Genomic DNA, 112,083 nt, shown 5'->3' on the forward strand with positions numbered 1-112,083 from the left:
AGGGAATGACGCGGCCCAGCCGGTCTTCCAGCAGGTCGATCATGCCCTTGACCTTGGGCACCAGCTGGCGGCGTTGCGGATAGACTGCCCAGACGGGCTCGGGCGCATCGCGATAGCGGTCGAGCAGCGTGACCAGCCGCCCGGCGGCGATATGATCGCGGACGTAGAACGCGGGCAGCTGGCACACGCCCATGCCCGCCACCGTCGCCTCCACCACCGCCGCGCCGCTGTTGCAATGCAGCCGGCCGGTGGGCACGAACGTCAGCCGCCGGCCGTTTTCCACGAAATGCCAGGTGGCGTTGGTGCCGATCAGGCAGTCGTGCGCTTCCAGATCCTGCCAGCGCGCCGGCGCGCCCTTGCGCGCGACATAGGCCGGCGCGGCGCAGAGGTCGGACGAGCGGCTGGCGATCTGCCGCGCCGCCAGCCGGTTATCCGCCGGATGGCCGGTGCGGATGCCGATGTCGAAGCCTTCCGCGATCAGATCGACCACACGGTTGGTCAGTTCCACGGTCGCGGTGATGCCGGGATGGCGCTCCAGGAACTCGGTGACCACCGGCGCGACGAAGCGTTCGCCCATCGAGATCGAGCAGGTGATGCGGATTTCGCCCTGCATCTCGCCCTGCCGGGTCAGGTATTGCAGCGCCTCGTCCCGCTCCTCGACCAGCCGGCGGCCCTGCTCCACGAAGGCGCGGCCAACCGGCGTCAGCGTTACCGTGCGCGTGGTGCGGTCGAACAGGCGTGCGCCCACTTTCGCCTCCAGCCGCGCCACCGCCCGGCTGACGTGCGAGGTGGACGCCCCCAGGCGCCTGGCCGCCGCGACGAAGCTGCCGGAATCGGCAATCGCGACGATCTCTTCGAAGCCGTCCCACTTGGACAATCGATTATCCCATGCTAGCAATAGAATAAACCAGAACCACGTATTTATCGCACGGCTGGTCCAATGTTAAGGGCGGCCGTCCCATTTCCTGGAGGATGCCCTCATGAAGACCCGCGCCGCCGTTGCCTTTGCGCCCAAGCAGCCGCTCGAGATTGTGGAACTGGACCTCGAAGGCCCCAAGGCGGGCGAGGTTCTGGTCGAGATCATGGCGACCGGCGTGTGCCACACCGACGCCTACACGCTCGACGGGTTCGACAGCGAGGGCATCTTCCCCAGCGTGCTGGGCCACGAAGGCGCAGGGATCGTGCGCGAGGTCGGCCCCGGCGTGACCAGCGTGAAGCCGGGCGATCACGTGATCCCGCTCTACACCCCCGAATGCCGCCAGTGTAAGTCGTGCCTTTCGGGCAAGACCAACCTGTGCACCGCAATCCGCGCCACGCAGGGCCAGGGCCTGATGCCCGACGGCACCAGCCGCTTTTCCTACAAGGGCCAGACCATCTTCCACTACATGGGCTGCAGCACCTTCTCGAACTTCACCGTCCTGCCCGAGATCGCGGTGGCGAAGATCCGCGAGGATGCGCCGTTCCAGTCCGCCTGCTACATCGGCTGCGGCGTGACGACCGGCGTCGGCGCCGTGGTCAACACCGCCAAGGTCCAAGTTGGGGACAACGTCGTGGTCTTCGGCCTCGGCGGCATCGGCCTCAACGTCATCCAGGGCGCGCGCCTTGCCGGGGCCAACAAGATCATCGGCGTCGACATCAACCCCGATCGCGAGGAATGGGGCCGCAAGTTCGGCATGACCGACTTCCTCAACAGCAAGGGCCTGAGCCGCGAGGAAACCGTCGCCAAGGTGGTCGAACTGACCGACGGCGGCGCCGACTATACTTTCGACGCCACCGGCAACAACGAGGTGATGCGGACCGCGCTCGAAGCCTGCCATCGCGGCTGGGGCACCAGCATCATCATCGGCGTGGCCGAGGCGGGCAAGGAAATCAGCACCCGCCCGTTCCAGCTGGTGACGGGTCGTAACTGGCGCGGCACCGCGTTCGGCGGGGCCAAGGGCCGTACCGACGTGCCCAAGATCGTCGACATGTACATGACCGGCAAGATCGAGATCGACCCGATGATCACGCACGTCATGGGTCTGGAAGAGATCAACACCGCGTTCGACCTGATGCACGCGGGCAAGTCGATCCGCTCGGTCGTGGTGTTCTGAAGCACGCTATCGCGCTTCTCCCGCCGGCGGGAGAGGCGCCTGTTCCTTGCCCTGGGGCACGATGACCTGATCGTGCCCACTCCTCGTCATTGCGAGCGGCACGCGAAGCAATCCAGAGTCCCGCGTGCGGCCCTGGATTGCCGCGGGGCTGCGCCCCTCGCAATGACGCTTCAAGGCAAGGCCATCCGCGTCTACGAAGCGCGCGTGAAATCCGGCTTGCGGCGTTCGAGGAACGCCGCAACGCCTTCCCGGCCTTCCGCGCCGGAGCCCGCCGCCGCGATCGAATCCGCCTCCACCGCCAGATGCGCGGCAAGATCGCGCGTCGAACTGTCCAGCAGCAGCGCGCGGGCGGCGCCCAGCGCCCGCACCGGCGCAGCGGCCAGCCGTACCGCCATCGCCTGCCCTTCCGCTGCGAGATCGGCATCGGGCACCACACGCGTCACCAACCCCAGCCGCGCTGCCTCTTCCGCGCCGACGCGGCGGTTGGTGAGAATCATCTCCTGCGCCACGCGCAGGCCCGCCACGCGCGGCAGCAGCCAGCTCATGCCCCCATCGGGGGTCAGGCCGATGCCGGAATAGGCCGCGGTGAAATGCGCGGCTTCGCCCGCCAGCACCACATCGCCCAGCAGCGCCAGGCTGAGGCCCGCGCCCGCCGCCGGGCCGTGAACCAGCGTCAACAGGGGCTTGTCCATCCGCGCCAGCACCAGCACCGCCTCGTGCAGCGCGCTCGCCAGTTCGTGCAGGAAAGCGCCCGCGCGATCGCCGGCGGCAGCGAAAGAGGCGATGTCCCCGCCCGCGCAGAACAGGCGGCCGTTGCCCGCCAGCACCACGCAGCGCACCGCCGGATCGCCCGCGCAGTCGCGCGCCGCGGCATCCAGCGCGCGCGCCAGATCCATGTCGATCGCGTTGCCCTGATCGGGCCGGTTTAGCGTGATCGTGGCGACACCGCCATCACGGGTGAGCAGGACGGGGTTCATGCGCAGGCCTCCATCGCTTCGCGCGCCAGTGCCGCCAGCCGGGGGAAGGCTTCCGCCCGTTCCCGCGCGTGGGCGCTGTTGGCGGTGCCGCGCAGCACGCGGCCCTTGATGCCGTGAAAGATCGCGGCCAGCCGGAAGAAATTGAACGCGATATAGAAATCCCAGTCCGGAATCCCCGCGCGCCCGGTGCGGTGGCAATAGGCGGCGATGTAATCCGCCTCGGTCGGCAGGCCCAGCGGCACGGGATCGGCCCCGCCCAGCCCGGCGACGATGTCCGGCGGCATCCGGTACATCGTGGCGTGATAGGCGAAATCCGACAGCGGATTGCCCAGCGTCGACAGTTCCCAGTCGAGCACCGCGACCACGCGCGGCTCGGTGGGGTGAAAGATCATGTTGTCGCAGCGGAAATCGCCGTGGGTCACACGGCTTTCGTCGCCCGGCGGAATGTGCGCGGGCAGCCAGGCGACCAGCGCGTCCATGTCCGCGTTGCGGCCGGCCAGCTCGTCCTCAAGATACTGCTTCGTCCAGCGCCCGATCTGCCGTTCGAAGAAATTGCCGGGCCGGCCAAAGTCGCCCAGGCCCACCGCCGCGGGATCGACCGCGTGCAGCGCGGCGATCGTGGCGTTCATGGCATCGTAGTAGGCGGCGCGCTCGCCCTGCGGCACGTCGGGAAAACGCGCATCCCAGAAGATGCGGCCATCGACCATCGCCATGACGTAGAACGCGCTGCCGATCGCGCCATCGTCCTCGCACACGCCCAGCACCGGCGGCACCGGCACCGGCGTCGGCCCCAGAGCGGTCAGCACGCGCGCCTCGCGCAGCACGTCGTGCGCGCCTTTCAGCAGCGGCCCCGGCGGCTTGCGGCGCAGCACATAGCGCGCGCCCGGCGTAGACAAGCGATAGGTGGGGTTCGACTGGCCGCCGTTGAACTGCGCCACCTCCAGCGGCCCGGCGAAGCCCGCGACATGCGCCGCCATCCACCGCGCCAGCGCGGCTTCGTCGAACGCGACGCGAACCTCGCCCGCGCCCGCATTGGCCCCACCGGCGTTGGCCCCGGCGCTCCCGTCAGGAACTTCAGCCGCCATGGCCGTGCCGCCAGTCGCGCTTGACCTTCTTGGCCAGGCTCCACTTGTGGACCTCGGTCGGGCCGTCATAGATGCGGAAGGCGCGCACTTCGCGGAAGACCTGCTCGACGATGGTCTTGTCGGTAACGCCGGTGCCGCCCATCACCTGCACGCAACGGTCGGCGATGCGCATCAGCGCCTCGGACACCGCGACCTTGGCCATCGAGCTTTCGACCGTGCCGAGCGAGCCGGTATCGAGCACCGCGGCGCACCAGTCGATCATCAGTTCGGCCTGCTTCAGATCGATCATGTTCTCGGCCAGCATGAAGCCCACGCCTTCGTGATCGATCAGCTGCTTGCCGAAGGCCATGCGCCGGTTGGCATAGTCCACCGCGATCTCGTTGGCACGGATGCACCCGCCCAGCCAGCGCATGCAGTGCGACAGGCGCGCCGGGCTGAGGCGCACCTGAGCATACTTGAAGCCTTCGCCGGCATCGCCCAGCATCTGGTCGGCGGGGATGCGCAAGTTGTCGATGGTGACCGTGGCGTGGCCGCCCGGCATCGAGCTGTCGATGGTGTTGGGCACGTGATCGATGCGGATCGCGGGATCGGGCAGGTCGACCAGGAACATGCACGCGCCGCCCTGCGAATCCGGATCGACCGACTTCGCCATGACGATGCCCACTTTCGCGCCTTCGGCACCGGTGATGAACGCCTTGCGCCCGTTCACCACCCAATGGTTGCCGTCGCGCCGGCACGTGGTCTGCATCATCGAGGGATCGGACCCGGCGCCGCCCTCGTCCGACGGCTCGGTCATGAAGAACGCCGAACGCACGCGCCCTTCGACCAGCGGCGCCAGGAAGCGCGCCTTGAGATCGGCGCTGCCGACATGGCCCAGCAGGTACATGTTGCCTTCGTCGGGCGCCTGGGTGTTGCAGGCCAGCATCCCCAGCGGCGAAAGACCCGACGCGATCAGGATCACGGCGGTTTCGCGCTGGTTGAAGTGGCTGCCATCGGGGCGGATGTGGGGGGTGAGGACGCCCGCCGCGTGCGCCTTTTCGCGCAGTTCCATGACCAGCTCGTCGGTCGGCGCGCCGTGATGGTCGCGGCGCGGGTCCTGTTCATAGGGAACCACGGTTTCGCGGACGAAGGCTTCCACCTTCGCCGCCATGTCGAGCGCTTCGCGGCTGATCGTCATCGTATCCTCACCCCCTGTTGCATACTCACCCGTGTTTGGTCTTAGCGTGGCGCCATGCGGATCGCGCCGTCCAGGCGGATGGTCTCGCCGTTCAGCATCGGGTTGGTAACGATGCTTTCCACCATCTGCGCGTATTCGTCGGGCTGGCCAAGCCGGTTCGGGAACGGCACCTGCTTGCCCAGCGAATCCTGCGCGTCCTGCGGCAGCGAGGCCAGCAGCGGCGTCCAGAAGATGCCCGGGGCGATCGTCATCACGCGGATGCCGCTGCGGGCGAGTTCGCGCGCGATCGGCAGCGTCATGCCAACGATGCCACCCTTGGAGGCGGAATAGGCGGCCTGCCCGATCTGCCCGTCGAACGCGGCGACCGAGGCGGTGTTGACGATCACGCCGCGCTCTTCCGGTCCCACCGTTTCGGCATCGTGGATGCGCGCGGCGAACTTCGACAGCACGTTGAAGCTGCCGATCAGGTTGATCTGGATGATCTTCGCGAAATCGGCGAGCGGCAGCGCCTTGCCATCGCGGCCGATCACCTTGGCGGGCGGGCCGATGCCGGCGCAGTTGACGCAGATGCGCGCCTTGCCGTTGACCGCCTCGGCTTCGAGGATCGCGTTCTCGACCGCCGCTTCGTCGGTCACGTTGACGGGGAAGAACGCCGCGCCGATTTCGGCCGCGTGGCGGGCGCCCAAGTCGGCGTTGAGATCGAAGATCGCCACCTTCGCGCCGGCCTTCGCCAGCCGCGCCGCCGTGGCACCGCCCAGACCCGATGCGCCGCCGGTGACGATGGCGGCCACTCCCTTGATTTCCATGCTTCCTGCTCCTTCGGGGATGTTCTGCAAGCCTTACAGCGCGCGGGCGATGACCATGCGCTGGATATCGGACGTGCCTTCGTATATCTGGCACACGCGCACATCGCGGTAGATCCGCGCGATGCCGAATTCCTCAAGATAGCCGTAGCCGCCCAGCGTCTGCAATGCGCCGGACACGACCGCCTCGGCCGTTTCGGAGGCGACGAGCTTGGCCATCGAGGCTTCCTTGAGGCAGGACTGCCCCGTCTCCGCGCCGGCATCCTTGACCGCCGCAGCATGGAGCACGAGCTGGCGCGCCGCTTCCAGCCGTGCCGCCAGATCGGCGAGACGGAAGCCCACCGCCTGGTGCTGGATGATCGCCTGGCCGAAGCTCTTGCGCTCCTTGGCATAGTCCACCGCGATTTCGAGCGCCGCCTGCGCCATGCCGATGCATTGCGCGGCGATGCCGATGCGGCCCGCTTCCAGGTTGGACAGCGCGATCGCATAGCCCGCGCCGGCTTCGCCCAGCACCAGGTCATCGGGCACGAACAGGTTGTCGAAGCGGATGGCGCAGGTATCGGACGCGCGCTGGCCCAGCTTGTGCTCAACCTTGTCCACCACGTAGCCGGCACTGTCGGTCGGCACGAGGAAGGCCGAGAGGCCGCGCTTGCCGGCATCGGGATCGGTCACCGCGAACACGATCGCCAGGCTGGCGATGCGGCCGGAAGAGATGAACTGCTTCGCCCCGTCCAGCACATAGCCGCCCTCCACCTTGCGGGCGCGGGTGCGGATGGCCGATGCGTCGGAACCCGCATCCGCCTCGGTCAGCGCGAAGGCGCCGATCGCCTTGCCGCCCACCAGATCCGGCAGGAAACGCGCCTGCTGCGCCGGCGTGCCATAGCGCAGCAGCGCGGACACGATCAGGCTGTTCTGGATCGACAGGATCGTCGAAAGCGCGCCATCGGCCGCCGCGATCTCGATCAGCGCGGCGGCATAGGACACGTAATCGAGCCCGGCCCCGCCCACCTCTTCGGGCGCGGTCATGCCGGTCAACCCCATCTCGGCCAGCGCGGCGAACAGGTCCGACGGATAGGTGCCCGCCGCTTCATAGGCCGCCGCGTTCGGCCGGATCTGCTCCTGCGCGAAATCGCGCACCATGTCGCGCACGGCGGCCTGGGTTTCCGTCAGAATCATGAAACTCACCGGTTGATTATCTACTGATGAGTAACTTGCATTCCCGCGCGTTTCTTGTCAACACGGGGGGCGACAGACCGGACCCCGCCTTGACCCCCATTTCCTCGCCTTTCCAGACCCCCGAGCAACGCCAGGCCGATCGCGCCGCGAAGCGCGACGCGGTACTGCGCGCGGCGGTGCGGATGTTCAACGAGAAGGGATTCCACCAGACCTCGCTCGATGACGTGGCGGCGCGGCTCGGCATCTCCAAGCCGACCATCTACCACTACCTTGGCAACAAGGATCAGGTGCTGCTCGAATGCGTATCGCGCGGGCTGGGCCAGATCATCGAGGCGGCGGCGGAGGCGCGCCAGGAAGCGGGCACGGGCGCGGACCGGCTGGCATGGTTCCTGCGCCGCTATGCCCAGATCAACATGGACGATTTCGGCCGCTGCGTGATCCGCACCGGCGACGAGGCGCTGGCGAGTGAAAGCCAGCAGCAGTTCCGCGCGCTCAAGCGCCGGATCGACAACGCCCTGCGCGAACTGATCGGCGAGGCGATCGCCGACGGCTCGCTGGCGCCGACCGATCCCAAGCTGCTGGCCTTCACCATCGCGGGCGCGCTCAACTGGCCCGCGCGCTGGCACGATCCCGATGGCGAGCACGCGCCGGCGGACCTTGCCGAGTATCTCGTCACCAACCTGGCGCGCGGCTACCTGCCACGCTGAAGCGCGCGACGGGACTTCCGGCTTTCCATGCATACGTAGTGTGATTGCGCCGGCCCCGCGCCACAGGCTAGACCCGGCGCAAGCCCGGCTCCCCCAACCGCCGGCGCGGAGAGGATTTCATGAGCATTGCCAGCATCGCGCTTCCCCGCATCCTGCGCATCGGCGGCGGCGCATCACGCCAGTTGCCCGATGTGCTGGCCACGCTGGGCCTGTCCCGCCCGCTGATCGTGACGGATGCCTTCCTGGTCGGACAGGGCCGCGTGGAAACGCTGCAAGGCAGCCTGAAAGCTGCCGGCATCGCCAGCCGCGTCTTCGACGGGACCGTTCCCGATCCGACCGTCGCCTCGATCGAGGCCGGCCTCGCCTTCCTGCGCGAAGGCGATCACGATTGCGTGGTCGGCTTCGGCGGGGGCAGCCCGCTCGACAGCGCGAAGGCCATCGCCATGCTCGCGCGCCACGGCGGGGCCATGGCCGACTACAAGGCGCCGCACGTGCAGGACGAACCGGGCCTGCCCGTGATCGCCATCCCGACCACCGCCGGCACCGGATCGGAAGCGACGCGCGTCACCGTGATCACCGACGAGCGGACCGACGAGAAGATGATGTGCCCCGGCCTTGCCTACCTGCCCGTGGCGGCGCTGGTTGACTACGAACTGACCTTCACCAAGCCGCGCCGGCTGACCGCGGATACCGGGATCGATTCGCTGACTCACGCGATCGAGGCCTATGTGTCGAAGCGCGCCAGCCCGTTCACCGATGGCATGGCGCTGCTGGCGATGCGCGCGATCGCGCCCAACCTGCGCCGCGCTTGCGACGATCCCGATGACCGCGAAGCGCGCGAGGCGCTGATGCTGGGCGCGACGCAGGCGGGCATCGCCTTCACCAACGCCTCGGTGGCGCTCGTACACGGCATGAGCCGGCCGATCGGCGCGCATTTCCATGTGCCGCACGGCCTGTCCAACGCCATGCTGCTGCCCACGGTGACGGCGTGGTCCGCCCCCGCCGCGCTGCCGCGCTATGCCGAATGCGCCCGCGCCATGGGCGTGGCCGACGCGCGCGAGGGCGATCAGGGCGCGGTGGCGCGGCTGCTGGAGGAACTGGGCGCGCTCAACCGCGATCTCGGCGTGCCGGGGCCAGCCGCCTGGGGCATCGACGCCGCGCGCTGGCAGGGCCTGATCCCGACGATGTGCGAACAGGCGATCGCCTCGGGATCGCCCGCCAACAACCCGCGCGTGCCCGATGCGGCCGAGATGGCGGAACTCTACGCCCGCGTCTGGGACGGTTAGGTCAGGGCCTCACGTTTCGCCCTCGTCCTCCGGCTCCGTGCGCACACGGCCCTTGAAGCCTTGGGCGATCACGTACCATTCCGAGGAATCCTTGCGGCTCGCGGGCGGCTTGGCGTGCTTTACCGTGGTGAAATTGCGCTTGAGCAGGCCCAGCAGTTGCGTGTCCGTGCCCCCGGCGAAGACCTTGGCGACGAACGCCCCGCCCGGCGCCAGCGTGGCGATGGCGAAATCGACCGCCGTCTCGACCAGCCCCATCGTGCGCAGGTGGTCGGTCTGCTTGTGCCCCACGGTGTTGGCCGCCATGTCCGACAATACCAGGTCCGGTTCGCCATCGAGCGCGCCTTCGAGCGCCGCCGGTGCCTCGTCGGCCATGAAATCCATCTGGAAGATGGTCACGCCGTCGATCGGATCGGTTGGCAGCAGGTCGATCCCGACGATCTTCGCCGCCGGCGCCTTCTGCCGCACGATCTGGCTCCACCCGCCCGGCGCGATGCCCAGGTCCACCACGCGGCGCACGCCCCGCAGCAGGCCGAATTTGGTATCGAGTTCGGCCAGCTTGTAGGCGGCGCGGCTGCGATAGCCATCGGCCTTGGCCTGCTTCACATAGGGGTCGTTGATCTGGCGCGACAGCCAGCGCGCCGAAGAGGCGGTGCGCTTCTTGGCCGTACGCAGCCTTTCGCCCGGATCGCGTCCAGACCGGCTCATGGCCTATCTCCTGTTATCTGGTCGCCTGTTATCGGGTCACCGGTCATTTGCGCGCCCGCTTTCCGGCGGATGGCGCGCAGCGCCTCGCGGCTGCGCTCGGCTTCGCCGCCCGTCGCCATCAGGCTGCGCAGGATGCCTTCGCGGATGCCGCGATCGGCAATGCCCAGCCGCTCCGCCGGCCAGATGTCGAAAATCGATTCGAGGATCGCGCAGCCGGCGACCACCAGGTCGGAGCGCTCGCGCCCGATGCACGGCACCGCGATGCGCTCGGTGGGGCTGAGCGAGGACAGCCGGCGGCTGATCCCGCGCATCGATTCGACCGGCACGATCAGCCCGTCCACCGCGCGCCGGTCATATTGCGGCAGCTTCAGGTGCAGGCTGGCCAGCGTGGTTACCGTTCCGCTCGTGCCCAGCAGGCGGATCGCGCCGCGCTCCAGCGCCGCCTTGCGCTCGCCCGCCACGCGTTCGGCAAAGGCGGCGAAGCCTTCGTCCACGCGCCGCCGCATCTCCGCGAAAGCGGCGGCGCGCGCCGCTGGCTCATCGGAAATCGGGCCGATGCTTTCGGTCAGCGAAACGACGCCCCAGGGCACGCTCTGCCAGTCGAGGATGCGCGGCACCGGTTCGCCGGTATCGACCAGCACCATCTCGGTCGATCCGCCGCCGATGTCGAAGATCATCGCCGGACCGTCGCCGTGTTCCAGCAGGATGTGGCAGCCCAGCACCGCCAATCGCGCCTCTTCCTGCGCGGTGATGATGTTCAGCCGGATGCCGGTCTCGCTGTGCACGCGCTCGATGAATTCCGCGCCGTTGGTGGCGCGCCGGCACGCCTCGGTCGCCACCGAGCGGGCCAGGTGAACATTGCGCTTGCGCAGCTTTTCGGCGCAGATGTGCAGCGCCCCCAGCGCGCGGTCCATCGCCGCGTCGGAAAGGCGGCCGGACTGCGCCAGCCCTTCGCCCAGCCGCACCACGCGGCTGAACGCGTCGATCACCACGAAATGATCGCCCGATGGCCGCGCGATCAGCAACCGGCAATTGTTGGTGCCGAGGTCGATCGCCGCATAGGCCTGGCGGTGAAAGGGCATGGGCCGGTTCCACAGCGGCCGCGCCTGCTGCGCCGATTCCTCCGGCAAGGCTGGTGTCTCGGGCGGGCGCAAGGCACCCTGTGGAACGCCGGCGGCTTTCGGTTGCGGAGACGAGGAACCGGCCAGAGCGTGCGGCGGAGGTCGTTGCCGCTTCTTGCTGCCGGAACGCGCCCCCTGCCCCGGGGCCGGCGGATTGATCTCCGCCATGTTTCAATTCGCTTATGTTTTCCCGCCTGCGTGATGCGTGGCGGGTACTTGACGGCCATGGTAACGGCACGAGGGACGCCCGGCAAGACCGCCGCGCCCGCATCGCGCGGAACGGCGCGCAAGGCCGCTTGACTTGCCGCCAGCCCCCCTCTAAGTGCGCCGCTCCATTGCCCGATCGTCTAATGGTAAGACTACGGACTCTGACTCCGTCAATCGAGGTTCGAATCCTCGTCGGGCATCCAAACTCCCCCTATGAAATCATAGCTTTGTGCAATGGCTAGCGCGATTGCGGCGTTGCTCGTTTGGTGCGCCGTTGCCGCACCCCGCCCCCGAACCAGCCCCGTCAGATAGCCCGCCCCGGCGCGTGATCAGCGCTTGTGGCGGCGTTGCGCTTCGGCGCGCAGGGCGGGGCCGTGTTCGTCGATGGCGGGCGGATGCGCGAGGTCTCGTGCCGGCATGGCGGCGAAACGGATGGGCAGGCGCATTTCCACATAGCCGCCTTCGGTCGGATGGTCGCGATGGTGGAAGAAATCCACCGCGGCCAGGTGCGGATCGCGGCGGATATCCTGCAGATCGCGCACTTCCATGCAGGGAACGCCCGCCGCGTTCAGGATCCGGACCCATTCCGCGCTGGTGCGGGCGGGCGTGCGCCGGGCGATCTCGGCATAAAGCAGGCTGACATTGCGCAGCCGATCGAGATCGGTGGCGAAGCGCGGGTCGTCGAACACCTCGGTCGCTTCCAGAACCTCGAACACGCGGGCGATCGTGTGCGCGGTATAGGGGACGATGCTGACCCAGCCGTCGCGCGTGGGAAAGGGCTGGCGATGGGGATCGACCTGGCGCGGATAGCCGGCGGGTTGCACCGGATCGTCATGGACCTCGCCATAGAGGTGCTCCTGCAGCATGAACTGCGCGAAGCATTCGAACATCGGCACTTCGACCAGCTGCCCCTCGCCGGTGCGCTGGCGGTGGAACAGCGCCGCCAGCACGGCCTGGGTGCCATAGAGGCCCGAAACCTTGTCGGCGATCAGCGAGGGCACGAAACGGGGCCGGGCATCGCCATCGGCGCGCGGCAGCAGCGTGGTGGTGCCGGTCGCGGCCTGGATCACGTCGTCATAGGCCTGCAGGCCGGCATAGGGGCCGTCCGATCCGAAGCCCACGCAATGGACATAGATGATGTCGGGGCGGATGGCCCTGACCGATTCGTAGTCGAACCCCAGGCGGGCGATGCCGGCACCGCGCACGTTGTGAACGAACACATCGGCATCGGCGAGCAGGCCGCGCATGACCTCCGCATCGGCCGGCTGCTTCAGGTCGAGCGCGATCGAGCGCTTGCCCCGGTTCAGCGTCATGTGCACCGGCCCCATGCCGCGCCCCTGCTTCGGCCGCCCCGCCTGCCGCATCTGATCACCTTCGGGCGGTTCGACCTTGATCACGTCCGCGCCCATGTCCGCCAGCATCTGCGTGGCATAGGGGCCGAACACCACCGTGGTCAGGTCGATCACGCGAATGTTTTCAAGCAGGGTGGTCATGCCGCGAAATCTCCATCGGTGCCTTGTGCTGCCCGTGCGCGGCGATAGCCGTCGCGCTGTTCCAGCCGCTCCCAGTACGCGGCGATCTGCGGCGGATAATCGCGGTCGAGCCGCAGCGTGCGTGCCAGCAGGAGCGCATAGCCCACCGAAATGTCGGCGGCGGTGAACCGGCCTCCCGCCACATAGTCACGCTGTTCGAGCAGCGCCGCCAGCCCGCGCAGCCGCGCCCGGTACCAGCGGGCATAGTCCTCCGCCACTTGCGGCACCCGCCGTTCGGCCGGCTCCAGCCGCGAATAGCGCAGCACCAGCGTTTGCGGGAAGGTCAGCGTCGCCTCGCCGTAGGACAGCGCGTTGAGATAATCGCCGAAGCCGGGCTCGTCGCGGCCGATCTCCAGCCGTCCGCCGCCGTGGCGCGCGGCCAGATACTGCACGATCGCCGGCGATTCGGTCATCCGCACAGCGCCCTCCTGGTAGAACGGGATCGTCCCCAGCGGGTTGATCTCGAGAAATCCCGGCTCCAGCAGGCGCGGCGGAAACGGCAGAAGCTTCAGCTCGTAGTCCAGTTCCAGCTCCTCCAGCATCCACAGCACGCGGAACGAGCGCGCATCGGCGCAGTGATAGAGCACGGGTTTCATCGGCACCTCTCCGTGGCGCGGGTCGCGTTTAATCGAATGATTAAATCGGTGGGCCGGGCGTTGCAAACCTCCCGTGCCGTTTCGCCCCGAAAAAGAACCGGGAAAGGGCGCAGACCAAAAAAAGGCCGGCCAAAAAAAGCCGATTATGTCGCTTGCAAACTCTTACCCTGGGCGTTCGTCATTGCGAGCGTAGCGAAGCAATCCAGAGCGGCTTGAGCGTGACTCTGGATTGCTTCGTCGACTGCGTCTCCTCGCAATGACGATGGTGAGTTTGCAGAAAGCATAAACGCCAAAAAAAAGGCCGGCAGAGCCGGCCTTTGGAAGTTTGGGAGAGGATGCCTGAAAGGCCCGTCCTATGTGCCGTCGGACCGGTTCTTTCGCAAGTGCGAAGGACGAGGGCTGGGTTGCATAATTTGCAAGTATGGGTGTCGCCTGCCCGCAAAGGCCACGAAAAAGGGGCATCCGGACCGGCCGGATGCCCCTTTTTGCAGGCTGCCTTGCGGAAAGGCGGCTTACTTCTTGGTCTTGAGATAGGCGATCACGTCGGCCCGGTCCTGCGCACTGGGCAGGCCGGCGAAGGTCATCTTGGTGCCGGCGGCGAACTTGGCCGGGCCAGACAGCCAGGCGTCGAGCGTCGCGTCGTCCCAGTTGCCACCCTTGGCCTTGAGCGCGTCGGAGAAAGCGAAGCCGCCACGGTCGCCAGCGACCTTCTCGCCGGCAATGCCGAACAGGTTGGGGCCGATGCCGTTGGCGCCGCCCTGGTCGATGGTGTGGCAGGCCTTGCACTTGGCGAAAATCTTCTCGCCCTTGGCGGCATCGCCCACCACGGCTGCGGCGGCCGGCGCGGCGCCGGCGGCCGGAACCGCCTCAGGCGCGGGCAGCGGCAGGTTGGAGCCCTTGGTGTTGAGATAGAGGATCACGTCGGCGCGGTCCTGCGGATTGGCGATGCCGGCGAAGGTCATCTTGGTGCCGTCCGCGAACTTCTTGGGGTTGGTGAGCCATTCGTCGAGGCTGGCGAAATCCCACTTGCCGCCCTTGGCCTTGAGCGCATCGGAGAAGGCGAAGCCGCCACGGCCCGATGCCATGGCATCGCCCACGATTTCATAGAGATTCGGGCCGATGCCGTTGGCCGCGCCCTGATCGATGGTGTGGCAGGCCTTGCACTTGGCGAAGATCGCCTCGCCCTTGGCGGCATCCGCCTTGGCCAGACGGTTGGCGATCGGTTCGAGCGCCGCCGCGCCGGCGCCGCCTTCGGCTTCCACGCCTTCGATGGCGTAACCCGCCTTTTCGGGGGCATGGTGCTTGTCAGCCATGAAATAGTGGCTGGAAAGGCTGGAAAGCCCCAGTGCCACGATCCCGCCGAACAAGGTCCAACCGGCGATGGTATTGAAACGGTCGTCCATTCCCTGCCCCACTTGGCGCCCGCCGACCCCATTGCCGGCCCCCAGCGCAATTTTGGCCGCTCTAGTCAGGCCTCCGCGCGCACGCAAGAGCGATTGCGCCGATGACGCCGCAAAGAATGCGAACAACGATGCCCGATCGCCCCCGGTTCGCGGGGGATTCGTGCCCCGGCGATGGCCGAATTGTGGGTTGCCGCGTGGCCGGTCGCGGCCTAATCGCCGGCGCATCATGCAAAGCTACCCCGCTCCCGCGCTCGCCCTGGTCGAATCGATGGCCGCCGCCGCCGCCCGCGAACCCGCGCGCGCCGTGGCGTTTCAGGGCGCGCCGGGCGCCAATTCGCACCGCGCGGCGATGGACGCGCTGCCCGGCTGCCTGCCGCTGCCGTGCTTTTCGTTCGAGGACGCGCTCGATGCGGTGAAGGACGGACGCGCCGGCCGGGCGATCATCCCGATCGAGAATTCGCAGCACGGCCGCGTCGCCGACATCCACTTCCTGCTGCCCGAAAGCGGGTTGTCGATCGTGGGCGAATACTTCCTGCCGATCCACGCGGCGCTGATGGCCACCGGCGATGGCCCGTTCACCGGCGCCTACAGCCACCCGCAGGCGCTGGGCCAGTCGCGCCATTTCCTGCGCGCGCGGGGCATCGTGCCGCTGTCCTATGCCGATACCGCCGGCGCCGCGGCCTATGTCGCCGAACTCGGCGATCCGTCCGTGGCCGCCATCGCGCCGCGCATCGCCGCCGAACTTTATGGCCTGAAGGTGATCGAGGACAACGTCGAGGACGCGCACGACAACACCACGCGCTTCGTGGTGCTGGCGCGCGAGCCGATCGATCCCGCGCGTATTGCCGGCCCGGCGATCACCACCTTCGTGTTCGAGGTGCGCAACATCCCCGCCGCGCTCTACAAGGCGCTGGGCGGCTTCGCGACCAACGGCGTCAACATGACCAAGCTGGAAAGCTACCAGCGCGGCGCGAGCTTCGCCGCCACGGAGTTCTTCTGCGACATCGTGGGAACGCCCGGCGATCCCGCCGTGGACCGGGCACTGGAGGAACTGGGCTTCTTCGCCAAGCACGTCCGGATGCTCGGCACCTATCCCTTGCAGCGCCAGCGCGGCTGAGCGGAACGGCGGCTTCACGCGGGCATCGTCGCATCGGCTTCGGTGCCATCCCCCCTTGCCGCTCCGGGAAGAGCGTGCGACCACTGGCCTCGTGACTGCCAAGGTGGGGCCAATCGCTGGACAGCAAGGCGCGGAAGCGGGCGCACAGGCGGGGGAACACGCCTGGCGCGCGATGCGCGATATCAAGGATATCCAGTTCGCCCCGGTCCCGCCGGAGCATGTCGTCCCGCCGCAGCCGCCAGCCTGGCTGGAGGCCATCGCGCGGTTCCTCGCCGAACTGCTCAAGCCGCTCAGCCAGTGGCTGGAGCGGTGGTTGGGCCTCGGCTTCGGTGTGTTCGAGACGGTTCTGCTGGTGTTGATCGGGGCCGGCGCACTGTGGATCGCGTGGAGCCTGCTGTGGCCCCTGTGGCGGGACCGGCGCCCGCGCGAAGCGGCGGCCGAAACCGAATGGACGCCCGACCGCGCCGCCGCCATCGCCCTGCTGGAAGAGGCCGACCGGCTGGCCGCCGAAGGCCGCTATGGCGAAGCGGCGCACCTCCTGCTCCAGCGCAGCGTTCACCATATCGCCGCCGCGCGCCCGGAATGGCTGGCGCCCTCCACCACTTCGCGCGAGATCGGCGCGATCGCGGCGCTGCCCGGGGCGGCCAAGCAGGCGTTCGGCGTGATCGCGCGCGAAGTGGAGCGCAGCCTGTTCGCCTCGCGCGGGCTGAACGCCGAGGACTGGAGCCGCGCGCGCGAGGCCTATGCCCGCTTCGCCCTGGCTGATCTGAAAAGCGCGCAGGGATGAACGAATCCCCCTTCCGCCCGCGCACGGTGCTGGGGCTCGTCGCCGTCGGCGCGATCGCCTTCGTCGCGCTGTTATGGTTTCTCGGCAATGGCGGGGGCAATGCCAACAACGGCGGAGGTCACGCCAGCGGACGCGGCCTGAACGGCTTCGCCGGGCTGGTCGCCATGCTGGAGGCGGACGACGTCGACATCCGGCGGGCGCGGCGCAAGGACGCGCTCAGGGATGTGGGGCTGCTGGTGCTGACCCCGCCGGCCGAGGCCAAGGGCGAGGATATCGCCAAGATCGTCAACGAACGGCGCATGATCGGACCGACGCTGGTCGTCACACCCAAATGGGTCGCCGCGCCGGTCGACCAGCAGCGCAAAGCCAAGGTGCCGCGCGGCTGGACCGAGCTTGTCGGCACCGAAGCGCCGCGATGGAACGGGTTTCACGACGATATCGCCGTGCGCCTGACCAGCCGTCGCGATGCGCCCGCAGGGGGCTGGCGCGCAATCGGCCGCGCGGGGCGGCTGCCGGACGATCGGCAGGTGCTGTCGGGCGAAGGCAAGGCGCTGATCCCGCTTGTCCGTTCGGGCGACGGCAGCATCCTGGCCGCCTTCCTCGACGATGACGGCTACTATCCCGCGCTCAACGATTTCGCGGGGATCGATCACGACGTGGGCGGAGACGACGACGGGCTTTACCCCGTGATCTTCGTGTTCGAGCCGGACCTGCTCGACAACTGGGGACTGGCGGATCGCGGCACCGCGCTGATGGCGCGCGAACTGGTGCTGGCCGCCGCCGACGGAACGACCCAGCCGGTCACGTTCGACCTCACGCTCAATGGCCTTGGCGCCAGCCGCAACCTGTTGTCGCTGGCGTTCGAGCCGCCGTTCCTGGCGGCCACGATCTGCCTGCTGCTCGCCATGGTGGCGGTGGGCTGGCGTGCGTTCTGCCGGTTCGGCCCCGCCCGCCAGCAGGGCCGCGCCATCGCGCTGGGCAAGACCGCGCTGGTGGAAAACGCCGCCGGCCTGATCCGCCGCGCCGGACGGGTCCATCTCGTCACCGGGCCTTATGCCGATGCGGTGCGCGACCGGCTTATCGCGGCGCTGGGCCTGCCGCGCGGGCACAGCGGGGCCGAAGCCGAAGCAATGATAGACCGCGCGCAGGAACGGCGTGGCCTTTCCGGACCGCCGTTTTCCGAACTGGCGAACAAGCTGCGCGCCACGCGCAAACCGCACGAGGTGGCGCGCCGCGCCGCCGCGCTCCAGCAGATCGAGAAGGATTTGACGTGACCGAGGGACAGGAGACGATGACGCTGGAGCAGGTGCGCGCGCTGGCGCTGGCCATCCGCGGGGAAGTGGCCAAGGCCGTGATCGGGCAGGACGGGATCGTCGATCACCTGCTGATCGCGCTGTTCGCGGGCGGTCACGTGCTTCTCGAAGGCCCGCCGGGCACGGCCAAGACGTTTCTGGCACAAAGCTTCGCCACCGCGCTGGGCCTCGATTTCGGGCGCATCCAGTTCACGCCGGACCTGATGCCGGGCGATATCCTCGGGTCCAACCTGTTCAACTTCCAGACCAGCCAGTTCACGCTTACGCGGGGGCCGATCTTCCACGAGCTGCTGCTGGCCGACGAAATCAACCGCACCCCGCCCAAGACCCAGGCCGCGCTGCTCGAAGCGATGCAGGAACGGCGCGTCACGCTGGACGGGGAGGTCCACCCGCTGTCGGACCGGTTCATGGTGGTCGCCACCCAGAACCCGATCGAGAGCCAGGGCGTCTATCCCCTGCCCGAAGCGCAGCTCGACCGGTTCCTGTTCAAGGTGCTGGTGCCCTATCCCTCGTTCGAGGAAGAGGCGCGCATCGTCACCCGCTATGGCGAGGGCGCGCGGTCGGCGAAGCCCGCCGATCTGGGTGTGACGGCGGTCGCCGACGCGGCGGTGCTGCGCGCCGCCACCGCCGCCATCGGACAGGTAACGCTGGCCGACACGATCGTCGATTACGTGGTGCGGCTGGTGCGCGCCACGCGCGACAGCGCCGATCTGGTGGCCGGCGCCAGCCCGCGCGCCGCCGTGCTGCTGGCCGGCGCCGCCCGCGCCCGTGCCGCGCTCGACGGGCGCGATTACGTGATCCCCGACGACGTCAAGGCGCTGGCCATCGCCGTGCTGCGGCACCGCATGTTGCTCAGCCCCGCCGCCGAGATCGAGGGCCGGCAAGTCGAGGCGATCGTCGCCGATCTGGTGCAGGGAACCGAGGCGCCGCGTTGAGCGAAGCGGTGGCCTGGCGCCGCTGGCCCGTCGCCTATCCCACGGCGCGGGCCACGCTGCTGCTGGCGGCGGCCGCGCCGCTGGCGCTGATCGTCGCCGCGCTGGCGCCGGCGGCCTGGATCGTCGCGCCCGCGTTCGGCGGGGCCTTGCTGCTGCTGGTCCTGCTCGACGCGCTGTTCGCGGGCGGGCTGCGCGCCGTTCGCCTGCTCGCCCCGCGCGATGCCGAAGTGGGCGAACCCGTCGCGCTCGCGCTGGAGGCGGAGTTCGCCAGCGCGCCGCGCTGGGCACGGGCGCAGGCCGCGCTGGCCGTCGATCCCCGGCTGCATCCCGGCGGACGGCTGGTGCTGCCGCTGGCGGCGAGCGCCGACGGCTGGCGCGGGGATGCCACGCTCACGCCCAACCGGCGCGGAACCGGCGCGATCGGGCGGTTCTGGCTGCGCTGGTCCGGCCCGCTCGGCCTTGCCCATCGCCAGGTCCGCGTGGACAGCGACGCGCTGGTCCGCGTGCGGCCGAACATCGCCCCGGTGCGCAGCCCCGCACTCCAGATCTTCCTGCGCGATGCCCAGTTCGGCATGATCGCCCGGCGCATTCGCGGCGAAGGCACCGATTTCGAGGCGCTGGCCGAATACGAACCGGGCATGGACCGGCGGCGGATCGACTGGAAAAGCTCCGCCCGCCACGCCCGGCTGTTCGCCAAGGAATACGAGGTCGAACGCAACAACCAGATCGTGTTCGCCTTCGATTGCGGGCAGACGATGTGCGAGCCGGTGGCCGGGCTGCCGCGCATCGACCGCGCCGTTACCGCCGCGCTTACCACCGCCTATGTGGCGCTGAAGGCGCAGGATCGCGTGGCGCTCTATGGCTTCGCGGCACGGCCGCAGGTGCTGACGCCTTTCGTCACGCATTCGCGCGATTTCGTCCGGCTCCAGCACGCCGCCGCCACGCTCGATTACCACGCGGAGGAACCGAACTTCACGCTGGCGCTGTCGCAACTTTCCGCGCGGCTCCAGCGCCGTTCGCTGATCGTGCTGTTTTCCGATTTCACCGATCCCACCAGCGCCGAACTGATGATCGAGAACGTCGGCCGGCTGGTCGAACGCCATATCGTGATGTTCGTGGTCATGGCCGATGCCGAGCTTGCCGAGATCGTCGCTGCGCCCGTGCTCGACATGCAGACGGTGGCGATGGCGGTCACCGCCACTGCGCTCGCCCGCCAGCGCGCGCTGGTGCTGCAACGCCTGCGCCACCTGGGCGTGCGCGTGGTGGAAGCGCCGCACGACCGGATCGGGGTGCGGTTGCTGGACGCCTATCTCGCGGTCAAGCGGCAGGGAAGCATCGGATGAGCAGGCGCTTATGAGCACGTTGGCCCAACGCGTCACCGGCTGGTTCTCGAAGACCGAGGAGCAGGCCGCCGCCGCCAGCGAGGCGGCGCTGCGGTCCGACCGCTTCCGGCTGGAGCGCGAGGCGGAATGGAAGCGGCTGGAAGCGATCGTCACCCGCATGGAGAAGGGGCGGCTGCGCGGCATTTCCGACGAGGATCTACTGGCCCTGCCGGTGCTGTACCGCACCGCCGCCTCCAGCCTTTCGATCGCGCGCGAAACCTCGCTCGATCGCGCCACGCTGTCCTACCTCGAAGCGCTGACGCAGCGCGCCTGGTTTCTGGTCTATGGCCCGCGCACGACCCTGTGGGGCTGGTTCCGCCGCTTCCTGGGCGGCGGCTGGGGCGCGGCCGTGCGGGCGATCTGGATCGACCTGCTAATCGCGCTGGCCGCTATGATCGCGGGAACGGTGGTGGGTTGGCTGCTCGTCTCCTCCAATCCCGACTGGTATTACTCGCTGGTAAGCGCGAACTTCGCCGACGAGCGCGTGCCGGGCGCCAGCCGCGAAGTGCTGCACGGCACGCTGTTCGGCCACCAGAAGGAAAACGGGATGAGCGTGTTCGCCGCCTTCCTGTTCAACAATAACGCACAAGTCTCGATCCTGGCGTTTGCGCTGGGCTTCGCTTTCGGCCTGCCGTCGATCATGCTGCTGGTCCACAACACTACCATGCTTGGCGCGCTGTTGTGGCTCTACCATGGGCAGGGGCTGACGCTGGACCTGATCGGCTGGCTGTCGGTGCACGGCACGACCGAGTTGTTCGCGATCCTGCTGGCGGGCGGCGCGGGGATACACATCGGCCGCGCGATGGCCTTTCCCGGCGACGCGACAGTGCTGGAAGCGGCGGCTGCGGCCGGCCGCCGCGCGGCGCAGGTGATGGCCGGCGTGGTGTTCATGCTGATCGTCGCCGCGCTGCTCGAAGGCTTCGCGCGCCAGCTTGTCGACATCACCTCCACCCGGCTGGCGCTGGGCGGGTTCATGCTGGTGTTCTGGTGCGGCTATTTCTTCGTCTGGCGGCGCGGCCGCGTGACTGCGGAGGGCCAGTGATGGCGCGCCTGCCGTGGAAACGGAAAACCGCAGACGGGCGCCGGGCGCCGCGTTCCGGGCCAGCGACGGACAAGCGTCTGCGCCGGGTGGTGACGCCCGAAGGCGTCGCGCTGTCCTTCGCGATCGGATCGCGCGCCGCGCGCGCCTCGGCGCTGCTGCTTGATCTGTTGTTCATCGTCGGCTCGATGGTAGGCACCACGCTCCTGCTGGTATGGGTGGCGGGCGGCTTCGGGGGTAGCCGCCTGGACCAGAACACCCCTGTTGCCCATGCCCGACAGGCGCTGGAGATCGCGTGGATCATCGCGATGTTCCTCTATCGCAACGCCTATTTCCTGTTCTTCGAACTCGGGCCGCGCGGGGCCACGCCGGGCAAGCGCATCTGCGGGCTGCGCATCGCCGCGCGCGATGGTGGACGGCTGACCACGGAAGCGGTGATCGCGCGCAATCTGGTGCGCGATATCGAGCTGTTCATGCCGCTGGTGTTCTTCGCCTCGGCCTGGTCCAGCGGCGCGGATACCGAGGAAGCGGGCTGGGCCGGGGTAGTGTGGGTCGCGATCTTCGTGCTGTTTCCCTTCTTCAACCGCGATGCCCTGCGCTGCGGCGATGTCATCGCCGGCACCTGGGTGGTCGATGCCCCCCGCCGCAAGCTGGAAAAGGCCATGTCGCTGGGCGACGGCGCACGCGGGCAAAGCACGCTCACCGGCGCCGCCTATCGCTTTGGCGAGGCGGAACTGGCGGTCTATGGCGAATACGAGCTGCAGGTGCTGGAGCGCGTGCTGCGCGACGGGCGCGAGGAGGCGCTGGCCGAAGTCGCCGCCACGATCTGCGCCAAGATCGGCTGGAGCGCGGGATCGGGCGACGAGCGCGCCTTCCTCGAAGCCTATTACACGCAATTGCGCGAAAGGCTGGAGCGGGGCATGCGCTTCGGCCAGCGCAAGGCCGACAAGTTCGTGCCCGATGCCCGGCAGGCGACGTCATCGGCGTGGCGCTTCACCGCCACCGAGCTTTCGTACTACGGCGAACAGCAACTCGACGTGCTGGAGCAGGTGCTGCGCGCCGATGATCCGGAAACGCTGGGCGATGTCGCCGCGCGCATCGGCGGCAAGATCGGGCGGGAGGTGGACGCGGCCGATGTCCGTCCGTTCCTGGAGGCCTATTACGCCCAGCTGCGCGAAAAGCTGGGGCGGAGCGTGGTTTCGGGTGTGCGGTAACCAGCGGCTTCGCGCCCGGAACAAGCCGGTTGCGAAGCCGCCGATGTCACGTTCTACTTGGTCCAGACCCAGCGGCGCAGGAGTTCCGACCCCATCTGGCGACGGTACTTGGCGCGATCGCCCGACGCGGCCTGCATCTGCGATTCGTTCATCTGCATGTACGCGGTATAGGCCTCCTGCCGGCGGGTCGATTCCGCGGCATCGGGCAGCGCGGGGAAGCGCGTGAGCAGGTAGTAGTCCGCCTCGCCCGGACGCTTGAATTCGTTGCTGAGGATTTCGTAGCCGCTGATCCAGCCCTGCTTGAGCGCGTAGTCCTGCGACTTGCGCCACATGTTGGCGAGATGCGTGGCGTATTCAAGGTCATGCCCGTCATCGACCGAAATCAGCGCCACCTCGACATATTCGGCGGGTTTGAGCGGATAGTCTTCGGCCCGCGCCCACGCAGGGGCCATCAGGGCAACAGCAGCAGCCGCGGCAAGCACGGCAGAACGAACGCTTTTCATTTCAGGATCTCCACACATGAAAAACGCGGGCGTCCCCTCCCCGCGTGGACCATGCCGTGGTGTCGGGCTTCCCGTTATTCTCTCGGCCCCATGGCGTCACGAAAGCTGCGCCCGGTCCGAAACGGAGTCAATCAATCCTTGCTGCCCGCCATCCCGAAAATCGCGGTCTCGTAGAGCCCCGCGTGGTCGGCACGGCCGCGGAACATGCCAGGGGTGGTGAAGGCGAACACGGTTTCGCCCGCAGGGGTCACCACGATCACGCCGCCGACGCCGCGCATAGTGCCCACTTCGGCCAGCACCGCGTCGGCCGCGCCTTGCGCGCTTTCGCCCGCCAGCCGCATCCGCGCGCAGATTTCGTGCGCCACGCCGGCGCGGATGAACTGTTCGCCCGATCCGGTGCAACTGACCGCGCCCGCGCGATCGTCGGCATAGGTTCCCGCGCCGATCACCGGCGAATCGCCGATGCGGTTCCAGCGCTTGCCGGTCAGCCCCCCGGTCGACGTCGCCGCCGCCACGTGGCCGTGGCGGTCGCAGGCCACGGCGCCGACCGTGCCATACTTCAAGCCATCGTCGAACCAGCCCAGCTTCTTCGCCTTCAGTTCCTGCAGCTGCCGCCAGCGTTCCTCGGTCGCGAACCAGTCGGGATCGACCAGTTCGATCCCCTGTTCGCGCGCGAACTCCTCGGCTCCGGCCCCCGCCAGCAGCACGTGCGGGCTGTGGTCCATTACCGCGCGCGCCAGCCGCACCGGATTGCGGACGTGGGTGACGCCCGCCACCGCCCCGGCCTGGCGCGTCGTCCCGTCCATCACCGCCGCGTCCAGCTCGTTGATGCCGTTATAGGTGAACACCGATCCACGCCCGGCGTTGAACAGCGGATCGTCCTCCAGCACCGCCACCGCCGCGCCCACCGCATCCAGCGCGGTGCCACCCGCCGCCAGCACCGCCCGGCCGGCATCGAGCGCGGCGCACAGCCCCGCCTCGTGCGCTGCCCGCGCGGCCTCGTCCATGGTCTCGCGGCGCATCGATCCGGCGCCGCCGTGAATCGCAATGCTCCAGCGCAGAGCGGAATCCGCGCGTCTTTCGCTTGTCTCGGTCATGCCGGAAGCGATAGCAGATGAAACCGGATGGGGCAGCATGTCCCTGAAAAACAGTCACGGACAAGAGAATGGGCATGGACCGGCAGGGCATCACCGCATTGCGCTTCGTCGAGGACGATCTGACGGGCGAGGAGGTACAGGCCCTGGTCGCGTACCATCTGGCCGACATGCAGCGGCATTCGCCGGCGGACAAGGTCCACGCCCTGCCGGTGACGGCGCTGCGCCAGCCGGACGTCACCTTCTGGTCGGCGTGGATCGGGGAAGCCATCGCCGGCATCTGCGCCTTGCGGCACCTGTCGGACGATCATGGCGAACTGAAATCGATGCGCGCCGCCCCGGAATGGCGCGGGCACGGCGTGGGCGAGGCGATGCTGGTGCATCTCCTGTCCGAGGCCCGGCGCCGGGGTTACGCCCGGGTCAGCCTCGAAACCGGGCGCACCGAACCGTTCCACCCCGCGGTCGGGCTCTATCGCAAGCATGGCTTCGTGCCGTGCCCCGCCTTTGCCGATTACGTGATCGACGATTTCAGCCAGTGCCTGACGCTGGACCTGTCCGGCCGCGCCTGATTCAGGGCCTGCTTCAGCGCCTCATTTCACCACGTCGCCGCCCTTCATCACGTGCTGCACGTTTTCGAGCACGGTGATGTCGGCCAGCGGATCGCCGCTCACCGCGATCATGTCGCCGAAATGGCCGGGGGACAGCGCGCCGACGTCCTTCGACCAGCCCAGCAGCTCCGCCGAAACCGTGGTGGCGGACTGGATAGCTTGCATCGGCGTCATGCCGTAGCGGACCATGTACTTGAACTGGCGCGCGTTCAGGCCGTGGGGATAGACGCCCGCGTCGGTGCCGAAGGTCAGCTTCACCCCGGCCTTCACCGCCTTGCGAAATCCTTCGCGCTGCGCGTCGGTGGTGTCCACGTTCTTGCGCAGCATGTCCGCCGGCCAGCCGTGGGCCTTGCCGTAATCGTTGATGAAATCGCCGTTGTAGATGTCCATGTCGAGGAACACGCCCTTCGCCTTGGCCAGCGCGATGCCCTCGTCATCGATCAGCGAGGCGTGCTCGATCGATTTCACGCCCGCGCGGATGGCGGACTTGATGCCTTCCGCGCCGTGCGCGTGCGCGGTCACCCACGATCCGCGCGCGGCGGCGGTGGTCACGGCGGCATGCATCTCTTCCTCGGTCAGTTCCTGCTGGCCGGGTTCGGTGCCTTGCGCCAGCACCGCGCCGGTGGCGATCAGCTTGATCGAATCCACGCGGTGCTGGAACAGGTAGTTGACCTTCTCCACGGTGTTCGCGGCATCGGTGACCACGCCCGCGCGCATGTCGTCGGGCACTTTCACGTCGGGCGCGAAGCCGGTCACCTCGCCGCCGCCGCCGGGGATGGTGACATAGGCGCCGACGGAACTCATGCGCGGGCCGATCACGTCGCCCCGGTTGATCGCGTTGCGCAGTTCGACATCGGCGAATGCGCGGAAACAGCCGACATCATGGACGCTGGTGAACCCCGCCAGCAGCGTGCGCCGGGCGTTGCGCGCGCCGATATAGGCGATCTCCATGGGCGCGTGCAGCAGCGGTTCGGCCACGTTCTCGCTCTGCTCCAGATCGGCAAGGTGAACGTGCATGTCGATCAGGCCCGGCAGCACGGTATAGGCCGACCAGTCGACCACGTTCGCGCCCGGCGGAACCGGCCCGTCCGCCGTCACGGAAACGACGCGGCCGTCATCGACGCGGATCAGGCGCGCGGGCAGCACGGCGCCCTTCTCGGTATCGACCAGCCGCCCGGCGCGGACATAGACCGTCTCCGCCAGCGCCACGCCCGGCGCCACGGCCTGCGCCAGCACAAGCGCGGCCAGCGCTGCAAAACCCTGTTTCATGCCAATTTTTCCCGTCTCCAGCGCAGTCCCGCGCGGAGACTGGCGGACTCCGGTTGCAGATGCAACGATTTAGGCGGGAGGAGGGGGTACGTGCGGTTTGATGGTCTGGTTTCGTCTGGGAAGTTCAGGGGGTGGATGGCGGGGAGAGCGGACTTTCCAATTTTCTGAACTGGCAGCCTTCAATGGTGAGCCATGTACAGTCCCATCACGCCCACAACAAACCCTAATGCGCTGAGTCCCGAATACCAAACAACTGTGGACCAGAACTTCCAAGGGTTATCAGTTCGTGAAAAGATAATGTACGAAAATCCATACGGGCCGTCATACCTTATTCTTCCGGTCCGAACACCTCGCGTCACCCTCCATGCCCAAGTGGCCGACATGACAACCCCCAACAGTCCAGCAAAGCCTATTCCCGGATCACCCATTTCGGTTCCTATAAGCTCCTGACAACCAGCTTTTTGGGAGCGTCAGCGAGAGTTTCAAATGGCGGGGGAATTCGACGCTCAACAAACTTTCATTCTCGCGCTAACCTAAGACCTCACCCCTAGATCGGCGAGGGAAACGAGAATTGCGATACCGCCGATCATGAATAGCCCACAGATAATGAGTGCCATTTGAATCCAATACATGATTGGAGCATCGCGCCGGGAATAGGTCACGCCTTTGACCGTGATCGCCCCGTAACGCACTATCACGTAGAGCCGGTTGAACATGAATATGGTGACGGCCCACATGATCACACAGAAGAGCACGTCTCCTAACATCATCTCGTAGCATGCAACTTCGACAGCCGCTTTTCAACGTCCGCAATCGCGCCGTGTCCGGAATGGCCGCTCCGATAGGCAATAGGATGGAAGCGGACCGCCCCCGCTCGTCCTGAGCCTGTCGAAGGACGCACGATACGGTCGATCCTGAGGCAGTTTCGCGCACAAGGCCAGCACCGCGCGCGTCCTTCGACAGGCTCAGGACGAGCGGGGTTTCTGATATCCAAAGCCTGCAATCGTTGTCGTGTCCAGATAGCCGCCTAGGACGCAGCGCCTTCCGGCAGCCGTTCCAGCAGGATCAGCGGGCGTTCCTCGCCCATGTCCTCCACGGCATAGCGCACGAAGCCCAGCCGGGCGGCCAGCGCGAGCGAGGCGTCGTTGCCTTCCTCGATCATGCAGGCGATCCGGCGCGGGCCGATCGCGGCGTCGAACCAGGCGATGGCCGCGCGCATGGCCTCGCCGGCGATGCCCTTGCCCCAATCCGGCTGCGCCACGATCCAGCCCGCCTCGATCGCGTCGTCCAGCCCCTTGCCGAAGCCGCGCCACGAATGGAACAGGCCGCACAGCGCCACCAGCCGGCCGTCGGCGCGGTCGCGGCAGATAAACGTGCCGTAGCCATAGAGCGCCCAGCTTCCGGCGTTCCGGATCAGCCGTGCGAACTCGTCCGCCTCGCTCGTGGGACGATCGCCCAGGAAGCGCCGGACTTCGGGCGGCGCGACCATCGCGAACAGTTCGGCCCGGTCGGACGCGCGCGGCTTCCACAAGGCCAGGCGTTCGGTCAGCAGGAAGGGTTCGTCGTCGTTCATAGCAGCACGTCCACGGCATGGATCGAAACACCGACCAGCCCGCCCACCAGCGTGCCGTTGATGCGGATGAACTGGAGATCGCGGCCGACCGCGCCCTCGATCCGGTCGGTCACGGTGCGCGCATCCCAGCGGCGCACCGTTTCCGATACCAGCCGCACGATCTGCCCGCCATAGCGCGTTGCCACGCCTACCAGCGTGCGCCGGGCGAAGCGGTTGACCAGCAGTTGCAGCCGCGCGTCGTGCTGGAGCGCCCGGCCCAGCTCGCCCAGGCTGGCGCCAAACTGGCCCGAGAGGACGCCATCGGGCTGGCGCACCGCTTTCAGCAGGCCGGCGCGCCCGCGCTCCCACACCGCATCGAGCCAGGCGGCGAAGGCGGGATTGGCCAGCACTTCTTCCTTCATCCGCTCCACCCGCGCCCGCATCGCCTCGTCATGCACCAGATCGTGCGCGAGTTGCTCCAGGCCTTCCTCGATCTTCCGGCGCAGCGGATGGTCCGGCATCACCACGGTTTCCGCCAGCAGCTTGTACAGGCCATCGAGAATCCCGTTGGCCAGCCGTTCGTCCAGACCGGTCCAGCGCAGGATCGCGTTGGCGCGATCGTGGATCATGGCGCGGACGAGCTCCTCGTTCGCTTCCAGCGCCAGCGCCGCGCGGCGCGCCAGCCCCTCGATCACCGGCATGTGCCGGCCATCGGCGATCATCGCGCCCAGCAGCTGCCCCAGCAGCGGTGCCAGATCGAACTTCGCGATCTGGCCGCGCAAGGCCCCCTTGGCAAGGCCGCCCAGCTTTTCCGGATCGAGCGATTCGAGCACATCGGCCACCAGATTGGCGGCACCGGCGCGCACCCGGCCCTCTCCGCCGCGCGGATCGGCCAGGAAGCCGCCCGCCATGGCCGCCGCGTTCATGCCGGCAAGCCGCCGCGCCACCACCTGCGGGGTCAGGAAGTTTTCGCGCAGGAAGGCCGCCATCGAATCGGCCAGGCGGTCCTTGTTTTCCGGGATGATCGCGGTGTGCGGAATCGGCAGCCCCAGCGGATGCCGGAACAGCGCCGTCACCGCGAACCAGTCGGCCAGCCCGCCGACCATCGCCGCTTCGGCAAAGGCGCGCAGGAAGCCCCACGCGGGCGGTCCGCCGCCCTGTTCGGCCTGGCGGGCGAGGAAGAACAGCACAGCCATGACGAGCAGCAGGCCGGTCGCGAACAGGCGCAGCCGGCGTGCGCGGTCATCGGCCCGATCATCGGGAAGAAGTGTCCCTTTCAGGCGCGCGGCCGTGCGGGTCCGGGAAGAGGCGCGGGGAGGCATCGCCTCCCCCGCCGGATCGTCGGAGAAATCCGTCACTCGGCCGGTAACGCTCCGTCGGCGGTTTTGTGCCGGGGATCATGCGGATCGTACGTGAGCACGCGCCGGCCCAGCCACGGGCCGATGCGCTTCTCGACGCCGTCGGCCAGGCTGAAGCCCGCCGGCACGATCAGCAGCGTAAGCAGCGTCGACAGCGTCAGCCCGCCGATCACCACCGTGCCCATCGGCGCGCGCCAGCCGCCGTCGCCGCCCAGCGAAATCGCGGTGGGCACCATGCCCGCCACCATCGCCACTGTGGTCATCACGATCGGCTGCGCGCGCTTGTGCCCGGCTTCGAGGATCGCCGCCAGCTTGGGCGTGCCGGCTTCCATTTCCTCGATCGCGAAGTCGATCAGCAGGATCGAGTTCTTGGCGACGATGCCGAACAGCATCAGGATGCCGATGAACACCGGCAGCGATTGCGATTGCCCCAGCACCAGCAACAGCAGCAGCCCGCCCAGCGGCGCCAGGAACAGCGAGCCCATGTTGACCAGCGGCGAGATGAAGCGGCGGTAGAGCAGCACCAGCACCGAGAACACCAGCAGCACGCCCGCGGCCAGCGCGACGAAGAAGTTGTTCAGCATTTCCTGCTGCCAGCGGTCCTCCCCCGCCGGCGCGTTGGACACGCCCTGCGGCAGGTTGCGCATGATCGGCAGGTTCTTGATCGCCTTGTCGGCCGTGCCCTTGACCACGCCTGGCGGCAGGTCCGCGCCAACGAAGACGCGGCGGTTCTGGTTGTAGCGCTGGATCGTGGTGGGGCCGGACCCGAACGAGATCGTCGCCACGCGGGCCAGCGGCACCGATCCGCCGGATGCGGTGGGCACTGGCAGGTTCTCGTACGTCGACAGATCGCGGCGCGACAGGACCGGCAGCTTCACCCGGATCGGCACCTGCCGGTCGGACAGCGAGAACTTGGCGCTGTTCTGGTCGATTTCGCCCTGCGTGGCGATGCGGATCACCTGACTCAGCGCCTGGGTGGTCACGCCCAGCGAGGCGGCAAGGTCCATGTGCGGCGTGATCACGATTTCGGGACGGCGCAAGTCCGCGCTGATCCGCGGCGCGACCACTTCCTTCAACCCGCTCATCTGTTCGACCAGCGTCTGTGCGGTCTTCTGCAGCAGTTCGGGATCGGAGCCGGACAGCATCACGCTGATCGGCCGACCCGATCCGCCGCCGGGGCCGCCACCGTTCTGCGACTGGAAGTTGACGCGCGCGTCGGAAACCTGCTGCAGCACCGGCGTAAGCTTGCGCTCGAGGACGAGGCTGCTTTCCTTGCGGTCCTTCTTCCAGTTGAGGAACACGCGGCCGTTGCCTTCGCGGATGCGCTCCAGCGCCACGCCCAGGTCGGGCTGGTCCTTCACCAGCGCCAGCACCTCGTCCACCTTCTGTTCGGTCTGCTCGATCGTGGTGCCGGGCACCATATCGATGGTGATCGTGCTGAAATCGTTGTCGGTATCGGGGAAGAACTGCTGCGGGATCACCATGAACATCACGCCGGTCAGCAGCAGCGCGGCAAAGCCGATGCCCATCATCCACAGGCGATGGTCGCGCAGGCGCGCCATGGTCCAGTGGCGGAAGCCGGGACGGATGCCCCGCGCGCGGACCGAGGCGAGGTAGGCCTGCACGCGCGACGTATCGAGCGACCAGGTCAGGATCTTCATGTAGCGGTCCATCCACGGCCCGCCACCATGTTCGGCATGGCCGTGCGCTTTCAGGAAATAGGCCGCGACCATCGGCGTGATCATGCGCGCCACCAGCAGGCTGAACAGCACCGCCACCACTACGGTCATGCCGAAGTTCTTGAAGAACTGGCCGGAAACGCCCGGCATCAGCGCCACCGGGAAGAACACCGCGACGATCGAGAACGTCGTGGCCAGCACGGCCAGCCCGATCTCGTCCGCCGCGTCGATCGAGGCCTGATAAGCGGATTTGCCCATGCGGATGTGCCGGACGATGTTCTCGATCTCCACGATCGCATCGTCCACCAGCACGCCCGCGACCAGGCCCAGCGCCAGCAGCGACATGGTGTTCAGCGTGAAGCCCATCAGGCTCATCACCCAGAACGTGGGGATGGCGGACAGCGGGATGGCGATCGCCGAAACTATCGTCGCGCGCCAATCGCGCAGGAAGAAGAACACCACGATGACCGCCAGCACCGCGCCTTCCACCATCGACGACATCGACGTGCGGTATTCGTCCTTGGTGTAGCCCACGCTGCTGAACAGCTGCTGGAAGCGGACCTTGTTGCCCTGCTCCGCCTGCAGCTTGGCCAGTTCCTTGACCGTTTCGTCATAGACGCTGACGTCGGATTCACCGCGCGCGCGCGCGATACTGAACGTGACGACCGGCTTGCCGTTGAACTTGGCGATGGAGGTGATTTCGCTGAAGCTGTCGCGCACGTCGGCCACGTCGGCCAGCTTCACGGTGCGCCCGCCGCTGAGCGCGATCTGCGTCTGCGAAAGGTCGAAGGCCGACCGCGCATTGCCCAGCACGCGCACGGACTGGCGCGCGCCGGCCACTTCGGCCTTGCCGCCGGCGGCGTTCAGGTTGACCTGGCGCAGCGTGGCGTTGATCTGGTTGGCGGTAACGCCCAGCGACTTCATCCGCATCGGATCGAGCGTGACCGCGATTTCGCGGTTGACGCCGCCCGAGCGCGCCACTTCGGCCATGCCGGGCAGCGCCAGCAGCCGCTTGGCTACGGTATCGTCGATGAACCACGAAAGCTGCTCGATCGTCATGTCGTCGGCCGAAACCGCGAAATAGGCGATCGGATCGGACGAGGTTTCCGCCTTGAACACCGACGGTTCCAGAATGCCATCGGGCAGTTCGCCGCGCACCTGGTCGACCTTGTTCTTCACCTCGCTGACGGCGGCGTTGATGTCGGTGCCGATCTTGAACTGGACCATCGTCTGGCTGCTGCCTTCGGATGCCGTCGAGGTGATCGTATCCACACCGGCGATCGTGCGGACGCTGGATTCGACCTTCTGGGTGATCTGGTTCTCGATTTCGGTCGGCGCCGCGCCCGGCTGCGAGATCTCGACGATCACCATCGGGAACTCGATGTCCGGATTGTTCTGGACTTTCATGCCCATGAACGAAACCAGCCCGGCCAGCGTCAGCCCCAGGAACAGGACGATGGGGACCACCGGGTTGCGGATGGACCATGCCGAGATGTTGCGGAAGTTCATGGCGCGGGGCTCCGGATCAGTGGCCGGTGGCCGGCTTGGCTGCCGTTTTCCCGCCCGCCACCGGGCGCACCTTGTCGCCCGGATTGAGGAAGCCGCCCGCCCGCAGCACGATGCGTTCGCTGCCGTTCAGCCCTTCGCGCACGACGATGCCGGCCGCCGTCACATCGCCAACCTTCACGGGGCGGCGTTCCACCTTGTCATCCTTGTTCACGACATAGACGAAGGCGCCGTTCTGATCGTTGAGGATCGCCGATTCGGGCAGCATCGGTGCGGTGACGGTGCCACTGCGAATCGTCGCGCTGGCGAAACCGCCGGGCCGCAGCGCATCGTTGTACGGCAGCGCGATCCGGGCGATGCCTTCGCGCGTGGTCGCGTCGATGGTCGGCGCCAACTGCCAGATCTGGCCGGTGAACGGCGTGGCCGTGCCCACCGGGGTCACGTCCGCGCTGACGCCAACGGACAGCTTCGCCATGTCGGCTTCGGCCAGACGCGCCTGCATTTCCAGTTCGCCACCCTTGGCGATGCGGAACAGCACGCCGCTGCCGCTGCTGACCACCTGCCCCGGCTCCACGCCGCGCGTCAGCACAAGGCCCGCTTCGGGCGCCAGGATGTTGAGCCGCGCGGTGCTGGCACGCAACTGCCCCAGCGTGGCCTGCGCCACGCGCACTTGCGCCATTGCCGAATCGCGCGTGGCGGTCAGTCGATCGACGTCGGCCTTGGAAATGAAGCCCTTGTCGACAAGCTTGAGCGCGCGATCGAGATTGGACTGGGCGATCCGGGCGTTGGCTGCGGCCACTTCCACGTTGGCGGCCTGGCTTTCGACCTGCTGGGCCTGCACCGACCGGTCGATGACCGCCAGGACCTGCCCGGCTTGCACCCAGTCGCCGGCGTCGACCAGCACGCTCGCCACCTTGCCGCCTTCGCCGGCGACGCCGACGGGCATCTCGCGCCGCGCGGCGATCGTGCCGCTGGCGACGATGGTGCCCTGCACCGAGGTCATGCCGGGCGTGATGACCGTGACCGTCTGCGCCTGCGCCCCGCCCTGCTCCGCGCTTGCGGTCGCTGCCGCATTGCGGTGCTTGAGGTAGTAGGCGCCGCCCAGCGCGAGCAGGACGAGTGCCACGACCAGCAGCACGCGGCCGCGCGACCATCCGCCGCCGGTCCGCCCGACTTCCATGTAACCCGACGCGACACCCGCATGGGCGGCATCCGCCTGCCGGCCGGCGTCGTTCATGTCCGCACTGATGCTGGTTTCGTAGTTCATCGATTTCACGCGTCGGTCTCCACGGTGGCCGGGGAGACCTGCCCCTTCCTTCAAACCAAGGTGTATTATACGTGTATGGCAGTGGCTGCAAGCAGGCCTTCTGCGCAAGCTTGGCACCTTTGTTCATGGCAATAGACGTCGAAACGACGAGTGGCAATTCTGGCTCGACGAAGAACGATCCATGCCCTTGAAGGCATTGCGCCGTTGCGGACCGGTCCGGCCGGGCGAAGGTGGCCGTCCGGGTAGGTATTCGTGATCGCGGCAGCGGAGCGCGCGCGGTCCGTTTCGGGACCGGCATTGCCCAAACGGAAACAGCCGCTCCTGAAAACAGGAGCGGCTGCCCGTGGATAACCGGTAAAAAAGCGTCAGTACTTGAGCTGGCGCTCGTACAGATCGCGGTAGTGCTGGATGCGCGTCACGCGCAGGCCCTGCATGCCGGAACGGTCGACCGCCCGCTGCCACGAGGCGAATTCCTCGATCGTCAGGCTATAGCGTTCGCACACTTCGTCGATCGTCAGCAGCCCGCCATTGACGGCGGCGACGACTTCGGCCTTGCGCCGGACGACCCAGCGCTTGGTGTTGGGAGGCGGCAGGCTATCGACCGTCAGCGGTTCGCCGAGAGGTCCGATAACTTGCGCCGGTCTGATTTTCTGGTTCTCGATCATGGCAATACTCGTCGATCAGCTCGGCTCGACAGGGGGGGAGGGCGGCGTTTGCTTCGCCGGCAATGTTCCTCCTTCCGCTTTGCCATTCGTTGAACGGGTTGGGTTAACGGGAGTTTCAACATTTTCGCCGCCCGTCAGGAGCCGTGCGGCAAGCCCGTGAAAGCTCGCGCCGCCTTGCAGCGTGGTGCTGCCCGGCAACGCCTGTTTCACCGCCTTGCGCAGATCCTGCGCCGCGACCAGACGCGCGCACAGTTCGTGCCAGCCGAGCGGACGCAGGCGTTCGCCCTGCCCCCCGCTTTCGACGAGGCACGAATCACCCGGTGGCCGGATATCGTTGAATCCCATTTCCATGAGCGGGTCTCTAGCCCGGGCAGTCATAAGGGACGGTAAAGGCCGCCTTTACCAAGAGTTAGGAATAGCCATTCTGGCGGCAATTAATTGCTTCCATCGTCCAGCGCACCAGCCGGGCAAGGCCGGGAATTGCGCATTTTTCCTGCATTCCCTCCGCAAATGTGCTTATGGGACGGCGCATGGCCAGTCTTTCCTCCGTTTACGATTACGCTACATTTTTCGATCTGCCGCAGCCATTGAGCGCGCGGCGGATCGTCGTGGCGATGTCGGGCGGCGTGGACAGCTCGGTCGTAGCGGGCCTCGCCGCCGCCAGCGGCGCCGAAGTGATCGGGGTGACGCTTCAACTCTACGATTACGGCGCCGCCACGGGGCGCAAGGGCGCCTGCTGCGCGGGCGACGACATCCGCGATGCCCGTGCCGTGGCCGACCGGCTGGGCATCGCGCATTATGTGTTCGACCACGAATCGAGCTTTCGCGAGGAAGTGGTCGAACGATTCGCCGACGATTACCTGGCCGGCCGCACGCCGATTCCCTGCATCCGCTGCAACATGGGGCCGAAATTCACCGACCTGCTGCGCATGGCGCGCGAACTGGGCGCGGATTGCCTGGCCACCGGGCACTACGTGCGCCGCGTGAACGGCGCGGCCGGGCCGGAACTGCACCGCGCGCTCGATCCCGCGCGCGACCAGAGCTATTTCCTCTATGGCACCACGGAAGAACAGCTCGCCTTCCTGCGCTTTCCGCTGGGAGGCCTGCCCAAGACCGAGACGCGCCGGATCGCCACCGACCTGGGCCTGGGCGTGGCGGCCAAGCCCGACAGCCAGGACATCTGCTTCGTTCCCGATGGCGATTACGCGCGCGTCGTGCGTTCGGTGCGCCCCGAAGGCGACGCGCCGGGCGAGATCGTCCATGCTGCCACCGGCGAAGTGCTCGGCCAGCACCGCGGCATCATCCACTATACGGTCGGCCAGCGGCGCGGGCTGGAGATCGGCGGCCAGCCCGAACCGCTCTATGTCACCGCGCTCGACGCGCCGCACCGGCGCGTGCTGGTGGGGCCGAAAGCCATGCTTGCCGTGGGCCAGGCGCGAATCATCGAGACCAACCGCATCGGCGCCCTGCCGCAGGATACGCCGCTAACCGCCAAGGTGCGGTCGCTGGCCAAGCCGGTGCCGGTGGTGCTCGAAGGCCCGTTCGGGGATGGCGCGGAAACCACCATCCGGTTCCTGCAGCCGGAATACGGCGTGGCGCCGGGGCAGGCGGCGGTGCTCTATGCCGGGGATCGCGTGATCGGCGGCGGCTGGATCGCGGCAACCGGCCGCTGGCAGGACGCGGCCTGATCCGCTCCCGGATCAGTCGTTCCAGGGCTGGAGCACGCAGCCCGATCCCTCACGGTATGTCGCGGTTTGCCGGGCCAGCAGCGGGAAGCGGGCGGTGACGCTGCGCGCCTGTGGATCGTCGGACAGGGTGATCATGTCCATGCCCGCCTCGAAATCGTTGCGGCAATCGCTGAGCGTCCGCCCGCCGACATAGCGGCACGAACAGCCGACCCGCGCGCCGTAGGATGCGCCGGTGATCGCGTAGCCGTGAAGCGCCGGCCAGAAATAGGCGAAGACGGCCACCAGCAGCGCCACGACCGGCAGGACCAGACGCCAGCGCCGCCGCCCGCGCGGTGGCGCGCCGTTGGCCGGGGAGCCGTCCGGGTTCGATCCATTCCGGTCAGACTTTGCGGAAGAAGATGCGTTTGCGGTTGCCATGTCCGGGCCATCTGGAGGAAAGGACTGGCGCCATGGCCCGCCCGCGCTTGTCCCATATCCTCCCCCTGCTGCTTCTGCCAGCCTTGATCGGCTGCGGCAGGTCCGGAGACGCGCCCGCACCGCCGCCTCCGCCGCTGTCGGACGCCGCGATGAAGGCGGTGGTCGAAGACCCGGGGACGAATCGCGAAGGCCTGGCCCGCGCGGTCGACGCGCTGTTCACCGACGAGGCGGCTGCGGAGACCCGCGCGGTGATCGTCATGCGCGGCGGGCGGATCGTGGCGGAACGCTATGCCCCTGGCTACCACGAGAACACCCGCTTCGTGAGCTGGTCGATGGCCAAGTCGATCACCGGGGTGATGATCGGGATGCTGGTCTCGGACGGGCGGCTGCGGCTCAACGAATCGGCGCCCGTCCCCGCGTGGCAGCGTCCCGGCGATCCGCGTGGCGAGATCACGCTGCGGCAGCTGCTGCAGATGCGATCGGGGCTCAAGCATGTCGAGGCGGGCGATCCCGTCTATGAATCCGACGAGGTGCGGATGCTGTTCCTCGACGGGCGCGACGACATGGCGCGCTATGCCGAGGACCAGCCGCTCGACAGCGAACCGGGCAAGACCTTCCGCTATTCGACCGCGACCAGCGTGATCCTGTCCGATCTCGCCGCGCGCGCGCTGGCGCCCGTGCCCGATGCCGAGCACCGCCGCCGCGCCGTGGCCGAATACTTGCGCACGCGCCTGTTCGAACCGGCCGGAATGCGCTCGATGCTGCCGGAATTCGACGCGGCGGGCACGCTGATCGGCGGATCGCTGATCCACGGCACGGCGCGCGACTGGATGCGGTTCGGCGAGTTCCTGCGCAACAAGGGATCGGTGCGCGGCGCACAGATCATCCCGCGCCAGTGGATCGATTTCATGACCACGCCATCGCCGCGGCAGGCGCAATACGGCGCGCAGATCTGGCTGAACCGCACGCCCAGCGGCAAGGACCGACCCGCGCTGTTCCCCGATCGCGGCCCGAAGGACCTGTTCGCCTGCATCGGCCACCTGGGCCAGTACGTGCTGGTCTCACCCAGCCGCAAGCTGGTGGTCGTGCGTCTCGGCAAGACGCCCGACGACAAGCTGGGCGCGGTGACGGGCCACCTCGCCGACATCGTCGACACGTTCAGGTAGCAGGTTCCCCGGCGGGCGCGCCCTGCACCGCCAGCGCCGGGCTTTCCCCGTCCGGGCCGGGCGCGAGAAGATCCCGGGCACCCAGCGGCGCCTCGTTCACCAGACCTTCGGGATCGGGATGGATCAGCACTTCCACGCCGGGGAAGGCCTCCATCAGCTTTTCCTCGATCTCGTCCATCACGCGGTGCGCCTCGGTCACGGTCATCTTGCCATCGACCCAGACATGGAACTGCACGAAATCGCGATCGCCGCTGGTGCGCGTGCGCAGATCGTGCAGGCCCTTCAATTCGGGGTGCTGGGCGACGACCTCGAGGAACCGCTCGCGCTTTTCGAGCGGCCATTCGTGGTCCATCAACTGCTCGATCGCATCCTGCGAGGCGCCCCACGCACCCCAGCCCAGCCACAGCGCGATGCCGAACGCGAAAGCCGCGTCGACGCCGCCCAGCGCAAGGTAATGATCGAGCACGAGCGCGGCGATCACCGCGAGGTTGAGAAACAGGTCCGATTTGTAGTGGACGTTGTCGGTGCTGATCGCGAGGCTGCCGGTCTGGCGGATCACGTGTCGCTGATAGGCAAGCAGCGCCACCGTGGCCACCATCGCCACCACCGACACGATCACGCCCGATTCGGCCTCTGCCACCCGCTCTCCGCCCAGGAACCGCCCCACCGCGCGCCAGGCCAGGCCCAGCGCCGAGATCGAGATCAGCACGACCTGGAACATCGCCGCGAGCGCTTCGGCCTTGCCGTGCCCGAAGCGGTGGTTGTGATCGGCCGGCTGCGCCGCGACCCATACCCCCAGCAGCGTGGCGGCGCTGGCCACCAGGTCCAGCCCGGTATCGGCCAGGCTTCCCAGCATCGCGGTCGAATGCGTGGAGATCACCGCCCACAGCTTCAGGCCGGCCAGCAGCGTCGCCACGGCCATGCTAGCCATCGCCGCGCGCCGGTTGAGATCGGAGGGGATCGCGCTCATGCCATTCGCTTTACGGGTAAAGCAGCGTGCTGGTCCAGCCGCCGGCGCCATCGGTCACGAAGCGGCGGCGTTCGTGCAGGCGATGGTCGCGGTCCTGCCAGAACTCGATGGCGGCCGGTTTCACGCGATAGCCGGACCAGTGCGCCGGCCGCGTGACCTCTCCGTCCGGGTATTGCGCGCGCAGGGCGTCCACCCGGTCAAGGTAGGTCTGCCGCGAATCCAGCGGGCGCGACTGGTCCGAGGCGGCCGAACCCAGCCGCGATTCGGGATGCCGGCTGGCGAAATAGGCGTCCGCCTCGGCCGCCGTCACTTCGGTGATGGTGCCTTCGACGCGAATCTGCCGGCGCAGCGATTTCCAGTGGAACAGCAACGCGACGTGCGGGTTCGCCGCCAGCTCGCCGCCCTTGCGGCTGTGGAAGTTGGTGTAGAACACGAAGCTATCCGGCCCATGCCCTTTCAGCAGCACCATCCGCACCGACGGCACGCCCTGCGGCGTCGCGGTGGCGAGCGCCATGGCGTTGGGATCGTTGGGTTCACTGGCCCGCGCCTGCGCGAACCATTCCTCGAAGATGGCGAACGGATCGGCATGGGGGATGGCATCGCGCGCTTGTTCAGGTTTCACGGCATTTTCCTGACGAAGTTGACAAAGTTGACACGGTTCAGAGGCAAACGGCCGCCCGCCGCGGACAGGCTGTCGTGTGGCCGGCAAAGCGCGAGATAGCCATGACGAGGATCAAGGTTCATGGGCATCGCCTATCCTACCCCCGTGCAGTAGGAAAGCGCCGCTTGCGGCGCGGCGTTTCGGCACCTAGCTAGGGAACCATGGCAGACCCCTATTCCATTCTTGGCGTAAACCGCAGCGCGAGCGAAAAGGACGTGAAATCCGCGTACCGCAAGCTTGCCAAGGAACTCCATCCGGACCGGAACAAGGACAATCCCAAGGCGGCCGAACGGTTTGCCGAGGTGACGCAGGCCTATGACCTCCTGTCCGACAAGGACAAGCGTGCCCAGTTCGACCGGGGCGAGATCGACGCCGAGGGCAATCCCACAAGCCCCTTCGGCTTCGGCGGCGCGGGCGGCGGCTTTGGCGGAGCGCAGCACGGCTATCGCCATTCGGGCGGCTTCGAGGGCGCCGGTGCCGAGGGCATCGACATCGGCGACATTTTCGAGGGCCTGTTCGGCGGGCGCGGCGGTCAGCCCGGCGGCGGTGGCGGTTTCGGCGGCTTCGGCGGCGCGCGGCGTGGCCCGCCGCCCAAGGGCGCGAATGTCGGCTATCGGCTGCAGGTTTCCTTCACCGACGCCGCCAGCCGGGCCAGCCAGCGCATCACCCTGTCGGACGGCAAGACCATCGACCTCAAGCTGCCCGCGGGCGTGGAAAGCGGCCAGCAGGTGCGCCTTCCCGGCAAGGGCGAACAAGGCCCCGGTGGCGCCGGCGACGCGATCGTGACGATCGAGGTGGGCAGCCACCCGTTTTACGAACGCGATGGTGACAACATCCGGCTCGACCTGCCGGTAACGCTCGACGAGGCGGTCAACGGCAGCAAGGTGAAGGTGCCGACCGTGGATGGCCCGGTGATGCTCACCGTCGCGCCCGGCAGCAGCAGCGGACGCACGCTGCGGCTGAAGGGCAGGGGCTTTACCCGCAAGGACGGCACGCGCGGCGATCAGCTGGTGACGCTGCAGATCGACCTCCCGCCCGCCGACAGCGAACTGGGCGCCGATCTCCAGACCCGGCTCGCAGGATGGCAGGACACCCGGAACCCGCGCGGTAAGCTGGGCGTTTAAGACGGCATGACTCCCGTATCCGGCCTTTCGCCCGGGCCGGGCGATGACGGAACGGAACGGGCTGCATCCTCGCCGGCCGGACCACCGATCGCGCCGCTGATCGATGTTCCCGACCTTTCGCCCGAAGCCCGCCGTCGCGCCGCCCTGCGGCTCCCCCCGGATGCGCAGGGTTTTGTGGCGCCCGTGCCGCCCGCCCGCCACGCGCGGGCGCTGGAAGTGATCCGCCGGGTGTGGACCGGCGTCTATCACGACGGGTTCATCCACGCCGGCAACTTCGCCTACATGGTGCTGATCGCACTGTTCCCGTTCTTCATCACCGGCGCGGCGATCTTTTCCGCGCTGGGCGAGGCCAGCCAGCGCGCCGCCGCGATCAACACCGTGCTGATCGCGATGCCGCCGGTGGTGGCCGAAGCGCTCGATCCGGTGGCGCGCAGCGTGGTGGAGATGCGCACCGGCTGGCTGCTGTGGGTAGGCGGGCTGATCGGCCTTTGGACGGTGGGCAGCCTTGTCGAAACGATCCGCGACATCCTGCGCCGCGCCTATGGCACGCGCTGGGAGCACGCCTTCTGGCGCTATCGCCTGGCGTCCACCGGACTGATCGTGGCCTCGGTGATCCTGATCCTGCTCTCCATCGCCGCGCAAGTGGCGATCGGCACCGCGCAACAGGCGATCGAGGCGTGGATGCCGCAGTTCAGCGGATGGATCGCCAGCCTGTCGCTGTCGCGCTTCGTGCCGGCGGTGATCTTCTTCCTGGCGCTGTGGCTGCTGTTCATCTCGCTGACCCCCGGCGCTTACCGGGGCCGGCGCTATCCCAAATGGCCCGGCGCGCTGCTCGTCAGCCTGTGGTGGCTGGCGGTCACCGGTGCGCTGCCGGGAGTGTTGCGCCATTTCTTCACTTACAACCTAACGTACGGAAGCCTTGCCGGCGTGATGATCGCGCTTTTCTTTTTCTGGCTTGTCGGCTTAGGGATGGTGGTAGGAGCCGAACTCAACGCTGCGCTCGCGGAAACGCCCGAAGAGCGCGATGTGGTGGGGCAGGCTGACGATCGCGCGCGCAGGGCGCGCCGGATGAGCATCGAGCAAGAGGGCGCATGACCGGACTGATGGAAGGAAAGCGGGGCCTGATCATGGGCCTTGCCAATGACAAGTCGCTGGCGTGGGGGATCGCCCGCAAGCTGCGTGAACAAGGTGCCGAACTGGCCTTCTCCTACCCCGGCGAAGCGCTGGAAAAGCGCGTTCGCCCGCTGGCGGCGAGCCTGGACAGCGATTTCCTGATCGAATGCGACGTATCGGACATGGCGGCGCTCGATGCCGCGTTCGAAACGCTGAAGGCGCGGTGGCCGACGATCGATTTCGTGGTCCACGCCATCGGCTTTTCGGACAAGAACGAGTTGCGCGGTCGGTATTATGATACCTCGCTCAACAATTTCCTGACGACGATGAACATCTCGGCCTACAGCCTCGTCGCCGTGACCAAGCGCGCCATCGCGATGATGCCCGAAGGCGGATCGATCCTCACGCTGACCTATTACGGCGCCGAAAAGGTCGTGCCGCACTACAACGTGATGGGCGTGGCCAAGGCGGCGCTGGAAACCAGCGTGCAGTACCTCGCCAACGATTGCGGGCCGCAGGGCGTGCGCGTCAACGCGATCTCGGCCGGTCCGATCAAGACGCTGGCGGCCAGCGGAATCGGCGATTTCCGCTATATCCTCAAGTGGAACGAGCTGAACTCGCCGCTGCGGCGGAACGTGACGATCGAGGACGTCGGCGGGGCGGGGCTCTATTTCCTGTCGGACCTGTCCTCGGGCGTGACCGGCGAAGTCCACCATGTCGACGCGGGCTACCACACGGTCGGCATGAAGCAGGAAGACGCGCCCGACATCGCACTGGGCTGATGACGAGACGCCCTTCCGTTCGTTAGCGGGAGGAGGGGCTGCCCGTCAGGGATGCGACGGGGTGATGGCCGGCGGCGGTGTCGCCGCGCCGGCGGCATCCTCGGCCGCGCGTTCCTTGGCCAGCTTTTCCTCGTACTGCTTTTCCAGCACTTCCACCCGCGCCTGTTCGGCGGCGGTATCGGCGTCGATCGTCTGCAGGCGCTTGGCGCGCTCCTCCTCGATCAGCCGGCCGAACTGCACGTCGCTCGATTGCTTCTTCTCGGCATAGGCGGCGTTGATCAGGCGCGAGACGCAGCCCGATGCCCCGCCCGATCCGACCGGGGAGCAGGAGTTCACGCCGGCCGCGCCCACCGTTTCATAGGCCCGGACACGCTCTGTCCAGCCCTGGTTGGCCGCAGCGTTGGGATTGTCACGCAAGGGCGCGGGAATGCGGAAGCGTTCGGATTCGTCCTTGCGCGCGCAGACCGTGATTTCGCCCGCGTTGGAGGCCGGGCAGGGATCGTCGCCATAGATGATCAGCTGGTTGACCTTCTCGCCCGATGTCGCGTCCTGCGCCAGGACGGGCTGCGATGCCGCGATGCCGGCGGTGGCGATCAGCGCCAGGGCGGTGATCCGGGGTAAGAAGCGCGTCATCGTGACTCTCCAGCTGGGTCTGGTGCCGATATAGGGCCGCACCCTCTTGAATGGTAGATGAAGCCCCGTCGCTGACCTGAATCAATCAGATACGTCAGATCCGTTTCGCCCCTCAGATCCGCTTCGAAAGCGCGATCGCCGCACGGCAGCCGAAGCGGATGGCGTGGAACAGCACCGGATAGCCCGGCGCGCGCTCGGCCCCGGCAGCGATCGCGGCATCGCGGTGCTCGCGCTCGTCGTCGCGGAATTCGCGCACCATCGCGGCCAGCTCCGGGTCGTCGTCGCCCAGTTCGTCGAGCTGTTCGGTATAGTGGCGGTCGATCTCGGTTTCGATGGCGGCGGTGCAGGCCATAGCCGCTTCCGGCCCGATCAGCGCGGTTGCCGCGCCCAGCGCGAACCCGGCGACCGACCATACCGGCTGCAGCGCCGTCGGCCGCACGCCGCGCTGTGCCAGCAGCGCGTCGAACCGCTTGCGATGATCGGCTTCCTGCGCCGCCATCGCCGCGACTTCGGCCGAATGCGGCGCGCGATCGCCCATCACCGCCATCTGCCCGGCATAGATGCGCACGGCGCCATATTCGCCGGCCTGATCGACGCGGATCATTGAGGCAAACCGTTCACTCATGGCTGCAATCCTCCGGCGGAACGGCGAGCGCGGCCCAGCAGTCTGAACACCGTGATCGCGCCGGCCATGGAAATGAGGAAGTTGTAGCCCGCCAGGCTCACGCCGAACAGCGTCCACGGCGCGACATCGCAGCGGATCACCGGCGCCGACATGATCGCCGCCAGCGGATCGTTGCCCAGCTTGTGCGAGGAACACGTGGTGATGCCTTCCCACCAGCCGTATTCGACGCCGGCGTGGAACGCGCCGATCAGCCCGCTGATGCCGATCGCGACGGCAGCCAGCATGACCAGCATGTCGCCCCCGCCGGTGCGGCGCTGCATTTGCGCGATCAGCGCCATGACGATCGCGGCGATATGCGGATAGCGCTGCCACCAGCACATCTCGCAGGGGGGCAGGCCGAACCCGAGCTGCGCGATCAACGCCCCGCCCATCAGCGCGGCGGGGATCAGCAGCGCCAGGGTATAGGCGGCGTTGCGGGACTGGACCGGCGTCATCGTGTCAGCGCTTTCCCGCCGATGCCCGGAGGGGCAGCGCCTGCTGCGCGGTCCGCCCTAGCGTCTGCACCGCGTAATAGAGCTGGAAGTCGTCGATGCCCTTGGCCTTCAGTTCCTCGGCCGTCATCTTGAAGCGCGGATCCTCGCCCTTGTCGGTCTCGAGATCCTTGTCGTCCTTCAGCTCGTTGATCAGGTGTCCGCGCAGGTCGCTTTCGCGATAGGACCGCAGCGCGCGCTTGCGCATGTCGGGATCGGAAATCTGCGGCACGCGCACGTCGGGATCGATGCCGCCTTCCTGCACCGAACGGCCCGACGGGGTGTAGTAGCGCGCCGTCGTCAGCTTGAGCGCGGTGTCGCGCGTCAGCGGGATCAGCGTTTGCACGCTGCCCTTGCCGAAGCTGCGCTCGCCCATGATCGCCGCGCGGTGCTGGTCCTGCATCGCGCCGGCGACGATTTCCGAAGCGGAGGCCGACCCCTGATCGATCAGCACGATCATCGGCACGCCCTTGGCGATATCGCCGGGCGTGGCGTTGTACACCTCGTTGTCGCGGGCATAGCGGCCACGCTGCGAGACGATCGGCCCCTTTTCGAGGAACAGGTCCGATAGCGAGACGGCTTCGTCCAGCAACCCGCCGGGGTTGCCGCGCAGATCGAGGATCAGGCCGGCCGGGCGGTTGCCCGTCTTGGCGCGAATATCGCGCCAGGCGGCGGCGACCTGCGTGCCGACGTTGGCGCTGAAGCTCGATACCGAGATCACGCCGACGTTGTCCTTCACCTTCCATTCGACCGGCTTCAGCTCGATCACCTGGCGCGTGATGGTCAGGTCGAGCGGCTCATCGCGACCGGGGCGGAACACGGTGAGGCGGATCTGCGTGCCCACTTCGCCGCGCATCTGATCCACCGCGTCGTCGAGCGAGCCGCCGTAGATCAGCTTGCCGTCGAGATGGGTGATGTAGTCGCCCGCCTTGATCCCGGCGAGATCGGCCGGCGTGCCCTTCATCGGCGCGATAACCTTGACCGCGCCGTCCTCCAGCGTCACCGACAGGCCCAGCCCGCCATAGGAGCCATCGGTCTGCGTGCGCAGGTTCTCGAAATCGCGCGCGTCGAGATAGGAGCTGTGCGGATCGAGCGTGGCCAGCATGCCGTCGATCGCGCCCTTGAACAGCTTGTCGTCGTCCACCGGCTCCACGTAATTGGCCTTGATCCGTTCGTAGATCGCCATCAGCCGGGTGAATTCGGGGCCAGTCTTGGCGTCCACGGCGGCCAGCCCGGCGGTCGTCACCGGGATCAGCGCGATTGCCGACACGAGCGCGGTGGCACGGAAGAGGGAGGCCACGGTCTTCGTGAACGGGGTCTTCGCCATCGGGGACTTTCGCTTCAAGGGGGCCATGGGGCCGCGTTCTATAGCGGCAGCGCGATGAACGCCAGATGGCGCGACACGGTGAGTCATCCGGGGATCGTCATCCGCGCAGTGCCTGCAGCGGATTGATCGGAGCGCCATCCTTGCGCAGTTCGACCGTCACCGTCGGGCGGCCCGGCCCGGCCGCGCCCAGCGGCGCGCCCTGCACCACGGTTTCGCCCACGTTCACGTCAAGCCGGCCGAGATTGGTGACGAGCGAGGTCCAGCCGCCATCGTGTTCGATGATCACGATCCGGCCATAGCCGCGATAGGGGCCGGCGAAGGCCACGCGCCCGGCCGCCGGCGCGACCACCTGCGCGCCGCCGACCGGCGCGAAGGTGAGGCCGGAAGACAGCCCGCCCGCGCCGCGTTCACCAAAGCCGGTCACGATCCGTCCGCCCACCGGCAGAATCCACGAAAGCGCCGCCGAAGCCGAAGGGGTGGGGCCGGTATCCGCCACCATCAGCGCGTCGCCCGGCCGTTCGGGGCGCGGCACCGGGCCGGGCAGCGCGGCCAGCTTCTGCCGCAGCGAACCATCGGCCTGCAACTGGTCCATCAGCGCGCGCAGATCGCGCGTCTGTTCGGCCAGCGCGAGCGCGCGGTCCGCCTCGCGGCTGGCCGTCCCTTGCGCCGCGCGCGATTCGATGCGCTGGCGGCTTTCGATGGCGACAAGCTGCTGGCGCCGCGCGGTCAGCCCCTGTTCGCCCTGGCGCAGCTGGTCGGCGGCCAGCCGCGCGCTGGCCTGCAGGGCGCGGCCGCGCACGATTTCCTGCCGCAGCCCCGCGGTGCGCTGCCGCACTTCGGGCAGCATCGTTTCCAGCACCGCGCGCAGATAGACGGTATCGCGCAGGGTATCGGCGCGCATCAGGCTGAAGGCGAGCGGGCGGCGCGCCATGAGCTGCAGGGCCGCCGTCAGCCGCACCACCGGTTCCTGCCGCGCGGCGATGCGCAGCCGCAGCGCTTCACGCTGGCGGTCGATCAGCGCGATCTTCGCCTGCGCCACCTGGATTTCGGCTTCGGACTGCTGGATGCGCGCGGCCACCGCCGCCGTTTCGCGCGCGGTGCGGTCGGCCGCTTCGGTGGCCTTGCGCGCTTCCGCCTCCAGCTGCTCGCCGCGTGCCCGCGCCATCGTCAGTTCGCGGGTTGCCTGGCGCAGCGCGTCGCCCGCCTGCCCGGCATCGTCGAACGGCGCGGCCTGCTGCGCCACGGCAAGCTGCCAGCCTAACACGCCGGCCAGCGCGGCCATGGTGGCGAGAAGGAGCGTGCGCGACGTCATGACGCGGCGCTTATCCTTCGCGGTGGTAGGGATGGCCAGCAATAATGCTGGTGGCGCGCCACAACTGCTCGGCCAGCATGGCGCGGGCCAGCATGTGCGGCCAGGTCGCCGCGCCGAAGGCGAGCAGGAGATCGGCCTTGTCGCGCACGTCCGCGTCGTGCCCGTCGGCCGCGCCGATCAGGAAGCGCGCCTCGCGCACGCCATCGTCGCGCCAGCGGCCGAGAATACCGGCGAACTCCGTCGAGGTAAGCTGGCGCCCGCGCTCGTCGAGCGCGACCGTGCGGACGGGCGTGGCCGCGGGCGGCGGGATCGTGCCGCCGCGATCGGGCAGCTCGGTAACCTTGAGGCCCCAGGCGACGCGCTTGGCATAGCGGTCGACCAGCTCGGCCTCGGGCGATCGCCCGATCTTCCCGCGCGCGATGATGTGCAGCAGCATCCGGTTTCCGATCGGGAACGCTCTTCCCCCCTCCTGACGGAAGGGAGCGCGCGCGTGCTTAGGCCGCGCCCGCGTCTCCGAACGCCCACATGCGTTCGAGGTTGTAGAAGCTGCGCACTTCCGGGCGGAACAGGTGGACTACCACGTCGCCGGCATCGATCAGCACCCAGTCGGCGGCGGGCAGGCCTTCCAGCCGCGCGTGGCCGTAACCGCCCTGCTTGATCCGTTCGGCCAGCTTCTGGGCCATCGCAGCGACCTGGCGCGTCGAACGGCCCGACGCGATCACCATGTAATCGGCGATCGAGCTTTTGCCTTCGAGCGGGATCGAGACGATCTCCTGCGCCTGATCGTCGTCGAGCGATTGCAGGACGAGATCGTGCAGCGACGCTGGCTTGGCCTTGGCGCCCGAGCTGGCGGTGGACGTGGCGGCCCCGGCCTGGGCCGGAATGGTCTGGACAGTTGTCATCGCGGTGAGATGGTCTCCGTGGCTGGATTGTCAATGAAAAGGAAGCGGGCACCGGTCAATCGCCCGGCCCCCGAAACGGGCCGGGACGCCGGAATCCCGGCAACCGACCGCAAGGGAAGTGCGCCGCGGCTCAGGGCTTTCCTGCCCCGCCGAAGCGCGTGTTGCCGGTGGATGGGCCGGTTTGCGGAACGACCGGCCGATGCGTGAGGGCATCGAACGGCTCCGCATCGACGAAGCGGCGAAACCATTCCGGATCGGCGGCACGAATGGCCGTGGCCGAACGGGGATCGGGATCGAAACGCAGGATCGTCAGCGCCGGGGCGCTCCGCTTTGCGCCGTCAATCAACTGTCCGGGCCGCCGGCGCCAGCGGCGCAACCAGGCCATGGCGGGGCTCGCCAAGGCACGCGCATCATAACCCGGACGCGCGATAACCGCAATCGGCGTCTCCCGCGCGATGCGCCGCCAGTCCTTCCAGCGGTGGAACTGCGCCAGATTGTCGGCCCCCATCAGCCAGACGAAGCGCTTTTTCGGGTAGCGCCGGTGCAGCGCCGCCAGCGTATCGACGGTGTAGCGCGTGCCCAGCCGCGCCTCGATCGCGGTCACGCGGATCGGCGCGCGGCGGGCCGCCGCCCGCGCCGAACAATAGCGCGCCGGCAGCGGGGCCATGCCCTTCACCGGCTTCAGCACGTTGCCCGGCGATACCAGCCACCACACCTCGTCCAGCCCCAGCGCCTCGCGCGCGAACAGGCTGATGCGGCGGTGGCCGCCATGGGCCGGGTTGAAGCTGCCGCCCAGAAGACCGACGCGGGGCAGGCCGATTCGGGGCAGGCCGACGCGGGGGGAAGGAATCGGACCGGTCAGGATGAAGGCTCCGCCACCCCGCCTAGCGCGCCACGCGTCGGGGCGAAGCCGCCTTGGCGCGATAGGCGCCCTGCATGGCGAACATCCAGCCGGGATATTCGCGCGGCAGGGCCGAGAGGGCATCGAGCCGGGAAAGCTCGTCCGCCGTCAGTTCCACCTCGCAGGCGGCGATGTTGTCGGCCAGCTGGTCGGCGCGCTTGGCGCCGACGATCACCGTCGTCACCACCGGCTGATAGAGCAGCCAGGCGAGCGCCACTTGCGCGACCGTGGCCGGCTTGCCCGAAACCATCTTGCCCGCAGCGATCTCCTGCATAGCCTCGATCAGGTCGTAGGCGCGATCGAGTTCCACCGGCGGGAAATCGAACACCGCGCGGCGGCCTTCGCCCTGGTTGGGGCCGCTGTTGCCGCCGTCGGTGGCGCGGGTGTATTTGCCCGAAAGCAGCCCCCCGGCCAGCGGGCTCCACACCATCAGGCCCAGCCCCTCGCTTTGCAGCAGGGGCACGATCTCGCGCTCCAGATCGCGGCCGGCGACGGTGTAATAGGCCTGGAGCGAGGCAAACGAGGCGATGCCCAGCCGTTCCGAAATGCCCAGCGCCTTCATGATCTGCCAGGCCGCCCAGTTGCTGACGCCGATATAGCGCGCGCGGCCGCTGCGTACGATGTCCTCCAGCGCGCGCAGGGTTTCCTCGATCGGGGTCAGCGCATCCCAGCCGTGGATCTGGTAGAGATCGACATGGTCCATGCCCAGCCGGGCGAGGCTGGCGTCGATCTCGTGCAGCAGGTGGAAGCGCGAGGCGCCGGCCTCGTTCGCCCCCGGCCCCATCGTGCCCATGGCCTTGGTGGCGACGACCACGTCGGTCCGCTTCACGCCCAGATCGCGCAGCGCCTGGCCCAGGATCTCTTCGGACCGGCCTTCCGAATAGACGTTGGCCGTATCGATGAAGTTGATCCCAGCGTCGATCGCCTGCCGCACCAGCGCGGTTGACGCCGCCAGATCCAGCCCCGCGATCGGGCCGAACCGGCCCTGCGATTCGCCGAACGTCATCGTGCCGAGGCACAGCTCGGAAACGATCAGGCCGGTATTGCCGAAACGGTTGGTACGCATGGAAGAATCCTCTGCCTTCGGGTTTGCGGCCAAACTAGCGACCGGCCGCGTGCTTGTCGAAGGGGGATGCGGCGATCAGGGCCGGGTCTGGCCCGAACCGCGCACCAGCCACTTGTAGGTGGTGAGCCCTTCAAGCGCGACCGGCCCGCGCGCGTGCAGCCGCCCGGTCGCGATGCCGATTTCCGCGCCCAGCCCGAACTCGCCGCCATCGGCGAACTGGCTGGAAGCGTTGTGGATCACGATCGCGCTGTCCACTTCGGACAGGAAGCGGTCGGCGGCGGCCTGGTCCTCGGTCACGATCGCGTCGGTATGGCCCGAGGAATGGCGCGCGATATGGCCCAGCGCCTCCTCCAGTCCATCCACCACCGCGACCGCCAAGATCGCGTCGAGGTATTCGGTGTCCCAGTCGTTCGCGCTGGCGGGGCCGATGCGCGGATCGATGGCGCGGGCGCGGGCATCGCCGCGCAATTCGCAACCGGCATCAAGCAGGGGCGCGATCAGCCCATGCGGATCGGGATAGGTCGCATCGATCAGCAGCGTTTCCATCGCCCCGCACACGCCGGTGCGGCGCAGCTTGGCGTTGAACACGATCGCGGCGGCGCGGGCCGGATCGGCGGCGTGATCGACGTAGGTGTGGTTGATCCCGTCGAGATGCGCCAGCACCGGCACGCGCGCATCGGACTGGACGCGCGCGACCAGGCTCTTGCCCCCGCGCGGCACGATCATGTCGATCAAGCCCGCCGCCGTCAGCATAGCGCCCACGGCCGCGCGGTCCTGCGTGGGCAGGAGCTGCACCGCATCGGCGGGCACGCCGCCCTCGGCCAGCCCGGCGACCAGCGCCTGGTGGATCGCGCGGTTGGAATGCACCGCCTCGCTGCCGCCGCGCAGCAGCACGGCATTGCCCGAGCGCACGCACAGCGCGGCGGCGTCCGCCGTCACGTTGGGGCGGCTTTCGTAAATGATGCCGATCAGGCCGATGGGCACCCGCACGCGCTGCAGCACCATGCCGTTGGGCCGCGTGGCGCTGTCGATCACCTCGCCCACCGGATCGGGCAGGCTGGCGACCTGCTCCACCGCATCGGCCATGGCCGCGAGCCGGCCCGAATCGAGCCGCAACCGGTCGAGCAGCGCGCCGGACAGGCCATTCGCTTCGCCCGCGGCGACATCGCGCGCGTTCGCGGCGAGGATTTCCGGTTCGGCGCGGCGCAACGCCGCCGCCGCCAGCCGCAGCGCCTGTTCCTTCGCGGGTGCCGGCATCCGCGCCAGAACGCGCTGCGCCACGCGGCCGGCGCGGGCGAGGCCTTCGACGAGATCGGTCACGGAATCGGGGGAAATCTGGGGCTGGCTGGACATGGGCGCGCCCTACCACGCGCCCCGGCCGCTGTCAGCCCGCATCGCATGGCGGCGCTCCCACGGATTGCCCGGCGAGTCGCGGCCGCGAAGCACGGCGAATCGAAACGATTCGTTGCCGGAACCACATGGTTCCAACGCTTCACCGGAGGACTCGCACGATTCAACCCGGCAAAGGGGGATCGGATTCGACCTGCGGCGGACGCACCGGTAATCGGCCGCGTCCTTCCGGCGCATCCGCAGGGGCAGCACAGATAAAAGCCAGAGATGCCGCACCGGGGGTCGTCACACGTGTCAGCAACAGCCAGAGACGGGCTAGTCGCCCGGCTGAAGCGCTGGTTTCCCGAACGCGAGTTTTTCATGCGTTCGCAGGGCCAGGTCCGCTTCATCCGGATAACCAGCCGGCTCCAGATGATCGTGGCCGCCGCCATCGCCGCCGCGCTGGGCCTGTGGCTGGCAATGATGGTGACGATGCTGGTCTCGCGCTATCTCGACGCGCGCGACCGTGAACGGCTGCTCCAGCGCGAAGCCGCCGTCGCCTCGGCCGAAACGCGCGTCTCGAAGTATCGCAACGGCCTGGGCGAAGTGGCCGATGATCTGCAGAAGCGGCAGGACTTCATCGAGAAGATGGTCGAAAGCCATGTCGGCGCGCTGCCCAACGATCTGCCCAAGGGCACGGTCAGCGACAGCAGCGCCGAAGCCGGCAAGACCGTGAAGAAGATCTCGATGGAGCTGCCCGAGGCCGCCGGGCTTGCCCGGATCGAGGCGCGCCAGCTGGCCTTCATCGAAAAGCTCACCCGCTTTGCCGATGCCCGCGCGGCGCGCGCCGAAACCGCGATTCGCCGCGTCGGGCTCAACCCCTCGATGATCATGGCGTCGAACCGCGGCGCGCAGGGCGGCCCGCTGATCCGTCTGGTCACCGGCCCCGGCAACGATGTCGATCCGCGCTTCGCGCGGCTGGGCGCCAGCCTTGAACGGATGAGCGGGCTGGAAGACGGCCTGGCCCGCATTCCCAATACGCTGCCCGCCAGCCTCGAATATATCTCGAGCGGCTTCGGCTATCGCAGCGATCCCTTCACCGGCGGCGCGGCGTTCCACGCCGGTCTCGATTTCCGTGGGCCGATCGGCGCGCCGATCTATGCCGCCGCCGCCGGCACCGTCAGCTTCGCCGGCATCCGCCAAGGCTATGGCAATTGCGTGGAAGTCAGCCACGGCAACGGGCTGATGACCCGCTACGCCCACATGTCGCGCATCGGCGCGCGCGTGGGGGAAAAGGTTGCGGCCGGCGCCGTCATCGGGCAGATCGGCAGCACCGGCCGTTCCACCGGCCCCCACCTGCATTTCGAAGTGCGGATCAACGACCAGCCGGTCAATCCGCGCCCGTTTCTGGAGGCAAGACCGAATGTTTTCCAGGAAGGCCGCGCCGGGCAGCCGGCCAGCAACCGGAGCTAGCACTATGGCCAGCCGCAATACCGCGGGCGGGACGTTCTCGGTCCTTGGCGCGGACCTTGTCGTCACGGGCGACGTTGCCGCCACCGCCGACCTGCATATCGACGGGCGGGTCAAGGGCGATATTACCTGCGCCGCGCTGGTGCAGGGCGAAGCGAGCGTGATCGAAGGCGCGGTGAAGGCGCAGACCGCGCGCCTTTCGGGCACGGTCCACGGTGCGATCGAGGCCGGCGAACTGGTGATCCTGCGCAGCGCGCGCATCCACGGCGACGTCAGCTACGACGCGCTGACGATCGAGCAGGGCGCGCAGGTCGACGGCCGCTTCGCGCCACGCGCCGCGCCGGCCGGCGAATCGACGCTGACGCTTGTCAGCTGATCCTGGTTCGGTCCCCGATCATCCCTGCGTCCAGGCGGACGCGGGATGATCGAAAGCCGGCATATCAGGCAGCGGTGACGTTGACGCCCATGCTGGTCAGGTAGCGCTTGATGTTGCGCGCGGCTTGGCGCAGCCGCTGCTCGTTCTCGACCATCGCGATGCGCACGAAGCCCTCGCCGTCCTCGCCATAGCCGACGCCAGGCGCGACCGCGACTTCGGCATGGGTCAGCAGCTGCTTGGAGAATTCAAGGCTACCGAGGTGGTTGAGCGCCGGCGGCAGCGGCGCCCAGGCGAACATCGACGCGCGCGGGCTGGGGATTTCCCACCCGGCGCGGCCGAACGCCTCGACCATCACGTCGCGCCGCTTCTGGTAGAGCTGGCGGTTCTTCTCGACGATATCCTGCGGTCCGTTGAGCGCGGCGCAGGCGGCGGCCTGGATCGGCGTGAACGCGCCGTAATCGAGATAGGACTTCACCCGCTTCAAGGCGGCGATCAGGCGGGCGTTGCCCACGGCGAAGCCGACGCGCCAGCCCGCCATCGAGAATGTCTTGGACATCGAGGTGAATTCCACCGCCACGTCCTTGGCGCCGGGCACTTCGAGGATCGAGCGCGTGGGATTGCCGTCGTAATAGAGTTCCGAATAGGCGAGGTCGGACAGGATCCAGACCTTGTTCTCCTTCGCCCAGGCGACCAGCCGTTCGTAGAACGCGAGGTCGACCGTCTCCGCCGTGGGGTTCGACGGGTAGTTCACGATCAGGATCGAAGGGCGCGGGACCGAATACTTCATCGCCCGGTCGAGCGAATCCCAATAGCGTTCGTCGGGCGTCGTCGGGACCGAGCGGATCGTGGCCCCGGCGATGATGAAGCCGAAGGTGTGGATCGGGTAGCTGGGGTTGGGCGCGAGCACGACATCGCCCGGCGCGGTGATCGCGGTGGCCAGGCTGGCGAGACCTTCCTTGGACCCCATCGTCATGACCACTTCCGTTTCCGGATCGAGATCGACGTTGAAGCGGCGGCCGTAATAGTTCGCCTGCGCCTTGCGCACGCCGGGAATGCCCGAAGAGGCCGAATAGCCGTGCGCATCGGGCTTTTGCGCGACTTCGCACAGCTTGTCGATCACGTGGCTGGGCGGCGGCAGATCGGGGTTGCCCATGCCCAGGTCGATGATGTCCCTACCGGCGGCGCGTGCTGCTGCCCGCATGCCGTTGACTTCGGCGATGACGTAGGGCGGCAGGCGCTTCATGCGGTAGAATTCTTCGTCCACGGGTGGGATACTCTTGATGGCGCGGCGGAATTGCCGCTTCCCGGCCCTTACGCCAATCCGGCGCGGGTGGAAACCCAAGTGCCGCCATTGCCGCAGGGTATGGCGGCGCAGGGGCGGGGGCCGAGGCGGCAAGGCTGCTGCGGATTGATCCGGAGTGGACGATCGCGGAAGGCGCGGGTGGAGCGACAGTCTTCACGGTGGCGGCGGGCGGTGTATAGATCGGTACAGGTGGCAGGGGCGAACCGGCCGGCGTGCTTGGCTGGCCTGGCGAGAAAGCGGGAAGGAATGCGAATGGTGCAGGACAAGACCACCGATGCCGCCGTGATCGAGGATCTGTTCCGCCAGCAGGGAGAGGCGGTGCAGGCGCTGTTCGCGCCGTTCCTGCCGACCGCCGGCGCCCGCGTTCCCGATCCGATGGACCTCCAGCACTGGGCGATGTCCGCCGCCAAGCTCCAGAAGATGTGGCTGGATTTCGGCGCCGAACAGGTGGGGCAAGGCGAATCGCTGCTGGCGCGTGCCGGCGGCACGGACGGCTGGCAGGCGAAGTGGAACAAGTGGCTGGCCGAGATCGCCGGTGCCCTGCCGCTGGCCAATCCCGACACGCAGGCGAAGCTGGTGGAAGACAGCATCGCGCTGTGGAACGCGATTCTGGAACAATACGGCAGCGGCTTCACGACACGGAAGGGCGAGGCGCCGGAACTGCCGCGCAAGGACCGCCGCTTTGGCGATCCACGCTGGCGCGAACAGCCGGCGTTCGCGCTGATCCACCAGACCTATCTGCTGCTGGCCGAGCGGATCAACGCGCTGGCGAACGATCTTTCCGGGGTGTCCCCCGAACGGCACGAGCAGATCCGGTTCCTGACCCGTGTCGTTACCGACGCGCTGTCGCCGGCCAATTTCCCGCTGACCAACCCGATGGTGATCGAGCGGACGCTGGAAACGCAGGGCGAGAATCTGGTCAAGGGCGTGGAGCACCTGCTGACCGACCTGCGCAAGGGCCAGTTGACCCATACCGATCCCGACGCGTTCGAACTGGGGCGCAACCTGGCGACGACGCCGGGCAAGGTCGTGCACGAAACCCCGCTGTTCCAGCTGATCCAGTACAGCCCCACCACCGAGAACGTGCTGGCGGTGCCGCTGGTGATCTTTCCGCCGTGGATCAACCGGTTCTACATCCTCGATCTCAACCCGCAGAAAAGCTTCATCCGCTGGGCGGTCGAACAGGGGCTGTCGGTGTTCATCGTCTCGTGGAAATCGGCCGATGCCGCGATGGCCGAGGTGCTGTGGGGCGATTACATCCGCGCGCAGGTGGAAGCGATCGACGTGGTGCGCACGCGGCTGAAGGTGCCGGCGGTCCACACCATCGGCTATTGCGTGGCGGGCACGACGCTGGCGGCGACGCTGGCGTTCCTGGCCCGGCGCGGCGAGGCGGACAAGGTGGCATCGGCGACGTTCTTCACCGCCCAGGTCGATTTCGAGAAGGCGGGTGACCTCAAGAACTTCATCGACGACCAGCAGCTCCAGTTGCTCGAAAGCCTGGCGACCGACGGCTTCCTCGACGGGCGCTACATGGCGGCGACGTTCAACATGCTGCGTGGGCGGGACCTGATCTGGAGCTACGTGGTCAACAACTACCTGCTGGGCGAGGAATACCCGGCGTTCGACCTGCTCCACTGGAACGGCGACACCACCAACCTGCCGTTCAAGTGGCAGAAGGCCTATCTGACCGAGCTCTATCGCGACAACCGGCTGGTCGTGCCGGATTCGCTCGTGATCGACGGCACTCCGATCGACCTGCACCGCATCGCCACGCCGCTCTATATCCAGGCGGGGCGCGAGGATCATATCGCGCCCGCGGAAAGCGTGTGGAAGCTGACCCGGCACGTTTCCGGTCCGTGGAAGTTCGTTCTCGCCGGATCGGGGCACATCGCCGGCGTGGTCAATCCGCCATCCTCGGGCAAGTACCAGTACTGGCTCAACGACAGCGCCCCGGCGACGCTCGAAGAGTTCATCGCCGGCGCGCGCGAAACCAGGGGAAGCTGGTGGCCCGACTGGATTTCCTGGATCGTCGCCCATGACGATACGCGCGTTCCCGCCAAGGGCCGGCGGGTCCCCGGCGGGCGTGGCGATAAAGTGTTCGGCGACGCGCCTGGCAGCTATGTGAAGGCCCGCTGACCGGGCGGAAAGCCCTCGCGATTGCTGTCATTCCGGATATTGTGCACTGCACAAAAATCCTTGACTTCGCGCATGCGATGCTTATTTGTGCATTGCAGCAAAGCCGTCGGCGCCACAGGCTCCGGCTTTTTTGCGCATAGCAGGAGTCGCCTCGGTCATGACCGACGAAGTGAAGGACAGCACCGTCACCACCTCTGCCGAAACGGTTTCCGTTGCGGTGGAAGCGCCCGTCGTTGTAGACGATAAGGCAACGGCCGCTCCCGAAGCGCCGGTGGCAGAGACGACCGTGGTGACCGAACCCGTTCCCACCAAGAGGAAGGCCGGTCGCCCACGCAAGGATGCGGCAAAGGCAGCGCTGGTCGCGGCGCCGAAGGCGGAAAAGCCCGCCCCGGCAGCCCCGGCACCGGTCCAGAAGGCCAAACCGGCCCCGAAGACCACCAAAGCGCCAGAGGCTTCGGTTTCGCCGAAGCCGGTAGCGGCTGCCAAGCCTGTAAAAGCCAAGCCGGTGAAGTCCCCGGCGATCAAGACGCCCGTCGCAAAGGCACCGGTCGTCAAGGCAACCAGGCCTGTCACTGTCAAGACCGCCACCGCCAAGCCCGCCGCCATCAAACCGGTTGCGGCAAAGTCCGCGCCGGTACGGACCAGCGTGAAACCCGCCGCCGCCGCCGCGCCGGCCCCCAGGAAGGAACTTTTCATCATGGCTACCACCACCGAATTCACCGACAAGCTGCAGACCACGTTCAAGGACGCCGCCGAGAAGGCCAAGGCCGCTTTCGAAAAGAGCCAGGGCGCGTTCGGCGAAGCCGGCGAGTTCGCCAAGGGCAACGTCGAAGCGCTGGTCGAATCGGGCAAGATCCTCGCTTCGGGCCTGCAGGAACTCGGCAAGGGCTACGTCAGCGAAGGCAAGGCTTCGTTCGAAACGATGTCGGCCGACATCAAGGAACTGGCGTCGGCCAAGTCGCCCACCGAGTTCTTCGAAAAGCAGAGCGCGCTGCTGCGCAAGCAGTTCGACGCGGTCGTCGCCACCAGCTCGAAGAACAGCGAAGCGTTCCTCAAGCTCGCCAACGAAGCGTTCCAGCCGATCTCGACCCGCGTTTCGCTCGCGGTCGAAAAGGTGAAGAAGGCTGCCTGATCTCGGGTTCGCGGCGTGCGCTTGCGCGCGCCGCACCGAATTATTCCGTGACGGACCGGACCGAGCGATCGGCCGGTCCGTTCGCGTTTTCGGCCGGTCGCGCCATTTACCCCCCGGCAACCTCTTTCGCGCATGAGCGGGGGGTGCCCCCCTTGTCGCCGGGGCATCGCGATGCGATATTCGGACTGCAATGGCCTTTGACCCCGTCTCGATTTCCGGAAGCCGGCCCGGCCCGGCCGCAGTCCCCTGCGGCGGCGCGCCCGCCTTTGCCATGTCGCACCACAATCTGATCGTACGTGACGGCCCCGGTGAAGACGGGGACGGCGATCACGGCACCGATGGCGACGATGTGGTGGGCATCGCCACCAAGACCCGCGCACGGCCCAAGAAGCCGAGCATGTTCAAGGTGCTGATGCTCAACGACGATTACACGCCGATGGAATTCGTGGTGATGGTGCTCAAGCGCTTCTTCCACATGGATCTGGAACAGGCGACCCGGGTCATGCTGCACGTTCACCAGAAAGGCGTGGGCGTGTGCGGCGTGTACCCCTACGAAATTGCCGAGACCAAGGTGAACCAGGTGATGGATTTCGCCCGCCAGAACCAGCACCCGCTGCAATGCACGCTGGAAAAGGCCTGACCCCTACCGGGTAATCCGCTCAGTGCCGCTTGAGCATCGCGTGCGCCAGCGCGCGAAGCAGGGCGGCCAGCCAGGCCATTGCCTGCGAGCGCGCGGCGCGGGAATCGGCGGCGGCCCCGCCCGGCAGAGTCACTTGCGCGCTATGCAGGCCATCGGCCCGACGCCCGCCGGAATAGACCGCGTCGGACGGCATGATGGCCATCGCCGCGCTTTCATAGGCCCCCGAATCCGCCAGCAGGCTGACCCACAGCATCACCGGATCCGCGCTGGCCAGCCCGGGAGCCGCTTTGCCTGGCGCCGCCTTTCCCGGGGCGAGGCCCGCGTCGGCGAGCAGGCGCAGCACCTGTTCGAACCCGATATGCTGTTCATCGGGGTGCAGTTGTTCGCACTGCCGGGCCAGAAGGTGCAGATCGTCCGGCTGCGCGCAGTTGCGCGCCAGTTGCCGCTTCCACCATACGGCGCCGGTTGCCTCCTGGCTCACAACGCTTCCATCCCCCGCGATCAAGCCCATGACCCGACTGCCGGGCCGCTGTGACAGCCGTATTTCGGTTTTGGCCGGCGTGGTTATTCCGCCGCCGCTTCGCTCTGACAACCGTCTTGTTACCTTTTTCCCAAAGCGTAACACCGCGATTGCCACTTTCGCGCGCACGGTTTCCCCGCTAGTCGGGGCGATGCGGGAAGCTGGACCCGCCGGATTTGCACGACGAAGATCGCCCCAGACGTGAAATTTCTCACCGCCACAGACCGTTACATTGCCCGGCTCGTGATCGTGCCGATGCTGTCGGTGTTCGCGATCGCGGCGTCGCTGCTTGTGCTCGACAAGATGCTGAAGCTGTTCGATTTCGTGGCGACGGAAGGTGGTCCGGTCAGCGTCGTGTTCAAGATGCTGGCCAACCTCCTGCCCGAATACGCCAGCCTGGCGATTCCGCTGGGCCTGATGCTGGGCATCCTGTTCGCCTTCCGCAAGCTGGCGACCAGTTCCGAGCTCGACGTGATGCGCGCGGTGGGGCTGTCCTACACGCGGCTGCTGCGCGTGCCCTATATCTTCGCGATCGTGCTGGCGGGGGTGAACCTGCTGATCGTTGGCTATCTTCAGCCGCTTTCGCGCTATTACTACGAACAGCTCCAGTTCGAGCTGCGCTCGGGCGCGCTGGGCGCCTCGATCAAGGTCGGGGAATTCAACTCGCTGCAGGACAAGACCGCGCTGCGCGTGGACGCGAGCCGTGACGAGGGTCGCGACCTGCGCGGCATCTTCGCCCGGATCGTGACCGAAAAAGGGCAGACGCTGGTCGTTTCGGCGCGCGAGGGGCGGTTCTTCGCCAACCGCGAGAACCCGGACACGGTGATCCTGCGCCTGACCGACGGCCAGATCGTGCAAGAAGGTCAGGGCATCAATTCGCCGCGCGTGCTCTCGTTCGCCAGCCATGACCTGCCGATCGACCTGCCCAAGATCGAGCAGTTCCGCCAGCGCGGCAACGAGGACCGGGAGTACTTCCTGCCCGAACTGCTCAAGATCGGCTGGAACGACAAGTATTCCGAGCAGATGCGCAACGAGAGCCGGGCGAGCCTGAATTACCGCCTGGTGGAAGTGGTGATGATGGTCCTGCTGCCGCTGCTGGCGGTGGCGCTGGCGGTGCCGCCCAAGCGATCGACCTCGTCGCTCGGCGTGTTCCTGTCGATCGTCATGGTCGTGGCCTATCACAAGGTGAACCAGTACGGGCAGGACGTGGCCAGCCTGGGCCGTATCGATCCGACGCTGGCGCTGTGGGGGCCGTTCCTGCTGTTTGCCGCGCTGATCGTGTGGATGTACTGGCGGCTGGCCTATGTGCCGGGCGGCCAGCCGATCGGCGCGCTGGAGCGCGGCTTCGCCAAGCTGGCCGGCGCGGTGGGCAAGCTGTTCGCGCAGCGCCACGAACGCGCCACGCCGGCGGCAAGCGACGCGGAGACGACCGGTGCAGTTTGAGTTCTTCCCGTCGCGGACTATGACGTTCTACATCGCCAAGATGTTCGCGGTGCGGATCGTGGCGGTGCTGCTGATGCTGGTCCTGGTCCTGCAGATGCTGGACCTGCTCAGCGAAAGCGGATCGATCCTGGCCGCGCCCGGCAACGGCCAGGCCCAGTTGCTGACCTACGTCAGTCTGCGCTTTCCGCAACTGGTCAGCCGCTTCCTGCCCTATTCGGTGCTGCTCGCCACGATCATCACGCTGATGACGCTGAACCAGAACAGCGAGGTCATCGCGATGAAGGCGTCCGGCCTTTCCGCCCATCAGGTGCTGGCGCCGCTGTTTCTGGTGGCGGCGGTGACATCGCTGGTGACCTTTGCGTTCAACGAACGGGTCGTGGCGCGCTCCACCGCCACGCTGAAGGCGTGGGAAGCGGCGGACTACGGCCCGATCCCCGTCGATAGCGGGGTCAAGACCAACGTGTGGTTGCAGGACGGGCAGAACATCCTGTTCGCGCGCTCGGTGACCGGGGAAGGCGCCGCGATCCGCATGAGCGACGTGAGCTGGTATCGCCGCGATCCGACCGGCATGGTGACCGAGATCGTGGCCGCGCCTTCGGCGAGTTATGCCAGGCCGGGTTGGCGGTTCGACCGGCCGACAGCCTTCGACGTGCAGAGCGCGCGGCAGACCGACCTTCCCGGGCCGCAAGTCTATGCCCAGAGCGTCGAGCCGGTGCAGGTGGTGATCAAGAACGTCGATGCCGATGGCGAATCGGTCACGCACCTGTCGCGTTCGATCGAGGCGATCCGCGCCGCCGGATTCCGCACGGGCGAGATCGACGGCAAGTGGTGGCACAAGTTCAGCGGGCCGCTTTCAGCCCTGCTGATGCCGTTGCTGGGCGCCACGGCGGCGTTCGGCCTGGCCCGTTCGGGCCACCTGTTCATCCGCGCGATCGGGGGCATGGCGCTGGGCTTCGCCTATTTCGTGGTGGACAATGCCGCGCTCGCCATGGGCAACTTCGGCGGATACCCGCCGCTGCTGGCAGCCTGGGCGCCGTTCTTCCTGTTCCTGCTGATCGGCGAAACCGTGCTGGTGCGAACCGAAGAGTAGCGCCGGGGAAGCGGGCGCGAACGGTTCGCGCCCTTCCCGACGTATCAGCGCGCGCCCATGGTGCTGCGCGCCAATCGGCCGACCAGCGGCAGCAGCCCTGGATAGTTGGCCTGTTCGTAGGTCGATTCCCCGCCCAGCTGCGCGCGCAGCCGCCGGTGCGCTTCGCCCAGCGAATGATAGGGCATGCTTGGCAGCAGGTGGTGCAGCGCGTGATAGCGCAGGCCCACCGGCGCCCACAGCGGCGCGAGCAGCGCCGGCGGCGGCACGTTGACCGAATCGAGGTATTGCCCCGTCACGGTCATGGCATCGCCCTCGTTCTCCCACAGGTGGGCGACGAGCGTGCGGATCTGGTTGAGCACCGCCGTGGCGGAAATCACCGCCAGGCCGATCGCCAGCGGCCGCCAGCCGTGCGTGGCCGACCAACCGAGCAGGAAGATGGCCCAGGCGGACGCGCCCAGTTCCTGCCAGAACACCATCCGCGCGAAATCGCCTTCGGGCGGGCGGCGGCGGAACGCGGGGTTGATCGCCAGCGCCGAGGCGCGTTCCCACACCAGCGTCCGCAACGGCGGGATGACCACGCCCAGCGGCACCAGAATGCCCGAACGGATCAGCAGCGCCAGAGGCAGCAGGATCGCCGAGATCAGGAACACCGGCAGCGACCACGGCTTCATCAGCGCCAGCGGCAGGTATTCCGGGTCTTCCGCCGTGCCATAGCGGGTGCGGGCGTGGTGCAGGGTGTGGACGCCTTCGTACATGAAGGACGGCGTCAGCATCGGGATGCCTACCAGCAGGTTCCACACCAGCCGGAAGCCCGGCAGCGCGTTCTTGTGGATGTGCGTCAGCTCGTGGATGAACAGCAGCGCGCGGTATAGCGCCAGCGCCGCGAGCACGCCGCAGGCCAGCGCGGCCCAGGGGCTGGCCAGCAGGATCGCGCCCGCCAGCGCGGCATAGCCAAGCGTGGCTGAAGCCAGCATGTCGGGCCAGTAGATTCCGGGCTGCGCCGTCGCGATATCGCGCGTGAGGTCCACGGCGGCGCGCAGCATGTCCTTGTCGTCGGGCGTGCCGGCCAGGCTCCGGCCGCTGGCGACGCCGGACGGCGTGGTTGCCGGGGTTTCGAGAATGTCGGAAGCAATCATGTCTTTATTCCACAGTGACCCTGGCCGGCCTGGGAACCGGTTCCTGATTCGATGCCGGGCTCTCACGCTCCGTCCGGCTTGACAAGTCGCCGGGACCAACCGCAGGTCGCCGGTGAAGACCCTCTAATCCCAAACAAAGGCAAGATCGTGGCTCACGGCGAAGTAGTCATCACTCCCGTTTCCGGCAAGGCGGAGCGCGAGGCTTTCGTGGACCTTGCCTATCGGATCAACGCGGACGACCCGAACTGGGTGCCGCCGCTGCGGATGGAAGCACTGGAACTGGTCGATCCGGCGAAGAATCCGTTCTTTGGCCACGCCGATGTCCAGTTCTTCCTGGCCCGTCGCGATGGTCGCGTGGTCGGCCGCATCTCGGCGCATCTCGATCACCTGGCGCTGGCGATGGACCCGGAGCAGGGGATGGGGCCGGGTATTGGCAACTGGGGGCTGCTGGAGGCGGAGGATGGCGACGTCGCCCGCGCGCTGATCGCCACCGCGGAAGACTGGCTGCGCGGCAAGGGCATGACGCGCGTGCTGGCGCCGCTGTCGATGTCGGTGTGGGAGGAGCCGGGCCAGCTCACGCGCGGGCACGATCATCCGCCCACGGTGATGATGGGGCACCAGCCCAAGCGCTACCAGACCTATATCGAGGCGCAGGGCTATACCCCGGCCAAGACGCTCAAGACCTATGAGCTGGACATTTCGAAGGAGTTTCCGCCGCTGATCCAGCGCATCGTCCAGTCGGGCGAGAAGAATCCGAAGATCCGCATCCGCAATGTCGACAAGAGCAAGTTCGATGCCGAGGCAGCGCTGATTCTCGACATCCTCAACGATGCCTGGTCCGACAATTGGGGGTTCGTGCCCTTCACCGACCGCGAAATCGCCTACGCCGGCAAGAAGTTCAAGCCGATCGTGCGCGAGGATCTGATCATGGTCGCCGAATACGAGGGCGAACCGGTCGCGTTCATGATGACGCTGCCCGATCTCAACGAAGTGCTCCGGCCGATGAAGGGCAAGCTGTTCCCGTTCAACTGGATCAAGCTGCTGCTGTGGCTGCGCAAGCCCAAGGTGCGCACGATGCGCGTGCCGCTGATGGGCGTGCGCAAACGGCTGCAGGCCTCGCGCCTCGCCAGCCAGCTCGCCTTCATGATGATCGAGTATATCCGGCGCAATTCGGTGGCCAACTATGGCGCAAGCCGCGGCGAGATCGGCTGGATCCTGGACGACAACCAGGGAATGATCGCCATTGCCGACGCGATCGACAGCCATGTGAACAAGGAATACGAAATCTACCAGAAGGCGCTGTAAGCGCCGCCCCCCTCCCGGTTGTCCGGCCGGATGTTTTCCGGCCCCATTTTTCCGATCCGGGACCGGCTCTGACAATGGTCATCAAGGAAAAAGGCTCTCGCCGGGGGTACCGGCGAGAGCCTTCAGGGATCGTGTCACGGCCGCTTGGACGGGAGGGGGGTCTCGGCAGTGACAAATGCTAAATGCGCGACCGGACGGCCGGTTCCCGGCCATGAAAAAATATTTCCGACTGTTTTGATCCATAATAGTCCGCGCCGGGAAACCATGTTCGATGCCGGCGGGAACCAGATGCGAGGCACGCGCGTTTAGGGGCGATATCCGATCGATCGGGAAAGGATTTGCATGTCATTGGGTGCCAAGGTTGCCACCAATCTTCCTTATCTGCGCCGGTACGCGCGCGCGCTGACGGGCAGCCAGTCCACCGGCGACGCCTTCGTGCGCGCCACGCTGGAAGCGGCGCTGGCCGATGGCGAATTGCGCGCGCTGATCGGCGAAGGCCGGCCGCAGCTGTACCATGCGTTTCACCGCGTGTGGTCAAGCGGTTTCGTGGACATCGGCGAACGTGCGGGCAACGGTGTGGCGGGGTTGCATGAGGCGGCCGTGCAGGAACGCCTTGCCGCAATCACGCCGTTGAACCGCCAGGCGCTGCTCCTGACCACGCTGGAGGATTTCTCCACGCCGGAAGCCGCCATGATCATGGGTGTCGACGAAGCCGCGATCGAGGACTTCGTGCGCGAAGCGGTGGCAGAGATCGATCTGGAATCGGCGACGTCGGTCCTGATCATCGAGGATGAGCCGCTGATCTCCATGCAGCTTGAAGACCTGGTACGGTCGCTGGGGCACGACGTCTGCGGCATGGCGGCCACGCGCACGCAGGCGCGCGCGATCGTGGCGGACCACACGCCGGGCCTGGTTCTGGCCGATATCCAGCTGGCCGACGGCAGCTCGGGGCTGGACGCGGTGGACGACATCCTCGCCATCGCCGACGTGCCGGTGATCTTCATTACCGCCTATCCCGAACGTCTGCTGACGGGGGACCGGCCCGAGCCGACCTACCTGGTGACCAAGCCGTTCCAGGAAGCGACGGTGCGCGCGGCGATCAGCCAGGCGCTGTTCTTCGGATCGAGCCAACCGCTGGCCTGAGGCCGCGCAAGAGCGATGGAGGCCCGTTTCCGCAAGGAGGCGGGCCTGCCTTGTAGCGGGCGCCTGCGATGGGTCCCGGCCCTAGGCCTTGCTCTCGCGGATCGCGAAATCGCCGCGACGGCGCACCGGCACGGTCAGCGTGCAGGACACCCCCTCCGGATCGAAGCGCAGATCGACCGGATTGCGCAGTTCGTGCGCGACGATCTTCTCGATCAGATCGGTGCCGAAGCCGCGTTCGCGGCGCCCTGACACCGAAACCGCCGGGCCGCCGCGCTCCTGCCATTCGATCCGGGCCAGATTGTCCGCGACCATCGCCCAGCGCACCGACACCTGCCCATCCTCCACGCTTAGCGCACCATACTTGGCGGCATTGGTCGCCAGTTCGTGAATGGCAAGGCCGAGCGAAAGCGCGTCGTTCGGGGCAAGATCCACGTCCGGCCCGTCCAGAACAAGGTGGCGTTCCGCATCCTGCGCGTAAGGCGCCATTTCGGCCTTCACGATCGCGCGGATCGGCGTTGCGCCCCATTCGGACTGGGTGAGCAGGTCGTGCGTGGCGGACAGCGCGCGAATGCGTCCCTCAAGGCTGTCCGCGAAGCTGTCGAGGCTGGTCGCGCGCCGTTGACAAATGCGTCCCTCAAGGCTGTCCGCGAAGCTGTCGAGGCTGGTCGCGCGCCGGCGTGTCAGCGCGATGATCGACAGCACGTTGGCCAGCGTGTTCTTGACCCGGTGGTTCAGTTCGCGCGTCAGCGAGTTGCGGATCGAGGCCTGCTGCTCGAACCAGGCCAGCGCCTCGCGGTCTTCGGAAGCCTGATGCGTCAGCACGCGCGCGAGGACCAGCAGCAGGGTGGCCACCAGCAACCCGAACAGCAAGGTCATTACCGACATGCCGCTGAGCATGGCCGAAGCCGGCGCTTCCACTTCCAGCACCCAGCGCCGGCCGGCGAGATCGATCGCGCGGCGGGCGACAAGGCCCGAACGGCTGGCCAGCGGCACTTCCGCCAGCAGGTTGGCCGGGGCGACGGCCTGATCGTAAAGGCGAATGCCCGCCGGTTCCATGCTGACCGTGTCGATCGAGGCTTCCAGGAACTGGCGGGCGTTGAACGGACTATAGACGAACCCGCGCAGGTTCTGTTCGACCCGCGTTCCGCCCAGGCCATAGACCGGCATGTAGATGAGAAATCCGGGAGAACCGCCGCCAGGGCCTTCCTGTTGCAGCACGACCTTGCCCGTCGCGGTGGGGCGGCCCAGGCGTTCCGCGGTCTGCATCGCGCTGCGACGGACGGGCTCGGAATGCATGTCGAAGCCGATCGCGCGGCGGTTCCGCTCGCTGTCCGGCTGGAGATACATGATCGGCACCACGAAGCGTGCGCTTGCCGCCGGACGGGGACGGATGGCAAAGGCGGGATCACCGTTGCGGCGGATCACATCCTCCACCGTGGGGATATCCTGCCGGTTCACTTTCATGGCCCAGCCGATGCCGTCGGAACCGGCATAGGTGCCGTTGAGATGCAACTGGCCAATGAACGTCTGGAACAGCGGCGCTTCGACCACGCGTTGCGTCGCGAACAGCGCGGCGCCCGACCGCAGATAGGCGGAACTGGCATTGGCGCGCCGTTCGAGGCCGGACGCCACGGACTGCGCGATCTGGCCGAGTTGCGCGGTTTCACGCTGCCGTTCGGCGCGCTCGATCGCATAGACGCTGACGCCGGTGATCGCCATCGTCAGCACGAAAAATCCCCACCGGCACGGCCCGGGGAAACCGGGCATACCAGCGTGACTTCATGGTCCTGCGCGACAGGCGTGTCTCCACCCGCTTGTTATCCTTGCTTGCGGCTGATCACCGTCGATGATCGTGCCAGACTACCATGCCAAACGTTTATGGCCGGCGCACGGGTCCATGTCTTGCCCGATCGGGCGTTCCCGGCAATTTCGGGGGAACTTCCCGCCGCCGGTTTCGTTCCACAATCAAACGTCCCGTCATGATCGCTGGCTTGCCGGCTCCGTGGCGGGCTAATGCTCACATCGCCGCGTTGCGGATCCTTTTTTGCCATGATCCTCAAAGGGGGGGAGGCTCGCAAGAACGAATGCCGAAAGAGAAACCCATGAAGTCCCTCGATGCGCCTCATCGGCCCGGTGCGAAGTCCACGAAGCCCGAATGGGCCGAAGGATTGAAGCGTCTTTACGATTCCGTCGTGGAGGAACCGTTGCCCGACAGCTTCGCGCGCCTGCTTGACCAGCTTGATGACGACCAGCATGGCTGAGCCCGCCCGGATCCCGGAGAGCGGCCGGCGTGAACGCGTGACGAACGGAGACGACGCCCCCCGAAAGGACGCGACCTCTTCCAACGCCGCGTCGTTCAAGCGCGAACTGACCGCTGTGATCCCCCACCTTCGCGCTTTCGCGCGGGGGCTGTGCGGACGCCCCGACCTTGCCGACGATCTCGTGCAGGAAACGCTGCTCAAGGCGTGGGCCGCGCAGGACCGGTTCGAGCCGGGCACCAGCATGCGCGCCTGGACCTTCGTGATCCTGCGCAACGCCTATCTCACCGATATGCGCCGCAACCGCTTTCGCGCCGACTACGACGAAGTCGTGGCCGAGCGCATCCTCGTGGCCCCCGCCGGGCAGGAAGCGCCGCTCCACCTTTCGGACATGCACCGGGCGCTGCTGACGCTGCCCCCGGAACGGCGCGAGGCGCTGCTGCTGGTGGGCGCTGGCGGCTTCAGTTACGAAGAAGCGGCGCAGATCTGTCAGTGCGCGGTGGGAACCATCAAGAGCCGCGTCGGACGCGCCCGCGCCGCGCTGGCGCAGATGATCGAAAGCGGGCAGTTGCCGCGCCGCAGCGGAAACGACGTGGCCCATGATGCGATCATGGCGGAACTGGACGCATCGGTGCAGTCCGGCGCGTAAGCGTGACCGCGCCCGGCGGCAGCGCCGTGCGGGCAGGATAGATCGCGGGATCGACCCCATGGTCGACCATCGCGGGGCTTGAACCGGCGCGGCACCCTTGCGTAGGGTGACAGCGATCCTATCCGAAAGCGCGTGCCGTGCCGCAGCCTGAAGACCGACCCGCCACCGTTCCCGCAGCAGGCGCCGATGCGGCTGCCGATCCACAGGCGCGCCTGCAATCGGCAATCCTGCTGCTGCTGGGCGCCGGGCTGTTCCTGGCGCTGCCCTTCGTACTGTCGATCGGATCGGTGGTATTCCTGCCACCGGTAACGGCGATGATCTTCACCATCGTGCTGTCGCCGCTGGCGGATCGCCTGGTCCGGCTGGGCCTGCCCAACATGCTCGCCTCGTTTGTGGCGATCGTCACCATGATCGCGGTGATCGTCGCCGCGTTGACGCTGATCCTGCAACCGGCCTTCGTCATGGTCGATCAGGTCCCGCAACTGGTGCGGCAGATCAGCCAGCGGTCGGCGGAACTGCGCGACAACTTCGCGTGGCTGGGCGATATCAACCGGCAACTGGGGCGCATCGCCGGCCATCCCGCGCGCGAGGTCGTGCTGGCCGGGCCATCGGTGATCGAACAGGTCGCCTTCGCCACGCCCAGCGTGGTGCTGGAAACGCTGCTGACGCTGCTGATGGCCTTTTTCATGATCGAGGCGCGCATCCGCATGAAGCGGCGCCTGCTGCTTGACCGGCACAGCTTCGGCGCGTCGGTGCGGATGGCCAAGGTCATGCGTGACGTGCAGGACCGCGTGGCCTCGTACATGCTCACGGTGGCGCAGATCAACCTCGGGGTGGGGCTGATCGTGGCGGGCGGCGCCTGGGGCTATGGCCTCGCCGCGCCGATCATGTGGGGCGGCCTGGCCTTCGTGCTCAATTTCCTGCCCTATATCGGACCGCTGACGATGATGGCGCTGCTGGCGCTGGTGGGTCTGGGCACCGCCTCCACCGTGGCGCTGGGGCTGCTGCCGATGCTGCTTTACCTGGGCCTGCACGCGATCGAATCGAATCTGATCACGCCCTCGATCCTGGGCGCGCGCTTCACCGTCAATCCGGTCTCGATCCTGCTGGCGATCAGCTATTTCACGTGGATATGGGGCGTGCTCGGCGCTTTGCTGTCGGTCCCCCATCCTGCTGACCATTTCGGCGCTGCTGGAGCATCTGGGGCACCCCAACGTGGTGGGCTTCCTGTTCGGGGAACCGCTGTTCGAGCCGGGCGTCGACACGGTGGAGCCGGAGGGGCCGATGCCATCGCTGGGGCACGCGTCTTACGAAACGGAACAGGGCCAGCCCTGACGGGCCGGCCCTGCGCATGTCGTCAGCCTGTCACGTCCGGACTGTCACGTCCGGACTGGAGCGATCAGGCCGGATAGGTCCAGAGCGCGCCACGACCGAAGTTCTCGGCGGCGAATTCCCAGTTCAGGTGATTGTCGATCACGTCCTTGAGGTAGTTCGGGCGCACGTTCTTGTGGTCGAGATAGTAGGCGTGTTCCCACAGGTCGATCACCAGCAGCGGATTGCCGCTGAGCGTGGTGTAGGTGGCGGCATCATGGGTCTGTTCGACCGAGAGCTTGCCGTTCTTTTCGACCAGCCACACCCAGCCCGACGCGAAGTGCGCGGTGCCCTGCGCGGCGAGTTCCTGCTTCAGCGCGTCGAACGAGCCGAACGAACTTTCGATGGCGGCGGCGAGATCGCCGGTCGGCGCGGCCGACGACGGGGCGAGGCTGAACCAGTAGAAGCCGTGGTTCCAGGTCTGCGCCGAATTGTTGAACAGGCCCTTGTCGCCCTTGGCCTCGGCGGCGGCGACGATGTCTTCCAGTGGCTTGTCGGCCAGGTCGCCACCCTCGATCGCGGTGTTGGTGCGATCGACATAGGTGCGGTGATGCTTGCCATGGTGCGTCTGCACGGTGGTCGCGGAAATGGCCGGAGCCAGCGCGTCTTCGGCATAGGGCAGGGTAATCAGGGAAATGGCCATGGTCGCTCCAGATCGATCGTGGGGAGAAAACGGTTCGTGCAACCAACGCCCGGGAAGACGTTTGGTTGCCCGCCGCCTATGGCATTCGCGCCGATTTTCCAGCGATTTTTTCTAATCAGCGATGGTGCGTTTGCCGATTACCGTGGCTCCTCGTCTCCCCCTGTTCCCGCTGCGCGATCAATCACGGCGGTGATCGCCACGTCCATCGTCACGTTGCCCAGCGTGCGCATCAGATCGGGCAGCACTTCCACCGCCACCAGCAGCGCCAGCGGTTCGACCGGCACACCCATGGCGATGGCGATCGGGCCGACCGAGGCCACAAAGCTGATCGTGCCGGGCAGGCTGACCGAACTGAGCGAGACGAGGATCGCCATCGCCCAGCCCGAGACGATCAGGGCCGGGGCCAGCGGCACGCCATACCAGTGCGCGACATAGATCACGACGGCGAGGTTCATCGCCGGGCTGGTCGCGCGGAACAGCGCCACGGCCAGTGGCAGCACGAATTCGGCGGTGGTTTCGCGCAGGCCCAGTGTGCGGCAGGCGCCGAGCATCGCCGGCAGCGAGGCCAGCGAACTTTGCGTCGAAAGCCCCAGCGTCTGCGCGGGCAGGACGGCGCGGGCGAAGCCCATCAACGGCTTGCGCGCGATCAGCGCCGCGATCGCGTATCCGGCCAGGAACACCACCGATCCCGTGAGCACCACGATCACCACGTAGTGCGCCAGCGCGCCGATCGCCGACGTCCCGCTTTTCGCCGCGACCGACAGGCTGAGCGCGAACACGCCCAGCGGCGCCAGCGCCAGCACCCAGCCGATCACCACCAGCATGGCGGAAGCAAGCCCGGCGAAGAACGTCGCCAGCATATCGCGCTGCGGCCGCGCGATGCGGGTGCTGGCCAGCGCGAACACCGCCATGAACAGGATCATCGGCAGCATCCGGTCGTTGGCGGCGGCATCGATCACGTTGGTCGGCACGATCGAGCGCAGGAATTCGCCGATTCCCGGCACGGCGCCGGTCATGGGCGCACTGCCGGCAAGGCTGGTGCGCAGCGCCGACCCGGATCCGCCCGGGATCGGCAGCAGCGCCAGCAGCGCGGGCGTCACCACCATCGGCATCGCCGCGCTGAACGCCAGGAAGGCAAGGAACGCGCCCAGGCTGCGCCGCGCCATGGCGCCGGCCTGCGCCGTCGCCACCGTCTGCACGATGCCCGTGAACAGCAGCGCCGCCACCAGCGGTACGATCGTGGCCTTCAGCGCGCGCAGCCACAGGTCGCCCACCGGCTCCACCACGCCCAGCACTCCGGGCAGCGCCTGAGGCGCCGCGAAGGCCAGCGCCAGCCCGCCCAGCAGGCCCGCCGTCAGCGCGGCGAAAGTCCACAGGGCCGGCACTTGCGCGATCGGCGGCAAGGCGGAGGGCGATGACGGATCGTTAATCGCTTGGTTCATGCGCTGGTGACATTTAATCGTGTAGGGCAAGAGCGCAATGCGCGGCGGCCCCCGAGGGCGCGCGAACAGGGATAAAGGGTTTTCATGGGACGGAAGTTCTTTGGCACCGACGGCATCCGCGGCCGGACCAACGCCGGGGTGATGACCGCGGCAACGGCGATGAAGGTCGGTCAGGCCGCCGGCAGCTATTTCCAGCGGGGCGATCACCGCCATCGCGTGGTGATCGGCAAGGACACCCGCCTTTCGGGCTACATGATGGAAAGCGCGATGGTGGCGGGGTTCACCAGCGTGGGCATGGACGTTGTGCTGCTGGGGCCGATGCCGACCCCCGCCGTGGCCATGCTGACCCGGTCGATGCGCGCCGATCTGGGCGTGATGATCTCGGCCAGCCACAATCCGTTCGAGGACAACGGGATCAAGCTGTTCGGCCCCGATGGCTACAAGCTGTCGGACGAGGCGGAACTCGCGATCGAGGCGATGCTGGAGCAGGACCTGCCGCTGGCCGACGCCACCGAAGTCGGCCGCGCCCGCCGCATCGAGGATGCGCGCGGCCGCTATATCCACGCGGTCAAGGCTTCGCTGCCCGACAACGTGCGGCTGGACGGCCTGCGCATCGTGCTCGATTGCGCCAATGGCGCTGCCTATCACGTCACCCCTTCCGCATTGTGGGAACTGGGCGCGGAAGTGATCACGCTGGGCGTCGAGCCCAACGGCAAGAACATCAACCTCAACGTCGGTTCCACCCACCTGGAAGCGATCAAGGCCAAGGTCCGCGAAGTGCGCGCCGACATCGGCATCGCGCTGGATGGCGATGCCGATCGCCTGATCGTGGTCGACGAAAAGGCGCAGACGGTGGACGGCGACCAGATCATGGCGCTGATCGGCAGCCAGCTGGCCGCGCGCGGCGAACTGCGCGGCGGCGGCGTGGTGGCCACGGTCATGTCCAACCTCGGCCTCGAACGCTTCCTCAAGAGCAAGGGGCTGGACCTGATCCGCACCGCCGTCGGCGATCGCTATGTGCTCGAGAAGATGCGCGAGGGCGGCTACAACGTGGGCGGCGAACAATCGGGCCACATGATCCTGGCCGATCACGCCACCACCGGCGACGGCACGATCGCCGCGCTGCAGGTGCTGGCGGCGCTGGTCTCCTCGGGCAAGCCGGCCAGCGAACTGCTCCACCTGTTCGATCCCGTGCCGCAACTGCTCAAGAACGTGCGCTTCGCCGGGGGCAAGCCGCTGGAGGCCGACACGGTGAAGGCGGCGATCGCCGATGCCGAAGCGCGGCTGGCGGGCAAGGGCCGGCTGGTCATCCGCCCGTCCGGCACCGAACCGGTCATCCGCGTGATGGCCGAAGGCGACGATGCCGAAGAAGTGGAACGCGTGGTCGACGCGATCTGCGACGCCGTGCGCAAGGCGGCGTAACGCGCACGCTTGTTGACGGCGCGCTTGTCGGGGGCATGGTTTTGTGCTTCGCGGCCAGTGGGTGTTGGTAGCCGTGCGTACCACAGGCCCACCCCGCTGCGACTAACGCCACCTGCGGAGGCGCAAGTCTCGCTCCCCTCCCGCTTGCGGGAGGGGTTGGGGGTGGGCGGGGACTTAAGCGCCCTTGCGGAAGGAACTGGCCATGCTGGAAATGCGCCCCGATTGCGAACGCTGCGGAACCGACCTGCCGGCCGAGGCGCCCGGTGCGTTCATCTGCTCGTTCGAATGCACCTTCTGCGCCGAATGCGCCGAGGAACTGGATGATCGCTGCCCCAATTGCGGCGGCGAGCTGATGGACCGGCCCACGCGCGCCAAGGCGCTTCACGCCAAGCATCCGCCGTCCAGCGAGCGCAAGTTCAAGGCGTGATGGCGCGCAACCTTTGCCCGCAGCCATGATCCGCCCGCCCCGCATCCTCACCATCGCCGGGTCCGATTCGGGCGGTGGCGCCGGCATTCAGGCCGACATCAAGACGATCACGATGCTGGGCGGCTATGCCATGAGCGCGATTTGCGCGCTGACGGCGCAGGATACCACCGGCGTCCACGCCGTGCTGCCGGTCGATCCGGTGATGGTCGCCGCGCAGATCGATGCCTGCTTGAACGACATCGGCGTCGATGCGGTGAAGATCGGGATGCTCGGTTCGCCCGCGATCGCCGCCGTCGTGGCCGATCGCGTCGAACGGCTGGCCGTGCCGGTGGTGTTCGACCCGGTGATGATCGCCACCAGCGGCGCGGCGCTGGCCGATGCGGCGACCATCGCCGCGTTCGAGCGGCTGATGCGCGCGGCCACGCTGACCACGCCCAACGTGCCGGAACTCGCGGCGCTGGGCGGGGACGCGGCGATGCGCGCGCGCGGCGTCGCCTATATCGCCAAGGGCGGCGATGCCGATGGCGACGAGGTGGTGGACCGGCTGGTGATGCCCGGCCGGCCGGAGCGGGTCTGGACCGCGCCGCGCATCGTCACGCGCCACACCCACGGCACCGGCTGCACGCTATCGAGCGCGATCGCCACGCTGCTGGCGCGGGGCCTGTCGCTGGAGGATGCGGTGGACGGCGCCCGCCGCTTCGTGCGCGCCGCGCTGGAAGCCGCGCCCGGCTTCGGCGCCGGCCACGGCCCGCTGGGCCATCAGGCGGTGCGCCAAGTCTGATTTCGGGCGTTCAGGCGCCGGCCGCTCAATCGCATTCGAGATCGTAGAAGCCGGTGATGTGGCGCCAGGCGTCTTCCGCGCTTTCGACCATGTGGAACAGCTTCAGGTCGTCGAAGTTGATCACGCCTTCCTCGGCCAGCGCCTCGAAGTTCACCACGCGGTTCCAGAAATCCTTGCCGAACAGCAGGATGGGGATGGGTTTCATCTTGCCCGTCTGGATCAGCGTGAGCAGTTCGAAGAATTCGTCGAACGTGCCGAACCCGCCCGGAAACACCGCGACGGCACGGGCGCGCAGCAGGAAATGCATCTTGCGCAGCGCGAAATAGTGGAACTGGAACGACAGGTGCGGGGTGACATAGCCGTTCGGCGCCTGTTCGTGCGGCAGCACGATGTTGAGCCCGATCGATTCCGCGCCTGCCTCCGCCGCGCCGCGGTTGGCCGCTTCCATGATCGAAGGCCCGCCGCCCGAACAGATCACGAACTGGCGCTTGCCGTCTTCCACCACGGCGCAGCGGCTGGCGATGCCGGCCAGCTTGCGCGCCTCGTCGTAATAGTGCGCCTTGGCTGCGAGCCGCTCGGCCACGGCCTTGCGCTCGGGCGAGGTGGCGGCAGCCAGCAGCCCTTCGACATGATCGGGCGAGGGAATCCGCGCCGATCCGTACATCACCAGCGTGGAGCCGATGCCCGCTTCGTCCAGCAGCATGTCGGGCTTGAGCAGTTCGAGCTGGAACCGCACCGGCCGCAATTCCTCGCGCAGGAGGAAATCGGTATCGCGGAACGCCAGCCGATAGGCCGGATCCTGCTGCTGCGGGGTTGTTCTGGGGTGGGATTCGACAAAGCCCGCTTCCTGCTCGGCCTTGTAGAACTTCCGGTTGATAAGCTCCCGGTTCTTTTCTTCTTCAGTCATGCCTGCCTACGTCGTCATTCATGCGGCAAAGCGCAATGCCGAACTTGGTCCGGCAGCGCGCTGCGGTTGCCAAGAGCGATGCGAAACGCGCGATAGGGAGAAGTGGAGGCCCGAGCCGGAATCGAACCGGCGTATACGGATTTGCAGTCCGCTGCGTCACCACTCCGCCATCGGGCCTCGATGCGCGGCAAGCGCGTGGAGAGAGGGGCGGTTAGCCGGAACGCCGGTTGGCCGCAATCGGATTCTTCCGATTTTTGCCAGGTATCGGTTTGGGCGCGAAGCCGGATGTGGCGCCGGATGTGGCGCCGGTTCAGGACGCGAGGCTGAAGGCCAGCCGTCCGTTGGCGGAGTCCGCCTGGTCCAGCCGCACCACGATGCGGGTACCGGGAAGGACGCCGGCCGCCCTGACGCGCGCGACCACCGGCAGGCCGGCAAGCTGGATGCGCGCCGAATCGCCTTCGCTGTCGGTGACGACGGCATCGAACCGCTCCCCGGTCCGGTCGCGCAGCATCACGGTTTCGGCCAGGTCGATAACGCCGCGTTCGATCCGCCCGGCCAGCGCGTCGGCCCGCGCCATCACCTCGGGCAGGGCAGCAAAGGCGCGGGTCACCGCTTCGGGCACCGGATCGCCATGGCACACGGCGAGCGCCGCACGGATCACGTAGCGGTCGGCCAGCCGCCGCAACGGCGCGGTGGCGTGGACATAGGAGGCGGCGATGGCGCTGTGCCACGGCGGCACGCCCGGCTGGAGCGGGGCATAGCCGGCGCCGTTGCCGGCGCGGCGGACCGCCATCATGAACGCCGCCTGCCGGGGCTGTGCCGGATCGAGCGTCTTTTCGAACTGGGCCAGCGGCATCGCCGCCGGCCAGTCGAGCGCCAGCGCCAGCGCGGTTTGCCGTAGCCGCGCGACCGCCTTGTCGTCGGGACCGGCCATCACGCGGAACAGGCCCGTGCCGTGCGCCAGCAGGGCTTGCGCCACGGCCAGGTTGGTCGCCAGCGACAGCGCGGCATTGCGCCTTTCGGATAGCAGCAGCGGGCGGTAGGCCAGCGCATAGCGCCCCTGCCCCAGCGCGACCACTTCCTGTTCGGGCGGATCGACGCGCGCCGCCCCGCGACGCGCTTCGGCGGCAGCGACCCGCGCAGCCAGCTCGGTGAAATCAGGCGGCAGATCGCCATCGCGCACGGTGGCATAGGCCAGCTTGGCCCGGCTGCGGATCATTGCGCGCTCCACCCCGTCCAGCCGTGCCTCGCCATCCGGCGCGACGCGAACGGTGAAGACCACGGCCGGGCGTGGCCCCGCGGGCAGCAGGCTGGCCGCCGCTTCGGCCAGCGCCGGCGGATAGAGGCCGGCCTTGCCATCGGGCAGGTAGAGCGTTTCGCCGCGCCGCCATGCCTCTTCATCAACGGGATCGCCATCCTCTACGAACCACGCGACATCGGCGATGGCATAGCGCAGCACGAGGTCCGCGCCCGATCGCGCGATGGTGAACGCCTGATCGAGATCGGTGGATGAGGCGGGATCGAGCGTGACGAAGGGCTCGGCCGTCCGGTCGACGTGAAGCGATGGCACGCGCTTCGCCCCCTGTTCGGCCGCCGCCAGCACCGGTGGGGGAAAACCCTGCGGCACCTGGAAGCGGTCGCGTATAGCGGCGAGGCCCTGCGACAGGATGCCCTGCGGGTCGTGCAATGCCTTCATCGTGTGGAGTCAGCCCTGACCGTGCGTGCCGTGTTCGCCGCCATCAGGGATCGATGAAGTCCGCGGCGCGCTTCTGTAACCCGGCCAGCACCGCCTCGCGCTGGTTCGGACTGTACATCAGTTCCTGCTGGGCCACGCTTTCGGCCAGCAGCACGTCCGACTCCGGCAGATCGGGAACGCGGTTGCTAAGCTGCTTGGCGGCGCGCACCGCGTGCGGGCTCTTGCCGGCAATGGTGTGCGCGAGCGCCAGGGCGGCGCCCAGAGGATCGGCAGCGGCATGCGTGGCGAAGCCCAGCCGGACCGCTTCCTCACCGCCGAATTCGCGGTGGGTATAAGTCAGTTCGCGCAGCACATCGTCGCGCACGTTGCCGCGCCACAGGGCGTAGCCCGCCATGTCGGGCACCAGCCCCCACTTCACTTCCATCACTGCCAGCCGCGCATCGGGCGCGACGATGCGGATGTCGGCCCCGCTCGCCACCTGCAACCCGCCGCCGAAGCACACGCCGTGCACCGCCGCGATCACCGGCATCGGCAGCTTGCGCCAGACCATCGCCGCCTCCTGCGCGCGGTTGGCGTTGCCGTGGGTGCGATCGACCAGCGACCCGTCCTTCCACCGATCGGTGTTGCCCATGCTCGCCAGGTCCAGCCCGGCGCAGAACGCCCGCCCTGCGCCGGACAGGACGACGGCGCGCACGCCGCCAAGGTCGAACAGGGCGTGGCCCGCATCGACGATGGCGCCGAACATGGCGTCATCGAGCGCGTTCAGCTTGTCCGCCCGGTCCAGCAGGACGTGGGCGACATGGTTCTCGACAGTGATGGTGACGCGATCGGCAAAATTCATGGCGTGATCCGGCTGTTATCCTCTTCCGGCGTCCTTGTTCGCGCAAATGGTGCGGACGGTCCAGAGCATTGACGAGGACCGGACCATTTCGCGCTCCATGCCACGGCGCGGATGGAGACGCGAAAAGGCCGCCGGAATCGCTCCCGGCGGCCCTTCTGGTGCAATCCCTCGAACGCGGCTTAGCTGTCCGACACGCCTTCGGCGCGGCGCGCTTCGAGCCAGGCACGGGCCTCGGCCTCCTGCGCGGCTTCCACGGCGGCCTTGTGCTGGGCCTCGCGCTCGGCACGCAGTTCCTCGATCAGCGCATCGCGATCCGAACCCAGACGGTTGTCGCCGCCGGCGTCCTCTTCGGTAATGCCCGCACGCTTGGCCGCCTTGGCGACCAGCCCGTCCAGCTCGCGCTGCGAACAGAGGCCCAGCGTGACCGGGTCCTTCGGGTTGATGTTCTGGATGTTCCAGTGGCTGCGATCGCGGATCGCGGCGATGGTGTTGCGCGTGGTGCCGATCAGCTTGCCGATCTGCGCGTCCGAGATTTCCGGGTGGTGGCGCAGGATCCAGGCGATGCCATCGGGCTTGTCCTGGCGCTTCGACACCGGGGTGTAGCGCGGCCCCTTGGTGCGGTTGACCGACAGCGGGGCCTTCTGCATGCGCAGGCGATATTCGGCGTTCGCCTGGCCGCGCTCGATCTCGACCTGGGTCAGTTCGCCCGAGCGCACGGGATCGCGGCCGGTGTACTTCGCGCCAGCCAGATCGTCCGCCATCGCCTGCACTTCAAGGAGGTGCAGGCCGCAGAATTCGGCAATCTGCTCGAAAGTGAGCGCGGTGTTGTCGACAAGCCAGGACGCCGTCGCGTGCGGCATCAGCGGATACGCGGGCTGGTTGCTCACGGGAAAGTCTCCGAATGCGGATACAATAAGGGCCGCCCCTTGCGGAGCGGCCGTGCAGAGTGACGATGTAGGCCACGCGCCCGAAAACGGCAAGCTCTATCCAGCAACCTTCGGAAATATCGCCGGAAATCCGCCGCGCGAAGGGGTCACCCGATATCCGCGGCGGCACCCACCGCCAGCACGATCTTGCCGATATGGCCGCCCGATTCCATCCGCGCGTGCGCGGCGGCGGCATCGGTGAGCGGAAACACACGGTCCATTACCGGACGCAGCGCGCCATCGGCTACCAGCGGCCACACCAGCTCCATGATCTCGCTGGCCAGCAGCGCCTTGAACTCGTTCGAGCGCGGCCGCAGCGTCGATCCGGTCAGCGTCAGGCGCCGGCGCATCACTTCGGCCATGTTGATCTCGGCCCGGACGCCCCCCTGCACCGCGATGGTGACATGCCGGCCATCGTCGCGCAGGCACTTGAGGTTGCGCGCGACATAGTCGCCCGCCACCATGTCGAGCACGATATGGACGCCGGCGCCATCGGTGATCCGCGCCACTTCCGCAACGAAGTCGCTCTCCTTGTAGTCGATCGCGTGGTCCGCGCCGATGGCCAGCGCCGCCGCGCACTTGTCCGCCCCGCCGCAGGTGACGATCACCGTCAGGTCGAACAGCTTGCCCAGCATAATCGCCATCGAACCGATCCCGCTGGTGCCGCCATGGACCAGCAGCGTCTCGCCCTCCCTGGCCCAGCCGCGCTCGAACACGTTGTGCCACACGGTGAACAGGGTTTCCGGAATCGCCGCGGCCTCCGCCATCGACAGGGCTTCTGGCACGGGCAGGCACTGGCCGGCTTCGGCCAGGCAATATTCGGCATAGCCGCCCCCGGCGACGAGCGCGCAGACCTTCTGGCCCGGCAGCAGCGTAACCACGCCCTCGCCGATGGCCGCGACCTGCCCGGACACTTCCAGCCCCGGCAGCGGCGACGCGCCCGGCGGCGGGGGGTAGAAACCCTGGCGCTGAATCACGTCGGGCCGGTTGACTCCGGCATAGGCGACTCGCAGCAGGACCTGCCCGGGGCCGGGTTGGGGCACCGGCACGGTTTCGGGGCGAAGCACTTCGGGACCGCCCGGGGCATCGAAGCCCACCGCCGTCATCGTTTCCGACACCGTTGTCGCCATGGTCCAGCCCCCTTTTCGCGACGAAACCCCCGTCAATTGCAAGGACTAGCCACGCACCCCGTTGACAGCAAGCACTTGCCGTCCAAGATTGTGCACTGCAATGGATGAAGAAGACCGCCCCCGTCGCAAAGGCGATCTGGCCAGCCAACTGGCCGGGGAAGTGCTCGACACCTATTCGCGCGCCGAACTCGACGCGCGCATCGCGTTGCTGAAGCAGGAAATCGAACGGGTTACCGCGCACCGGGAACGGGCTTCGGCCCACCGCGACGCGGCCGAGGCGCTGTTCCGAAGCTCTCCGCCGGACGGCACTCCGCGATGAACCGGGCCGCCCTTCCTCTTTCCGGGCGGCATACCCATATATCCCGTATGGTCACCGCAGCGATCCGCTTCGGTGCATTTTCAAGGCACTTTTCCGGTGTCCTTTCCGCGGCTGGTTTGGCCCCTGTTAACCATGTCCGTGCATTTTTGAAGAACGGGGACAACCCGGCGCAAGCCAGAAAGTAAGAGCCTATGCCCAGTTTCGCACAGAGCCTTGAGAAAACGCTGCACGCCGCGCTCGCCAACGCCTCGGAGCGCAGCCACGAATACGCGACTCTCGAGCACCTCCTGCTGGCCCTGATCGACGATCCCGATGCGTCGCAGGTAATGCAGGCGTGCGGAGTCGACCTGGGTGACCTGGGCGACGTGGTGCGCCAGTACCTCGATCAGGAATACCAGTCGCTGAAAACGCAGGAAAAGGCCGATCCCCAGCCGACGGCTGGGTTCCAGCGCGTGATCCAGCGCGCCATCCTGCACGTCCAGTCGTCCGGCAAGGATACCGTGACCGGCGCCAACGTGCTGGTGGCGCTGTTCTCCGAACGCGATTCCTACGCGGTCTATTTCCTGCAGCAGCAGGACATGAGCCGGCTCGACGCGGTGAGCTACATCAGCCACGGCATCGGCAAGGGCGGCCGGCAGGTGGAAGGCCGCAACCCCAAGGGCACGGACGAGGACCAGCCCAAGCCGGAGGAAAAGGCCGACGCCAAGGGGCAGAAGAAGGATTCCGCGCTCGACCAGTTCTGCGTCAACCTCAACGAGAAGGCGCTGGGCGGAAAGGTCGATCCGCTGATCGGGCGCGGCCCCGAAGTGGACCGCACCATCCAGATCCTGTGCCGCCGGTCCAAGAACAACCCGCTCTACGTAGGCGATCCCGGCGTGGGCAAGACCGCCATCGCCGAAGGCCTCGCGCGCAAGATCGTCGAAGGCGAAGTGCCCGAGGTACTGGCCAACGCGGTGATCTATTCGCTCGACATGGGCAGCCTGCTGGCCGGCACCCGCTATCGCGGTGATTTCGAGGAACGGCTGAAGCAGGTCGTCTCCGAACTGGAGAAGATGCCGCACGCGATCCTGTTCATCGACGAGATCCACACCGTGATCGGCGCCGGCGCGACCAGCGGCGGGGCGATGGACGCTTCCAACCTGCTCAAGCCCGCGCTGTCGGGCGGGACGATCCGCTGCATCGGTTCGACCACCTACAAGGAGTTCCGCAACCACTTCGAAAAGGACCGCGCGCTGCTGCGCCGGTTCCAGAAGATCGACGTGAACGAACCCTCGGTGGAAGACACGATCAAGATCCTCAAGGGCCTGCGCACGGCCTTCGAGGATCACCACAAGGTCAAGTACACGGCCGACGCGATCAAGACCGCGGTGGAGCTTTCGGCGCGCTACATCAACGACCGCAAGCTGCCCGACAAGGCGATCGACGTGATCGACGAAGTGGGCGCGATGCAGATGCTGGTGCCGCCGAGCAAGCGCAAGAAGACGATCACCGCGCGCGAGATCGAGGCCGTGATCGCCACGATGGCACGCATCCCGCCCAAGTCGGTTTCGAGCGACGACAAGAAGGTGCTCGAACACCTCGAACGCGATCTCAAGCGGCTCGTGTTCGGGCAGGACAAGGCGATCGAGGTGCTGTCGAGCGCGATGAAGCTCAGCCGTGCAGGCCTGCGCGATCCGGACAAGCCGATCGGCTCGTTCCTGTTCAGCGGCCCCACCGGCGTCGGCAAGACCGAAGTGGCGCGCAGCCTGGCCCAGATCATGGGCATCCCGCTGCAGCGCTTCGACATGTCCGAATACATGGAACGCCATTCGGTCAGCCGGCTGATCGGCGCGCCTCCGGGCTATGTCGGCTTCGACCAGGGCGGTCTGCTGACCGACGCGATCGACCAGCAGCCGCACTGCGTCCTGCTGCTCGACGAGATCGAGAAGGCGCACCCCGACCTGTTCAACATCCTGCTGCAGGTGATGGACAACGGCCGCCTGACCGATCATCACGGCAAGACCGTGGATTTCCGCAACGTGGTGCTGATCATGACCACCAACGCGGGCGCGTCGGACATGGCCAAGCAGGGCATCGGCTTCGGTGACGTGTCCAAGGCCGACGCGGGCGACGAGGCGGTGAAGAACCTCTTCACCCCCGAATTCCGCAACCGCCTCGATGCGATCGTGCCCTTCGCCTACCTGCCGGCCGAAGTCGTCAGCCGGGTGGTGGACAAGTTCATCCTCCAGCTCGAACTGCAGCTGGCGGAACAGAACGTCCACATCCAGTTCGACAACGACGCCCGCGCCTGGCTGGCGAAGAAGGGCTACGACCGGCTGTATGGCGCGCGGCCGATGGCCCGGCTCATCCAGGAACGGGTCAAGAAGCCGCTGGCCGAGGAACTGCTGTTCGGCAAGCTGGCCAACGGCGGCGAGGTCCACGTCAGCCTGAAGGACGAAGCCGGCACCGACGGCGCGCTGTCCTTCGAACTGACCCCGGCCGCGCCGAAGCTGGTCAAGAAGAAGGAACGCAAGGGCGGCAAATCGGCGGGCACCGCGCCCGAACCGAGCGCCGACGAAGCCGAATAAGGCGGGCCAAAGCCTTGATGCCATGAAAAGGGCGCGTCCCGCGGGGCGCGCCCTTTCTTATTGGCGAAAGCCCGCCCCGCTGCGACTATCGCCGCCTTTGGCGGCGCAAATCCCGCTTCCCTCCCGCAAGCGGGAGGGGTCGGGGGTGGGAACGCCTTCGATACTCAGGGAATCGCCGAAGGCTCCGGCGGCGCGGGATGGGGCGCGTTCCATTCGGCGCGATCGATGAAGCCATCATCGTTGGCGTCGATCCGGTCGAACCGCGCGTTGTTGAACGCCATCCATTCGCCCAGCGTCAGCTTGCCGTCCTGATCGGCATCGGCGAGCGCGAGGATGCGCTTCGGGTCCAGTCCGTCCAGATCGCCCAGCACGCCGCGCGCCGCCTCCAGTTCCTGCAGCGTCACGGTGCCGTCGTGCTCCATGTCGATCATCTCGAACAGCGATTGCGCCGCCCGCGCATATTCGGCGGACGCGATCCGGCCATCGTGGTTGGCGTCGAGCGTGGCGAAATCGGACAGCGGGTGGACCGTGGGCGGCACCGCCGTCACCGCCGGGGCGGGGGCAGCCACGACCGGCGCGGTGGTGCGCGTATCCTGTTCCTCGGGTCCCGTTTCCTTGTGCTCGCACCCGGCCAGCGCGATCAGCCCCGCCAGCAACGCGATCCTGGCAATGGTGCGAGTCATCGTCGGGGCTCCTCGGGTTCGGCCGGACAAGGACGGCCAGACCGGGGTGGCCAGACCGGGGGGATGGACGGCGCGCACCCTAGCGGACGAGTCTGAACGGGTCCTGTCCGGGACCTGCATGGCCCCGCATCGGCCGGCGCTGCCCGAACAGGCGGCTGGCCCGAATCGCCCGCACGCGCCATGACGTGCATCAATGGCCGAAGATTTTTCCTGGATCCGCCCGGAGCCGGCCGGGCTGCGGATCGTTCCGGCCGACGTCTGGATCGATCCCGCGCGTGCCGTGGGCACCGCGCTGGTCACGCATGGCCATGCCGATCACGCGCGGGGCGGGCATGGCCGCACCATCGCCACGCCCGAAACGCTGGCGATCATGGCGCTGCGCTATGGCGTGGCGGAGGGCGCATACCCCGCGCCGCTGCACGCGCCGATCACCCTGCCCGGCGACGTGACCGCCACGTTCGTGCCGGCGGGCCATGTTCTCGGCTCGGCGCAAATCCTGCTCGAACATGCCGGCGAACGCGTGGTGGTGACCGGCGATTATAAGCGCCGGCCCGATCCAACCTGCCCGCCTTTCGCGGTTACGCCCTGCGACCTGTTCATCACCGAGGCGACCTTCGGCCTGCCGGTGTTCCGCCATCCGCCGATCGGCCAGGAAATCGCCCGGCTGCTGGCCGCGCGCGCCGCGCAGCCCGATCGCTGCGTGCTGGTGGGCGCCTATGCCCTGGGCAAGGCGCAGCGGGTGATCGCGGAACTGCGCGCGGCGGGCTTTCACGATCCGCTCTGGCTGCACGGCGCGATGGAGCGGATGTGCCGCCTGTACGAGGAACAGGGCGTGCCGCTGGGCGATCTGCGGCTGGTGTCCGATGCGCCCAAGGGCGCGCTGGCCGGCGCGATCGTGCTCTGCCCGCCCTCGGCGCTGAACGACCGCTGGAGCCGGCGCCTGCCCGATCCGCTGACCGCCATGGCATCGGGCTGGATGCGCGTGCGCCAGCGCGCCCGCCAGCGCAACGTGGAACTGCCGCTGATCATTTCCGACCATGCCGACTGGGACGAACTTACCGCCACGATCGCGCAGGTGAACCCGGCCGAAACCTGGATCACCCACGGCCGCGAGGAAGCGCTGCTGCGCTGGTGCGAACTGCACCAGCGCAAGGCCCGCGCGCTGGCGCTGGTGGGGTACGAGGACGAGGATGACTGAGAAGGGCACATCCTAGTGGAGCGCTTCGCCGCCCTGCTCGACGCGCTGGTGTTCACCCGGTCGCGCAACGCCAAGCTGGCGCTGATCGCGCGCTACCTGCGCGAAACACCCGATCCCGATCGCGGCTGGGCGCTGGCCGCGCTGACCGACGGCCTGGATTTCCCCGCGGTCAAGGCCGGCACGATCCGCGCGCTGATGGCGGAGCGCGTCGATCCCGTGCTGTGGACGCTGTCGCGCGATTACGTGGGCGATACCGCGGAAGCCGCCAGCCTGCTGTGGCCTGCCCCCGATCATTCTGCCCCCGATCATTCTGGCCCCGATCATGACGTCATGCCCGCGCCCGGCGTCTCGGAAGCTGTTGAAATCCTGCGGGCAACCAGCCGCTCCACCGCGCCGGCCGCGCTGGCCGGCCTGCTCGACCGCCTTGACGCCAACGGCCGCTACGCCCTGCTCAAGCTGGCCACCGGTGCGATGCGGATCGGCATTTCCGCCCGGCTCGCCAAGGTCGCCTTCGCCGAGGCCTTCGGCGTGCCGGTCGATCTGGTGGAGGAATACTGGCACGGGCAGGAACCGCCCTACCGCCCGCTCTTCGCCTGGGCGGCGGACGGCGCGCCACCGCCGCGCACCGACGACCGGCCGCTGTTCCGCCCGTTCATGCTGGCGCATCCGCTGGAGGACGGGGCCGCCATCGACCTTGAAAGCTTCGCCGCCGAATGGAAGTGGGACGGCATCCGCGTGCAGATCGTCCATGCCGCCACCGACCAGGGTGGCGAGACGCGCGTCTATTCGCGTGGCGGCGACGACATTTCCGCCACCTTTCCCGAAGTGGCCGGCGCGCTGGGTGAACCGGCGGTGCTGGACGGCGAACTGCTGGTGCGCGGCGCGCACCAGGGCGGCGAGACCGGCGGCGCGGCCAGCTTCAACGCCCTGCAGCAACGGCTGGGACGCAAGACCGTGTCGAAGCGGATGCTGGAGGATTTCCCCGCCTTCGTCCGGCTGTACGACGCGCTGGTGATCGGCGGCGAGGACTTGCGCGACCTGCCCTGGACGGACCGCCGCGCCCGGCTGGAAGCGTTCCTGCCCCGGCTCGATCCGGCGCGCTTCGACCTTTCCACGCTGATCGCGGTCCGCGACTTCGCCGAACTTGCCGACGTGCGCGCCCGCGCGCGCGAGGACGCGATCGAGGGCGTCATGCTCAAGCGGCGTGATTCACCCTATGTCGCGGGGCGGCGCACGGGGCTGTGGTACAAGTGGAAGCGCGATCCGCTGCGGATCGATTGCGTGCTGATGTATGCCCAGCGCGGTTCGGGCAAACGCTCCTCGTTCTATTCGGACTTCACGTTCGGCTGCTGGGACGGCGATCCCGACGCGGGGGCCGATCTGCTGCCGGTGGGCAAGGCCTATTTCGGCTTCACCGATGCCGAGCTGAAATGGCTCGACAGCCACGTCCGCCAGCACACGGTCAACCGTTTCGGCCCGGTACGCGAAACCGACCGGTCGCTGGTGCTGGAAGTGGCGTTCGATTCCGTCCACGCTTCCAAGCGCCACAAGTCGGGCGTCGCCATGCGCTTCCCGCGCATCAGCCGCATCCGCGCCGACAAGCCCGCGCACGAGGCCGACCGGCTGGACACGCTGAAGGCAATGATCGTGGACCCGGTGCGGTAGAGACGTTTCCCGCGCGAAATTGACCGGAATCAAACCGCCTTGCCTGCCGTGCTGGTAGCGACAAGGCTCCAGGATTTTGAACCTACACCCCTGTCCGGAGTTTCACGCCTTGGCCACCGCCGTCGAACAGCCGCAGGAACATTCCCAACCCGCCACGCCGTTCGAACGGATCGGCGGCCATGCCGTGCTGCGCCGGATCACCGACCGGTTCTACGATCTGATGGAGCAGGACCCCGCCTATGCCGAACTGCGCGCGATGCACGCGGCGGACCTGGCGCCGATGCGCGAATCGCTGCCCGCGTTCCTGGCCGGGTGGGCGGGAGGCCCGCGCGACTGGTTCGAGGCCCACCCCGGCAAGTGCATGATGTCGATGCACGCGCCCTTCCCGATCGACCGGCAAACGGCGGGCCAGTGGGCGGAGGCGATGCGCCGCGCCGTGGAGGACGCAGCGCCGCAGGACACCGAAATCGCCGAGGCCTTTATCGGCGTGCTGACGCGCATGGCGATGGGCATGGCGCGCGCCTGAACGCCGTTCCCGGCCTATACCCACGTCTGCTTGCCTCGTGAGGGGACGCGCGCTTATGAGGCGCGTGGGGCCCTGACGAAAGCCACGCCATGCCGTTCCGGTCTATCCTGAAGTATGTTCTCGCGCCCGCGCTGCTGCTACCGGCCACGCCTGCCTTTGCCGCACCCGAGGAAATCCAGGTCTACATGGACGAGATGAACCAGCCCGGCGCGGTGGGGCTGGACGTTCACGTCAACGACGTGGTGCGCGGCAACGGCACGCCCGACTATCCCGGCGCGGAAACCCCGCTGCACCGCTGGCGCATCACGCCCGAATTCTCGCTGGGCCTGACCGACCAGTTCGAGCTGGGCGCCTATCTGCCGCTGGCCACGGTGGCGCCCGATGGCGTGGCGCGCGTGCAGGGGGTGAAACTGCGTCTCAAGTGGCTCGCGCCGCACGGGCCGACCGGGGCCTTCTGGGGCGCGAATCTGGAAGTGGGGAAAGTCGGCCACCGGCTCGACCAGAATCCCTGGAACGGCGAATTGAAGCTGATCGGCGGCTGGCGCAACGATCACTGGGTGCTGGCCGCCAACGGCAACTTCGATTTCGTGATCGCGGGGCCGAACCCCGGACCGATCACGCTCGATATCGACACCAAGGCCGGATACCGCCTGACCCCCACGCTTACCGTGGGCGTGGAAAGCTACAACGAGGTCGGCCCGCTGCGCGATCCCGGCCACTTCGGGAACACCGAGCATTCCACTTATGCCGCCGTGGATGCACAGATCGGCAAATGGGACCTCAACGCCGCCGTGGGCAAGGGATATGGCGCCAATGCCGACAGCGTGATCGTGAAGTTCATTATCGGCGTACCGATCTAGGCCATTATCGCCTAACGTTCGGCGCATGATCCGCTACGACCGTTCCCGCCGCCGTTTCGCCATCGCGCTGGCCGCGATGGCGGGGTTCGTCGATGCCGTGGGCTTCCTGTCGGCCGACGGCTATTTCGTCTCGTTCATGTCGGGCAACACCACGCGGCTCGGCGTCGATCTCGGCACCGATGTGGTGCGCGCGGTCACGCCCGCGTTCCTGATCGCCGGCTTCGTGGCCGGCGTGACCGGCGGCGCGCTGCTGTCGATCCGCGCGGGGCGCTACCGCAAGCCCGCCGTGCTGACGTTTGTCGCCGCGCTGCTGCTGGCCGGCGCCACGGCGCGGGCGCTGGGCGTGCCCGTGGCGATGCTGGCCGCGCTGGTGATGGCGATGGGGGCGATCAACAACACCTTCCAGCGCGATGGCGAGGTGGCGATCGGGCTGACCTACATGACCGGCGCGCTGGTCAAGCTGGGACAGGGGCTGGCCGGATGGCTGGCCGGCCGCAAGGATACGGGCTGGCTCTCCTGGGCGGCGCTGTGGGGCGGCCTGCTGAGCGGCGCGGTGCTGGGCGCGATGGCGCAGGACCGGATGCCGATGGCCTGCCTGTGGATCGCGGGCTGCTGGGCCACCGCGATGGTCGGCGTCGCGCTGCGACTGCCGGCGGAAAGCTGACGCGAAAACGCCGCGCGAACCGAAGTCCGCGCGGCGTCACCGGGATGGATGCCGTCAGAGCCCCGCGCCGCCGATCTTCCAGGTGAGCTGGAGAAAGGCGCTGCGGCCGGTGCTGTCGAACCAGCTGATGTCGTAATAGGGATAGCTGGCGTACGTCGGATCGCGAACCGGGTTCGTATCGAACAGGTTCACCACGCTCAGCGACCCGCGCAGGTGATCGGTGAAATCATACTGCAGCGTGGTGTTGAACAGGTAGCTCGCCTTGATGAAGGCGTCCTGATCGTAATTGGGCAGCTTGCCCAGGCGGCGCCCTTCGACCGTCCACTTCAGCTTCTGGATCGACCAGGTCAGGCTCGCCGTGCTCTTGTCGCGCGGAATGTCGTAGCCGCTGTCGAAGGCCAGCTTGTTGATCGTGGGATCGCCCGGATACTGGCGGAACGTGTGATCGAACACATGGGTATGCGCCAGCGACAGCGAGAAGGTGCCGAAGCTGGTGGGCAGGTTGCCATGGACGGCCACGTCGATGCCGGTGGTCTTCTCGTGCGCGATGTTGATCGGGTTGACCGCAACCGCATCGAGCTCGCCGGAGCGCACGCCACTGGTGAAGCGCTGCACGCGCGCGATCGCGTCGAGGCAGGTCGGCGAATTGACGTCGACCGCCTTGCCCGATGTCGTCTGCCCGATGCGGCAATCCGCCTCGTCGCGCAGCAACTGGTCGGTGCTCAGGTCCTGAACCTGGTTGGCCATCGAGACGCGGAAATAGCTGACCGAGACATCGAACCGGCGCGACGGCGCCCAGACGATGCCCAGATCCAGCGACTTGCTGGTTTCCGGCTTGAGCCGGCGGTTGCCGCTGCGCTGCGTGACGATGCCCTCGTCCGCATAGGAGCAATCGCCGATGGCCTCGTCCGGCTCCTCGGTGCGGCACAGATAGTAATCCGTGGCGCTCGGATGGGTATTGCCCGGCCCGGTGAAAACGTAGTGCAGATCGGGCGCGCGGAAGCCCGTGCCATACGAAGCGCGCAGCAGCAGCGAGCGCATCGGCCGCAGTTCCGCGCCGGCGTTATAGGTGAACTTACCGATGCCGTTGCCCGCGAAAGCGAAGTGATCGTAGCGGCCCGCGCCCGAGAGTTCGAGGAAGTGGGTCACCGGCACGCGCACTTCGCCGCCCAGCGCCCAGTGCGTGCGGCTGCCCTTCCCGTCGCTGTCCTTGAGCGCGTAATAGTAGTCGGTCAGCGCCAGCGGATCGGGCTTCAGATCGTAGCCCTGCTTGCCGGCCTCGGCCACGGCGGCGAAGCCCACCGGCCCGGCCGGCAACCGGAACAGCTCCGTGGTGTTGATCGTCGCCGAGAAATTGTTGGTCCAGCTTTTCGGATGATAGACGCTGTAGGCCGTGATGCTGTCGTATTCGGACTGCGTCAGCGGCGTATAGAGCCGGGCTGGATCGGCATTGAAGATCGGATAGCCGCTGTCTTCGTCGACGCCCTGCTGCTGCCCCAGGAACAGGGCATTGGCCTTTGCCGCGATCACCTGCGGGAATTCGACGCGCGCCTTGTATTCGCTATGGTTGAACGCGGCTTCGTAGGTCCACTTGCCGAACTTGCCCTTGATGCCCGGCGTAATGCTGAAGGTCTGCTGGCGATTGCGCGTCTCCACGCGGTTCAGGCCGCCCGATTCCTCGGGGGTGAACTGGCGCGACCAGTCATCCAGCCGGTTGTCGAAGCTGTTGTAGAAGGTGGTGTCGCTGCTGCCCGAGCTGGGCTGGAACGACCATTGCAGCACGTCGCGCACCAGCGAAACCTTGCTGATGCCGAACTGCGCGTCGACGAAGAGCTCGGCATTGTCCGACAGCTCGTAACCGGCCGAAGCGTAGCTGTTGAACCCTTCGCGCCGGGAAATGATCGTGCCGTAGGCGACCGAGGTGTTGCTGCCGCAGAAATAGCCGGGGCCGTAGTCTCCCAGCGCATCGTCATAGGCGCCATAGCGCGGCCGCGATGCGTAGTAGGTCGAACCCTGGTTGAGACGGCCGAGCGACGCGCAGGTCGCCGCGCCGGGATCGACATATTCGTCCGCGTCCGGATCGTAGCGCAGGAAGGTGCGCCGGGCGAGCGGCTGCGCGGTCGTCGGGTTGTCGGCCGTGCTGTCCTGAATGCCGCGCTGATACTGCCAGAGCGGGCGCTGCAACAGGTATTCGATGCCGCCGACGATATGGAACCGCCCGCTCGACCAGCCGCCGCTCGCGGTGATGCGGTGCGAATCCCCGCCGCCGTGCTCGGTCACGCCGCGCCGGTAATCGAGCGTCAGGCCGTCGAGCTTCTTCTTGAGCGTGAAGTTGATGACGCCGGCGATGGCATCCGACCCGTAGATCGCCGAAGCGCTGCCGCTGAGCACTTCGATCCGGTCGATCATGCTGACCGGGATGTTGGACACGTCGGTGAAGTTGCTGCGGCCCTGGAATGGCAGCGGAAAGTCGGCGATGCGGCGGCCGTTGACCAGCACCAGCGAGTGATTCGGACCCAGCCCGCGCAAGTCCACCTGCTGCGCGCCGGGGGTGAAGCTGGCGCCGCTGAACGATTGCTGGCTCTGCGTTTCGCCGCCGTTCTGGGTGAGCGCGCGCAGGATGTCCGGCACGCTGGCATAGCCGTTGGCGCGGATCGTATTCGAATCGACCACGGTGATCGGCGCCGGGCCTTCGATGTCCAGCCGCGGGATGCGCGATCCGGTGACGGTGATCTCCGGCGCGGCATCGTCCGTGCCTTCACCGCCCGCCGCCGTCTGTCCAAAGGCCGGTCCGGCGAGAACGGTGAGCGAGCATCCCAACCCCAGCAGGTTGCGGAATACGCGGCGTCCAGTCTGTTTCATGCGTCACCCCTTCAATGCGCAACGGCATAAACTTCCGGTGCCCCCGCACCTGCCGTTCGATACGTTCCGAACAGAATTGAAAAGAAATGGCAATCACATTGCCTTTCTGGCACATCATATTGTCAGCCATTGCGGCCAAAATGTAACAAGAATGCCCCAGTCCGGTTGTTTTCAGGAGTTTCCGGTGCGTCTATCCTTCCTGTCGCGAATGTTCGCGCTCGCGCTGTCGAGCCTGTCCCTGGCCGTCATCGCGCCTTCCGCCCCCGCGCTGGCGAAGGCGCAGGGCTACCGCCACTACCAGATCGGCACGCTCACCAGCGCCACGCCCGATCCGGTGTCCGGCGGGCTGCTGCTGATGGGCGGGGGCGACCGCAACCACGACGCGATGCACTGGTTCTTCGCCAAGGCCGGGCACGGGCACATCGTGATCCTGCGCGCCTCGCAGGCCGGGCAGGTCGGCAAGGAATTCTACAAGGATATCGGCGGCATCCAGTCGGCCGAGACGTTCGTTTTCACGGATCGGGCGGCCTCCAGCGATCCCCGGGTGCTTGCCGCGCTGAAGCGGGCGGACGGCATCTTCATCGCGGGCGGCGACCAGTCCAACTACGTGCGCTACTGGCGCGGGACGCCCGTGGGCGAACTGCTCGACGCGCATGTCGCCGCGGGCAAGCCGCTGGCCGGCACCAGCGCCGGCCTCGCCATGCTGGGCGAGAAGCTCTATGGCGCGATGGACGGCGGCAGCATCACCAGCCCCGAGGCGATGGCCGATCCGTTCGGCCCCGCCAACACCATCGAAAGCGATTTCCTGCACCTGTCGCTGCTGAAAGGCGTGGTCACCGATACCCATTTCAAGGAGCGCGACCGGCTGGGGCGGCTGTTCGCCTTCCTGGCCAAAGCGCAGGCGGACCGCCCCGCCGATGCCCCGGCGATAATCGGCGTCGGCGTCGACGAAAGCGCCTCGCTGGCGGTGGAGCCCGACGGCACCGCGCGCATCTATGCCACCGCGCCCGATGGCGGCGCCTGGCTGGTCGATGGATCGACGCTGCGCGGCCTGCCCCGGCAAGGCCCGCTCAACGCGCCACGCATCCGCGTGACGGGCATCGATCACCAGTCTGTGCTGCACCTGCCGGCGGGCACGGTTGACCGCCCCTCGTTCGTGCGGAATTATGCCGTTGCCGACGGGAAGATCACGGGCGAAACTGCGGCGCCCTGATAGCCCGGCAGCGGTGGAGGACCATTTCGGCCATGTCGCTGACCTTGCCCGGCCATTCCCTTTCGCTCGATGACATCGACGAGCGGCTGCTGGCGCTGCTGCGCGAGGATGCCCGCCAGAGCATCGCGCATCTGGCCAAGGCGCTGGGCATCTCGCGCGGGCAGATCTATTCGCGGCTGTCGCGGCTGGAGGATGCCGGGATCGTGGCGGGCTATACCGTGCGGCTCGGCGCGGCCTTCGTCGGCCGGCGCGTGCGCGCGCACATCATGATCAAGACGATGCCCCGCTTCCACCGCGAGGTGGAACAGGCGCTGGGCCGACTGGCGAGCGTGCAGGCGATCCACGCCATCAGCGGCGAATACGACGTGATCGCCATGCTGGAGACCGAGGACAACGCCCAGCTCAACGAACTGATCGACGATATCGGCCTGCTCGAAGGCGTGGAGCGCACGACCACATCGGTGATCCTGGCGACCAAGCTGGAACGATGATCGTGCGCGGCGGAAAGACGGCTGCCGGGCCGGAAGCGGGGTTGGTCGGGCCGCGATCCTTCTGTATCACGACCACCAGCCTGCCCTGCATTCCCGAGGTGTTACGATGACGCGCGTACCGTTTCTTCCGTTGGCGGGCATCCTGGCCCTGACGGCAGGCACGGCCCACGCGCAGCTGGCGCCGCAATACCGCGCGCTGCTGGACAAGACGATCGAATCGGGCAGCGATGCCGAGATCGATACCGTCGCCAAGTTCCTGAAGAAGACCGATCCGGCCGGCGCGGGCGAGGTGGAGGCGGCGGTGGATGCCCACCGCGCGCGCACGGCCGAAGCGCAGAAGGAACGGCTGGCGCAGATGGCGATGTTCCAGGGCTGGAAGGGCGAAGGCCAGTTCGGCGCCTCGCAATCCTCCGGCAATGCCGAGACGGTGGGCATCAGCGCCGGGCTGGCGCTGAAGCGGGAAGGCCTGCACTGGCGCTTGGGCCTGCGCAGCCAGGTCGATTACCAGCGCACCAACGGGCAGACCAGCCGCAACCAGCTGTTGCTGGCGTTCGAGCCCGACTACCGCTTCAACGACCGCCTGTTCCTGTTCGGCCTGACCCAGTACGAACGCGACCGGTTCGCCGGTTTTTCCACGCGCACCGCCGTTTCGGGGGGCATCGGCTATCGCCTGATCGCGGATTCCGGTTTCACCGTGGACGTGAAGGCCGGCCCTGCCTGGCGCAAGACCCGCTATATCAGCCAGCCGCTAGAAAGCGTCGTCACCGGGCTGGGCGCGGTCAACGCCAAATGGAAGCTTTCGCGCGCGGTCTCGCTGACCGAGGACGCCAGCGCGTTGACCGGCGCGCAGAATACCAACGTCACCTCGCTCACCTCGCTCAGCGCCCGGCTGAACGGCGCCCTTTCCGCGCGCACGTCCTATCAGGTGACTTACAACAGCAATCCGCCCGATACCTACAAGACGCTGGACACGATCACCCGCTTCACGCTGGTTTACGGCTTCTGACGGCGCAGCGCCGGGTCATTCCGCGATCCGCAGCAGTTTCTCGCGCGAAGTTGCGCCGCGCAACAGCACAACTTTGGAAGCGGCGACGCCCAGCGCGGCCGCGACAAGATCGATCACCGCGCCGGTCGCCTTGCCGTCCTCCGGCTTGGCACGCACTTTCACCAGCACCCGCCCGTCCGCGATCTCGATGCCTTCGGTCTTCGCGCCGGGCGTGACGCGCACTGCCAGCCGGCCGTCGGCATCGGTCAGCGCGCGCAAGGCCGCCGACGGCGGCAAGTCAACCTTCGGCCGCGCCATCGAGCGCCGCCTTGTGGCGCTGGCCGTTGCGGACATAGTGCGCCACGCCCAGCTGCATCTCCGCCAGCGCCGCTTCGGTCAGATCGCGCATGAACGCGGCGGGGCGGCCGCCCCAGAGCTGGCGCGCGCCGATGCGCTTGCCCGGCGTGAGCATGGCGCCGGCGGCGAGCATCCCATCGCTTTCGACGTGCGCGCCGTTCATCACGATCGCGCCCAGCCCCACGAAGGCGCGGTCCTCCAGCACGCAGCCGTGGATCATCGCCATGTGGCCCACCAGCACGTCTGCGCCGATGATCGTCGGAAAGCCGGCGGGATGGCGCGGATCGGGGCTGTCGCAGTGAATCACCGTGCCGTCCTGGATATTGCTGCGCGCGCCGATGCGGATGGCGTTCACATCGCCGCGCAGCACGCAGTTGTACCAGATCGACGCTTCCGGCCCGATCTCGACATCGCCGATGATCCGGCACCCGGGCGCGACGAAGGCGGTTTCGTGGATGCGTGGCACCTTCCCGTCGAGCGGAAGGATCGTCGCATCGGGGTAGCGCGCGCGCGGATCGGCAGTCATTTCCATCACACTCCCAGCAGATTGTCCCAGCGGATATGCGGCAGGATCGAGGCATAGTCATCCTGCCACGGTTCGTCGCCCGGCGGCGCGTGCAGCGGCGTCCACGGCAGGTCCGGCCGGCGCACGGCCAGCCGCTCCAGCCGCGCGCGATCGGGCGCGAGCGCGACCCAGTACGACGGGGTGAATCCGTCGCTATGCCGGCCGCTGTCATCGCGCAACCATGCCGTCCAGCCCTGCGCGCGGGCGATGCCCGCCACGACGGGCCGCAGATCGAGATAGCGGTTGGAAATATGCAGGATCAGCACGCCATCGGGCGCGAGCACGCGGCCATAGACCGCCAGCGCCTCGCGCGTGAGCAGGTGGAGCGGGATCGAATCCGACGAGAACGCGTCCACCACCAGCACGTCGAAGCTGCCCGGCGGCATCTTCGCCAGTTCCAGGCGGGCATCGCCGATCCGGATCGCGGCATCGGGCGCGCAGGAATCGAGGAAGGTGAAGCGGTGCTGCGGCCGCGACAGCGCCACCACCGCCGGATCGATCTCGAAGAAGGTCCAGCGCTGCCCCGGCCGCTTGTAGCAGGCGAGCGTCGCCGTCCCCAGGCCGACCACGCCCACGCGCGCATGATCGCCGGCGGCGGTGAGCGCCAATGCGACGCCCGAGGTTGGCCCGTAGTACGACGTCGGGCGCAGCCGGCGCGCGGCGTCGGTATATTGCGTGCCGTGCAGCGTGGTGCCGTGGGTGAGATAGCGTTCGTGCCGGCGCGCGCTTTCGGTGATCGTGTAGATGCCGAAATAGCTGCGCGTGCGGTTGCCCGACAGGCTGCGGTCGAGCGTTTCCTCCGCCCCGCGCCCCAGCATCATCGCCAGCAGCACCAGCACGAAAGCCCAGCGCCGCGCGAACACGATCACCCCGCAGGCGGTGATCGCCAGCGCGGCCATCAGCACCACCAGGGCATCGCGCCGGGGATCGAGGCCGCTCATCGACCAGCCCAGCGCGAAGGCCACGATCACCACCACCATCACCCCGCCCTGCCGCACGCGCGGGGGAATGTCGTCGATGCCGGACCAGTCGAGCAGCGTCACCCGGGGCAGCAGCGCGGCGGCGGCCAGCACCAGCAGCGGATGCTCCCACACCCAGTCGAACACCAGCGGCGCGATCAGCGCGCAGAACACGCCGCCCAGCGCGCCGCCCGCGCTCATGACCAGATAGAAGAAGGTCAGGCGTTCCGGCGCGGGGCGCAGCGCATAGAGCCGGGTGTGGAGCGCGACCGCCACCACGAACAGCAGCGCCACGGCCGCGCCGGCCTGCGCCATGGTGCCCGAAGAGCGCGAGCTGACCGCCATCCCGCCCGCCAGCACCACCACCAGCGGTGCGGCGCGCAGGATCGCGCCCGCCAGCGCGCGGTTCTCCGCGAAGGCGATGCTGAAGCTCAGCAGGTACAGCCCCAGCGGGATCACCCACAGCAGCGGCATCGCGAAAATGTCGGTGGTGAGGAAGGTGGTGGTCGAGAGCATCAGCCCCGAAGGCACGGCGGCCAGCACCAGCCACAGCGCCACGCGTCCCGCCGGCACCGAATCGCCCACCAGTACGGCCACGCCCGGCGCACCGGCCGCGCCCCGTCGCACGGCGGCGCAAGCCGCGACCAGCGCGATCAGCAGCAGGTAGCCCGCGCTCCAGCCCCAGCCCTGCGCCTTCAGCGGCAGCAGCGGCTCCACCAGCAGCGGATAGCAGATCAACCCGGCGAAGCTGCCGAGATTGGACGCGGCGTAGAGCGCGTAAGGGTTGCCGGCGGCGGGATCGGCGGCGAACCAGCGCTGCATCAGCGGCGCCTGCGCGGACACGAGGAAGAACACCGGCCCGATCGAGACCGCGAACAGGGCGGGCACCCACAGAGGCTCCCACCCCCGCGCGGGCGGCGGCAGATCGGCCAGGCGCACCGGCAGCGTCATCGCGGCCAGCGCCAGCAGCGCGAGGTGGATCGCGGCCTGCCGGCGGATCGGGAACCGTCCCAGCCAGTGGGCATAGGCATAGCCGCCCAGCAGCAGCGCCTGATAGACCAGCATCGCGCTGTTCCACACGTTCGGCGCGCCGCCCAGGCGCGGCAACGCGGCGCGCGCCACCATCGGCTGCACCAGGAACAGCAGGAAGCTGCCGACCAGAATGGTGATGACGAAGCGCGTCCGGCTGGCTCGATCCGTCATGGTCCCTCCCGCACGATCAGGGGCGCTGGATGCGGTAGAGAACGTGACGGCGCAAGGGGGCGATCACGCGCGGCCCGCCTGCCATTGCGCGCGCGTGATCGAATAAACGATGATTCGCCCGCTCACCGGATCGAAATCGGCATTGGCGAAATCCAGGTCGGCGCGGCGCTCCATGCCCAGCCGGCGCATCAGGCCCCAGCTTGCGGCATTGCCGTCGACCGTCAGGGCAACGATATGCGGCGCGCCGAAATGCGCGAACCCGGCTGTCATGGCAGCCTCGGCCGCTTCACGCGCAAAGCCTTGCCCCCAGGCATCCTCGCGCAGGCGCCAGCCGATTTCAAAGTCCCCCAGCGGCCCGCCCGCCTGGTTGCACTTCTTCAACCCGCAAAACCCCAGGATGGCGCGGTCAGCCTTGCGCTCCACCGCCCAGAACGTGTGGCCGTGCGTGCGCGCGTAACCTTCCAGCCGCTCCCGCGCCCCATCCTCGGCCGCCTGATCCATCACGCCGCCCAGCCAGCGCATGACCGCTGGCGTGTTGGTTCCCGCGAAGAACGGCGGCCAGTCTTCCCCGCGCCAGTCGCGCAGGACAAGCCGGGGCGTTTCGATCCGGAATTCAGCCATTCAGCAGCCGCGCGGCATGAGCGGCGTGGTAGGTCAGCACGCCCGAACAGCCCGCGCGCTTGAAGGACAGCAAGGTTTCCAGCACCATGGCGTCACGGTCCGCCGCGCCGGCCGCCACCGCCGCCTCGATCATCGCGTATTCGCCCGAAACCTGGTAGGCGAAGACCGGCACGCCGAAGGCTTCCTTCACGCGCACCGCGATATCGAGATAGGGCAGACCTGGCTTGACCATCACCGTGTCCGCGCCCTCGGCCAGATCCATCTCCACCTCGCGCAGCGCTTCCTCGGCGTTGCCGGGGTCCATCTGGTAGGTCTTCTTGTCGCCCTTGAGCAGACCGCGCGATCCGACCGCGTCGCGGAACGGGCCATAGAAGGCCGAGGCATATTTGGCGGCGTAGGACATGATCTGCACGTTGATGTGCCCGGCATCCTCCAGCGCCTGCCGGATCGCGCCGATGCGCCCGTCCATCATGTCGGACGGGGCGATGATGTCCGCCCCGGCCGCCGCCTGGTTCAGGCTCTGCCCCACCAGCACCTCGACCGTGGCGTCGTTGAGGACATAACCCTCGCCGTCGATCAGCCCGTCCTGCCCGTGGCTGGTATAGGGATCGAGCGCGACATCGGTGAGCACGCCGATCGCATCGCCGCAGGCATCCTTGATCGCGCGCGTGGCGCGGCACATCAGGTTGTCGGGATTGAGCGCCTCGCCCCCGTCCGCGCTGCGGCGTTCGGGCTGGGTGTAGGGAAACAGCGCCAGGCAGGGAATGCCCAGCGCCACCGCTTCCTTCGCCCGCGCGACGATGCCGTCCACCGACCAGCGCGAAACGCCGGGCAGCGCGCCGATCGGGTCTTCCACGCCCGTGCCTTCGGCCACGAACAGCGGCCAGATCAGGTCGGCCGGCGTCACGAGCACTTCACGGTGCAGCGCGCGGCTCCAGGCGGTGGCGCGGGTGCGGCGCAGGCGGGTCAGGGGATAGCTGGTCATGCCAGCCTTCCTAGGACTTTCGCGCGCCGGCGCAATGGGTAGCGACAGGCCGGGACGAATTGCCCTACCCGCTCCCCACCGGCTCTAGTGGGCGCGGGAGAGACCCGGCTTCAGCGCCAGAACCTGCCGCAGCCGGGCCTTGTAGGCGGCGAGCTGGCCGGCATCGACCGCCTGGCGACGGACCATGAAGCGGACCGACATCGGATCGACCGTCTGGCCGTTGCGATAGAGTTCGTAGTGCAGGTGCGGGCCGGTCGAAAGGCCGCTGGAGCCGACATAGCCGATCACCTGCCCGCGCCGGACCTGCATCCCCGGCGAAACCGCGATGCGGCTCATGTGGCCATAGCCGGTGCCGATGCCGCCGCCATGTTCCAGCCGCACGTAATTGCCGTGGCCGCCGTGCCAGCCGGCATAGCTCACCGTGCCATCGGTTACGGCGTAGACCGGCGATCCCCAGGCGGCGCCGAAGTCGATGCCGGCGTGCATCCGGGTAAAGCCCAGGATCGGATGGCGGCGCAGGCCGTAGCCCGAGGTGATCCGCCCCGCGACAGGGGCGCCGAGCATGGCGGAATCGCTGGATTCCCCGCCGGTCATGCCATCGAGCGAGAGAAAGCCGCCGTCCGGCCCCCAGCGCAGCAATTGCACGCGCGGCTTGCCGTCGCGCGTCACCCCGGCATAGATCAGGTCGCCCGGCTGGCTTTGCCCGTCGGCGGTGCGCCGGTCGGTGAAGACAAGGTCGAATTCGTCGGTGGGCGCGATATCCTCGAACGCAAGATACTGGTCGATCGTGCGCAGGTAATCCTGCACCGTGCTGGGCGGCGCGCCGGCGGCGCGGGCCGAACGGTAAAGGCTGGTCCCCACGATCCCGCGGATGCGCAAGGGGCTGCTGTCCACCGCGATCGGCATTTTCGCCAGCACCAGCCCGGCGCCTTCGCGGCGGATGGCCAGCGCCAGATCGAAGCGCGGACGGAAGCCGATCGCCTGCAGCGGGCGCGGCTCGGACGGGCCGGCGCGCGGCCCCAGCGTGATGTCGAAGCGCGTGCCCGGGGCGATCGCCGCCGTTCCGGCCGCGTCGGCTACCAGCGCGGCGACGCGGTCGGCGTCGCCCGTGGCCACGCCCGCGCGCTGCAGCATCCGGCCCAGCGTGTCGCTTTCGCCCAGAGTCGCGGCCAGCTGGATCACCGGCCGTTCGGGTGCGGAATCGAGGCGAATGACCGCGTCGGTCGCGGCGAAATGGCGGCCATTGCCCGCGCCGGCGGCGAACGGACGAATCGCCTGCGCGCGGAATTCGGCGCGCGCGGTATCGTCAAGCGGGACCAGCGGCGCGGCCGACAGCGGCGCGAAGCTCGGCCTGAACAGCAGCGCGGCGCAAGCCAGCCCCAGCATCGTGCCCAGCCCGCGAAACCAGCGGGCGCTGCCGATATCCTCGGCCAGATCCGGCGTCAGGTCGTGCGCGCGGCTCCAGTGCTCCACGCGCCGGCACAGATCGGCCCAGCGCCGGGCAAGGCCCGGAAAACGCGGCGGCGACGGCGGGCGGGAGGAAATCGGCCGAACCGGCGCGCGCGCTTGCTCGGAGGGCGTGCCCGGGGCGGAAACCGGCGCGGACGCGGCAGGCGCAAGCGGGCGCGCGCGGCCGAACACCACGCTCCCCGATCCGGCCAGTCCCTCGCGCGGACCGAACACTCCGGCTGCTCCTTTCCTGCGCCCGGCCGCGATGATCCGCCGGGAAAGTCCGCCTCAGCCCTGCACCCTCAAGGTAAATACCGCGTTAAACTCTCGTCGGGCGCGGATCACCGGCGGCGGATTATCTGGCAGGGCAGGGATACCGGTTGCGGAACAGGTCGGCCACCGCCGTCGCCACCGTGGTCTGGCCGCGCGCGCCGACAGGGTAGGTCCGCATCTGGCCGATCACGTCATCGCTGTTGAACGGCGCGCGGCCGGCGGGCGGGCAACTGCTGGGGCGGCCGGCGGCCTGTTCCCCGCGCAGGCGCGAGCGATAGGCCTGCGCGGCCCCGGTCACTTCGCCCTTGAGCAGCGAATAGTCCGACGACATCAGCGCCAGCGGCCCCCTGGAGCGCAGCGCATCGGCCTTGGCCAGAAACGTGGCCACGGTCATGTCACCCGGCGCGGCCGCCGCGGGCATGGCAAGGCTCAGCAGGCCGGCTGCGGCGGCAATGGCGATAGGCTTCATGGCTCCCGTCCCTTTCCTTGTGCGGCCGCCTTATCGGGTTCGGCGCAAATCGACGGCGCGGACGGTAGTCACTCGCGCGGGACTTGGCTATTCCTTCACGCAACGACGGGGGCAGCATGAACGAGAAAGTGCCGGCAAGCGCGGCGGACGATGGCCATACCCACGAAACCGCGTGCCTGAACTGCGGAACGACGCTGGTCGGCAGCCATTGCCACGCCTGCGGGCAGGCGGCGCACGTCCACCGCACGCTGGGCGCGTTCTTTCACGATCTGCTGCACGGCGTGTTTCATTTCGAGGGCAGGATCTGGCGCACGCTGCCGATGCTGGCGTGGCGGCCAGGCGATCTCACCCGCCGCTATGTCGCGGGCGAGCGCGCGCGCTTCGTCTCCCCGCTGGCGCTGTTCCTGTTCGCCGTGTTCCTGATGTTCGCTGTGATGAAGCAGACCGCCGGAGAAATCACGCCACAGACGAAGATCGACGCCGACGGCAAGGCGCAGGTCGTCGGCAACGGCGAGATCAACTCCGTTTCCAGCGACGTGCCGGTGATCGATCACGCTCTGCAGAAGTTCAAGGCCAACCCCGGCCTCGCGCTCTATAAGGTGCAGACGTACGCCTACAAGTACAGCTGGCTGCTGATCCCGATCTCGGTGCCGTTCGTGTGGCTGCTGTTTCCATTCAGCCGGCGCTTCCATCTGTACGATCACACCGTGTTCGTGACTTATTCGATCAGTTTCATGACCATTCTGGCCACGGTGCTGATGCTGGCCAGTCTGGCGCATCTGCCGGGGCTGGCAATCGTGGCGCTACTGGTGCCGCCGCTCCACCTCTACCGGCAGGTGCGCGGAGCCTATGGCGTTTCGCGGTTCGGCGCGCTGTGGCGCACGCTGGCGCTCGGCATCGTCGCCTTTGCCGCGCTGGCGCTGTTCGCCCTGTTCGTTCTGGCCGAAACCGGCGCCTGAGCCTTTCCGCAGCGCGGCGTCAGCAATCCAGCACGTAAGGCCCGATCCCGCGCGCTTCCAGCGCGGCATGGGCATCGGCGGCGCGCGCCAGCGGGAAGCGCCCGCCGATCGCCAGCGGCAGCGCGCCCGAAGCCATGGCATCGAACAGCGCGGCCGATGCCGCGACCAGCTTCTCGCGCGTGCCGACATAGGCCCAGAGGAACGGCCGCGTCAGCGAGAGCGATTTCGCGCCAAGCCGGGAAATGTCGAGCGGCGGGATAGTGCCCGAGGCCTGCCCGTAATTGACCAGGTGCCCGCGCGTCGCCAGCACCGCCAGCGATCCGTCGAACGTATCCTTGCCCACCGCGTCATAGGCCACTTCCACGCCCGCACCGCCGGTCAGCTCCATCACGCGGGCGACCACGTCTTCCTCGCGATAGCGGATCACCGCATCGCAGCCGGCGGCCTCTGCCAGCGCGACTTTCTCCGGCGAACCAGCGGTGCCGATCACAGTTGCGCCGCGCAACTTCGCCATGCGCGCGACCAGCTGGCCCACGCCGCCGCCCGCCGCCTGCACCAGCACGTTCGCCCCGGCAGATACGGGATGGACATCGGCGACCAGCGCCTGCGCGGTCAGCCCTTTGAGATACCACGCCGCCGCCACGGCATCGTCCACGCCATCGGGCACGGGCACCGCCAGCGCGGCATCGACCACGCGGGCGCGGGCATAGCCGCCATACTTGCGCTCGATATAGGCCACGCGGTCGCCAGGCGCGAAACCAGTCACTCCCTCGCCCAGGGCCTCGACCACGCCCACGCCTTCCAGCCCCGGAACGCCGGGCAGCGCCAGCGTGCGGTACGATCCCGAACGGACGTAGATATCGTGGAAGTTCACGCCGGCGGCGGTCTGCCGGACAAGCAGTTCGCCCGGACCGGGGGCCGGCAGCGGCACCTCCTCCAGCACCAGGGCCTCGGGGCCGCCATAGGCGCGGATCACGATCGCTTGGGTGGTCTGGGTCATGGAACGGGCCTCACCATGGGAAGGGAAGGACTGGATTGAGCAGATCCCGCTCATCCTGAGCTTGTCGAAGGACGCGCGATACGGTTCGATCTTGACGCGGTTTACCGTGCGCCGGGCAAGCGCCGCGCGCGTCCTTCGACAGGCTCAGGACGAACGGAGGGCCGGTCGTCGGACCCAAGGCCGCGAGAACGGGACGGCGTATCCGCCTTCACGCCCCCTGCGGCTGCGCCCCCGCACCGCCGCCCGAGAAGCGGCGGCCCGCGCGCGGCACGGCCGACCCTTGCGAGGCGACCGGGCGATAGCTGCCGGCGGGCGCATCGGGCCGGTCGATCTTGCCCGTTTCGAGCAGCACCTTGATCTCGTCGCCGGTCAGCGTCTCGTATTCGAGCAGCGCGTTGGCGAGCAGGTGGAGCTTTTCCTCATTGGTCTTGAGAATATCGACCGCGCGGGCATGTGCGCCATCGACCAGACCGCGAATTTCGCTGTCGATCAGCTTGTTGGTCTCGTCCGACATCATCGTGCGCTGCGTGCCGCCCATGCCGAGATAGCCTTCCTGGCTGTCTTCGTATTGCAGCGGTCCCAGCTTGTCCGACATGCCCCACTTGGTGACCATGCTGCGCGCCAGCGACGTGGCGTACTGGATGTCCGAAGAGGCACCCGAGGAGACCTTGTCGTAGCCGAAGATGATCTCCTCGGCCACGCGGCCGCCCATCGAGACCGAGAGGTTCGCGTGCATCTTGTCGCGGTGGTACGAGTACGAATCGCGCTCGGGCAGGCGCATGACCATGCCCAGCGCACGGCCGCGCGGGATGATCGTGGCCTTGTGGATCGGGTCGCTGGCCGGCTCGTTGACCGAGACGATGGCGTGGCCGGCCTCGTGATAGGCGGTCATCTTCTTCTCGTCGTCGGTCATGACCATGCTGCGGCGCTCGGCGCCCATCATGACCTTGTCCTTGGCGTCCTCGAATTCCTGCATGGCGACCAGGCGCTTGTTGCGCCGCGCGGCCAGCAACGCCGCCTCGTTGACGAGGTTGGCGAGGTCCGCGCCCGAGAAACCGGGCGTGCCGCGCGCGATCACGCGGGCGTTGACGTCGGGCGCCAGCGGCACCTTCTTCATGTGAACCGAGAGAATCTTCTCGCGGCCTTCGATATCGGGGATCGGCACCACAACCTGCCGGTCGAAACGGCCGGGGCGCAGCAGCGCCGGATCGAGCACGTCGGGCCGGTTGGTGGCAGCGATGATGATGATGCCCTCGTTGGCCTCGAACCCGTCCATCTCGACCAGAAGCTGGTTCAGCGTCTGTTCGCGCTCGTCGTTCGAATTGCCGAGGCCATGGCCGCGATGGCGGCCGACGGCGTCGATTTCGTCGATGAAGACGATGCACGGCGCGTTCTTCTTGGCCTGTTCGAACATGTCGCGCACGCGGCTGGCGCCGACGCCGACGAACATCTCGACGAAGTCCGAACCGGAAATGGTGAAGAACGGCACGCCCGCCTCGCCCGCGATCGCGCGCGCCAGCAGGGTCTTGCCGGTGCCGGGCGAGCCGACCAGCAGCGCGCCCTTGGGAATCTGGCCACCGAGCTTGGAAAAGCGGCTGGGGTCGCGCAGGAATTCGACGATTTCCTGCAGTTCCTCGCGCGCCTCGTCGATGCCGGCCACGTCATCAAAGGTGACTCGGCCCGAACGCTCGGTCAGCATCTTAGCCTTGGACTTGCCGAAGCCCATCGCGCCCGATCCGCCGCCCTTCTGCACCTGGCGCAGCGCGAAGAACGCCACGCCCAGGATCAGCAGGAACGGCAGCGACTGGGCCAGGATATAGAGCAGCAGGTTGGGTTCTTCCTGCGCCTTGCCGGCGTATTGCACGCCGTTTTCCTGCAGCAGCTTGGGCAGGTCGTTGTCGCCCGGAACCGGGATGGTCGCGAACTGCTGGTCGTTCTTGAGCGTACCGGTGATGCGGTCCTGCCCGATCTGCACCTCGCGCACCGCGCCTTCGGCCACACGCGCGCGGAAATCGGAATAGCGGATCAGCGTGCCGCCGCTGTCGGTCCGCGCGCCGAACATCGACACCACCAGCAGGAGCGCCAGGAAAATGCCGCCCCAGACAAGGAGGCTCTTGATCCACGGATTACCCTGCGGCTGGTCGTCGTTCATCGCAATGCCTTCGAATGGGCGGACTCGTCCCGCCTGCGCTCCCGTCAATGTAGGAGCGCGAGGGTGAATAGCAATATAACCGAAGGTCCGAATTTCCGGTAGTCGCCTGCCCGCCCTTCGTCGCCCGGCTTACTGCGAAGGCTGCAGCTTGGTGTTCAGCACCCAGCCCACGTTGTCGTTCTCGTCGGCCACTTCCCACCACAGGCCCTGCTTGTTGCCGGTGGGGAACACGATCGAGCCGGGGGGAAGCGTGCGGACGACCGCGCCCGCCGCCGCCGGCGTGCGCCGCATCGTGACCGGAGCAAACGCGGTGAAGCTGCGCGTCGGCGCGGCCTCGGCCGTTCCCGCTGACCCGGCCTGGACGCCGCCCAGTTCGGTCACCAGCTTGCTGTAGGCATCGATGAACGCCAGCGTGACGATCCGGCCGATGTCGGTGTTGTCGTACCCGCCGCCGACCACGCCCGCGCCCACGCCGCCGAAGAAGCCACCGCCGGCGCCGAAGCTGATGTCGTTCTTGGCCGCATAGCCTTCGACCGTGGCGATGGTTTCGGTGGTGCGGACATTGGTGACCGACAGCACCGTATTGGCTTCCAGCTTCCGGCTCTTGATGCCGCCCAGCAAGCCGCCGACCGCTCCGCCGAACAGGCCGCCGACCGCGCCTGCCGCGCCGCTGCCCTGCGAATTGCGGTTGGCGCCCTGCACTTCGGCGACCAGCACGTAATCCGCCGCGCGGATCTGGTTCTGGCCGACGTTCGATCCGCGCTGGTGGCCCAGGTTGGCGCCGATGTCGCGCTCGCGCTGCGCCGCGCTCAACCCGGTGCCGCGATCGACCAGGTTGAAGCAGCCCGAACGCTGCACGATCACTTTCAGCAGCTTCTGCGGCGGCGCCAGGTTGTACTGCGTCCAGCCATAGGGATCATCGCCATCGACGATCGAGATCGTGCCCAGCTTGCGCGCGCAATGCGGCACGTCGTTCGCCGCCTGCCGCTGAAGCTGCTCGGCATTGGACGGCTTGGCCTGCTTCGGCTCGGCGTAGGCGGGCGTTGTCAGCAACGACAGCAGGACAACGGACGGAATAAGCTTGTTCATCGAAGGCCCCCGAATCGGAAATCGCAACATGGCCGGTTCATGGACGAAGCAGACCAGCCGATGCTGTGACGCAGATTACTCTCCGACGCATCGGAAAGGCAATTCTCCTTGCGGGAGAGTCATTTATCCCCGCCGCGATGGGGCGCGGCGCGGGTGAAGCGCCACTCCACGCCCCGGCCTTCACCGCGCACGCCGGCCAGCGTGGCGATTCCCCCTGCTTCCAGCGCATCGTGCCAGCGCGCCAGTTCCGGTCCGCGCGGCTGCCCCGCGCCCAGTTCCGCGACGATCCGTTCCAGCACGCGCAGGGCCACCGCGCGCGGGACCGCCATCGCCAAGACCAGACCGTCCGCATCCCGCCGCGCGGTGGCGAAGGCGCGCTCCGCCATCCATTCGATCGCGGCGTCGGCATCAGCCAGATGCGCCATGCTGTCGATCAGCCCGTCGATGTCCAGCCCGCCGCCCGAGGCCAGGGCAGCGCGCACGCGCACCCGTTCGAAGCGGGGGTCGCGGTTCGAGGGATCATCGGCGGGCGTGATTCCGGCGGCAGCGACCAGCGTGGCAAGCTCCGCCCGGCGCCAGCCGAGCAGGGGCCGCAGCAGGGGCACGTCCGGATGGCCCGGCACCGCGGCGCGCGCGCGCATCCCGGCCAGGCCGCGCACGCCCGCCCCCCGGTTCAGCCGCATGACGAAGGTTTCGGCCTGATCGTCGGCGTGGTGCGCGGTGACCAGCGCGCCCAGCCCCTCGGCCCGCAGCCAGCCCCCCAGCGCGGCATAGCGCGCCGTCCGCGCCCGCGCCTGCACCCCCGCGCCGCCTGGCAGCGCCAGGGTGATCGTGCGATGGGCGACGCCGCGTTCCCGGCACAGCCGTGCGACCATCCCGGCTTCGCCCGCGCTTTCGGCGCGCAGGCCGTGATCGACGGTGGCGACCGCGAAACGCCCCGGCAGCACCGCGCTGGCCAGCAGCATCAGGGCAACACTGTCCGGCCCGCCCGAAACCGCGAGCCCGACGGGCGTCGCTTCGGGCCAGAGCCGCTCCCAGACGCCCGAAAAGCGGGTCAGCGCCGCGTCAATCGCACTTCACCCCCCGCGTGGCGGCCTCGTACTGCGTCTTGAGCCGGCCTTCGACATCCTGCGGATAGGTCGCGCGGAATTCCTGGAACGCGCCGCAGGCCCGCTTGGTATCCTTGATCCGCGTCATCGCCACGCCCAGGTAGAGCAGGCTGTCAGACGCGCGATCGCCCTTCTTGTCGGCCAGGTAGTTCTGCAGGAAGAACTGCGCCGCCGTGCCCGGCTTGCCATCGTCCAGCCACGCGCGGCCGAGCAGATTGCGGGCATAGCTGATCCGCTTGTGACGCGGATACTGGTCCACCACCTTCTGCAGCTGCTGCGCCGCTTCCGGATAGAACTTCGCTTCCCACAGGCGATAGCCGTAAAGGTATTCGTCCTCGCCCGCATCGTTGGACTTGGGCTTTTCGATCGCCCGTACCGCCGCGACGCGATCGGCCGACGGAGTCGCCTGCGTCGGGGTGGCCGCAGGAGCGGGCGTGGCGGCCGGCTTGGCGGCGGGCTTTGTCGTCACCGGCGGGAGGGTAACCGCGCCTGCCGGCGTTGCCGGCGTCGACGCGGCCGCTTCCGGTGCCGGGCTGGGTGCGGGGGCCGGCTCCAGCGCGGTCAGGCGCGCTTCCAGCTTGCCCATCCGGTTCTGGTTTTCCTCGGTCTGGGCGGTCAGGCGCTGCAACTGCTGCTCCACCGCGTCCATACGGCTGAGCAGGTCCGTCACCGCGCCGGCGGCGGGCGTGCCGACGGCAGCGGGGGCGGGCGTGGTGGCGGCGGTGATTTCAGGCGCGAAGGTCTTGCCCGCGCCATCGGGGAACACCTTGCGCTGCACCGCGCGCAATTCCGTCTCGACGCGCTTCAGGCGGTTCTCGACGGTTTCCTGCGCCTGCGCGACGGCGAGGCTTGGCGCCACGGTGGCCATCGCGAGCAAGGCCAGCGCCACCAGCGAACCACGGCTGCGGATCTTCGTCTTCATCGTCACTCCCGTCTGTCCGCCCGGCCACATGCCGGGAAAACGCGCGCGTCACGCGCAACAACCCCCTGCGGATGGCGTCACGCCGCCAGAACGCGGCCCGCCGTTATCGCGTGTTGCCTCAGGCCGCTCTCGAAGTCGAGCGGGTCCGCGCAATCAAGGGGTGGGTAACGCCGCCGGAGACGCGGCAGCGGCGGCCGGCGTTTCGGCCGGCACGATCGCGGCGGGCGCCGCGCGCTCCGCCCGGCCATTGCCCGCCGCAGGGCGCGGCGGCGATGCTGGGGGCTGGGCCTGTTGCGCGGCCGGCGGCGGCGACGCGGCGCGGGCCAGCAGCGCGGCGGCGGAAACCGGCACGTCCTTCACGATGCGTTGCGTATCGGCGATGCGGGGCACCGGTTTCCCGCCCACCGTAATCGCCAGCGCGTCGGGCCGCGCGGTCCACAGTCTGGGTTCCTGCACTCCGGCAGGAATGGTCCAGCTTTCGCCCTTGGCCAGCTGCTTCTGCAGAAGCTGCACGCCCGCACCATCGTAGAACTTGACCCAGATGCCATCGTCCAGCGCGGTGAACACGACCGGCCCGGAGGCCGCGGGCGCGGCCGCCGCCGGGGCGGTCGGCGCCGGCGCAACCGCCGAAGCTTCGGGAGACGGCCCGACCAGCGGCGGCAGTTCCGCCGCGGGCCAGTACGAACTGCGCCAGAACACCAGCCCCAGCGCGATCACGATCAGCACCAGAACGCCGGCCAGCCAGCTCAGCAGGCGCGACGGAGTCTTGGCCGGATCGCCCACCTCGAACTGGTGAATTTCGCGCGGGGAGCCGCCGGTTCCTGCCGGTCCAGTTCGGCGCGCAGGTCGGCCAGGATCGTCTTGTCGTCCAGCCCCACGGCGCGGGCGTAGCTGCGCGCGAATCCCAGGGCATAGGGACGGCCGGACAGGGCCGCGTAATCGCCGGCTTCCAGCGATTCGATATGGCGCGTGGTAATCCGCGTGCGCGTGGAAAGATCGGCGACGCTCAGCCCGGCGGCCTCGCGCGCCGCGCGCAGCCGAGCGCCGACAGCCATGTTGCCAGGCAAATTGCCAGCCATGCCGCCGGGCACGGTTTCCCCCGCCCTCGAGGAGGCGGCATTCGCTTCGGCATCCGTGGCGACAAATTCGTTACCGTCGGCTTCGGCCACGGTGCGACTCCCAAATTTATGCAGGGTTATCCCAATGCGCAGGGCTTCGTTGCAATTGCGCGAAAGTCAACGGTTTTGCGCCACATTGCGGCGGTTCTGGAGACGAATCCCTCCGGTCCAGTTCTATTCGCAATCGATTCCCCGCGCGGCGGCCCATTCCTGCAGCGCGGCGCGCATCGATGGCGGCGGCGCGGCCAGCCAGCCGTCCATCGCGGCGCGGATCTCGCTGGTATCGATCTGGCGGACCAGTTCCTTGATCGGGCCGACCGCCGCCGGCGTGATCGAGAGCCGGTCGATGCCAAGGCCCAGGAGGGCCAGCGCTTCCAGCCGCCGGCCGCCCATTTCGCCGCACACGGTCACCAGCGTGCCATGCGGCGCGACGGTGGTGACCACGCGGCGCAGGAAGCGCAGGATCGCCGGGCTCAGCCAGTCATAGCGTTCGGCCAGCTTGGGATTGGCGCGGTCCGCCGCGAACAGGAACTGCGTGAGATCGTTGGTGCCGATCGACAGGAACGCCAGCCGCGGCGCCAGCACGTCCAGGCATTCGGCCAGCGCCGGCACTTCCAGCATCGCGCCATAGCGCACCGCTTCGGGAACCACCTTCTTCTGCCGGCGCAGGAAGGCGATCTGGCCATCGAACACCGCCTTGGCCGCGTCGAACTCCCACGGTTCGGTGACCATCGGGAACATGACGTTGAGCGTGCGCCCCGCCGCCGCTTCCAGCAGCGCGCGCGCCTGCACTTTCAGCAGCCCGTCCCGCTCCAGCGCGACGCGCAGCGCGCGCCAGCCCATCGCCGGGTTTTCCTCGCTCTCGCCATCGTTGTGGCGCAGATAGGGCAGCACCTTGTCACCGCCGATATCGACCGTGCGGAACACCACCGGGCGATCGCCGGCCGCGTCCAGCACATCGCGGTAGAGCCGCGTCTGCCGTTCGCGCGCGGGCAGCGTGGCGGAAACGAGGAACTGGAATTCGGTGCGGAACAGGCCGATGCCATCGGCCCCGGTCAGGCTGAGCATCGGCGTGTCATCGCGCAGGCCGGCGTTGATCATCACCGTGATCCGCCGGCCATCGCGCGTCACCGGCTCCAGATCGCGCATCGCGGCGTAGGCCTGCTGGCGCTCGCGGTTGCGGGCGAAGCGCCCCTCGAACGCCTCGACCATCGCCGGCGTGGGCCGCACGTCGATCACGCCCTGGTCGGCATCGAGCAGCAGCGGATCGCCTTCGCGCACCATGCCGCGCATGCCCCGCACCCGGCCGATCACCGGAACGCCCATCGCCCGCGCCACGATCACCACGTGCGCGGTGAGCGAGCCTTCCTCCAGGATCACGCCCTTCAGGCGCCGCCGGTCGTATTCCAGCAGTTCGGCGGGGCCAAGATTGCGCGCGATCAGGATCGTGTCCCCGCGCAACCCGTGCGACGCCGCCGTGCCCAGCTGGCCGGACACGATGCGCAGCAACCGGTTGGACAGATCCTCCAGATCGTGCATCCGGTCCGCCAGCAGCCCGTCGTCGATCTGGCGCATCCGCATCCGCGTGCGCTGCTGCACGCGCTCGATCGCGGCTTCGGCGGTCAGGCCGGAATCGATCGCCTCGTTGATGCGGCGGCTCCAGCCTTCGTCATAGGCGAACATCTTGTAGGTCTCGAGCACTTCCTCGTGCTCTCCGCCCACGCCGAATTCGGCCTGCTGGGCCATGCGCTCGATCTGTTCGCGCATCTTGTCGAACGCCAGATAGACGCGCTGGCGCTCGGCCTCGATATCCTCGGCCACGATATGTTCGATGGTGACGCGCGGCTGGTGAAACACCGCCATGCCCGCGCCCAGCCCCTTGACCAGCGTCAGCCCCTTGAGCCGTTCCGGACCGGTGAGGTGCGCGGGCACGCCCAGCGTTTCCTCCTCGTCGATCAGTTCGGCATTGGCGATCAGTTCCGACAGCACCATGGCCACGGTCTGCAGGGCCTCGATCTCGACTTCCTCGTACCGGCGCGGGTCGACGTGCTGGACACCCAGCACCCCCACCGCCCGTTCGCGCCGCACGATCGGCACGCCGGCGAAGGAATGGAACTTTTCCTCGCCCGTTTCGGGGCGGAACGCGAAGTCCGGATGGGATGCCGCCTCGGCAAGGTTCAGCGTTTCCGACCGTTCGGCGATCGTGCCGACCAGACCTTCGCCCACCGCCAGCCGGGTGACGTGGACGGCCGACTGGTTCAGCCCGCGCGTGGCGAACAGTTCGAGCATCCCTTCGCGCAGGAGATAGATCGAACAGACCTCGCTGTTCAGGCTTTCGCCGATGACTTCGACAACCTGATTGAGTTTGGCCTGCGCGCCGGCGCGCGAGGCCATGACCTCGTGAAGCGATGTCAGGATAGCGCGGGCGGCGGCAACGGCGGACTGCATGGCCATGGCCTAGCGCAGCACGGCCGGTTTGGAAACGCCGACCGCCGCCGGTTTAGCATAATTCGTATGCGACGGGGAAAGGGAGCGGGCGTCTGCCGCTTCTCCAAGCGAAAGGCCGCCCCTTTCGAGGGCGGCCGGCGCTTGGCGTCAGTGGATTTGCGCGATCTCTTCCTTGATCCGCAACTTTCGCCTCTTGAGGTCCTGCAGGAGGGTATCGTCAGGCACCGGACGGGCCATTTCCTGCTCGATCTGGCGTTCCAGACCGGCGTGTTTCGTCCGCAATGCGCTGATATGCGACGTTTCCATGCGTTTGTCCTCCTTGCGGGGCCTATCCCCGCACGTGGCTTCCTGCTGGCGGGCGTTTCCCGCTTGTGTCGTGTCCCGCGGGACACCCCGCCGGTGATACAATCGCCGACTCTGCGGCGGCTGCGTTGTCATGCTTTCACATTCCCCGTATCTTGCAAGTTAATCCGCGCCGGGATGCTGCGAATACGGGATCGACCGTACGTCGCGGGAAAGGAACCACCCGCCGCGCCACGGAGTGTTAGGGCGTGACCGAAGAGGAAATGCGCAAGCGGCTGGAAGCGTTGCGCCTGGAACACCGCGATCTTGACGCGGCGATCGATGCGCTGACCAACGCCGGCGTGCGCGACCAGTTGCAGATCGCCCGGCTGAAGAAGCGCAAATTGTTGCTGCGCGATCAGATCGCAATTCTCGAAGACTACCTGATCCCCGACATTATAGCCTGAAAAACAATGCCCTGCGCCGGGGGAGCGGTGCCGCTCCCGTTCGCGCGCCTGTACCGGAACGACACAGAACCATCTTTGAACAGGTCCTTCGCCAAGGCCCTGTTGGCGAGTGCCGGCGCGGCGGATTATGCGGGCTTCATGCCGCTCATGCCCAGCATTCACCCGCGCATCGTCGAAGCGCTCTACAGCGAGGCCCTCGTCCTCGCCGACGTGCTGCGCGAACGCTTCGAAAGGCTGCGCAACGATGCCTCGGCCACCGAGGACGAGTTGCTGCGCGTGCAGTTTTCCTGCGAGGCGCTGCGCACGACCACGCGCGTGATGCATTGCCTGGCCTGGCTGCTCAACCATCGCGCCTATTTCGCGGGCGAGCTTTCCGAGCTGCAACTGCGCCGCCACGGCCGGCTGATCGCCAACTATCCCGCCAGCGATCCGGCCGCGCTAGACATGCTCCCCGCCGACGCGCGCCTGCTGGTCCATGAAAGCGAGCGGCTGTACGAGCGGATTACCCGGCTCGAACGGGCATGGCGGAGCGAGGACGGGCGGAATGGGGGCGGGCAGAACGTCAGCGTCATCGACCGCCTGCGGGAACGCCTGGACGAACGGTTCGCCGGAACCGCCGGCTGACGCCCGCGCGAAAGGTTGCGCCCCCGTCCGGCAATCCCCATAGCTTGGGGATGAGCAGTACCGAAAAGCAGGGCGCGCCCGCCAATCCGGCCGTCGATCTGGCTGACAGT

Annotated in this window: 110 protein-coding genes and 2 tRNA genes (2 of these 112 cut by a window edge); 46 read left to right on the forward strand and 66 right to left on the reverse strand. The window is 67.8% G+C overall.

Going from position 1 to position 112,083, the window contains the following annotated elements:
- On the reverse strand, positions 1–877 hold the 5' portion of the coding sequence (locus tag F1640_RS09395) for a LysR family transcriptional regulator (protein ID WP_194918878.1). 2 nt of this gene lie to the left of the window's left edge; 877 of the gene's 879 nt are visible here — the first part of the coding sequence; its start codon is at positions 875–877; the stop codon is cut by the window's left edge — 1 of its three bases falls inside, at position 1.
- Between the two features lie 103 nt (positions 878–980).
- Between F1640_RS09395 and F1640_RS09400 the strand changes: the two genes are divergently transcribed.
- The gene (locus tag F1640_RS09400; protein ID WP_194918880.1) at positions 981–2,093 is read left to right on the forward strand and encodes an S-(hydroxymethyl)glutathione dehydrogenase/class III alcohol dehydrogenase; all 1,113 of its coding nucleotides are present in this window, start codon (positions 981–983) and stop codon (positions 2,091–2,093) included.
- Positions 2,094–2,284: 191 nt separating this feature from the next.
- Here F1640_RS09400 and F1640_RS09405 read toward each other — a convergent pair whose 3' ends face one another.
- The 5 genes from F1640_RS09405 to F1640_RS09425 are packed head-to-tail and all read right to left on the reverse strand — an operon-like array spanning position 2,285 to position 7,311.
- Positions 2,285–3,070, reverse strand: a complete 786-nt coding sequence (locus F1640_RS09405) for an enoyl-CoA hydratase/isomerase family protein (protein ID WP_194918883.1) — start codon at positions 3,068–3,070, stop codon at positions 2,285–2,287.
- Positions 3,067–4,155: a phosphotransferase gene (locus F1640_RS09410; protein ID WP_194918885.1), complete on the reverse strand. Its 1,089-nt coding sequence runs from the start codon at positions 4,153–4,155 to the stop codon at positions 3,067–3,069. The genes F1640_RS09405 and F1640_RS09410 overlap by 4 nt, the downstream gene beginning before the upstream one ends.
- Positions 4,145–5,332 carry an acyl-CoA dehydrogenase family protein gene (locus tag F1640_RS09415; RefSeq protein ID WP_194918888.1) on the reverse strand — a complete coding sequence of 396 codons (1,188 nt, stop codon included), beginning with the start codon at positions 5,330–5,332 and terminating at the stop codon, positions 4,145–4,147. Before F1640_RS09415 ends, F1640_RS09410 begins: the two co-directional genes overlap by 11 nt.
- A gap of 41 nt (positions 5,333–5,373) precedes the next feature.
- Positions 5,374–6,138 (reverse strand): SDR family NAD(P)-dependent oxidoreductase, encoded by a 765-nt coding sequence (locus F1640_RS09420; protein WP_124811168.1) that lies wholly within the window; start codon positions 6,136–6,138, stop codon positions 5,374–5,376.
- A gap of 33 nt (positions 6,139–6,171) precedes the next feature.
- Positions 6,172–7,311 carry an acyl-CoA dehydrogenase family protein gene (locus F1640_RS09425; protein ID WP_194918890.1) on the reverse strand — a complete coding sequence of 380 codons (1,140 nt, stop codon included), beginning with the start codon at positions 7,309–7,311 and terminating at the stop codon, positions 6,172–6,174.
- Between the two features lie 89 nt (positions 7,312–7,400).
- Here F1640_RS09425 and F1640_RS09430 point away from each other — a divergent pair, with 89 nt between their 5' ends.
- The gene (locus F1640_RS09430; RefSeq protein WP_233497385.1) at positions 7,401–8,018 is read left to right on the forward strand and encodes a TetR/AcrR family transcriptional regulator; all 618 of its coding nucleotides are present in this window, start codon (positions 7,401–7,403) and stop codon (positions 8,016–8,018) included.
- A gap of 119 nt (positions 8,019–8,137) precedes the next feature.
- On the forward strand, positions 8,138–9,304 hold the full coding sequence (locus F1640_RS09435; RefSeq protein ID WP_194918894.1) for an iron-containing alcohol dehydrogenase: 1,167 nt from the start codon (positions 8,138–8,140) through the stop codon (positions 9,302–9,304).
- A gap of 9 nt (positions 9,305–9,313) precedes the next feature.
- Here the strand turns inward: F1640_RS09435 and F1640_RS09440 are convergent, their stop codons facing one another.
- Positions 9,314–10,009, reverse strand: a complete 696-nt coding sequence (locus F1640_RS09440) for an RlmE family RNA methyltransferase (RefSeq protein ID WP_194918896.1) — start codon at positions 10,007–10,009, stop codon at positions 9,314–9,316.
- Complete coding sequence (locus F1640_RS09445) at positions 10,006–11,298, reverse strand: Ppx/GppA phosphatase family protein (protein WP_194918898.1); 1,293 nt, start codon at positions 11,296–11,298, stop codon at positions 10,006–10,008. The genes F1640_RS09440 and F1640_RS09445 overlap by 4 nt, the downstream gene beginning before the upstream one ends.
- A gap of 168 nt (positions 11,299–11,466) precedes the next feature.
- Between F1640_RS09445 and F1640_RS09450 the strand changes: the two genes are divergently transcribed.
- Positions 11,467–11,540 (forward strand) — tRNA-Gln (locus tag F1640_RS09450).
- A gap of 126 nt (positions 11,541–11,666) precedes the next feature.
- Here the strand turns inward: F1640_RS09450 and F1640_RS09455 are convergent.
- From F1640_RS09455 to F1640_RS09465, 3 genes are all read right to left on the reverse strand, one after another.
- Entirely contained in the window at positions 11,667–12,830 is a 1,164-nt protein-coding gene (locus tag F1640_RS09455; protein ID WP_124811174.1) for a CaiB/BaiF CoA-transferase family protein, read from the reverse strand.
- Positions 12,827–13,465: a glutathione S-transferase family protein gene (locus F1640_RS09460; RefSeq protein WP_124811175.1), complete on the reverse strand. Its 639-nt coding sequence runs from the start codon at positions 13,463–13,465 to the stop codon at positions 12,827–12,829. Before F1640_RS09460 ends, F1640_RS09455 begins: the two co-directional genes overlap by 4 nt.
- 512 nt (positions 13,466–13,977) lie before the next feature.
- A complete protein-coding gene (locus F1640_RS09465; protein WP_124811176.1) occupies positions 13,978–14,868 on the reverse strand; it encodes a cytochrome c family protein in 891 nt (296 codons plus the stop codon).
- 226 nt (positions 14,869–15,094) lie between these two features.
- On the opposite strand from F1640_RS09465, the gene F1640_RS09470 reads away from it, so the two are divergent.
- From F1640_RS09470 to F1640_RS09500, 7 genes are all read left to right on the forward strand, one after another.
- Positions 15,095–15,985 (forward strand): prephenate dehydratase, encoded by an 891-nt coding sequence (locus F1640_RS09470; protein WP_124811177.1) that lies wholly within the window; start codon positions 15,095–15,097, stop codon positions 15,983–15,985.
- Between the two features lie 91 nt (positions 15,986–16,076).
- Positions 16,077–16,772 carry a hypothetical protein gene (locus F1640_RS09475; RefSeq protein WP_309229233.1) on the forward strand — a complete coding sequence of 232 codons (696 nt, stop codon included), beginning with the start codon at positions 16,077–16,079 and terminating at the stop codon, positions 16,770–16,772.
- The gene (locus F1640_RS09480) at positions 16,769–18,046 is read left to right on the forward strand and encodes a DUF4350 domain-containing protein (RefSeq protein WP_194918900.1); all 1,278 of its coding nucleotides are present in this window, start codon (positions 16,769–16,771) and stop codon (positions 18,044–18,046) included. The genes F1640_RS09475 and F1640_RS09480 overlap by 4 nt, the downstream gene beginning before the upstream one ends.
- A 17-nt stretch (positions 18,047–18,063) precedes the next feature.
- Positions 18,064–19,020 (forward strand): MoxR family ATPase, encoded by a 957-nt coding sequence (locus tag F1640_RS09485; protein ID WP_124811181.1) that lies wholly within the window; start codon positions 18,064–18,066, stop codon positions 19,018–19,020.
- Positions 19,017–20,363 carry a DUF58 domain-containing protein gene (locus tag F1640_RS09490; protein WP_255530327.1) on the forward strand — a complete coding sequence of 449 codons (1,347 nt, stop codon included), beginning with the start codon at positions 19,017–19,019 and terminating at the stop codon, positions 20,361–20,363. The genes F1640_RS09485 and F1640_RS09490 overlap by 4 nt, the downstream gene beginning before the upstream one ends.
- Positions 20,364–20,373: 10 nt before the next feature.
- Complete coding sequence (locus F1640_RS09495) at positions 20,374–21,444, forward strand: stage II sporulation protein M (protein WP_125954179.1); 1,071 nt, start codon at positions 20,374–20,376, stop codon at positions 21,442–21,444.
- Positions 21,444–22,655 carry an RDD family protein gene (locus tag F1640_RS09500; RefSeq protein ID WP_194918902.1) on the forward strand — a complete coding sequence of 404 codons (1,212 nt, stop codon included), beginning with the start codon at positions 21,444–21,446 and terminating at the stop codon, positions 22,653–22,655. Before F1640_RS09495 ends, F1640_RS09500 begins: the two co-directional genes overlap by 1 nt.
- 53 nt (positions 22,656–22,708) lie before the next feature.
- Here the strand turns inward: F1640_RS09500 and F1640_RS09505 are convergent, their stop codons facing one another.
- The gene (locus F1640_RS09505) at positions 22,709–23,158 is read right to left on the reverse strand and encodes a hypothetical protein (protein WP_233497393.1); all 450 of its coding nucleotides are present in this window, start codon (positions 23,156–23,158) and stop codon (positions 22,709–22,711) included.
- Positions 23,159–23,289: 131 nt separating this feature from the next.
- Positions 23,290–24,255, reverse strand: coding sequence for an isoaspartyl peptidase/L-asparaginase family protein (locus F1640_RS09510; protein ID WP_194918904.1), 966 nt, complete (start codon positions 24,253–24,255; stop codon positions 23,290–23,292).
- Positions 24,256–24,323: 68 nt separating this feature from the next.
- On the opposite strand from F1640_RS09510, the gene F1640_RS09515 reads away from it, so the two are divergent.
- Entirely contained in the window at positions 24,324–24,821 is a 498-nt protein-coding gene (locus tag F1640_RS09515; protein ID WP_375336189.1) for a GNAT family N-acetyltransferase, read from the forward strand.
- 21 nt (positions 24,822–24,842) lie between these two features.
- Here F1640_RS09515 and F1640_RS09520 read toward each other — a convergent pair whose 3' ends face one another.
- From F1640_RS09520 to F1640_RS25205, 9 genes are all read right to left on the reverse strand, one after another.
- Entirely contained in the window at positions 24,843–26,129 is a 1,287-nt protein-coding gene (locus F1640_RS09520; protein ID WP_194918908.1) for an amidohydrolase family protein, read from the reverse strand.
- A gap of 533 nt (positions 26,130–26,662) precedes the next feature.
- Positions 26,663–26,872: a hypothetical protein gene (locus tag F1640_RS09525; protein WP_194918910.1), complete on the reverse strand. Its 210-nt coding sequence runs from the start codon at positions 26,870–26,872 to the stop codon at positions 26,663–26,665.
- A 284-nt stretch (positions 26,873–27,156) separates the two neighbouring features.
- On the reverse strand, positions 27,157–27,702 hold the full coding sequence (locus tag F1640_RS09530) for a GNAT family N-acetyltransferase (RefSeq protein ID WP_194918911.1): 546 nt from the start codon (positions 27,700–27,702) through the stop codon (positions 27,157–27,159).
- Complete coding sequence (locus tag F1640_RS09535; protein ID WP_206694811.1) at positions 27,699–28,910, reverse strand: DUF445 domain-containing protein; 1,212 nt, start codon at positions 28,908–28,910, stop codon at positions 27,699–27,701. The genes F1640_RS09530 and F1640_RS09535 overlap by 4 nt, the downstream gene beginning before the upstream one ends.
- 125 nt (positions 28,911–29,035) lie before the next feature.
- Positions 29,036–32,227 carry an efflux RND transporter permease subunit gene (locus F1640_RS09540; protein WP_194918914.1) on the reverse strand — a complete coding sequence of 1,064 codons (3,192 nt, stop codon included), beginning with the start codon at positions 32,225–32,227 and terminating at the stop codon, positions 29,036–29,038.
- Positions 32,228–32,243: 16 nt separating this feature from the next.
- Positions 32,244–33,491 carry an efflux RND transporter periplasmic adaptor subunit gene (locus F1640_RS09545; RefSeq protein WP_125954289.1) on the reverse strand — a complete coding sequence of 416 codons (1,248 nt, stop codon included), beginning with the start codon at positions 33,489–33,491 and terminating at the stop codon, positions 32,244–32,246.
- A 365-nt stretch (positions 33,492–33,856) separates the two neighbouring features.
- Complete coding sequence (locus tag F1640_RS09550) at positions 33,857–34,156, reverse strand: DUF1153 domain-containing protein (RefSeq protein WP_124809897.1); 300 nt, start codon at positions 34,154–34,156, stop codon at positions 33,857–33,859.
- A gap of 15 nt (positions 34,157–34,171) precedes the next feature.
- A complete protein-coding gene (locus tag F1640_RS09555) occupies positions 34,172–34,507 on the reverse strand; it encodes a hypothetical protein (protein ID WP_124809896.1) in 336 nt (111 codons plus the stop codon).
- Between the two features lie 58 nt (positions 34,508–34,565).
- The gene (locus F1640_RS25205) at positions 34,566–34,688 is read right to left on the reverse strand and encodes a hypothetical protein (RefSeq protein WP_255530328.1); all 123 of its coding nucleotides are present in this window, start codon (positions 34,686–34,688) and stop codon (positions 34,566–34,568) included.
- On the opposite strand from F1640_RS25205, the gene mnmA reads away from it, so the two are divergent.
- Positions 34,687–35,844: a tRNA 2-thiouridine(34) synthase MnmA gene (mnmA, locus tag F1640_RS09560; protein WP_194918916.1), complete on the forward strand. Its 1,158-nt coding sequence runs from the start codon at positions 34,687–34,689 to the stop codon at positions 35,842–35,844. The two genes, F1640_RS25205 and mnmA, sit on opposite strands and share 2 nt — an antisense overlap.
- 12 nt (positions 35,845–35,856) lie before the next feature.
- On the opposite strand, the gene F1640_RS09565 is transcribed toward mnmA, so the two are convergent.
- Positions 35,857–36,261: a hypothetical protein gene (locus F1640_RS09565; RefSeq protein WP_194918918.1), complete on the reverse strand. Its 405-nt coding sequence runs from the start codon at positions 36,259–36,261 to the stop codon at positions 35,857–35,859.
- Positions 36,262–36,293: 32 nt separating this feature from the next.
- On the opposite strand from F1640_RS09565, the gene F1640_RS09570 reads away from it, so the two are divergent.
- The gene (locus tag F1640_RS09570) at positions 36,294–37,427 is read left to right on the forward strand and encodes a serine hydrolase (protein WP_124809893.1); all 1,134 of its coding nucleotides are present in this window, start codon (positions 36,294–36,296) and stop codon (positions 37,425–37,427) included.
- On the opposite strand, the gene F1640_RS09575 is transcribed toward F1640_RS09570, so the two are convergent.
- A complete protein-coding gene (locus tag F1640_RS09575) occupies positions 37,420–38,397 on the reverse strand; it encodes a cation diffusion facilitator family transporter (protein WP_194918919.1) in 978 nt (325 codons plus the stop codon). The two genes, F1640_RS09570 and F1640_RS09575, sit on opposite strands and share 8 nt — an antisense overlap.
- A gap of 10 nt (positions 38,398–38,407) precedes the next feature.
- Positions 38,408–39,019 carry a pyridoxamine 5'-phosphate oxidase gene (pdxH, locus tag F1640_RS09580; RefSeq protein ID WP_194918922.1) on the reverse strand — a complete coding sequence of 204 codons (612 nt, stop codon included), beginning with the start codon at positions 39,017–39,019 and terminating at the stop codon, positions 38,408–38,410.
- 200 nt (positions 39,020–39,219) lie between these two features.
- Here pdxH and F1640_RS09585 point away from each other — a divergent pair, with 200 nt between their 5' ends.
- Genes F1640_RS09585 through fabI form a run of 3 tightly spaced genes read left to right on the forward strand, consistent with a single transcriptional unit; the run spans position 39,220 to position 42,077 of the window.
- Positions 39,220–40,182 carry a DnaJ C-terminal domain-containing protein gene (locus tag F1640_RS09585; protein WP_125954190.1) on the forward strand — a complete coding sequence of 321 codons (963 nt, stop codon included), beginning with the start codon at positions 39,220–39,222 and terminating at the stop codon, positions 40,180–40,182.
- Between the two features lie 6 nt (positions 40,183–40,188).
- Entirely contained in the window at positions 40,189–41,277 is a 1,089-nt protein-coding gene (locus F1640_RS09590; RefSeq protein WP_124809889.1) for a YihY/virulence factor BrkB family protein, read from the forward strand.
- Positions 41,274–42,077, forward strand: a complete 804-nt coding sequence (gene fabI, locus F1640_RS09595; RefSeq protein WP_194918924.1) for an enoyl-ACP reductase FabI — start codon at positions 41,274–41,276, stop codon at positions 42,075–42,077. The genes F1640_RS09590 and fabI overlap by 4 nt, the downstream gene beginning before the upstream one ends.
- 45 nt (positions 42,078–42,122) lie before the next feature.
- Here fabI and F1640_RS09600 read toward each other — a convergent pair whose 3' ends face one another.
- The 10 genes from F1640_RS09600 to F1640_RS09645 all read right to left on the reverse strand — a co-directional run bounded on the left by F1640_RS09600 (position 42,123) and on the right by F1640_RS09645 (position 50,726).
- On the reverse strand, positions 42,123–42,710 hold the full coding sequence (locus F1640_RS09600) for a hypothetical protein (protein ID WP_124809887.1): 588 nt from the start codon (positions 42,708–42,710) through the stop codon (positions 42,123–42,125).
- Positions 42,711–42,822: 112 nt separating this feature from the next.
- Positions 42,823–43,335 (reverse strand): demethoxyubiquinone hydroxylase family protein, encoded by a 513-nt coding sequence (locus tag F1640_RS09605; RefSeq protein WP_194918926.1) that lies wholly within the window; start codon positions 43,333–43,335, stop codon positions 42,823–42,825.
- The gene (locus F1640_RS09610; protein ID WP_194918927.1) at positions 43,332–43,829 is read right to left on the reverse strand and encodes a disulfide bond formation protein B; all 498 of its coding nucleotides are present in this window, start codon (positions 43,827–43,829) and stop codon (positions 43,332–43,334) included. Before F1640_RS09610 ends, F1640_RS09605 begins: the two co-directional genes overlap by 4 nt.
- A gap of 4 nt (positions 43,830–43,833) precedes the next feature.
- The gene (locus F1640_RS09615; protein WP_124809885.1) at positions 43,834–45,192 is read right to left on the reverse strand and encodes a S41 family peptidase; all 1,359 of its coding nucleotides are present in this window, start codon (positions 45,190–45,192) and stop codon (positions 43,834–43,836) included.
- A 97-nt stretch (positions 45,193–45,289) separates the two neighbouring features.
- Positions 45,290–46,504 (reverse strand): murein hydrolase activator EnvC, encoded by a 1,215-nt coding sequence (locus F1640_RS09620; RefSeq protein WP_194918929.1) that lies wholly within the window; start codon positions 46,502–46,504, stop codon positions 45,290–45,292.
- Positions 46,505–46,514: 10 nt separating this feature from the next.
- Positions 46,515–46,940, reverse strand: coding sequence for a 23S rRNA (pseudouridine(1915)-N(3))-methyltransferase RlmH (locus F1640_RS09625; RefSeq protein WP_194918931.1), 426 nt, complete (start codon positions 46,938–46,940; stop codon positions 46,515–46,517).
- Between the two features lie 58 nt (positions 46,941–46,998).
- On the reverse strand, positions 46,999–47,406 hold the full coding sequence (gene rsfS / locus F1640_RS09630; RefSeq protein ID WP_124809882.1) for a ribosome silencing factor: 408 nt from the start codon (positions 47,404–47,406) through the stop codon (positions 46,999–47,001).
- A gap of 130 nt (positions 47,407–47,536) precedes the next feature.
- A complete protein-coding gene (locus F1640_RS09635; RefSeq protein WP_125954290.1) occupies positions 47,537–48,220 on the reverse strand; it encodes a nicotinate-nucleotide adenylyltransferase in 684 nt (227 codons plus the stop codon).
- A gap of 70 nt (positions 48,221–48,290) precedes the next feature.
- Positions 48,291–49,373 carry an aldo/keto reductase gene (locus F1640_RS09640; protein ID WP_194918934.1) on the reverse strand — a complete coding sequence of 361 codons (1,083 nt, stop codon included), beginning with the start codon at positions 49,371–49,373 and terminating at the stop codon, positions 48,291–48,293.
- A 75-nt stretch (positions 49,374–49,448) separates the two neighbouring features.
- The gene (locus tag F1640_RS09645) at positions 49,449–50,726 is read right to left on the reverse strand and encodes a glutamate-5-semialdehyde dehydrogenase (protein WP_125954197.1); all 1,278 of its coding nucleotides are present in this window, start codon (positions 50,724–50,726) and stop codon (positions 49,449–49,451) included.
- 264 nt (positions 50,727–50,990) lie between these two features.
- On the opposite strand from F1640_RS09645, the gene F1640_RS09650 reads away from it, so the two are divergent.
- Together F1640_RS09650 and F1640_RS09655 are read left to right on the forward strand one after the other, a co-directional pair.
- On the forward strand, positions 50,991–52,175 hold the full coding sequence (locus tag F1640_RS09650) for a M23 family metallopeptidase (RefSeq protein WP_219730922.1): 1,185 nt from the start codon (positions 50,991–50,993) through the stop codon (positions 52,173–52,175).
- 4 nt (positions 52,176–52,179) lie between these two features.
- The gene (locus tag F1640_RS09655; RefSeq protein ID WP_125954198.1) at positions 52,180–52,548 is read left to right on the forward strand and encodes a polymer-forming cytoskeletal protein; all 369 of its coding nucleotides are present in this window, start codon (positions 52,180–52,182) and stop codon (positions 52,546–52,548) included.
- A gap of 64 nt (positions 52,549–52,612) precedes the next feature.
- Here F1640_RS09655 and F1640_RS09660 read toward each other — a convergent pair whose 3' ends face one another.
- Positions 52,613–53,812 carry an LL-diaminopimelate aminotransferase gene (locus F1640_RS09660; RefSeq protein WP_124809877.1) on the reverse strand — a complete coding sequence of 400 codons (1,200 nt, stop codon included), beginning with the start codon at positions 53,810–53,812 and terminating at the stop codon, positions 52,613–52,615.
- A 291-nt stretch (positions 53,813–54,103) separates the two neighbouring features.
- Between F1640_RS09660 and F1640_RS09665 the strand changes: the two genes are divergently transcribed.
- The gene (locus tag F1640_RS09665; protein ID WP_255530332.1) at positions 54,104–55,987 is read left to right on the forward strand and encodes an alpha/beta hydrolase; all 1,884 of its coding nucleotides are present in this window, start codon (positions 54,104–54,106) and stop codon (positions 55,985–55,987) included.
- An 81-nt stretch (positions 55,988–56,068) separates the two neighbouring features.
- On the opposite strand, the gene F1640_RS25210 is transcribed toward F1640_RS09665, so the two are convergent.
- Entirely contained in the window at positions 56,069–56,686 is a 618-nt protein-coding gene (locus tag F1640_RS25210; RefSeq protein WP_255530333.1) for a hypothetical protein, read from the reverse strand.
- On the opposite strand from F1640_RS25210, the gene F1640_RS25215 reads away from it, so the two are divergent.
- Together F1640_RS25215 and clpS are read left to right on the forward strand one after the other, a co-directional pair.
- A complete protein-coding gene (locus F1640_RS25215; RefSeq protein ID WP_223806668.1) occupies positions 56,685–57,119 on the forward strand; it encodes a phasin family protein in 435 nt (144 codons plus the stop codon). The two genes, F1640_RS25210 and F1640_RS25215, sit on opposite strands and share 2 nt — an antisense overlap.
- A 271-nt stretch (positions 57,120–57,390) precedes the next feature.
- A complete protein-coding gene (clpS, locus tag F1640_RS09675; protein ID WP_233497430.1) occupies positions 57,391–57,759 on the forward strand; it encodes an ATP-dependent Clp protease adapter ClpS in 369 nt (122 codons plus the stop codon).
- A 19-nt stretch (positions 57,760–57,778) separates the two neighbouring features.
- Here clpS and F1640_RS09680 read toward each other — a convergent pair whose 3' ends face one another.
- Positions 57,779–58,240 (reverse strand): hypothetical protein, encoded by a 462-nt coding sequence (locus F1640_RS09680; protein WP_125954201.1) that lies wholly within the window; start codon positions 58,238–58,240, stop codon positions 57,779–57,781.
- Between the two features lie 240 nt (positions 58,241–58,480).
- Here F1640_RS09680 and lptF point away from each other — a divergent pair, with 240 nt between their 5' ends.
- Together lptF and lptG are read left to right on the forward strand one after the other, a co-directional pair.
- Positions 58,481–59,722, forward strand: coding sequence for an LPS export ABC transporter permease LptF (lptF, locus tag F1640_RS09685; protein ID WP_124809873.1), 1,242 nt, complete (start codon positions 58,481–58,483; stop codon positions 59,720–59,722).
- Positions 59,712–60,812 (forward strand): LPS export ABC transporter permease LptG, encoded by a 1,101-nt coding sequence (gene lptG / locus F1640_RS09690; RefSeq protein WP_125954202.1) that lies wholly within the window; start codon positions 59,712–59,714, stop codon positions 60,810–60,812. The genes lptF and lptG overlap by 11 nt, the downstream gene beginning before the upstream one ends.
- 44 nt (positions 60,813–60,856) lie before the next feature.
- Here lptG and F1640_RS09695 read toward each other — a convergent pair whose 3' ends face one another.
- On the reverse strand, positions 60,857–61,948 hold the full coding sequence (locus F1640_RS09695) for a fatty acid desaturase (protein ID WP_194918941.1): 1,092 nt from the start codon (positions 61,946–61,948) through the stop codon (positions 60,857–60,859).
- A 147-nt stretch (positions 61,949–62,095) separates the two neighbouring features.
- On the opposite strand from F1640_RS09695, the gene F1640_RS09700 reads away from it, so the two are divergent.
- Both F1640_RS09700 and F1640_RS09705 read left to right on the forward strand, forming a co-directional pair.
- Positions 62,096–63,253, forward strand: a complete 1,158-nt coding sequence (locus F1640_RS09700) for an N-acetyltransferase (protein ID WP_124809870.1) — start codon at positions 62,096–62,098, stop codon at positions 63,251–63,253.
- Positions 63,254–63,595: 342 nt separating this feature from the next.
- Positions 63,596–64,396 (forward strand): response regulator, encoded by an 801-nt coding sequence (locus F1640_RS09705; protein WP_194918943.1) that lies wholly within the window; start codon positions 63,596–63,598, stop codon positions 64,394–64,396.
- A gap of 81 nt (positions 64,397–64,477) precedes the next feature.
- On the opposite strand, the gene F1640_RS09710 is transcribed toward F1640_RS09705, so the two are convergent.
- Positions 64,478–66,115, reverse strand: coding sequence for a CHASE domain-containing protein (locus F1640_RS09710; protein ID WP_255530502.1), 1,638 nt, complete (start codon positions 66,113–66,115; stop codon positions 64,478–64,480).
- Positions 66,116–66,498: 383 nt separating this feature from the next.
- On the opposite strand from F1640_RS09710, the gene F1640_RS09715 reads away from it, so the two are divergent.
- From F1640_RS09715 to F1640_RS09725, 3 genes are all read left to right on the forward strand, one after another.
- Entirely contained in the window at positions 66,499–66,657 is a 159-nt protein-coding gene (locus tag F1640_RS09715) for a NepR family anti-sigma factor (protein WP_223806667.1), read from the forward strand.
- Positions 66,650–67,303, forward strand: a complete 654-nt coding sequence (locus F1640_RS09720; protein ID WP_124809867.1) for a sigma-70 family RNA polymerase sigma factor — start codon at positions 66,650–66,652, stop codon at positions 67,301–67,303. Before F1640_RS09715 ends, F1640_RS09720 begins: the two co-directional genes overlap by 8 nt.
- Before the next feature lie 137 nt (positions 67,304–67,440).
- The gene (locus tag F1640_RS09725) at positions 67,441–68,715 is read left to right on the forward strand and encodes an AI-2E family transporter (RefSeq protein WP_309229235.1); all 1,275 of its coding nucleotides are present in this window, start codon (positions 67,441–67,443) and stop codon (positions 68,713–68,715) included.
- Here F1640_RS09725 and F1640_RS09730 read toward each other — a convergent pair.
- Together F1640_RS09730 and F1640_RS09735 are read right to left on the reverse strand one after the other, a co-directional pair.
- Positions 68,703–69,317 carry a superoxide dismutase gene (locus tag F1640_RS09730; protein ID WP_194918944.1) on the reverse strand — a complete coding sequence of 205 codons (615 nt, stop codon included), beginning with the start codon at positions 69,315–69,317 and terminating at the stop codon, positions 68,703–68,705. The two genes, F1640_RS09725 and F1640_RS09730, sit on opposite strands and share 13 nt — an antisense overlap.
- A 137-nt stretch (positions 69,318–69,454) precedes the next feature.
- Entirely contained in the window at positions 69,455–70,759 is a 1,305-nt protein-coding gene (locus tag F1640_RS09735; protein ID WP_194918947.1) for a dicarboxylate/amino acid:cation symporter, read from the reverse strand.
- Positions 70,760–70,843: 84 nt separating this feature from the next.
- On the opposite strand from F1640_RS09735, the gene glmM reads away from it, so the two are divergent.
- The 3 genes from glmM to thiD all read left to right on the forward strand — a co-directional run bounded on the left by glmM (position 70,844) and on the right by thiD (position 73,389).
- Positions 70,844–72,181: a phosphoglucosamine mutase gene (glmM, locus tag F1640_RS09740; RefSeq protein WP_124809863.1), complete on the forward strand. Its 1,338-nt coding sequence runs from the start codon at positions 70,844–70,846 to the stop codon at positions 72,179–72,181.
- A gap of 202 nt (positions 72,182–72,383) precedes the next feature.
- A complete protein-coding gene (locus tag F1640_RS09745) occupies positions 72,384–72,608 on the forward strand; it encodes a DUF1272 domain-containing protein (RefSeq protein ID WP_125954209.1) in 225 nt (74 codons plus the stop codon).
- Between the two features lie 25 nt (positions 72,609–72,633).
- Positions 72,634–73,389 (forward strand): bifunctional hydroxymethylpyrimidine kinase/phosphomethylpyrimidine kinase, encoded by a 756-nt coding sequence (thiD, locus tag F1640_RS09750; RefSeq protein ID WP_194918949.1) that lies wholly within the window; start codon positions 72,634–72,636, stop codon positions 73,387–73,389.
- A gap of 25 nt (positions 73,390–73,414) precedes the next feature.
- Here thiD and F1640_RS09755 read toward each other — a convergent pair whose 3' ends face one another.
- From F1640_RS09755 to F1640_RS09780, 6 genes are all read right to left on the reverse strand, one after another.
- Positions 73,415–74,296: an LOG family protein gene (locus F1640_RS09755; protein WP_194918951.1), complete on the reverse strand. Its 882-nt coding sequence runs from the start codon at positions 74,294–74,296 to the stop codon at positions 73,415–73,417.
- A gap of 103 nt (positions 74,297–74,399) precedes the next feature.
- Positions 74,400–74,473, reverse strand: a tRNA-Cys gene (locus F1640_RS09760).
- A 133-nt stretch (positions 74,474–74,606) separates the two neighbouring features.
- On the reverse strand, positions 74,607–75,992 hold the full coding sequence (locus F1640_RS09765; protein WP_194918953.1) for an RNB domain-containing ribonuclease: 1,386 nt from the start codon (positions 75,990–75,992) through the stop codon (positions 74,607–74,609).
- Positions 75,993–76,035: 43 nt separating this feature from the next.
- The gene (locus F1640_RS09770; RefSeq protein ID WP_194918955.1) at positions 76,036–76,833 is read right to left on the reverse strand and encodes a crotonase/enoyl-CoA hydratase family protein; all 798 of its coding nucleotides are present in this window, start codon (positions 76,831–76,833) and stop codon (positions 76,036–76,038) included.
- A gap of 179 nt (positions 76,834–77,012) precedes the next feature.
- Entirely contained in the window at positions 77,013–77,693 is a 681-nt protein-coding gene (locus F1640_RS09775; RefSeq protein WP_190287271.1) for a DUF1013 domain-containing protein, read from the reverse strand.
- 173 nt (positions 77,694–77,866) lie between these two features.
- The gene (locus tag F1640_RS09780; RefSeq protein ID WP_194918956.1) at positions 77,867–78,889 is read right to left on the reverse strand and encodes an NAD(P)H-quinone oxidoreductase; all 1,023 of its coding nucleotides are present in this window, start codon (positions 78,887–78,889) and stop codon (positions 77,867–77,869) included.
- A gap of 100 nt (positions 78,890–78,989) precedes the next feature.
- On the opposite strand from F1640_RS09780, the gene F1640_RS09785 reads away from it, so the two are divergent.
- Together F1640_RS09785 and clpA are read left to right on the forward strand one after the other, a co-directional pair.
- A complete protein-coding gene (locus F1640_RS09785; RefSeq protein WP_194918959.1) occupies positions 78,990–79,208 on the forward strand; it encodes a DUF1192 domain-containing protein in 219 nt (72 codons plus the stop codon).
- Positions 79,209–79,399: 191 nt separating this feature from the next.
- Complete coding sequence (gene clpA, locus F1640_RS09790) at positions 79,400–81,775, forward strand: ATP-dependent Clp protease ATP-binding subunit ClpA (protein ID WP_124809854.1); 2,376 nt, start codon at positions 79,400–79,402, stop codon at positions 81,773–81,775.
- A gap of 164 nt (positions 81,776–81,939) precedes the next feature.
- Here clpA and F1640_RS09795 read toward each other — a convergent pair whose 3' ends face one another.
- Positions 81,940–82,458: an EF-hand domain-containing protein gene (locus tag F1640_RS09795; protein ID WP_194918961.1), complete on the reverse strand. Its 519-nt coding sequence runs from the start codon at positions 82,456–82,458 to the stop codon at positions 81,940–81,942.
- Between the two features lie 193 nt (positions 82,459–82,651).
- On the opposite strand from F1640_RS09795, the gene F1640_RS09800 reads away from it, so the two are divergent.
- The 5 genes from F1640_RS09800 (at position 82,652) to F1640_RS09820 (ending at position 87,371) form a co-directional block, all read left to right on the forward strand.
- Positions 82,652–83,656 (forward strand): ligase-associated DNA damage response exonuclease, encoded by a 1,005-nt coding sequence (locus tag F1640_RS09800; RefSeq protein ID WP_194918962.1) that lies wholly within the window; start codon positions 82,652–82,654, stop codon positions 83,654–83,656.
- A 15-nt stretch (positions 83,657–83,671) separates the two neighbouring features.
- Entirely contained in the window at positions 83,672–85,321 is a 1,650-nt protein-coding gene (locus tag F1640_RS09805) for a cisplatin damage response ATP-dependent DNA ligase (RefSeq protein WP_194918964.1), read from the forward strand.
- A gap of 109 nt (positions 85,322–85,430) precedes the next feature.
- Positions 85,431–85,847, forward strand: coding sequence for a group II truncated hemoglobin (locus tag F1640_RS09810; protein WP_194918966.1), 417 nt, complete (start codon positions 85,431–85,433; stop codon positions 85,845–85,847).
- 89 nt (positions 85,848–85,936) lie between these two features.
- Entirely contained in the window at positions 85,937–86,707 is a 771-nt protein-coding gene (locus F1640_RS09815; protein WP_125954219.1) for a hypothetical protein, read from the forward strand.
- Positions 86,708–86,732: 25 nt separating this feature from the next.
- Positions 86,733–87,371, forward strand: a complete 639-nt coding sequence (locus tag F1640_RS09820; RefSeq protein WP_194918968.1) for a YoaK family protein — start codon at positions 86,733–86,735, stop codon at positions 87,369–87,371.
- A gap of 54 nt (positions 87,372–87,425) precedes the next feature.
- On the opposite strand, the gene F1640_RS09825 is transcribed toward F1640_RS09820, so the two are convergent.
- Positions 87,426–90,233 carry a TonB-dependent siderophore receptor gene (locus F1640_RS09825; RefSeq protein WP_194918970.1) on the reverse strand — a complete coding sequence of 936 codons (2,808 nt, stop codon included), beginning with the start codon at positions 90,231–90,233 and terminating at the stop codon, positions 87,426–87,428.
- 184 nt (positions 90,234–90,417) lie between these two features.
- On the opposite strand from F1640_RS09825, the gene F1640_RS09830 reads away from it, so the two are divergent.
- The 3 genes from F1640_RS09830 to F1640_RS09840 all read left to right on the forward strand — a co-directional run bounded on the left by F1640_RS09830 (position 90,418) and on the right by F1640_RS09840 (position 92,943).
- Positions 90,418–91,446 (forward strand): cyanophycinase, encoded by a 1,029-nt coding sequence (locus F1640_RS09830; protein WP_309229237.1) that lies wholly within the window; start codon positions 90,418–90,420, stop codon positions 91,444–91,446.
- Between the two features lie 32 nt (positions 91,447–91,478).
- Entirely contained in the window at positions 91,479–91,937 is a 459-nt protein-coding gene (locus F1640_RS09835) for an Lrp/AsnC family transcriptional regulator (protein WP_124809846.1), read from the forward strand.
- A gap of 106 nt (positions 91,938–92,043) precedes the next feature.
- Positions 92,044–92,943: a YdiY family protein gene (locus tag F1640_RS09840; RefSeq protein WP_124809845.1), complete on the forward strand. Its 900-nt coding sequence runs from the start codon at positions 92,044–92,046 to the stop codon at positions 92,941–92,943.
- Positions 92,944–92,958: 15 nt separating this feature from the next.
- Here F1640_RS09840 and F1640_RS09845 read toward each other — a convergent pair whose 3' ends face one another.
- From F1640_RS09845 to F1640_RS09875, 7 genes are all read right to left on the reverse strand, one after another.
- Entirely contained in the window at positions 92,959–93,240 is a 282-nt protein-coding gene (locus F1640_RS09845; protein WP_194918971.1) for a DUF167 domain-containing protein, read from the reverse strand.
- Positions 93,221–93,805: a gamma carbonic anhydrase family protein gene (locus tag F1640_RS09850; RefSeq protein WP_194921323.1), complete on the reverse strand. Its 585-nt coding sequence runs from the start codon at positions 93,803–93,805 to the stop codon at positions 93,221–93,223. Before F1640_RS09850 ends, F1640_RS09845 begins: the two co-directional genes overlap by 20 nt.
- 5 nt (positions 93,806–93,810) lie before the next feature.
- Positions 93,811–96,006: a spermidine synthase gene (locus tag F1640_RS09855; protein WP_194918973.1), complete on the reverse strand. Its 2,196-nt coding sequence runs from the start codon at positions 96,004–96,006 to the stop codon at positions 93,811–93,813.
- 63 nt (positions 96,007–96,069) lie between these two features.
- The gene (locus tag F1640_RS09860) at positions 96,070–96,627 is read right to left on the reverse strand and encodes a GNAT family N-acetyltransferase (RefSeq protein WP_194918976.1); all 558 of its coding nucleotides are present in this window, start codon (positions 96,625–96,627) and stop codon (positions 96,070–96,072) included.
- Complete coding sequence (hemB, locus tag F1640_RS09865; protein WP_124809839.1) at positions 96,620–97,612, reverse strand: porphobilinogen synthase; 993 nt, start codon at positions 97,610–97,612, stop codon at positions 96,620–96,622. The genes F1640_RS09860 and hemB overlap by 8 nt, the downstream gene beginning before the upstream one ends.
- An 84-nt stretch (positions 97,613–97,696) precedes the next feature.
- On the reverse strand, positions 97,697–99,295 hold the full coding sequence (locus tag F1640_RS09870) for a M23 family metallopeptidase (protein ID WP_309229238.1): 1,599 nt from the start codon (positions 99,293–99,295) through the stop codon (positions 97,697–97,699).
- Between the two features lie 121 nt (positions 99,296–99,416).
- A complete protein-coding gene (locus tag F1640_RS09875; protein ID WP_194918977.1) occupies positions 99,417–99,803 on the reverse strand; it encodes a hypothetical protein in 387 nt (128 codons plus the stop codon).
- Positions 99,804–99,919: 116 nt separating this feature from the next.
- Here F1640_RS09875 and F1640_RS09880 point away from each other — a divergent pair, with 116 nt between their 5' ends.
- Positions 99,920–100,762 carry a DUF3667 domain-containing protein gene (locus tag F1640_RS09880; protein ID WP_125954228.1) on the forward strand — a complete coding sequence of 281 codons (843 nt, stop codon included), beginning with the start codon at positions 99,920–99,922 and terminating at the stop codon, positions 100,760–100,762.
- 19 nt (positions 100,763–100,781) lie between these two features.
- Here the strand turns inward: F1640_RS09880 and F1640_RS09885 are convergent, their stop codons facing one another.
- The 9 genes from F1640_RS09885 to F1640_RS09920 all read right to left on the reverse strand — a co-directional run bounded on the left by F1640_RS09885 (position 100,782) and on the right by F1640_RS09920 (position 110,906).
- Complete coding sequence (locus F1640_RS09885; protein WP_194918978.1) at positions 100,782–101,762, reverse strand: quinone oxidoreductase; 981 nt, start codon at positions 101,760–101,762, stop codon at positions 100,782–100,784.
- A gap of 208 nt (positions 101,763–101,970) precedes the next feature.
- Complete coding sequence (gene ftsH / locus F1640_RS09890; protein ID WP_194918980.1) at positions 101,971–103,914, reverse strand: ATP-dependent zinc metalloprotease FtsH; 1,944 nt, start codon at positions 103,912–103,914, stop codon at positions 101,971–101,973.
- A gap of 129 nt (positions 103,915–104,043) precedes the next feature.
- On the reverse strand, positions 104,044–105,003 hold the full coding sequence (locus F1640_RS09895) for an SH3 domain-containing protein (protein ID WP_124809834.1): 960 nt from the start codon (positions 105,001–105,003) through the stop codon (positions 104,044–104,046).
- Positions 105,004–105,122: 119 nt separating this feature from the next.
- Positions 105,123–106,073, reverse strand: a complete 951-nt coding sequence (tilS, locus tag F1640_RS09900; RefSeq protein WP_194921331.1) for a tRNA lysidine(34) synthetase TilS — start codon at positions 106,071–106,073, stop codon at positions 105,123–105,125.
- Entirely contained in the window at positions 106,069–107,034 is a 966-nt protein-coding gene (locus tag F1640_RS09905; protein WP_255530334.1) for a tol-pal system YbgF family protein, read from the reverse strand. Before F1640_RS09905 ends, tilS begins: the two co-directional genes overlap by 5 nt.
- Before the next feature lie 153 nt (positions 107,035–107,187).
- Positions 107,188–107,817: a DUF4115 domain-containing protein gene (locus tag F1640_RS25795; protein WP_309229239.1), complete on the reverse strand. Its 630-nt coding sequence runs from the start codon at positions 107,815–107,817 to the stop codon at positions 107,188–107,190.
- Positions 107,781–108,203 carry a helix-turn-helix transcriptional regulator gene (locus F1640_RS25225; RefSeq protein ID WP_309229240.1) on the reverse strand — a complete coding sequence of 141 codons (423 nt, stop codon included), beginning with the start codon at positions 108,201–108,203 and terminating at the stop codon, positions 107,781–107,783. The genes F1640_RS25795 and F1640_RS25225 overlap by 37 nt, the downstream gene beginning before the upstream one ends.
- 123 nt (positions 108,204–108,326) lie before the next feature.
- On the reverse strand, positions 108,327–110,606 hold the full coding sequence (ptsP, locus tag F1640_RS09915) for a phosphoenolpyruvate--protein phosphotransferase (protein ID WP_194918983.1): 2,280 nt from the start codon (positions 110,604–110,606) through the stop codon (positions 108,327–108,329).
- A gap of 141 nt (positions 110,607–110,747) precedes the next feature.
- Positions 110,748–110,906, reverse strand: coding sequence for a YdcH family protein (locus tag F1640_RS09920; protein ID WP_124810339.1), 159 nt, complete (start codon positions 110,904–110,906; stop codon positions 110,748–110,750).
- 245 nt (positions 110,907–111,151) lie between these two features.
- Between F1640_RS09920 and F1640_RS09925 the strand changes: the two genes are divergently transcribed.
- From F1640_RS09925 to F1640_RS09935, 3 genes are all read left to right on the forward strand, one after another.
- Positions 111,152–111,349 (forward strand): YdcH family protein, encoded by a 198-nt coding sequence (locus tag F1640_RS09925; RefSeq protein ID WP_124810340.1) that lies wholly within the window; start codon positions 111,152–111,154, stop codon positions 111,347–111,349.
- A gap of 75 nt (positions 111,350–111,424) precedes the next feature.
- Entirely contained in the window at positions 111,425–111,973 is a 549-nt protein-coding gene (locus tag F1640_RS09930; protein ID WP_233497406.1) for a DUF1465 family protein, read from the forward strand.
- Between the two features lie 50 nt (positions 111,974–112,023).
- On the forward strand, positions 112,024–112,083 hold the beginning of the coding sequence (locus F1640_RS09935) for an MBL fold metallo-hydrolase (protein WP_194918985.1). Its footprint extends 891 nt past the window's final position; only the first 60 of its 951 coding nucleotides appear in the window; it begins with the start codon at positions 112,024–112,026; the stop codon falls past the right edge of the window.

The sequence above is a fragment of the Novosphingobium sp. NBM11 genome (assembly GCF_015390225.1).
Taxonomy (GTDB): Bacteria; Pseudomonadota; Alphaproteobacteria; order Sphingomonadales; family Sphingomonadaceae; genus Novosphingobium.

What these genes read in the sequence shown, in the direction of transcription:
- F1640_RS09400 (WP_194918880.1), top strand. Translation starts at nt 981, where the DNA reads ATGAAGACCCGCGCCGCCGTTGCCTTTGCGCCCAAGCAGCCGCTCGAG.
- F1640_RS09405 (WP_194918883.1), bottom strand. Translation starts at nt 3,070, where the DNA reads ATGAACCCCGTCCTGCTCACCCGTGATGGCGGTGTCGCCACGATCACG.
- F1640_RS09410 (WP_194918885.1), bottom strand. Translation starts at nt 4,155, where the DNA reads ATGGCGGCTGAAGTTCCTGACGGGAGCGCCGGGGCCAACGCCGGTGGG.
- F1640_RS09415 (WP_194918888.1), bottom strand. Translation starts at nt 5,332, where the DNA reads ATGACGATCAGCCGCGAAGCGCTCGACATGGCGGCGAAGGTGGAAGCC.
- F1640_RS09420 (WP_124811168.1), bottom strand. Translation starts at nt 6,138, where the DNA reads ATGGAAATCAAGGGAGTGGCCGCCATCGTCACCGGCGGCGCATCGGGT.
- F1640_RS09425 (WP_194918890.1), bottom strand. Translation starts at nt 7,311, where the DNA reads ATGATTCTGACGGAAACCCAGGCCGCCGTGCGCGACATGGTGCGCGAT.
- F1640_RS09435 (WP_194918894.1), top strand. Translation starts at nt 8,138, where the DNA reads ATGAGCATTGCCAGCATCGCGCTTCCCCGCATCCTGCGCATCGGCGGC.
- F1640_RS09440 (WP_194918896.1), bottom strand. Translation starts at nt 10,009, where the DNA reads ATGAGCCGGTCTGGACGCGATCCGGGCGAAAGGCTGCGTACGGCCAAG.
- F1640_RS09445 (WP_194918898.1), bottom strand. Translation starts at nt 11,298, where the DNA reads ATGGCGGAGATCAATCCGCCGGCCCCGGGGCAGGGGGCGCGTTCCGGC.
- F1640_RS09455 (WP_124811174.1), bottom strand. Translation starts at nt 12,830, where the DNA reads ATGACCACCCTGCTTGAAAACATTCGCGTGATCGACCTGACCACGGTG.
- F1640_RS09460 (WP_124811175.1), bottom strand. Translation starts at nt 13,465, where the DNA reads ATGAAACCCGTGCTCTATCACTGCGCCGATGCGCGCTCGTTCCGCGTG.
- F1640_RS09465 (WP_124811176.1), bottom strand. Translation starts at nt 14,868, where the DNA reads ATGGACGACCGTTTCAATACCATCGCCGGTTGGACCTTGTTCGGCGGG.
- F1640_RS09470 (WP_124811177.1), top strand. Translation starts at nt 15,095, where the DNA reads ATGCAAAGCTACCCCGCTCCCGCGCTCGCCCTGGTCGAATCGATGGCC.
- F1640_RS09480 (WP_194918900.1), top strand. Translation starts at nt 16,769, where the DNA reads ATGAACGAATCCCCCTTCCGCCCGCGCACGGTGCTGGGGCTCGTCGCC.
- F1640_RS09485 (WP_124811181.1), top strand. Translation starts at nt 18,064, where the DNA reads ATGACGCTGGAGCAGGTGCGCGCGCTGGCGCTGGCCATCCGCGGGGAA.
- F1640_RS09495 (WP_125954179.1), top strand. Translation starts at nt 20,374, where the DNA reads ATGAGCACGTTGGCCCAACGCGTCACCGGCTGGTTCTCGAAGACCGAG.
- F1640_RS09500 (WP_194918902.1), top strand. Translation starts at nt 21,444, where the DNA reads ATGGCGCGCCTGCCGTGGAAACGGAAAACCGCAGACGGGCGCCGGGCG.
- F1640_RS09505 (WP_233497393.1), bottom strand. Translation starts at nt 23,158, where the DNA reads ATGAAAAGCGTTCGTTCTGCCGTGCTTGCCGCGGCTGCTGCTGTTGCC.
- F1640_RS09510 (WP_194918904.1), bottom strand. Translation starts at nt 24,255, where the DNA reads ATGACCGAGACAAGCGAAAGACGCGCGGATTCCGCTCTGCGCTGGAGC.
- F1640_RS09515 (WP_375336189.1), top strand. Translation starts at nt 24,324, where the DNA reads ATGGGCATGGACCGGCAGGGCATCACCGCATTGCGCTTCGTCGAGGAC.
- F1640_RS09520 (WP_194918908.1), bottom strand. Translation starts at nt 26,129, where the DNA reads ATGAAACAGGGTTTTGCAGCGCTGGCCGCGCTTGTGCTGGCGCAGGCC.
- F1640_RS09530 (WP_194918911.1), bottom strand. Translation starts at nt 27,702, where the DNA reads ATGAACGACGACGAACCCTTCCTGCTGACCGAACGCCTGGCCTTGTGG.
- F1640_RS09540 (WP_194918914.1), bottom strand. Translation starts at nt 32,227, where the DNA reads ATGAACTTCCGCAACATCTCGGCATGGTCCATCCGCAACCCGGTGGTC.
- F1640_RS09545 (WP_125954289.1), bottom strand. Translation starts at nt 33,491, where the DNA reads ATGAACTACGAAACCAGCATCAGTGCGGACATGAACGACGCCGGCCGG.
- F1640_RS09550 (WP_124809897.1), bottom strand. Translation starts at nt 34,156, where the DNA reads ATGATCGAGAACCAGAAAATCAGACCGGCGCAAGTTATCGGACCTCTC.
- F1640_RS09555 (WP_124809896.1), bottom strand. Translation starts at nt 34,507, where the DNA reads ATGGAAATGGGATTCAACGATATCCGGCCACCGGGTGATTCGTGCCTC.
- mnmA (WP_194918916.1), top strand. Translation starts at nt 34,687, where the DNA reads ATGGCCAGTCTTTCCTCCGTTTACGATTACGCTACATTTTTCGATCTG.
- F1640_RS25205 (WP_255530328.1), bottom strand. Translation starts at nt 34,688, where the DNA reads ATGCGCCGTCCCATAAGCACATTTGCGGAGGGAATGCAGGAAAAATGC.
- F1640_RS09565 (WP_194918918.1), bottom strand. Translation starts at nt 36,261, where the DNA reads ATGGCAACCGCAAACGCATCTTCTTCCGCAAAGTCTGACCGGAATGGA.
- F1640_RS09570 (WP_124809893.1), top strand. Translation starts at nt 36,294, where the DNA reads ATGGCCCGCCCGCGCTTGTCCCATATCCTCCCCCTGCTGCTTCTGCCA.
- F1640_RS09575 (WP_194918919.1), bottom strand. Translation starts at nt 38,397, where the DNA reads ATGAGCGCGATCCCCTCCGATCTCAACCGGCGCGCGGCGATGGCTAGC.
- F1640_RS09585 (WP_125954190.1), top strand. Translation starts at nt 39,220, where the DNA reads ATGGCAGACCCCTATTCCATTCTTGGCGTAAACCGCAGCGCGAGCGAA.
- F1640_RS09590 (WP_124809889.1), top strand. Translation starts at nt 40,189, where the DNA reads ATGACTCCCGTATCCGGCCTTTCGCCCGGGCCGGGCGATGACGGAACG.
- fabI (WP_194918924.1), top strand. Translation starts at nt 41,274, where the DNA reads ATGACCGGACTGATGGAAGGAAAGCGGGGCCTGATCATGGGCCTTGCC.
- F1640_RS09600 (WP_124809887.1), bottom strand. Translation starts at nt 42,710, where the DNA reads ATGACGCGCTTCTTACCCCGGATCACCGCCCTGGCGCTGATCGCCACC.
- F1640_RS09605 (WP_194918926.1), bottom strand. Translation starts at nt 43,335, where the DNA reads ATGAGTGAACGGTTTGCCTCAATGATCCGCGTCGATCAGGCCGGCGAA.
- F1640_RS09610 (WP_194918927.1), bottom strand. Translation starts at nt 43,829, where the DNA reads ATGACGCCGGTCCAGTCCCGCAACGCCGCCTATACCCTGGCGCTGCTG.
- F1640_RS09615 (WP_124809885.1), bottom strand. Translation starts at nt 45,192, where the DNA reads ATGGCGAAGACCCCGTTCACGAAGACCGTGGCCTCCCTCTTCCGTGCC.
- F1640_RS09620 (WP_194918929.1), bottom strand. Translation starts at nt 46,504, where the DNA reads ATGACGTCGCGCACGCTCCTTCTCGCCACCATGGCCGCGCTGGCCGGC.
- F1640_RS09625 (WP_194918931.1), bottom strand. Translation starts at nt 46,940, where the DNA reads ATGCTGCTGCACATCATCGCGCGCGGGAAGATCGGGCGATCGCCCGAG.
- rsfS (WP_124809882.1), bottom strand. Translation starts at nt 47,406, where the DNA reads ATGACAACTGTCCAGACCATTCCGGCCCAGGCCGGGGCCGCCACGTCC.
- F1640_RS09640 (WP_194918934.1), bottom strand. Translation starts at nt 49,373, where the DNA reads ATGCGTACCAACCGTTTCGGCAATACCGGCCTGATCGTTTCCGAGCTG.
- F1640_RS09645 (WP_125954197.1), bottom strand. Translation starts at nt 50,726, where the DNA reads ATGTCCAGCCAGCCCCAGATTTCCCCCGATTCCGTGACCGATCTCGTC.
- F1640_RS09650 (WP_219730922.1), top strand. Translation starts at nt 50,991, where the DNA reads ATGCCGCACCGGGGGTCGTCACACGTGTCAGCAACAGCCAGAGACGGG.
- F1640_RS09655 (WP_125954198.1), top strand. Translation starts at nt 52,180, where the DNA reads ATGGCCAGCCGCAATACCGCGGGCGGGACGTTCTCGGTCCTTGGCGCG.
- F1640_RS09665 (WP_255530332.1), top strand. Translation starts at nt 54,104, where the DNA reads ATGGTGCAGGACAAGACCACCGATGCCGCCGTGATCGAGGATCTGTTC.
- F1640_RS25215 (WP_223806668.1), top strand. Translation starts at nt 56,685, where the DNA reads ATGGCTACCACCACCGAATTCACCGACAAGCTGCAGACCACGTTCAAG.
- F1640_RS25210 (WP_255530333.1), bottom strand. Translation starts at nt 56,686, where the DNA reads ATGATGAAAAGTTCCTTCCTGGGGGCCGGCGCGGCGGCGGCGGCGGGT.
- clpS (WP_233497430.1), top strand. Translation starts at nt 57,391, where the DNA reads ATGTCGCACCACAATCTGATCGTACGTGACGGCCCCGGTGAAGACGGG.
- F1640_RS09695 (WP_194918941.1), bottom strand. Translation starts at nt 61,948, where the DNA reads ATGATTGCTTCCGACATTCTCGAAACCCCGGCAACCACGCCGTCCGGC.
- F1640_RS09705 (WP_194918943.1), top strand. Translation starts at nt 63,596, where the DNA reads ATGTCATTGGGTGCCAAGGTTGCCACCAATCTTCCTTATCTGCGCCGG.
- F1640_RS09710 (WP_255530502.1), bottom strand. Translation starts at nt 66,115, where the DNA reads ATGGCGATCACCGGCGTCAGCGTCTATGCGATCGAGCGCGCCGAACGG.
- F1640_RS09715 (WP_223806667.1), top strand. Translation starts at nt 66,499, where the DNA reads ATGAAGTCCCTCGATGCGCCTCATCGGCCCGGTGCGAAGTCCACGAAG.
- F1640_RS09720 (WP_124809867.1), top strand. Translation starts at nt 66,650, where the DNA reads ATGGCTGAGCCCGCCCGGATCCCGGAGAGCGGCCGGCGTGAACGCGTG.
- F1640_RS09730 (WP_194918944.1), bottom strand. Translation starts at nt 69,317, where the DNA reads ATGGCCATTTCCCTGATTACCCTGCCCTATGCCGAAGACGCGCTGGCT.
- F1640_RS09735 (WP_194918947.1), bottom strand. Translation starts at nt 70,759, where the DNA reads ATGAACCAAGCGATTAACGATCCGTCATCGCCCTCCGCCTTGCCGCCG.
- glmM (WP_124809863.1), top strand. Translation starts at nt 70,844, where the DNA reads ATGGGACGGAAGTTCTTTGGCACCGACGGCATCCGCGGCCGGACCAAC.
- F1640_RS09745 (WP_125954209.1), top strand. Translation starts at nt 72,384, where the DNA reads ATGCTGGAAATGCGCCCCGATTGCGAACGCTGCGGAACCGACCTGCCG.
- thiD (WP_194918949.1), top strand. Translation starts at nt 72,634, where the DNA reads ATGATCCGCCCGCCCCGCATCCTCACCATCGCCGGGTCCGATTCGGGC.
- F1640_RS09755 (WP_194918951.1), bottom strand. Translation starts at nt 74,296, where the DNA reads ATGACTGAAGAAGAAAAGAACCGGGAGCTTATCAACCGGAAGTTCTAC.
- F1640_RS09765 (WP_194918953.1), bottom strand. Translation starts at nt 75,992, where the DNA reads ATGAAGGCATTGCACGACCCGCAGGGCATCCTGTCGCAGGGCCTCGCC.
- F1640_RS09770 (WP_194918955.1), bottom strand. Translation starts at nt 76,833, where the DNA reads ATGAATTTTGCCGATCGCGTCACCATCACTGTCGAGAACCATGTCGCC.
- F1640_RS09775 (WP_190287271.1), bottom strand. Translation starts at nt 77,693, where the DNA reads ATGCCGCACGCGACGGCGTCCTGGCTTGTCGACAACACCGCGCTCACT.
- F1640_RS09780 (WP_194918956.1), bottom strand. Translation starts at nt 78,889, where the DNA reads ATGGCGACAACGGTGTCGGAAACGATGACGGCGGTGGGCTTCGATGCC.
- F1640_RS09785 (WP_194918959.1), top strand. Translation starts at nt 78,990, where the DNA reads ATGGATGAAGAAGACCGCCCCCGTCGCAAAGGCGATCTGGCCAGCCAA.
- clpA (WP_124809854.1), top strand. Translation starts at nt 79,400, where the DNA reads ATGCCCAGTTTCGCACAGAGCCTTGAGAAAACGCTGCACGCCGCGCTC.
- F1640_RS09795 (WP_194918961.1), bottom strand. Translation starts at nt 82,458, where the DNA reads ATGACTCGCACCATTGCCAGGATCGCGTTGCTGGCGGGGCTGATCGCG.
- F1640_RS09800 (WP_194918962.1), top strand. Translation starts at nt 82,652, where the DNA reads ATGGCCGAAGATTTTTCCTGGATCCGCCCGGAGCCGGCCGGGCTGCGG.
- F1640_RS09815 (WP_125954219.1), top strand. Translation starts at nt 85,937, where the DNA reads ATGCCGTTCCGGTCTATCCTGAAGTATGTTCTCGCGCCCGCGCTGCTG.
- F1640_RS09820 (WP_194918968.1), top strand. Translation starts at nt 86,733, where the DNA reads ATGATCCGCTACGACCGTTCCCGCCGCCGTTTCGCCATCGCGCTGGCC.
- F1640_RS09825 (WP_194918970.1), bottom strand. Translation starts at nt 90,233, where the DNA reads ATGAAACAGACTGGACGCCGCGTATTCCGCAACCTGCTGGGGTTGGGA.
- F1640_RS09835 (WP_124809846.1), top strand. Translation starts at nt 91,479, where the DNA reads ATGTCGCTGACCTTGCCCGGCCATTCCCTTTCGCTCGATGACATCGAC.
- F1640_RS09840 (WP_124809845.1), top strand. Translation starts at nt 92,044, where the DNA reads ATGACGCGCGTACCGTTTCTTCCGTTGGCGGGCATCCTGGCCCTGACG.
- F1640_RS09845 (WP_194918971.1), bottom strand. Translation starts at nt 93,240, where the DNA reads ATGGCGCGGCCGAAGGTTGACTTGCCGCCGTCGGCGGCCTTGCGCGCG.
- F1640_RS09850 (WP_194921323.1), bottom strand. Translation starts at nt 93,805, where the DNA reads ATGACTGCCGATCCGCGCGCGCGCTACCCCGATGCGACGATCCTTCCG.
- F1640_RS09855 (WP_194918973.1), bottom strand. Translation starts at nt 96,006, where the DNA reads ATGACGGATCGAGCCAGCCGGACGCGCTTCGTCATCACCATTCTGGTC.
- F1640_RS09860 (WP_194918976.1), bottom strand. Translation starts at nt 96,627, where the DNA reads ATGGCTGAATTCCGGATCGAAACGCCCCGGCTTGTCCTGCGCGACTGG.
- hemB (WP_124809839.1), bottom strand. Translation starts at nt 97,612, where the DNA reads ATGACCAGCTATCCCCTGACCCGCCTGCGCCGCACCCGCGCCACCGCC.
- F1640_RS09875 (WP_194918977.1), bottom strand. Translation starts at nt 99,803, where the DNA reads ATGAAGCCTATCGCCATTGCCGCCGCAGCCGGCCTGCTGAGCCTTGCC.
- F1640_RS09880 (WP_125954228.1), top strand. Translation starts at nt 99,920, where the DNA reads ATGAACGAGAAAGTGCCGGCAAGCGCGGCGGACGATGGCCATACCCAC.
- F1640_RS09885 (WP_194918978.1), bottom strand. Translation starts at nt 101,762, where the DNA reads ATGACCCAGACCACCCAAGCGATCGTGATCCGCGCCTATGGCGGCCCC.
- ftsH (WP_194918980.1), bottom strand. Translation starts at nt 103,914, where the DNA reads ATGAACGACGACCAGCCGCAGGGTAATCCGTGGATCAAGAGCCTCCTT.
- F1640_RS09895 (WP_124809834.1), bottom strand. Translation starts at nt 105,003, where the DNA reads ATGAACAAGCTTATTCCGTCCGTTGTCCTGCTGTCGTTGCTGACAACG.
- F1640_RS09905 (WP_255530334.1), bottom strand. Translation starts at nt 107,034, where the DNA reads ATGAAGACGAAGATCCGCAGCCGTGGTTCGCTGGTGGCGCTGGCCTTG.
- ptsP (WP_194918983.1), bottom strand. Translation starts at nt 110,606, where the DNA reads ATGGCCATGCAGTCCGCCGTTGCCGCCGCCCGCGCTATCCTGACATCG.
- F1640_RS09920 (WP_124810339.1), bottom strand. Translation starts at nt 110,906, where the DNA reads ATGGAAACGTCGCATATCAGCGCATTGCGGACGAAACACGCCGGTCTG.